This window comes from Bartonella sp. OC16QHHD, from assembly GCF_042194035.1.
Taxonomy (GTDB): Bacteria; Pseudomonadota; Alphaproteobacteria; order Rhizobiales; family Rhizobiaceae; genus Bartonella.
In genome coordinates this window covers 1-90,988 of record NZ_JBHIMJ010000033.1, presented here as the reverse complement: position 1 = coordinate 90,988, position 90,988 = coordinate 1, and the positions used below count along the sequence as shown (strand labels likewise).

The following is a 90,988-nucleotide window of genomic DNA, read 5'->3' as shown; positions in this document are numbered from 1 at the left end:
GGTGGTTTTGTCACCGATAAAGAAGGCGGCAGCGATATATTTCGCAAAAAAAATATCATTGCCGGCAATGAACATATTCGCATTAAACTATAAAAAAAACTTCAAAAAAGGTATTTAACTCTTACAGTTTTTTACAAAACCTTTAGAACCTTAAACAAACACATAAAGAAAGAGTTTTTAATTTTCTTTACAGAAAACGATAGGAAATAACTGATTAGATAGTGACAAAAAACATCACCACGAACAAAAAATGTACTTGCTATAAGCCCCCACAAAAGCAATCCCCAATAGCTTACCTTATTGACGTTTCTGTTATTCAAATTCCCCTGCAAACAAACTGCAAAAGGCAATAAACACAAATCCCATCATAACCAAACGCCCCAAAAAGCAATTATCGCACCCAAAGCAAGAACACAATCCATTCCCTCTCTCAATATATGCTCTTTACAGTGCGCTATCCATTGATCGAAAAAACTCTCCTCTCTCATAAAAGCTGCCGCATATGTTTAAGAGTTTTCACGTCTTTTCCACCACTGCATAATAGCAGAGATTTCAGAAAAACCACTGATTCATAGGGCTGTTCTCTACCCCTTTATTCAACCGTTTTACAAATAGTTTATCAAATGCCGACGACATTTATAATAATGAAAGTCTTTGTTTTCCAAAATTGCTTTCTGCATTTCACTTGCAAGCTGTTCTTTATCTTTTTCAACAGCCTCTTTCAGTGCCTTTACCTTCTTATCCCCAAAAATAACTTTTAATTTTTCTTTTAACTTTTTTTCCTCAACAAGCTTCTCCCAAAAGATCAACCGGTTATCGCATTTCTCATTTGCCGCTTTTATCCATTCTCTGGCTCCTAATTTATAAATTTTTTCAAATGTTGGATTCCCTTCAACAATGGAAAGATTTTTTGCTCTATTTGTGTCATTCTCTTTACAAGTATTGATTACATCTCTAACTGTGACAGAATGGCAACCATTATCAAAGGCAACATAGCCTTTTTTCACTGTTTTAATAAGCTTCTTATAGTAAATGAAAGTTTCTCTCGCCACTTCATAATGACTGGAAAAATCACACAACAACAACAACACTTTCTTTTTACAATATAATAATAAAATACACTCACCAGACCAAGATTCCGAAAGCTTTAGCATTTCCTCTATCTCTTCATGTTCTGTACTTATAGATATGTTGTCCCACAAAGTATCTGTAAATTTTTTCTTTTTATCCTCCCCTGTAGAGTTTTCCTTTTGGTGCTGTTTACATTCAGCTATAATCATATCATCAAGAACATATAACCACCAATGAAGTAATAACATCGTAGGTTGAATCCGTTTTTTGTTCGTAAGAGGATCTACAAACTTTTGCAGAGTTATTCCATTCTTTCTCATTAATCGCACTGCTTTTACAAAAAATTTCCTAAAATACGAGGTATCCAAGAGACTACATATTTTTTTGTAATGTTCATAAGTAAGTTTTTTTCCAAGTGCTTGCTTGTACAATAAACGCACTTTGTGATCCCCTCGAACACAAATATCCTTTACCAATGGAAGCCGATCTCCACTGAATTTCATATCTTCCCTAGGATTTTTTATCCCCAGTACGTCTCTTTCCCACTGTTTCACTCCCTCATCCCATTGTTTCAACCATTCTTGCGATACTTTTTGAGTTTTTGCAAAAAGCCTCTGTTCCCCTTGTGCAATAATATCTTTATGTTCAGCGCACTCTTACTCTTTTTGCTCAAGTTGTTTAGTTAAATGCTTGTTCTGATAAATTGCCAATGCAAGCATTAAGCTTCCCCCACAACACACTATCATTGCAAACCCAAACAAAAATCTACTGAGTATCCCAAATACCACGACTTCCCCATCAATATGATGCAGAAAATCATAACGCCGAATCTCACACTCCCACATTCTTTCCCTCATTTCCAAATGACCTTAATTGTAGCTATTATGAAAGCTATTGCCCATTTTATGTCTTCTTCCATTCTTGCTCTCTTTTATTCTCACCAACATTTAACGCAGCTCTTTTATCGATTTCTCGATGTTGTATCATTATGTGTATATCTGATTTGAAAATCACTACATATTATATTTTAATAAAAACAATGCACAAAATATAGATATTTTTGTTGGCAAAAATAAAACAATTTGTATTTAATAGTGCTGTTTTAGTGATTTATGTACTTTAAAGAAAAACCTTATAAGCCCTCAAAATGCATGATCCATGAAATATTGATTTCCAAAGTAATAAAAACCTTAACTCAACCAAACAGCAAAACATGGCTGCGTGCTTACCTTGTTTTGTAAAATTGATAAAAAGCGTCTTTCTACTCATTTATCGGCTCTTTTTTAGTAAAGCGACATCATCATACACTTTCCTAACCCCTAATGTTACTACAGCCCCTAAAACTTGAGACGCTTCATGAGGTGGACTTATTCTTTCTAAAGTGTTTTATTCACGTGGGCTCTCTCTGCTTGCCACATACAAGAGACATAGTTTTGATTGATTTAATATAACTACATTTGGCATGAGAAAATCCTATGGTATTCATGTTCTCTCATATAAAACAATGAATTATCCTTATAAATCAACGTGACAGTGCTGTTATGAAGAGAACTCCTTGCTCATCTTAATAGTCCATAGCGATTTAACTGGGTATTATTTTATATTCTGTACACAGAAGTGTCTTTATAAAAATACTTCATCTCAGGCAAAAAAAGAACAGCCCGTTAAAAAAGAAAAACATCTCAATGCTTGCCTTTCTTTTTTCCATGAGAGTTTCAAATTGCTAAGCCTGTTTGAAAAGAGTGCTGTTTATGCCCTTAAAGATACTGCTCTTGTATCAAGATCACTTACTCAGATGAGAATTGCAGTTTAGCCAAATGCGCATAAACATTATTTTTTATAATGAGTTGTGTGTTCCTTCTTCCACAAAAGCGCCTTTATCTATCACGAGAATACGATTAGCTTTTAAAATTGTTGCCAAACGATGTGCAATGACCAGGATTTAGGATTTTGCATCAATCCTTCTAAGGTATCTTGCACCAACTTTTCACTGTTTGAATCTAAAGCAAATGTTACTTCATCAAGTAGCAACATTTTGATTTATAATAATAATTCATTGTTTTATATGTTGAATGAGTATCCCGAATACCGTAGGATTCTCTCATTTCAAACCATGTTCCATGGTGAACCAATCAAAACCATGCCTTTTGCACTTTACAAGTGGGGAGAGCTCGCGTGAATAAAAAAACTATTAAGAAAGGACTTAAAATGCCTATAATAAATTATCTCAAGTGCCAAGGGCTGTAGCAACATCCACGAGTTGGCAAATATAATGACGGTGCCGGCTTGCAACAAGAGGGCTGCATTTCTTAAAATCGCCAGTGCAATACCAATGCGTTGTTTTTGCCCCCCAGAAAGCATGGTACCACGTTCCCCTACTTGCGTATCCAAGCCATCTGGTAAAGCTTGAATAAATTCAAATGCATTGGCAGCTTTAAAAGCGGAAAATACTTCCTCTCCATGGATATGTTCAGTTCCAAAAAAAGAAGAAAAGTTTGCAATTATTTTATTTCAAGTCTTTATACTCTAGGAAAGAAAGGATTTATGCGTATATTTCAAAATGATTTTTGAATTTAAAAAACGCAACCACAATGATTTATAAGTGTTTAAGACCCATCTGTTTATGTCGGATGCGTTTTTGAATTAATATTTAAAGTGCACTCTTTGATAGGATAAAAAATCCATCCATTTGCAATCGATTTGTTTAAAACCTTTGTACCCCATAAAAAGGAGGCTTTTACATGCCAATATTACCAAAACGATTTTTGAATTTAGAAAGACGACCACCGCGATCTACGAGTGTTTGGGAGCCACCTGTCCATGCCGGATGCGTTCTTGGATCAATATCTAGATTAAGAGTATCTCCTTCTTTTCCCCAAGTAGAGCGCGTCGTATATTGGGTTCCATCCGTCATAACAACGGTAATTTTATGATAATTGGGGTGAATATTCGCTTTCATGCGTCAAACCTTTTGCGTTTATAGAATGAAATAGCACTTATTTGTTTTTTTAAGTGCACTTCCTTTGTCTTTTTGATACATTGATTAAAGTATTTATTCCTATAACTGAGCACGCATCAAAAAACAAGTGTTCAAGATACATCATTGTATCAAGTGTTACAAATCCAATACAGTGAGCAAAATTTTATGACATTACGTTCTCGTTCAGAAAAATCGACAAAGTCTTCCCCTAAGAAATCTTCATTCTCTTCGCTTGCAATTTTTGTTCCTTATCTTTTGCGCTATCGTTGGTTGTTTATCTTTGCTTTTCTAGCTTTATCTGTTGCTGCTCTAGTCACATTAGCTTTGCCTGTGGCTATCCGCCAAATGTTTGATCATGGGTTTTCTACTTCAAGCCATGGACATATCAATTTTTACTTTGGAATTTTGTTTATCTTAGCCTTGTTTCTCGCATTTGCTTCAGCAGCCCGTTATTACTGTGTTATCACCTTAGGAGAACGGATTGTTGCCGATTTACGGCGTGATGTGTTTGTCCATATTATGAAACTTTCTCCTGCTTTTTTTGATCGGTCACATTCAGGAGAGATTGTTTCAAGGCTTCTAACAGATACCACACAAATAAAATTAGCTGTGGGCTCTACCGCCTCTACCGCCTTGCGTCAGCTGATTATCGTGATCGGAGCCGTCGTAATGATGCTGATCACCAATGCTAAATTGTCTTTGTTGGTTTTAGCGGCTATTCCTGTTGTGGCCATTCCCTTGGTAGTCTTTGGACGTAAAGTTCGCTCTCGTACCCGCTCGGCGCAAGATCGTCTCGCAGATGCCAATGCTGTTGCTACAGAGCAGGTAAGTGCTATTCGCACTGTGCAAGCTTTTACCGCTGAAAAACTCGTTACAATACGTTTTTCACAATTGATAGAACGTGCTTTTCAAACAGCACGTGCTTCTGTGATCCTGCGCTCCTTTTTTACGGGGTTTGCAATTTTTTTGGTTTTTAGCAGTGTGGTTGCTGTTTTATGGATTGGATCGCGTGATGTTTTGAATGGAACAATGACAGGGGGAACCTTAGGGCAATTTGTCCTTTATGCGGTTTTTGGAGCTTCTACTTTTGCGCAATTATCGGAATTGGGAGCAGAATTAATCCAAGCAGCAGGCGCTGCTGAACGGCTTGCCGAATTGTTACAAGAACAACCTACTATTGTAGCTCCTAAAAATGCTTTATCATTAGAGCAACCTGTTCGAGGTGAACTTGTTTTTGATCACGTTGATTTTACCTATCCTTCTAGACCACAAGAGAAAGTTTTACGCTCGCTTTCATTTTCTGTAAAAGCAGGCGAAACGGTTGCTTTTGTTGGGGCTTCCGGAGCAGGAAAAAGCAGTATTTTTTCTTTGATCCTTCGTTTTTATGATCCAATAAGTGGAACAATTCGGTTGGATGGCATGGAAATTAATCGCCTTTCTTTACAAGATTTACGCAGTGCAATTTCCTATGTTCCACAAGATGTCGCCATTTTTGATGGAACATTGCGTGATAATATTATTTTTGGAACTGAAAATACCCATGAAGAGGAAATCCTTGTTGCCGCTAAAGCGGCTAATGCACTTGAATTTATTCAAGCTTTACCAGATGGCTTGAATACGCAAGTAGGAGAACGCGGTACCATGCTTTCTGGGGGACAAAAACAACGCATTGGTATTGCGCGGGCAATTTTAAGAAATGCACCCCTCTTGCTGCTTGATGAAGCAACATCGGCTTTGGATGCAAACAGTGAAAAGTTGGTGCAAGACGCTTTAGAAGGATTGATGCAAAATCGTACAACCTTGGTCATTGCACATCGTTTAGCAACAATTTTAAAAGCAGATCGTATTCTTGTGATGGATAAAGGCGCCCTTGTTGAAGAAGGAACGCATGCTGAACTTGTGGCAAAAAATGGCGTTTACGCTTACCTCGCAAAACTCCAATTTTCACCTGAGTAAGTGATCATGATACAAGAGCCGTATCTTTAAAGGCATAAACAGTACTCTTTTCAGACAGGCTTATCAATTTAAATCTCTCATGGAAAAAAGAAAGGCAAGCATTGAGATGTTTTTCTTTTTTCTGCGCAAGATAGAGCATTTTTATAAAGACACTTCTGTGTACAGAATGTAAAATGATACCAAGTTAATCTCTATGGACTATTAAGATGAGCAAGGAGTTCTCTTCATAACAGCGCCATAACGGTGATTTATAAGGATAATTCATTGTTTTTCATGAAAGATCATAAATACCATAGGATTTTCTCATATCAAACCCTCATAGTAAGTCAAACAAAATCTCTTGCTTGCTCATCACAAGCAGAGTTGGCGTGTGAAGTGAAACGGTACAAGAAAGGAATAAAATACCTCTCTTGCCCCTTTACGTTCTAAGGGCTGTCAAAACATTGGGGCGCTGACAAAAGAGTATACGCTGGCAAAAAGTATAATAGGTGCTCGCTTGCTTGAGACCCTTATGCGGCTCACACTTGATAGGGTTCTAGGGACACAAGCTCTATCCTAAAGACTGACCACACTCTTTAAAAAACTGAATATTAAAAATTTGCCCTCTCTCACCGCTCTAAACAATAGTGTTTACCGAAAATCATGACAAATTGTAATTCACAAATACACTTCTCTATTGCAAGAGTATCCTTTTATTCTCTTTCAAAAACACGAACACTTTTTGAATATTGTTTACAGATCCGTCTTATTGAAAAAGAGCAAAGACTTTTTAGCACTTTTGGGCTTCTTATAACTTTGTGAGAGCTCATGAGCAACAGCTTTTATAATAAACCGGCTTTTGGCAAAATTGTAAAATTTTATCAAATTTATTGTTTGTAAATATCACCACGATCACTGTTCTGCTCTTGCAGACACCGCAACCTCGAAACACCGTTCTCTTTGCTCATAAATTGTCTCTCCAGCTCTCTCTTTCAGGCATAGCCCATAAAAATAAGGATAGAGTACTTCGATTGAACACCATCTTCTCACCCCCTCCAAGCCCCATATATTTTACAGCCCTCAACTTTATAGCACCCCCTATCATGCTTTAAGAAGGCACATTAACGATGATAAGAACATATACAAAGAAGATATATCTTTAGGGTATTTATGTTTAAAAGCTTGCACTAAATCATAATTTTTTTGTATAGCGAGCCAAGCATATGCAGAACTGACACCCTAACCATTTCAAACCATTCAACTGTTTCAGGAACAGATAAGCCAAGTTCTACGATTATATCTTCAACCACGAATTCACCGAAGTACGGAGGATTTTCATCATTTTTTAGCGCTCCCTCTTCAGTGATCCTCTAGATAATTAACTCATTCAGCATCTATACCAGAAAAGCGAAATATTACATGCTAATTTTCCTTTACATTCATTAGCCAAGCCCCCTCAAAATGACCTTTTAATAAATAGAGCTAAAAGGATAAGTCTTCAAAACCATTTGGTGAGATAGCTATATCAAGAGCACCTAAAACACGCCTTAGTTTCTAAGAATAGGCAACTTCCCCCCTTTTATCGTATCAGTCTTGTAGAAGGCTTTAAACCCTTTATGTTTAAATCAATAAATCATAATTGGATTATATTGCATAAAGATGCTTTTTCTCATTTTTCCATTTAACACACGATAAGTTACCATTTAGGCACGATGAGAAGCTTGCCCTTTATATCATGATTTCAGAACCGCATGAGAAGAATAAAAGATGATGTGGCTTAATAAGAGAGTTTGTTCATAAGCCGTTTGGGTATCTTAAGGTCAAGGATGCCGATAGGCGCAACTTGTAAAGGGTTGCCTTGAGGCTTAAGGACCCAAAGCTTGTTAGTCCCTTCATTAAAAGCGGATCTGATGTCATTATTTTGGAGAGCAATTATTAAGAATTTGAGAGGCAGACAGCCTCTCATTTTGATTTATATGCAAACGAAGTGCACTCTATTTATTCAGGGAGAATAAGAACATACCCAGGAGGTGCTAAACGGAATAAGAGAGCGTCGTAACCCCAACTAGCAGACAGGCAGCAAATAGAAGAAACGCCTTCAAGAATTGTTAAGAATAATGCGTACGATATAGCGGCTTCATCTGCTGCTTCGCGGCGTTCTATGAGATATCCGAAAAAAAACAAAAAGCACCCTATTCCACTCACCGACCCAAAGACTTTTAATGCGGTATGAACCGGCCCACGTATGTTGAGCAAGATAATAAAAATTATGAAAGTAAATACTGTAAAGATCCCTTCGAATACCCCACGCACCATATTGCACAATTTTCGCATCATAATTGCAGAAAAGCTCTGTTCTGCGTATCGATTTTTTCTTTTGATGCTTGTATTCTTAGAAGATATACTGTTATTTTTAGAAGATATACCGTCCACAACTCCCCCCGTTTTAAGCCAAGATGCTATGAAGTTAGACATTTGTAATTATATCATCAAAAAATACAAGAAAAATTTATCCATTTTAACGAAAAAATAGGTGTTTTATTGAGGTGCAAATCTATTTTCTTTCGCAAGAGTTATTCAATTCGTTCGCCAATAGAAAAACTACCCCCATTGAAGAGGAAGCTATCCTGACGCAGAAAAGCTTCATAAGCTGTATTCTAATCCGCTCAGAAATCGCAACTCTCTAATCTACCCGCTTAATCCACCTTTAAAACTGCAATCAAATAAATTCTGCTGATGACAAGTAATGATAACATGAAAAAGAAAAAATATCACAATATCAAACTCTTCAATACAGTATGACCTTTATGATTTTCACGCAAAAAGCAAGTACCACCTCATGAACGACACCATACTAAAGTGCTGTGCATTCACAAATTTCCTAGCATTATCTCCCCTTCTCGAAATTGCACCTCTCCCGCAATCTTATCTCTCGATAGCACCCATTAAAGGCTTTTAAAAGGTCCAAGGAAAAAACTCTCTGAAAAAGCTTTTAAGCCTAAAATGCCCCCGCCATTTTTATCATGATGAGGGCACCAAAAATCACGCAGAAATATGAAAAATCTCCCCGCATTTAAGAACAGAGCTTGTGCTTCAATCGCACGCTTTTTCTTGTTCTTTTGTCCATTGTCCCAAGGCCGCAAGATGGTTCATCCGAGCCCGATGACGAAAGGCCTTCTGTGCAACAGCAATATTTTCATCTTTTCCAGCCCATGCTTTTAAGGCTGCTGCTTGCAATGCGCGTCCATAGGAAAAGGTCAATTTCCAAGGCAATACGCCCAAAGAATTCATGGCAGATAAATGCGCTGTTGCTTCCTGATCGGACTGTCCTCCAGAAAGAAAAGCAATTCCGGGAACAGCGGCAGGAACAGTCTGTTTAAGCACTTGGACGGTCTTTTCAGCAACTTCTTCAACAGAAGCCTTGCGAGCATCCTTTCCATCAATCACCATATTGGGCTTTAAAATCATCCCCTCCAAAAGAACACGAGCTTCAAACAATTCTTTAAAGACAGCCTGCAAAACAGTGCGTGTCACCTCAAAGCAGCGTGTAATTGAATGCCCACACGATGATCCATCCATCAACACTTCCGGCTCAACAATGGGCACAATATTGAACTCCTGACATAAGGCAGCATAGCGTGCAAGAGCTTGTGCATTTTGTCTTATGGCGCCTCTTGTTGGCAAAGTGTATTCATCAATAGCAATTACCGCACGCCATTTAGCAAAACGTGCTCCCAAAGCATAATAATCTTTTAGCCGCTCACGAAGACCATCCAACCCTTCGGTAATTGTTTCTTGGGGAAAAGCAGCCAAGGGCTTTGCACCGGTATCAACTTTAATCCCTGGCAAAGCGCCTGAATCCCGAATAAGATCCGTCAACATTTTCCCAGTTGATGCTTTTTGCCGAATGGTTTCATCAAATAAAATAACCCCAGAGATGGCGTTTTCCATCGCTTCTTTTGTACTAAAAAGCATTTCACGATAAGCACGGCGCTTATCTTCATTGGATTCAACACCAATGCTTTCAAAACGCTTTCCAATGGTCGCCGTACTTTCATCTGCCGCCAAAATACCTTTACCCGCATGCACCAAAGCAAGTGCAATATCTTCAAGCCGTTCATTCATAAAAAAATTCCTCTTTATTTTGTCTTAATTTCTAAAAATGCGCAACACTATCAAAACACTCTACACGATCGTATAGTTTTTCTTTAACCTTCCCCTCCAAAGAAGCCCTTTAAGCCTGCATAAGGGAAAGAATACCAGGAAGAACCTTACCTTCCATCCATTCCAAAAAAGCTCCTCCAGCAGTCGAAAGATAAGTAAAATCATTGGCAACACCGGCATGATTAAGGGCAAAAACCGTATCGCCCCCTCCCGCAATTGAAACCAACTTTCCCGTCAAACTACGTTCTGCTGCATGGCGTGCAACGGCAATGGTTCCCTTATCAAAGGGAGGCATCTCAAAAACACCAAGGGGTCCATTCCACACAAGAGTAGCAGCTTCATCTATCGCAGCATTGATATGCGCAATAGAGCGCGTCCCAATATCCAATATCATGCCATCTTGTGGAATATCTTCAATGTCATAAAGACGATGCGGTGCATCTTTTTCAAAACGAAATCCAACGACAGCATCCTGAGGGAGCAAAAGCGTACAGTGACACTCTTGCGCTTTTTTAATGATTTTTTTTATCGTTTCCATCAATGCATGTTCACACAGTGATTTCCCTACATGGATACCTTGCGCTGCTAAAAAACTGTTAGCCATCCCCCCACCAATAATTAAGGAGTCAACTTTTTCCACCAAATGATTGAGCACAAAAAGCTTACTAGAAACCTTTGCTCCTCCCACAAGGGCAACCACAGGACGTGCTGGATTGCCAAGTCCTTTTTCTAATGCCTGCAATTCACCTTGCAAAGAGCGTCCTGCATAAGAAGGCAACAAATGCGTTATTCCCTCCACCGAAGCATGGGCACGATGAGAAACTGAAAAAGCATCATTAACATAGAGATCTCCATTATGAGCCAAAGCTTCTGCAAAAGAACAATCATTCTTTTCTTCACCAGCATAAAAACGAACATTTTCAAGCAGTAAAACACCACCATTTTGTAATGACTCAACTGCAACCTGCACCGCCGAACCGATACAGTCCGGAGCAAAAGCAACCGGCTGATTAATGATCTTTTCCAACACTTGCACAACAGGACGGAGTGAAAACTCTTGCTCTACCTTTCCTTTGGGGCGACCACAATGAGAAAGCAGAATAAGTTTAGCACCACACTTTTGCAGCTCAACGAGTGTCTCTTTATGCCGCTCTAAGCGTGTCGTATCACAGACCTTACCCTGCGCCATTGGCACATTAAAATCCACCCGCACAAGAACACGTTTTCCAGTGACATCAACATCATCAAGTGTACGAAACCCCATCACTGCTTCCTCTTCACTTTCCATTGTTTCAAATAAAAACGCATCCAACAACCCTGCCCACTTTTCTTTCCACTTATCCCCTCTTTGCTTTTACAAGAGATCCACGACAGCCTATCTCTCACCCTTTGTTTGAAAAGCCAAAGCTTTTATCGTCAAATGTACAAAAGCCCACCATTGCTCTTAATCTTCATATTCCATTGTGGCAAACAAATGCATTGGCTCAATTTGATCTCTATTAAAGCTTCCTTTTACTTCTAGGCAAAAGAGTTTACATCTCCTGTTTCCTAACATTTTCTCAAAAGGTATCTCGTTCAGATCTTACTTTTTCAAAGTTTACTCTTTCATTCATCTTTTAAAACCACGTATTGACCCAGTATTAAAACAAAATACATCATCAATGTTTCAATAGCCTCTTCTCTCTAGCGCATGAGAACAACAGCCTCTATCTGTTTTTCTCAAAATTGCACAAAAATGAGACTTTTCCCTATAAAAAGAGGACCCTGAGGTCCTCTTATATTGTCTTAGCAAAAGCCACTGCCGTATCACTCATACGGTTAGAAAAGCCCCATTCATTATCATACCAAACCAGAACGCGACAGAGCTTACCATCAATCACTTTGGTTTGATCATTGTGGAAAATAGCTGAATGAGGATTATGATTAAAATCACAACTCACAAGTTTCTCTTCTGTATAATCCAAAATGCCCTTCAAAGGACCTTGTGCAGCAATAGCAATGGCTGTATTAATTTCTTCGATTGTTGTGGAACGCTTAGCGATAAATGTCAAATCAACCACAGAAACATTAGGGGTTGGAACACGAATCGATACACCATCAAGCAATCCCTTTAATTCTGGCAAGACCAATCCCACAGCTTTTGCCGCTCCTGTTGAGGTAGGAATCATAGAAAGAGCTGCCGCACGTGCACGATAAAGGTCCCGATGCATTGTATCCAACACAGGTTGATCACCCGTATAAGAATGGATTGTTGTCATAAAGCCCTTTTCAATGCCCACTGTGTTGTGTAAAACTTGTGCAACAGGCGCCAAACAATTGGTTGTACAAGAAGCATTTGAAACAACGCGATGCTCGCTGCTTAAAGATTGATGATTAACCCCATAGACGACCGTAAGATCTGCTCCTTCAGAAGGCGCAGAAATAAGAACACGCTTTGCCCCCGCATCTAAATGAGCACTTGCTTTATCACGCGCAGTAAAAATACCCGTACATTCCAAAGCAATATCGATATCCAAATCTTTCCAAGGCAATTGAGCAGGATCACGCTCTGCGCATACCTTTATTAAACCACCTCCCACATCAATAGCATCCCCTATCACCTTAACGATACCAGGAAAACGCCCATGAACTGAATCATAGCGTAATAAATGGGCATTTGTTTCCACCGATCCCAAATCATTAATTGCAACCACTTCAATATCTTGTCGTCCACTTTCCACAAGTGCACGTAAAATATTGCGACCAATACGACCAAACCCATTAATTGCAACACGAACTGTCATTTCACATGTTTCCTCATAAATTTTTTAAGCACAACATTTAAAACACAATAAATGGGTATTTCACCAATCCCAAATCATTAATTCCCACATTGTCAATATCTTGATCACTCACTCACTTATCCACAATAATGCACAAAATATGATGCCCTAAAACCACCCCATTCATGACAACACAAGCTGTCACTTTGTCTTTTCTTCTTTGATCTTTTCCAGCTCTTTTTCAACGGTGGCAACGACATTTTCCCAAGTAATACCAAAATGCGCATAAAGGGCATCAATTGTTCCACTTGCCCCAAAGCCCTCCATACCAATAAACACACCATCACAGCCAATAAAACGGTCCCATCCTTGGGCGACGGCAGCTTCAATGGCAACTTTAATCGGTGCATCTCCAATGAGAGCACGCTGATAGGAGAGAGATTGTTGAGAAAAAAGTTCAAAACAAGGCACAGAAACCACACGCGTTGGGATGCCTTTTTCTTCTAACACCGCATGTGCCTCCACTGCAATTTGCAATTCTGAACCAGAAGCAAACAGCGTCACTTGTGCATCATCGCTAGCTGTTAGGAATTCATAAGCACCAAGCATACAGAGATTTTCTTCTTCATACTCCTGACGCAAAAGCGGTAGATTTTGTCGACTCAAAGCCAAGGTAGAAGGTGTCCCGCGTGCTTTCAAAGCCAATTGCCAACACTCGACTGTCTCCATAGCATCGGCAGGACGGAACACAAAATGATTAGGCATTGCACGCAGGCAAGCCAAATGCTCCACGGGTTGATGGGTCGGACCATCCTCACCAAGACCAATAGAATCATGAGTCATGACATAAATCACCCGCAACCCCATGAGAGAAGACAAACGCATAGCAGGACGCATATAGTCAGAAAAGCATAAAAAGGTTCCCCCATAAGGAATAAAGCCGCCATAAAGGGCAAGACCATTCATCACAGCTCCCATTGCATGTTCGCGAATTCCATAATGCAGATAGCGCCCTGAAAAATCTTCAGCAGAGATACTTTTCATCTGGCTGCTTTTTGTATTATTAGATCCGGTTAAATCAGCCGAACCACCAATAGTTTCAGTAACGACTTCATTAATCACTTCAAGAGCCATTTCCGAAGCTTTACGCGTAGCAACAACAGGGCGCTCTTCAACGAGTTTTTGTTTATAAGTATCAATAGCGCCATCAAATCCGCCCACGAGATCACCCCGCATCAATCTTTCGAACTCCACACGCTCTGAGACAGGAAGATCAGCAAATTTTTCTTCCCATTTTTGGCGTTTTTTAGCAGCATTGAGACTAGCCAAGCGCCAATTATCGAGAATATCGGCTGGAATAACGAAAGGCTCAGCATCCCACCCTAACGCGATACGGGTTTCAGTGATTTCTCGTGCGCCCAAAGGGGCTCCGTGAACTTTATTGGTACCCGCTTTATTGGGTGCTCCAAAACCAATTGTTGTTTTACAAGCAATCAAAGTTGGTTTATCGGAATTTTGTGCCGCCTCAATAGCCCGCGCAATTGCTGCTTGATCATGCCCATTGACTTTATGTGTCTCCCAACCAGATGCCTTAAAACGCGCAATCTGATCTGTACTGTCAGCAAGGGAAATCTCTCCATCGATAGAAATATTATTATCGTCCCACAACACAATAAGCTTATTGAGTTTCAAATGACCAGCAAGGGAAATCGCTTCTTGAGATATCCCTTCCATAAGGCATCCATCGCCCACCAACGCATAAGTGTAATGATTGATGAGATCACCAAAACGGGCATTTTGCAAACGCTCTCCAAGAGCCATCCCCACGGCATTAGCCAACCCTTGTCCAAGAGGACCAGTCGTTGTTTCGATTCCTGCCACATGCCCATATTCTGGATGCCCAGCAAGCTTTGCTCCTAATTGGCGAAAATTTTTGAGATCTTCAAGAGAGAGATCCTCATAACCAGAAAGATACAAGAGAGCATAAAGCAACATAGACCCATGTCCTGCTGATAACACAAAACGATCACGGTTAGGCCAGCGAGGTTTTTTGGGGTCATGAGCAAGGAATCTTGTATAAAGAACCGTAGCAATATCGGCTGCTCCCATTGGCAAGCCCGGATGACCAGAATTTGCTTTTTCAATCGCATCAATAGCAAGAAAACGGATAGCATTGGCCATCTGATTCTGTTGGTGGGTGTTTGTCATGAATAATCGACCATTTCGTTAAATACGTTATTCTGTTGCTTTTTCCGTATTCTCTTAAAATTCTCAAGAAATACTATTTTCTAACCATTAGCGTGAGACTTTTTGCCACCACTTCAATAATATTAATAACATTCCCCTCACGCATCCTGTATATCCATGTCATTTATGCCAATACGCGCAAAAAATCCAGCTTTTAATTTATATCTATCCCCTGCTTTGCTTGCTAAAATATCCTACATACTTAAAAATAAAATGCACACAACACAAGAGTGAAAGTGATTCGTTTTTGCATAACACATTGATAAAGGATACAATTACCCAAAGGATAAAGGCAATGAACCAAGAGACTACAGTTCTACAAGATGCTTTAGAGCACCTAGAAAAGGCACTTAGAACTTTAGAGATCACCATAATAAACCGCAATGCCGTTATTGATAAAAATAACGAATGGGAAGAAGAAATCCAACGAATGAATGCTGACCGCAGCCATCTTGCCCAAGCGCTTGACAAAGCTGAAGCCCAAATTGAACGCTTAGAGTCCGTAAACAAAGAAGTTTCCAAACGTCTTATTAAAGCAATGGAAACAATTCGTGTTGTCATTGATAGATAAAGGTTTGAATGTATGGAAACTGTTTCCGTTACCATTGATGGTAAAGTTTATCGCATGGCTTGTGACAAAGGACAAGAACGTCGTCTTATTGCGCTTGCTGCTCAATTGGATCAATATATCACACATTTAAAGAACAATTTTGGTGAAATTGGCGACCATCGTTTATCGGTTATGGCTGGCATAATGATTATCGATGAAATGGAAGAAATAAAACGAGAAAATAAAAAATTACAAGAAGACTACAATACTCTTTTACGACTCCACAACGAAAGAGACCGCACCATGGGGAAAATTATGCGTGACACCACACAACGCATTGAAAATCTCACCAACCAATTGCTCAAAGATGATCAAAACTGCACAAACATTCAAGAACAAGAACAGGAAGATTTCTAAAAAGTACATCAGCGCGTAATAAACCAGAGGTTTGACTTGTCCGCCACATCTCACAGGATAAAAATTCTTAAACCCACACCAATGTGTAAACAGTCTGGTTTTTTATAGGAAGGATTCCAGCTACTCACGACTTATGGGATTAACTTAAACCTCAACGAGAAAGCCCTACCCTGAATATTTCACCTCCGCACAAACACTTCCTATATCAAGGAAGCTGCCTTATATCACCACATTTCAAATGAGATGTCTTTTAACCGCGCAATAAGATAACAAAACCAACATCATTGTAAAAAAATCATATAAATGACAACAGCAACAAACAAATAAAGCACCCTTCGAAAAAAAGAGCTATATTCATGTTCCCTATGAATGCATGCCAAAAAATTCTTTCCCCTAGATAATATCAAGCAGATTCAATATATATTAAAAAATAACCTTATCTATTATACTGTAAAACACCGCTATTTGATACTATAAGCACCATGGAGTCTTTGCACCTGAGATGTCCATCCGATGAAACCCACCGAAAAGAACCGTATCATTTATAAACCAGCGTGAATTAAGTATTTTCATCCTTTAGAGCAAGAAAAAAGTCAAACCCGAAGAGTATGTTAATCTCATACAACCTCAAACATTATAAACAACAATAATAGCTCTTGAAAACATCCTCTACCGCTATTTTTATCCTTATAACAAATAATCCATATTTCTCTCCCCACCCCTCAAAATCTCCAAGCTTAATAAAAGAAAGAGCAAGTCGGTATCATCATTATAGTCAGCCCTCAATATTACGATAGCCCCCTTGGCTCGTAAAACGATTCATAAGAGGCATTTTTGTACAGTTTTTACCCACATGTCCCACCCGCTTATGACGTACAAGCAAAGAGTTATGATTAACAAAACATAAATAAATTTAAGAGAATCTTACGGAATTCGGGGTTCTAATTCAAGTTTAATAACGATAAATTATCATTATAAATCAACATGTTGCAAATGCTCCGACAAAGCATATTTTAAAAACACATTCACCCATCACTTTTTCTCATAACATACCAGTACGATTTTTTAGGCACATAATTTTAACTTTATTCAATTCTGTTTGCAAAAGTTTAAAATGAGACAAATTTCAAGGCTCTCATTCAAAAAGCAAAAGAATGAACTCTCATTATCAATGAACATCTTTCTCGTATAAACATCAATAAAGCATCCCCAATATGCTTCAATGAAATAAAAGGAGGGGCTCCCATTAAATGCCTTCCGTAAAAGCAGCTTCCTCAGAACTAAAACAAAATCAACAGACAACATCACCGCATCTGCTCCCATCCCCAAACTGGACGACCTAATGCAACACCTTGCTATCTTACGATAGGAGATAAAAGAATAATGGGTCTATGGAGGCATTCACAAGAAGCGCACACCCGTTGTTTTTAAAGCCTGTTCAAAGGCGCATAAAAAAACACCATGCGTAAACGGCTCAAATCCCTTTCGTTCCATCTTGAGAGACAGAAGCAATACGCAAGAGATTTGTCGCACCCGGCGTTCCAAGGGGAACACCAGCTGTCACAAGGAAGCGATCTCCCCCTTTGCAAAAACCTTCCTGAAATGCAATGGCTGCTGCACGATCAACCATATCCTCTAAACTCCGTGCATCTTGCGTGACCACACAATGAAGCCCCCAAACTAAAGCCAAACGCCGTGCTGTTTCCACAATGGGCGATAAAGCAATAATGGGTCTATTAGGGCGTTCACGAGAGGCGCGCACCCCCGTTGTTCCTGAAGCCGTATAGGCAACGATAGCGGATAGTGCAAGTGTTTCAGCAATCTGACGCGCAGCAAGAGAAATCGCATCCGTTCCTGTTGATTCTGGTGCTGGATGTTGTGCCCCAACCTGAGCGGCATAAGTATGATCTTGTTCGATTTGCCGCGCGATTCGATCCATCATAAGCACAGCTTCTTCAGGATAGCGACCAGAAGCAGATTCAGCAGACAACATCACCGCATCTGTTCCTGCATAAACTGCTGTAGCAACATCCGACACTTCTGCGCGTGTCGGAACAGGAGATGTAATCATTGATTCAAGCATCTGTGTTGCCACCACAACAGGCTTTCCTGCTAAACGACAAGCTTTTATGAGCTCCATCTGAAGTGCAGGGACCTTTTCCAAAGGCATTTCCACTCCGAGATCACCCCGTGCAATCATAATACCATCGGATACCTCAATAATTTTCTCTATATGCTCCAAGGCTTGAGGCTTTTCGATTTTAGCCATCAAAGACACCTTGCTTTTCGTCAACTGACGCACCGCTATAATATCTTCTGGACGTTGAATAAAAGACAGAGCAACCCAGTCAACAGGCTGCTGTAAAAGAGCCTGAAGATCCTCCTTATCTTTTGACGTCATCGAATCAAAAGGCAAAATTGTATCGGGAAAACTGACACCTTTTCGATCAGAAATACGGGTTCCAGCAACCACGCAACACTGTACAGAATGACCATCACAAACTTGCGCACGCAATTCCAGTTTTCCATCATCAATCAACAACCGATCCCCTGGTTTAACAGCCGAAAATACATCCTCATGAGGAAAAAAAACACGCTGTGAATCACCAAGAACATCGCGATTATCTAACGTAAAGCTTTGCCCAACACGCAAATCTTCTTTACCCTTAGTAAAACGACCCACACGCAGTTTTGGCCCCTGAAGATCCACTAAAATACCAATGGGTCGCCGAACTGTTTTTTCAACTTCTCGTATAGACTTAACCAAATCACCCATCATATCACGATCAGTATGGCTCATATTAAGACGAAAAACGTCTGCTCCTGCCCTAAAAAGCTTCTCAATCATTTCACTAGAAAAAGAAGAAGGACCAAGAGTCGCAATAATTTTCACTTTACGTGCACGTTTCACGGTGGAGAATTTCCTGAAAGAGAAGGGACAACAGAATTGTTTAACAAGGACTCATCCGTCAACTGGATCATCCAACTGGTTTGATTTCCGGTATCGATTTCTTTAAATTCAGCCTTTTGATATCCTCGAGGGAAACAATCATGAACCCCTTGAATGGTAAATTGGCTATCTTGCACACACATGGTTACAGAGCCTGCCCAGTTCCCTTTTTTTTGTGCCCCTTCCGCATAAAAATAATAAAACCGTGAAGCAAGAGGCCCCTCAATTAAGGTTTTACACTCCGTCACGGGTACCGTCCACCAGCCTTCGCTCACCCACCCTGAAAATGTACGATATCCAAGAGCAACCCCTACAGACTGTTGGGTTGTATTACAAACCCTAAAATCAGCTTTTGCAAAAACAACAAGGGGAAACAAGAGCAAAATGCTCAAGAAAAAAACCTTAAATCCTTTCTGAAACACCCAATATCGTTTTTTTAAAATCACAAAACTTCCTCTATAATGCCAAATTCTCAAAACAAATTACACATTTCTTTTTTTAAAGCTTTTCAAATCTAAAACGTATATTTTTATATTTTTCTTTTTATAGCCCTTTTATCAATGCATATATCTTAAAAATTTTACAAAATATTTAAAGTCAATTTGTAAAAAAGCTGTGTAGCTTGATTTACTTTTTGTTTTCAAGCTTTTTTAACATAAATTCGTCGTCGAAAAACAACTTAAAATATATAACTTGGAGAAAAATACAATGAACGATACAGTAACCGATCAAACACACGCTATATCCGTAAACCAATTACGCTCTTTTATCGAACGTATTGAACGACTAGAAGAAGAGAAAAAAACCATTTCTGATGATATTAAAGACGTTTACACTGAACTTAAAGGCTCTGGTTTTGATAGTAAAGCTGTTCGAAGCATTATACGGCTGCGTAAAAAAGAAGAGCATGAAAGAATGGAAGAAGAAGCAATCATTGAACTTTATAAAAATGCGCTTGGTATGAATTAAAACCATTGATAACATTGGAAATTTTCTTAAGAAAAGAAAATACAAAAAACAAATGGCAAAAAACAAATGAATGTATAAAAATTTCACCCAAACAATAAGCCGTTTGTGTAACTTGTAACGAGACTATCGATCACAGAATACACAATATTGCAACAGCCCTCACATTTAAAAGGATTTATACAGAGAATTTTTATTCTTGTTCTTCAATCATTTTTATCCACATAAACCCTCACTTGTATGCCAACCTATGCCAACCCAGTTTGTGATGTGCAAGAGAGGTGTTTTTATGATTAAACATCAATAAATTTGAAATGAGAAAGTCTTCCGATATTGAGGACTCTCTTCAAATTGAACAAAATGAATTATGATGATAAATCAATTCATTATCTACGAAAAGAAACATATGAAAGCGGTCAGCAGTTGAAATCCGCTAAACGAGAGTCTGAACTGTTTACAAAAGAAGAGGTGGTTAAGGATCTTTATCTTTTAGGATAAGGAAAAGTGCAGCATATTTACACATTTGATAAAAAGACCCTTAACAAAACTTTATTCGAATCTATTAACGGACTCATAAAGATCATTGATTCGAGAGGTTAGAATGTGATCTCTCCATTTTCCAGAAATCATCAAATAGTCTTTGGCATAGCCTTCTTTTTCAAAATGAAGGCGTTTTAATAAACGTTCGCTTTTTATGTTCTCAGGTCTATAATTTGCCATCACTCTATGCAGATGATAAACATGAAAGATATGGCGTATTAGAGCCGATAAACTCTCAAACATAAGACCTTTACCTTGTTGTTTTTCATCAAGAGAAAAACCAAGATGACAGGCTTGAAAAACACCCCGAACCACATTTGTAAAATTCACAACACCAGTAATTGTGTTTTCATTTTTTAATCGTACAGCATATCGGTATGCTTGTCCCTTTGCACTTTCACAAGCAAATGCATTGGCTCGTGTTTCCCAAGCTGTTAGGCTGTGGTAACCATCAGATCTAACAGGTTCAAAAGGACGCAGATGATTCGCATTACGGAGGGAATAAGAAGACAGTTCAGCTGCATCTTCTAAACCGATCAATGTAGAAATTGTTCGCTTTGTTTTAATTGCTATCATTTTCTCCTCCTAGAAATGTTACAATAACACGTTGATTTATCCTAACAAATCATCATTTTTAAACTTAAATCATAACGTCGAATACAGTAAGCTTCCCTCATCACAACACTTCTCACGTTAGAATCAATGAAGATCATTTGCTTTTCCGTCATAAGCAAGGTTGGTGTATTTAGGATATAAGGTAAAGATAAGGGAATGTTTCTTATGAATGCTCTCAAGTTCCAAGGGGGCTGTAGCAACATTGGGGACTGGCAAAGTATGCAATGGAACTGGCATGCTTCCCTATACGCAATTTTGAAAAAACTCACGGCAAAAATAGTTTTGTTTCTTTGCCTTGTAAGCTCAGAGCATACTTGTTTTGCGCTATCATATCACTGCACCCGCATACAAAACCCAATGACCATCGCCTTGAAAAGCTACATGTTACAGTGCGATCTAAAAAGTTTCTGCCATAACTTATCAACAACACTGTTCCCGCTAAATCAGCCACAAACTCTTGTAACAAATCCAAGAAAAGCGATGATGCAATACAAATCTTTTAAAATGTCTTAGACATTACCGTGAACACGCTTCCATTTCTTCGCGTAAAATTTCAAGTTCTAACCATTCTTCTTCTTTTTGTGTGCAAGTATTTTTCTTTTTTTCCAACGTTGTTGATAAACGCTCAAAACGCTCTTTATCACTGCGATAAAGGGCTGGATCAGAGAGCTCTTGTTCAATTTTTTTGATTTCATTTTGCAAAACAGCAATTTCTTCAGGCAATCTTTTCAATGCATAAACCTGCTTATAAGACAATTTACCTCGTGTTTTTTTCTCCCGCACTATCAAGCTATGATCTGTTGATGAATCCTGCTTTGAAAGCTCTCCCACATGAGATTTTAAAGGTTCTTTACGCTGCGATAATTCTGTTTTTTTGCGTTGTAAACTCAGAGCATGCTGGTTTTGCGCCATCATATCACTATAGCCGCCCGCATACAAAACCCAATGACCATCACCTTGAGGTGCCAACATATGCGTTACAGTACGATCTAAAAAGTCTCTGTCATGGCTGACCAACAATACTGTTCCCGCAAAATCAGCAATAAATTCTTGCAACAAATCCAAAGTTTCCATATCCAAATCATTGGTCGGTTCATCAAGAATCAAAAAGTTTGCAGGACGTGAAAGAAGTCGTGCAAGCATGAGGCGTGCTCTTTCTCCCCCCGAAAATTCTTTAAGGGGGGTGCGTGCTTGTTCAGGCAAAAATAAAAAGTCTTTCATATAAGAAACTACATGCCGCTCTTGTCCATTGATCACAAGAGTATCACCTCTTCCTCCCGTTAAATAATGCGCTAAAGTTTCTTCTTCATTTAAAATACGTTGCTGATCAAGCAATGCCATAGAGAGGTTATAGCCATGCCTCACCGTTCCACCATCCACGGCTTCTTGCCCAATTAATACAGAAAGGAGCGTTGTCTTTCCGATACCATTGGGTCCTACCAACCCGATTCGATCACCACGCTGAATGCGCAAAGAGAAATCTTTCACGATAATGCGATCACCATAGGATTTTGAAATTTTCTTTGCTTCAAGCACCAATTGCCCAGACTCATGACTTTTCGCTGCTGTCAAAAGTGCATTTCCAGGCTGCCCTTTATAGGTTTGATGACGCTGTCTTAAGTTGTTTAATTCGCCTAAACGCCGTACGTTACGCTTACGCCGTGCACTTACGCCATAACGTAACCATTGCTCTTCACGAGCAATTTGGCGCCCCAATTTATGCTGCTCAATGGCTTCTTCTTGCAACGCCTTATCACGCCAACTTTCAAATTCTGAAAAACGCTTTTCCAGTCTTTTGGTTGTGCCACGATCAAGCCATACCGTTGACCGCGTAACATTTTCTAAAAATCGCCGATCATGGGAAATCACCACAATCGCTGAACGCAAAGAAGATAAAACAGCTTCCAGCCATTCAATGGTTGGTAAATCAAGATGATTGGTTGGTTCATCTAAGAACAAAATATCGGGTTTTGCAGCAATGGCCTGTAACAATGAAACACGCCGCTTTTCGCCTCCCGAAAGCGTTTCCAATTTTTCCGCCCCCGAAAACCCTAAATTTGTGCGAAGCGTATTGATCCACTGGACATCAGATATATCGTCCAGCCCCGCTTCCATATAAGTGTTAATATCTTCAAATCCTGAACAATCCGGATTTTGTGAAACATAACGGAGCGTCACTCGCGGGTGGCGAAAAATTTCGCCACCATGAGGCTCTAATATTCCTGCGGCAATTTTTAACAGAGTTGATTTTCCACAACCATTACGGCCGACCAGCGCAATACGCGCCCCTTGCTCAACCGATAAACAAGCTTGATTGAGCAAAGGCGTTTTTCCAAAATTTAAGAAAATGCGGTCAAGCCGCAGAAGCGGCACCGCCATTAACGAACGCGGTGCGGACAAGGTGCTTTATACATCCCCCCTCTTGCATCACGGTAAGCACACAATTGCCGTACAGGAACTCTCTGTCCACAAGGTGCTTGGTAAACATGCCCTCTACGACCGCGATACGTGCACAATTGTGATGCCTGTCTTTGTTGTTTTCTTTGATTTGCAGCTGCACCTGTTACTGTTCCAGCCAAAGCACCAAATGCTGCACCGGTAAGTGCTGCTCCAGGCGTACTTCCAGCAATAGCAGTTCCAGCCAAAGCACCGATTGCTGCTCCTCCTACGCCGTAACGTGCAACGCGTTCATCGTTTGTGGTACAAGCAACTGAACTGAAACCAATGGCTGAAACAACTGCCACTTTAAAAATTGATTTTAACATATCAAAACCTTTCCTTCTCAAGATCAATACATAATATATCGTTTATGTCGGCACTTATAATCACTAGTCCTCCCCCTGCCTTATTCAAAATATATTGGAAGAGCTTTATGGAATAGGCACAGACGCTAACAATATAGCTTTTCCAGAACCTAAATGGCAAGAAAAGGTTCCACAAATACGGTTAGAAAGTGTTAAAGAAGAGCCAAATGACACATTTTTGTCACAAACTGGCCATTTTACCCCTTTAAGAGTTAAACCTTTTAAATCAGAAAAACCGATAATACTAAACAAACATCCCTTAGGCAAATCATACGAACAAGGTTTTGACAAAACCGGCCAACCTTCTTCCAAACCGCTTGTCAACAACACTGAAATACCCCTTTCAGCCATCATCAACGCTTGCGTCATATGAGAAAGGCTATGATCACTTCGCTCCCCTCCCAAAGCACCGCACAAAATAAGCTTTTTAGCGCCATTTTGCAACGCTCTTTCACATGCCAGAGCACTATCTGTCATATCTTTATCAGAGGGAAAAACTTCACGCGGAACATGACTATATTGACGTATTAAGTTCTCATCTGATGAATCAAAGTCCCCTAACCACAACTCAGGCGTCACATTAAGCGCTGCCGCATGACGCATACCACCATCAGCAGCAATTACCCGACTGTTTTGAATTTGATTAAGCAAACGATCAGTGATATGAACATCCCCATTTAATAATATCGTAAATGTTGTCATGCCATACTTTGCCTTTCACAAAATTTTCTTTACAGTGCATCTTTTTATAAGTGAGAGTCATTTTTTATAAACAAAAAGCGTGATATAGCCAAACGAATCCTTATCCCTAATGCCTTTCTTAAAGAAACATACGATACAAAGATACAAATGCAATTTGCCAAATTACTCCGCAGAAATAATGTGCACCATGGTCCAACGCACCCCATTTTTCACCGCAATTTTCTTTTTCGCTCTTGCCTGTATAAAGCAACTTTCATAAGTTTAACGTTTCTCCTTTCAGCTTGTCATACACCCTTTTCTCAAAATGATAGGTTTTCTTCCACTTCTTCTAAAACGATCAAACGTACCAACAACCACAATATCTATGTCACATTAAGCGCTCTGCAACACCCACGTATTTTGCAAATGTATGGTGGCGCTTATCATGATGCAAAACTTGAACACCTTTTAGCAAAGATTGTCCGTAAACTGGCAGTTGCATCACATAGTTCTCATCAAAGCTATTCTGTAACAATTTTAAACTCAGAAACTATCAACGCTTTTGCGCTCCCCAACGGCTCGATCTACATCACTCGTGGTATGCTGGCATTAGCCAATGATTCTTCAGAAGTTGCAGCCATTTTAGCCCATGAGATAGCACATATCAGAGCCAATCATGGCATTTTACGCCTGCAAAAAGAAGCCCAATTAAAGATGACAAATCACATGTCTTCACGTCTTCTTTCTTCTATTGGCAAAAAACTTCATAACCCTATGCAAAACAAGCAACAACTCGCGCAATTTTCCCGCAATCAAGAGCTGGAAGCTGATTCCATTGCGCTCGAAATGCTCCAACAATCAGGATATGATCCTTTTGCTTCACCACGCTTTCTTCAAACAATGGAAGCCTATAGTGCTTTTCGTAATATCTCTGGCTCCCAAAATGCCTCTCTAGATTTTCTAGCCTCTCACCCAACTACCCCTCAACGCATTCGGCTTGCGATAAAAAAAGCGGGTAAAATCAGTAAAGGGAATAGTAAAATATCCGATCACGATTCTTTTCTCAAAAGCATTGATGGCATAATTTTTGGAGGAGGCTTTTATACAGGTTTTGTACGAGGCAACCAATTTATTCACCCACAATTGCGCATAGCTTTTTCTGTTCCAAACAATTTTACAATAGAACATTCAGCACATACTGTTTGGGCCAGTGGACCAGATAAAATTGCGATTCGTTTTGACGCTATTCCACATCCTGCTGAAATATCTGCGAGTGATTATTTGAAAAGTGGCTGGATTATCGGTCTAGACCAATCATCTATCCGCCCCATCACAATTCAAGGGCTCCCCAATCAAGAATTTATGCGTCAAGAATCCCAAAGCCAAAATTTACTTGGAGCAAGGGCCCATGCTACCAATGATCAATGGCAATTTGATGTGGTTGTCATTCCATTCAACAACCACATCTTTCGTTTTTTGACGGCCGCTCCACATAATTCTCGAAATTTTGCAGAGGTTGCCCAAAAAACGCTACAAAGCTTTCATTCTCTTTCATCTTCACAGTTAAAAAAATTGCAGCCCTTAAAAATCCGTGTTGTCCGTGTTAAACAAGGAGAAACCGTTGCAAATCTTGCAGATAAAATGCAATACACACCATATAAAGAAAAACTCTTTCGCATCCTCAACGCCCTCTCACCAACGCAAACTTTACCGGCAGGTACAAAAGTGAAAATTATTACAGAATAAGCCTTTCTTCTCATCTGTTACAGTTTTGATTCTTTTCTGTCTGTATCACGCCCTCCCCCTTAAAGCATATTCGAAAATAAAGAGGAACACTTTAAAATCCAACTTCATCATACCTTTATAGGTCTCCGTTTGATATATATTTCCTCCAACTAACAGCCCCCTATCTTCCTCTGTAGTAGCGCTCCCAAGGAGGCATATTTCTAAACAAATCCGGACATCCCCTAAAACTGACTTTATCATATTCTCATATGCCCCCACTTAATATATTCTCTTTCCCCCCCAAAAAGCCTTTCACTGCTTATATATCGTAAGCATCTTCTGAATGAATCGTAAGGAGAGCAGAACGCAATTTTTGCAAAGCCCTAGCTTCAATTTGACGCACGCGCTCTTTCGAGATTCCTAACTTTTCACCCAAAACTTCGAGAGTCGCACCCTCTTCATTTAAGCGACGAAAGCGAATAATTTCCAACTCCCGTTCGTTGAGAATTTGCAACGCATCGTAAAGCCATTGTGTACGCCGTTGACCATCAATGACTTGCTCAATTAAAGCATCAGGAAGAGGACTATCATCCACCAAAACATCCATCTTAGCAATGGGATTATCACTGTTCTCAGAAACAGAAACACTCAAGGAATTATCAGAACTGGAAAAACGAAAATCCATCGTTTCAACATCGCGCACGGAAACACCGAGTTTTTCAGCGATTGTGCGAAAAATATCCTGTTTTGACAAAGCACTATCATCTTGTATCAGTTTTGCACGCAAACGCCGAAGATTAAAGAAAAGTGCTTTTTGCGAAGAACTCGTTCCCCCTCGAACGATTGACCAATTTCGCAAAATATAATCTTGAATAGAAGCGCGTATCCACCACGTTGCATATGTTGAAAAACGCACTTCCCGATCAGGTTCAAAACGTGCAGCTGCTTCCAATAGTCCCACATACCCTTCTTGTACCAAATCCCCCAATGGCATTTTGAAACGTTTAAAGCGATTAGCAATAGCAATCACTAAACGCATATGAGCCGCTGCAATTTGATGCATGGCGTCATCATCACGTTTGTCTTTCCACCGCAGAGCCAAATCATGCTCTTTTTGTCGTTCAAGATAAGGTGCTTGCATAGCAGAACGCATCATATTACGTCCTAAGCTTTTGTCTGCATCGCTATAATTTTTGCTGCTTTTATAAACAGCATTTGAAAGATTACCCATAATAACCCCTTGCGATTAAAATTATCAAAATTGATTTGGCAACGACATCATTGTTCTTCGCTTAAAAAGAACGCAAAAGTTGTTAACTTCTGTGACCGCTACTTTAACGTGTAATTTTATAATCGCAATTGTTTTTTTTACTGTCATGGTAAAACTTCTTGTCATAAGACACAATTTCACCTGCAAAATGCCTTTACAATATGCCTTTTAGCCTATGAAATATTTGAAAAAACTTTCTCTTCACTTTTCATGACAAAACAGCAAAAAAATTAAAGTGATCATGCAAAAGAAATGCCGTTTTTTGATAATCGGTTCCGTTTCCTTTTAAATCGAAGAATTTATTTATGCTTTTAGCTTTACAATACAACTAATAAGTGTAATTTGCAAATATAAAGCATCCAAACTGAATGAAAACTGAATGAAAAAAGAATCATTCAAGTTTTAAAGGCGCAAAGAAACAGCAAAAAATGACAAGAGTGATTGAAGCAAACGCAACAAACGTGTTAAAGAAAGAGCACCATTATGAAATTGTCGCAAAAAGCTTTTGACCAGTGTCACACTGAGAAAGAAAATGATCATGGATAGCAAGATTGTTCAACAGAATGAGATTCTTCAAGATGATATTCTCATTGAAAAACACGGAAGGGGTAAATTTGAAGGTTTTCGTTTTTATGCCAACAAAAACAGTACCGATCAAATAGCTGAGAAGCAAATTTCAACAGAGAATGAGAATTTGATTCTTGCTTTTTCCAAACGCGCGACACGTTTTTGTGCTTGTGCAAATGGAGATTTTACCCTCAGTTCTGATGGAATTGTGCGCTGGATTGGTCAACCCGTAGGACAACTTGTAGCAACAGAAGATTTTTTCAAACCAAAACTGATTGTTTTAGCAGATGAACAACTCACGGAAGAATCCCGCAATAACGTTGTGAAACGATTAGAACGCTTTGTCACCTTTCATTTTGAAACGACTTTAAAACCCCTGTTTGATTTGCGCAATGCTGATAATTTAACAGATTCAACAAACAGTCTTGCTTTACAACTTTTTAACTCTTTAGGGATTTTACCACGCCGCGAAGTCTTAGACATTGTCAAAAACCTTGCGCAAGAATCACGTGCCGTTCTTCGGCGTCTAGGCGTGCGTTTTGGCGCTTTTCATATCTATGTTGCCGGAATGCTTAAACCTGCTCCGGTTCAAGCCATTACTCTCCTGTGGAATCTTCAAAATGCGGGACAAGATCAAACTGGTTTGGGTGAAATTTTTTCAGCATTATCTGCTGGTCGAACCTCTTTGATGGTTGACTCTACCTATAACCGCCAATTTTATCAATTAGCCGGCTACCGAATCTTAGGACAACGTGCTGTACGGATTGATATTTTAGAACGTCTTGCCAATCTCATCCGTCCCGCACTTCATTGGAAACAAGGAAGTGATCCCAAACCAGATGGCGCCTATGATGGAAAAAGTTTTTTTGTTACACCAGCCATGATGTCCATTCTTGGGGCCAATGGAAATGATATGGAAGAAATCCTCAAAGGACTTGGTTATCAATCGTACAGCATAAGCAATACTGTTTTTGAACAAAATCTCCTTGCACACCAAGCCTCTTCCCCTGTCAATGAGACAATGCAAGATGTTCCCGCAGCAGAATGCGTTGGAAGTCAATGGCAAACAATAAGCGATTTAGAAACAACACGAGAAGAAAAAAATATCTCATACCCAAACATTTCATCCTCTGGTATTGAAAAACATCTCCATAAAACCAATCGTTTACCAGAAGCTGAACCTATTGGGAATTTTGCCAAATCCCCTCGCTCTACAGAAGAAGATAAAGTTATTTTATTATGGCATTATAAGCATCAATTTCCCCACCATGCACAAAAAAAACGTGATAAATTAGGAAATAAATGGCAAAATAAATCGAAGAACGCTGTAAAAAAAGCGGAATACAAAAATGAAAATTCCCCTCAAAAAGCACCATCACAAGCAAAACGCTCTCATAAGTTCCACAAATCCCAAGGAAAACATGCAAATCATAAGCCCTTTCAAAAAGAAAAGCGCCTTAATCCTGATTCACCTTTTGCGAAACTAGCTGTACTACGCGATCAACTCACCAATCATAAAAACACGCACACACTTTCCTCTAAAGAGAATTAAAGTAACAAATGGAGTTCGATCTTGACCCACGTAGTAACCGACAACTGCATTCACTGCAAATATACGGATTGCGTTGAAGTCTGCCCAGTTGATTGTTTTTATGAAGGGGAAAATATGCTTGTTATTCACCCCGATGAATGCATCGATTGTGGTGTTTGCGTGCCAGAATGCCCAGCAGAAGCGATTTTACCTGATACAGAACCAGGGTTAGAAAAGTGGTTAGAACTCAATCTTCATTATGCAAACAAATGGCCTAATCTAACCACCCGAAAAGATCCTCTTCCTCAAGCAAAAGAAATGGATGGCGTTCCAAATAAATTAGAAAAGTATTTTTCAGAAAATCCAGGAAGTGGCGAAGAGTAATGATAAAGTGTACACTCTCCTCCTTCAACGATTGAAAGACTTCTCTTGTAAAAATAAAAAATCCTTAAGCGAAATGATTGATTCTTTTAAATTTTGATGTTAATGTTATTTTAACATGATCATCTTTCTAAGTATTTTTCTTTGCTTGTTATAGTAAAGCGGTGTATTTTTTTTTGATTTAAAAGTACTCGGCTTTTATGCTCACTTAATTGGTACAATATACTTGGTTAAAGAAAACTCAACCCTCAGGTTTATAACCTGTTTTCCGATACATTTGTTGATCATAAGGGAGTAAACTAAAATATGGCATCCCAACATGGAACGTCTTCCAAGACCAAAGAATTTGCAACCTCTGAATATATCGTCTACCCTACGCATGGAGTAGGACAAATTATAGCGATTGAAGATCAAGAAGTTGCAGGACATAAATTAAAACTTTTTGTCATTCATTTCGCGAAAGATAAGATGGATGTCAAAGTCCCCATTGCAAAAGCCCTTTCCGTTGGAATGCGTAAATTATCTGCTAGTGATTCTGTCGAACGTGCCTTAAAAGTTTTACGCGGAAAAGCACGCGTTAAACGGACCATGTGGTCACGTCGTGCACAAGAATATGATGCTAAAATCAACTCAGGAGATCTTATTTGTATCGCCGAAGTGGTCCGTGATCTTTTCCGCTCTAATCTACAGCCTGAACAATCTTACTCTGAGCGCCAACTTTATACAGCTGCTCTTGAAAGAATGGCCCGCGAAATTGCGGTTATTAATAGTCTTTCTGAAACAGAAGCTATCAATCTCATAGAGATGCATCTCTCCAACAAGCCGGAACGCGAGTTTAAAACTGAGAGAGAAGAAACAGATGAAAACAGTAAAGCTGTCTACGCTGCATAATACACTCTTTCATCATAATGATGATATTTCGATAAAACCAGCGAAAAGCTGGTTTTATTTTTTAACATCCTCTCTACCCTTAAGGACAAAGTTTCTTAACCAGCGCCAATCTATAAACAATCTAACTTTTCGACAAATTCCTCCTCCTTATTTTCTTTCTTCATAGATAACAAACTGATTAATCATCATAATCTAGCATTATTCATATTAAATTAGAATCTTGAATATGGTAAGATTTCTCATTTCAAATTTCTCTCATGTTGAATTAATCAAATCACTTGCTTGTCAACCACAAGCGGAGCTGATCTGTGGGTAAAAACTGTACAAAAAGAGCGAGACACTGTCTCAAGCACCAAAGGATATACCAACATTGGAATCTGGCAAGATGTGTAAGGGCGGGGCTTGCTTTTTTATTTAAGCGTAAAGATCATAGTGCCGTTTATACACTACACCGAAACTTTACCATTTATCCCCTTCTACAAAACCATTGTAACATTCAAAAACACCGTCATAAAATGGATGCCACAAATATTGAAAAATATTGCTTAAAAAAAATGCGTGACGGTACAACATAAGATATTTTGTCTTGGGCGCTCTATTTTGCATGAGAAGCATTCCCCATTAAAGAACGCGATAAAAAAAGCATGAACTAAAACCATCATCTCCATTCTGTAAAAGGCATTCCAAATACTTTTGAAAGCTGTAAAACTAACTTAAAAAATCACAATAAAAATGAACGTTGGCATTGCCCTTCCAATTTCATATTTTTCCCAAATGAGGTTTCTTATTTCAGAGGAGATATACGCAATATTCTTACTCCAATCGAACACAAAAAATCTAGAATGATTCATAGAACTCTTAAAAGTCTTAATCTCTGTTTCAAACAGACTGCTAAAGATTGGATATTCTCAGCAGGAATTGTCCAGTTATCATCTTCAATCTGATCTTCACGAATATGACGCAAAGGATTAGTACGAACGCCTATCAGGACAAGCAAACGCAAAGCCAGTTATGTTATGTTTTACAGAGTAACTGATAAAAGGCAAAAACATCTCTCCAATCCATTGCTGGTCTATGAGTGGTTTTATGACGTTGTTTGCCTAAGAGCGCGCGTACTTTTGCACTGCTTGTAAATCAACATCCACACCCAATGCAACCGCATGTTTAAGACAAAGATTAAGACGCTTCAGTGCTGTCTGAGCTGTTCCAGCTTTTGCATGCCAAATAGAGGCAAGGGTATTGCGTATCTCTGTTTGCGTAATCTCTGAAACAGGCAGACAGCCTAATTTGGGGAGAATATAAAGGTGTAAGGGTGAAAACCAATCACAAGCCTCACCATCATTTTTTAATTCAGCTTTACGGCTTTCAAAAGCATCCAACACGATATCTTTTAAATAATGGAGATTGCGCATTGCCTCACGCTTTTGTTTCTCACGTTCTTTAATAGGGTCACGCCCTTCACGTAAAACAGCCCGCCACCCAGTTGCCAATTCACGGGCTTGTTTTAAAGAGACATCTCTTAAAGCACCCAAGCCCATTTCACGGCGCCGACCATGAATGGTATAACGATAAAGCCATTGAGCACCACCATCTTTACGTTTGTGAAGAAGCAAGCCGGCACCATCATTATATTTGCTAGCCCCCAATGTTGCGACACCCCTTGGCTCTTAAGACTCTTCATAAGAACCATTTTTAGTTCTTTCTTATACAAATTTTATCCACACACTCATCCCACTTGTGACGTGCAAACGAGTGGTTTGGATTGATTCTAGATAGAGAGATTTGAAATGAGTGAATCTTACGTTATTCGGGGTTCTAATTCAATATGAAAAACAATGAATTATATATATAAATCAATATGTTGTCTAGTGATGAACAGATAACAAAAAAAAATCATAAACTTAGGTAAGCAACACTATAAAATCATTCATAAACCAGCTATGAACTGGAGAATCGTACCGGCTTTGATAAAATACTTTGCTCACCCCCACACATAACATATCTGGTTTTAAGTTTACTTATTTTTACAAGCTGTTCGCAACAAATCCCTTATATTCACAAAAATAAGAAAAATATATAGACAATTCTTAGTTCAAAAACATGAAAATACAGCGTGATATTCATAGAAAAGTCTCATGCACTTTTATCATAAAAAGCACTAAAGATTATTGAATGTGTACACCTTCTGTCTTGTAACGGTTTTCTCTTTTCTGCTCATAAGAAAGCGCGCTGGCATCAGCATACACTTAACCCCAATGTTACAACAATTCTTACATTTGAAAATATTCATTATAAACATTTTTCCTTTTTTATAGAGTTTTCACCCACATGCCAGCCCCACTTGTGACCGAAAAGCAAGTGATTATCATTGATTCAACATAGGGAAAAATTTGAAATGAGAAAATCCTACGATAGACCTTCCATTCAAGGCGCAAAACAACAAATGATCTTTATAAATCAATGTGATGTCGATCTCTATTTTTTTTAAGGAGAATCACATGTCACAATATAAGCCTATAGACAAACCATTGCCTTAAATATTCTCATAAAAAACACCGGAAAACACCGATATGCTTAAATCCTTACATAGATCAACCGCCTTAAACGATGATATTTTACGGTCTAATAGGATTCTCTCTATAGTCAATAAAGATTAAGTGCGATACAAAATGATTCTATTACTGAGCTAACTTATATCAATACCCAAGCTCTTAACGAAGACATCATAAAAGACACTGATACAAGTAGCCCTTTATAGCCTCTCAAAAAAAACAAGAAAATCATCTCCCACAATAGAATCATTTCTCTACAGCAAAACTTTATCCCACACATGTTCTCAAGAAAAAGTGAAAAATGCATCTTACCCAATGCATTCACTAATGAAACAAAAGAAGCTCACCACTGGAAAAGAAAGAAAACGCTAAAGTTTTAACCTCTAAAACGGAACGCCCACGATACATTCCCTGTTCCACATCGATAGAAGACGATGCAAGAGAACCTCAACATTCATCTTAAAGCGAAAATGCACGCCCCAAGCGTGCATTGATCGATGCAATAAAAGAAGTTCACCTCTGGAAAAGAAAGAAAACGCTCAGTCTTTAACCACTAAAACGGAACGCCCACGATACATTCCCGTTTTCAAATCAATGTGATGAGGACGACGTAATTCACCAGAATTTTTATCTTCGATATAAGTCGGCGCCTTCAGAGCATCAGCCGAACGGCGCATGCCCCTCTTCGCTGGAGAGGTTTTTCGTTTAGGTACAGCCATAAAAAGACACTCCAAATCCATTAAAACAGAAAAAGCAATGTCAAAAATGACAATGCTTCATTTAAAACACCATAAAATTTGAGGATATTATACACTGATAAAAAAGAAGAGGCAATGTCAAAATGATCCTCCTCTTACTAAAAATGACCTTCTTGTTATCAAAAATGGTGTCACAATAATCAAATGAATATCAAAAACATTGCAAAATTTGACAATTTTATACACCAATGAAAGCTTTTTTATAAGACCTTCATTCAATTTTTATTTGGTTTAAAAAGGGATTTGCGCATACAGTAGAGATACAGATAAAAAGAGAAGTTGATTTTTAATAAAAAACGACGCCAATTTATGAAAACAAGAAAAAGCGACAACCTTTCTCTTTAAACTTCATAATTTCATTTTTGTAAAAACAAAGGAAGCAAGAATGCACGAATTTACCACCCTTCTTGCAAAACATGGACATACCGTTGAAAAGCGGCTTGATACCCTGTTAAGTGATCAAATCCAAAATGGTGAAATTTCACGCCCTAAAAATTTAATCAAAGCCATGCGCTATGGTGTGCTGAACGGTGGAAAACGCTTGCGTCCTTTTCTTGTAATTCAAAGTGCTGCACTTTTTGATGTCCCTGTAGAACATTCTCTTGATGTTGCGTGTGCCTTAGAATGTATCCATTGTTATTCGCTCATTCATGATGATCTTCCCGCTATGGATAACGATATACTCCGGCGTGGAAAACCCACCGTCCATATAGCATTTGACGAAGCAACAGCAATTCTAGCAGGCAATGCCCTCTTAACATTTGCCTTTGAAATCATTGCCCATAAAGCTAGTACTTTATCTGCAGATATTAGAATCAAGCTAATCACGTCTCTTGCACAATCGGCAGGACTTGGCGGTATGTTAGGTGGACAAATGCTGGACCTTGAAGCTGAAAAAAGACCGCAAAAAAGTACTGACATTATCACTCTACAACACATGAAAACAGCAGCCCTGATAAGCTTTGCTTGCCAAGCAGGTGCCATCATTGGCAATGCATCTAAAGAATTAACTGAAAAACTTACTGATTTTGGTACCTATCTTGGTTTAGCCTTTCAATTAACCGATGACCTTCTTGATGTCACCGCCAACACGCAAACCCTAGGAAAAACGGCTGGGAAAGATGAAACGGCACAAAAAGCCACTTTTGTTCACCTTTACGGCATTAAAGAAACCCAAAAAAAGCGAGATACACTCATCAGTAAAGCAGAAGCATTCTTACATCCTTTTGGCGCTAAAGCACTCCCCCTCCAACAAGCAGCACACTTTAGTGCAATACGCCAAAATTAAACTTCATCCACCCTGTTGTACATAGTGTACACCGTCATATTTATTGAATGCATAATAGACTTTTTAAAGAAACGTTACCATTAATCTCCATTATAGTCCTTATCATGAAATGGGTGCGACAAATCTTGAGAGAAATTTCATTAAAACAAGCCGCGTGAATTTAAAATATCAGAAAAAAATGAACATAATGGCTATTTTGATTTTTATGCCACCCTCAAAGAACAAAGTCTTTTAATCCAATCTGCTTTGTAAACAGTCTAGTGTCCTACCGAGTAGGTTTCTCTCGCTTTCCACACATGCGATTCACTTAAACTAAAGACGCGATAAGCAAGACTTAAGAATATTCACCATGTACTTCTTAAAATACTTAATGTATCAAACAAGATACCTTCACCACCCCTCAAATGACAGTATGTTACGGCATAACAGGATAAATAAAACCACTAATTTCAATAGAACGAAAGACCAAAGCAGTATTATTACTGATCTCTCTTTTCTTAAGCTGGAAAGATATAACACATTGATTTATAATGATAATTCGCGGTTGTTCAACTTGAATAAGAACCCTGAATACCGTAAGATTCTTTCATTTCAAATCTGTGTATATTGAATCAATAAAAATCACTTGCTTGCACCTCAAAAACAGAGAGAGCCGCGTAGGGCAAAACATCAAAGAAAAGACTAAAAAAATGCCTCTTATGAACCGTCTTAAAAGCCAAGGGCTGTCGCAACATTAGGGGTTAGCAAAGTGAATGATTGTGTCGGCATGCTCCTTCAAAAGCAGAAACATTTTTATTTACAAAAGTGTGTAATAACTTCAATTTAATAATAATCATGATCACTGTACAACTTTAATTCATCACGCCCTTTATCTCGTTTATTCAATTATCACATAAAAAGAGAATTGATAAGATTAAACAGAGAATGATCTTTGCAACAGAAAGATAAAAAAGTCCTTATTATTATATATAATAGCGCAATCTAATTTGTGATAAGTCGTTTTTTCAATCCAAGTGCAAATTTCCTCCTTTAAGTGCAATTTTCTTATTAAGATGAAAAGCATCATTGTAAGTGAACCTATGCCTGTTGCCAACGCTGGAAAATATGGCCACCTTTTGAAGCCATAATAAAAAAAACAAGCAACATGGCCAAGAAAATGCCGCAATTATCAAGAGTATTATAGCCATTTAATACCCTTCGAGAGAATTTTTCTCATTATCCATTCAATGTCATTTGTAAATTCTTCTTGGTTTCATCATGTCATATATCGTGTTTAGCTCTATGCAAAAACGCGCTATTTGTTTAACATTTTCATCATCACCGGTCCTCATACTCGACACGAGATCAATCATTTGTGTTTTGAAACTCATGCCATTTTCACTTGAAGAATTAAGAAACTTTTTCGCGTAATCAATCATGGGGTCGGTAGAATTCATAGACATATTATAGGCCCAAATAAAATCGCTTTCTCTCCAGTTATAGTCATTACGCAAACTGCTTATGACATTGAGTAACATATCTGCTGATATCCATTCATTATAATCACCACGCAATAAATTAACAAAACGTCCACATAAAACAATCAGTATGTGACGATGCCGTATAATGTCAAACTTTGGTACGATATTCTGATAGCCATGGCTGTATACAAATTTTTTTGCTTGTTCATGCTTTTGAAAATGTTCAAAAGCGCCGTAATTTTCACTGATATATTTTTCGTAAAGTCTATCGTACTGTTCTAGACTATCCACGCGCGTACATCCCACCAATACAAATACAGAAAAAAGAGTTATAAATGTTACAACACACGTTATGGATAACGATTTCATCGCTTTACCTTTATAATAACCATAATTTGTACGGCTTAACAGATTCCTATCAAATATATCAATATGTGCTGGTTTCTTGTGGCTTATTTGTAGCAAATTGTACTCAACAATATTTCTGTACTTGGTTTTATTCCCTCTCAAAGAGGGGGGGGATGTCATTCAAAGTTTCCATAGATAAGTTTATTATCTGGATCAGAAATTTTCTAACATCAGAAAATACAGAGCTAACGCCACAATCAAAGAGAAAATACTCAAAAATGAGAATGTACAACGTAAAAAATTATCTCAACAAGATAATTGATATTTTAAAGAAAACAGCAATAAAACGCGTTAAATATATCAACAATAAAATCAGTCATGAGGAAAGCCTGTTTGAACAGGCTATAAATTGTCCGACTGCTTAAATTAGCTCTAATGAGATAAAGTGTTACCAGTAAGGAACCAATGAAAATGAGAAAACTGCTCCATCACCATTCCTTAATAAGTATATAATCCGGCACAATCATGTTCTTTATCAGCGTCCAATCTTGTCAGCAACCCTTTGTGTAATATTCATGAGCAGCATTTTTATTTCTTTTGTAATGATTGTTATGCCATTTTAATGATTATTATGCCAAGCCCACTTATAACGTACAAGCAGATGACTTTGATTGCTTCAACATACATAGATTTTAAATAAGAATAACTGACACTATTCAGCTTTCTCATTCAACATGCAAAAACAACGATGCGCCTTAATAAATCAAAGCCTTGCCCCACTATGAAACCCTATAAAACACGTATCGTAATAAGTTAATATTTTCACTGAACTTTTTTGAGAGTTCCTTCTAAAAAAAGTACTGCCAACAAGTAAATCAATAAATAAATAGCAAAAATATAAACGAGTGAGAAAAAGCCAAATATATTGACCATATACGCACTCATGTAAAAAAATACCAATAAGCTAAATCTCCCAACGGTTGACAAGAAAGATTCATATGTAGCCCTGAAATGATCACTAATACTATCATGCAAAACAACTTCTACACGAAGATATGTATACTTAATGAGATAAAAAATCATACAGACTAAAATGACAGCCATTTCTTTTCTTGGTTCAAAGAAAGCAACGGTAAAAATCAGTGAAGCCGAAAGAAACAACAGTAAAATAAAATTCACTCTTTCACTTAGTTTTGTAAAGAGAAAACTAGCCAAAAGCTGAGAAAACAATATAAGTGAAAATGTCACACCAAGATCAAAATAAGTGACATTAATATTATGATCTTTAAATATCCACTGCCAATACTGCGAGAATATATTGAAAAAGATCAATGAAAAATAAAAGCATAAAGAGATATAAGGAACTTTAATAAAAATAGACAACATCTCCTTAGCTTCACAAATGAGAGAATTCGCTTTATTTGGTTTTTTCTCCCCCTTCAAGTCATCAAGAAAAAACAAACCAAATAGTGTCGTCATAAACATTAAAAACGCCGCGATATACCATATATATTGGCTAGAATAATCAGCAAAATATGCGCCGATTAAACTGAATATAAACATGCCGATGTAATTATATTGAGAACTCGATCCCAGCACCTTTTTAGTGGATGTCAATTTTGCTTTTGCATATTGAACAAGTAAAGCATTATAGGCTCCAGCAATTAATGTCAGCGATAAGGCATTAAAAGTTTCTGCCAAAAGAAAACCATAAAAGCTTGTAGAAAATCCCATGAGAAAGAGCCATGTGGCAGCAAAAGCCGCTGCCAAAACGATCGATATTTTATAACTTTTTCGATCGGAAAAATATCCCAAAGGAATATCGGTAACCATCATAATAAAAGCCTGAAATGACTTAATGATCCCAATATCAATAAGCGTTAAGCCTTTTTCAAGCATATAAAAGACAATAAAGGCGCCGGTTAAAATCCTTATACCGTTAAATAAAAAGCCAAACGCTAATATACTTGTCATGCACTCCCCCAATAACGCCAAAAAAGGCACCCGTATACATCATTTTATATCAATATAAAAGCTTACATTTTACGACAAATAGGACTATAATCGCTATAAGGATTTCCAATCCTATCAATTTGATACCCCAAAAAATGCTGGGAAAATGCCTGAAAAATCAATAAACAATGTTCTTTCTATAATTTGATATTTGAAGAATCCGTTAAATATTTTACTGTCTCAAGAGCAGCCAAAAAACCAGCAACAACATTTACGGATCTATTAAAGTATTCATATCGTTTTGCTTAATAGTCTTAACACACTCAAACTCATTAATATCTTTCATAAGCTTCTGATTCTAAAACAGGCATATCATCTGGTTTTACCTAAAATAATAAGCAACCAACAACAGTATTGACCATAGCTAAAGCAGCAGCATACAACAGCGCCATCTTCACATTGAAGACAGCTTGTTAAAAAAAACGACACACCATTTTTACTTCAACCTTATGCGATTTTTACCTCAACCTTGCCCAAAGCGTGTATGAATATAATCACTCAAAAGTGCTTCAAATTCTTCAGCAATGTGATCACCCCGCAAAGTTTTTACCTTTTGTCCCTCAATAAAAACAGGTGCCGCAGGACTTTCCCCCACTCCAGGCAAAGATATTCCAATATCCGCATGCTTTGATTCCCCCGGTCCATTGACGATACATCCCATCACAGCAACCTTCAAACTTTCAACGCCAGGGTATTTTTTACGCCAAACAGGCATATTTTTGTATAAATCTGCTTCAATTTTTTGCGCCAATTGTTGAAAGACCGTTGAGGTTGTGCGCCCACAACCAGGACAAGCCGCAACAACAGGCAAAAATTGCCGAAACCCCATCACTTGCAAAAGTTCTTGCCCCACCTTTACTTCTCGTGTCCGATCACCACCAGGTTTTGGTGTTAAGGAAATTCGTATCGTATCGCCAATCCCTTGCTGTAATAAAATACCCAAAGCCACCGAAGAAGCAACAATGCCCTTTGTTCCCATCCCAGCTTCCGTTAATCCCAAATGAAGAGCATAATCACAACGCGCCGCCAAGGTGGTATAAACAGCAATAAGATCTTGGACATCACTCACTTTAGCAGAAAGAATAATTTTATCACGCCCCAACCCTAACTCTTCTGCTAAAGTAGCCGAAAGCAAAGCCGACTGCACAACAGTTTCCCGCATCACTTCAGCAACCGATAAAGGATTTTCTTGCTGTGCATTTTCATTCATAAGCCGTGTTAACAACGCATTATCAAGAGAGCCCCAATTCACGCCAATGCGAATAGGTTTATGATACCGACAAGCAATCTCAATAATTTCTGCAAATTGACGATCTTTTTTTGCGCCAAAACCAACATTTCCAGGATTGATGCGATATTTTGCAAGCGCTTCAGCACACGCAGGATGCTCAGATAAAAGCTTATGACCAATATAATGAAAATCCCCAACCAATGGTACAAAAAATCCTAACCTCTCCAATCGCTCCCGTATTTTTGGTACAGCCGCCGCCGCTTCATCGCGATCAACAGTAATTCGAACCAATTGTGAGCCAGCTTGCCAAAGAGCAGCTACTTGAGAAACAGTTGCATCAACATCAGCGGTATCTGTATTGGTCATCGACTGTACAACTATCGGGCTCTGCCCCCCAATGATCACATCACCAACAGCAACACCAACAGATCGACGACGCTCAAGTGGTTTAGATAAAAAATAGGTCGTACTCATCAAGTCCTCAAATTTTTAAAACCTGCGCTATCAATCATTATTTACATTGATTTCCTCCGCGCTTCAAAGGACGAAAATTACACCGCCCACCAATCTTAACAGATTGCTCTCAAAAGGTTCGACCTACTAACACTGATGCAATACAACTCATAGGTGTATTCATTCTATAGACGTACCGGATAAGTTCTACTACTTCTGTTCAAGTTTATACTTCTACACTTGGTTGCTTCAAAAAGAAACTGAAACAAAACAGAGACAATACTGTATTTTTAAGTTGCATGCCGATACCTGACATCAATGTCATCACAAAACAGTGTTTTACAACACAACAAATAACACCCATCAAAGCGCCATTTTTAAAAATGCATGAAAGACATCGCCAAATTAATCCAATATATTGATTTATAATAATCTATTTTTTACAAATTTGAATGGAAAACCCAAATATCATAAGATTTCCTCATTTTAAATCTTCTTAATTGAATCAATCAATACCACTCCCTACAGCCACAAGAGAATAGGTAGATAAAAACTCCTTATAAACTATTTCAAGTGCCAAAAGCTATCCCAACACTTTAAACAAACAAAAAAATGAAGACATCGCCCACCATTTTTATGAATGAATCTTACACCATTTTGTAAAAATTTTTACCTTACATCCTTAACAAACACCATCACGAAATGAACTCGAGTACATTAAGAAATGCCTCATTAAACCCAAACTCTTAACTCTCATCTCACCCACGCACGGCATTATCAATGCAACCTTTCAATTTTCAAGCCGTTATAGCAAAACCCCAAACACAATTCCAACTGTCACACAACAATTTAACACATGAAGGAGTCAATAAATGTGTCTATTTTCACCCCATAGAAAAAATGCTAAAATTAAAAAACGTATAGCACAATTAAAAAGAGAGCTGGTCCCCGTAAATCATTGGAGTTTTCAAAATGATAGCTTTGAAAACATTTCTGAGCTGTTTAATACATGGAAACAAAAAGGCCGTCACGCACTTTATCACCTCAACGAACATGCTACAGAATTAAAGAAAAAAGCGAAAAAAAATCCTAAAAAAACCCTCGCATTAGCAGCAGGAGTCGTTTTAGTAAGCTTCTTGCTGATCCGTAAAAATTAATAACACAACCAATAACCTTCCCTTTTAATGCCCGACTCAAAGCGGGCATTTTTTATGGTTTACAAAATATAAACTTTACGTCTTCCTCCTAACTTTATGCCCTCTCCCAACAGGATAAGTTTCCCACCCATCCGAGCAGTCTATAATCCAGTTTTTTATCTGGCATCCCCCACCCCCATCTTCCAAACATGCGGTGACACCACACCTCAAAGGACAGTGTTGTGCAAAACCACAGGCAAAGCTTCCAATACTCCATCCCCCTACTGAGTTAGTTCAAAAGAAATGGAAGTGAGTAAAGATGCATGCGCTTTAATATTCTAAGGAACATTATTTTACATCATGACATAAAAGTATAAGAAGCCTAAGAGCTTTAAAACATGTAGTATAGCAAACCAAACGAAATCTTCCAACGTAAACAACCACTTGCTATAAGTAAATGACGCAAAAATTAAACTGAAAAAACCCAAAATTTCATCCTCCAGAATCGACTCGCTGCGAAGTATCTACATAGGTAACCACGGACATGCCAGGAATGAGTTTTTCAATCCCTTCCTGCCCAGGATCTAAAGCAATCCGTACTGAAATACGTTGCGCAATTTTGATAAAATTACCAATTGTCGTATCCGTTTTTAACAATGAAAATTCTGAGCCTGTAGCAGGTGCAAAACGAACCACACGCCCTGTTAACTTTTTGTTGTTCAATGCATCAACAGAAAAAACAACCGGTTGTCCCACACGCATCTGAGAAAGTTGCGTTTCCTTATAATTAGCAATAATCCAAATATCATCAGAAATAACAGAGACCAATTGTGTCCCCGGCATAACATATTGCCCTACCCTAGCGCCAACCAATCCAACATAGCCTGTTCTAGGAGATAAAATCTTTGTATGATCGAGATTAAGTTTTGCCAACTCAACACTCACCTTCGCTCCCGAAACTTCTGACTGTAAACTTTGCCGTTCAAGATTTAATTGTTTTTGCAATTGTCGTTTTGTTTCTAGGGCTGCCAAGAGTTGTGAAAGAGGGCGAGAAACAGAAACTGCCGCATCACCAAAGCCTAACTTTTTACTATCAGAAACAACATTAGAGAATGCTCGTGAACGCGCTAATTCCGCTTCTGCAGCATTAACTTCTCCCTGTAAAATCTGAGCTTGCAATTCAATACTTGCCAGTTTTGCATTTTTTGAATCGAGAACAGCCTGTGCCCGTGCAAGCTGCTGACGAAAAAGAGAATCATCAAGCTCAAAGAGCAGCATTCCTTTTTCAACACGTTGATAATCTTGCACATAAATCCGTGCAATCACCCCAGAGATCTGTGAACTCACCAGAGTAACATTACCCTTAATGGAAGCATTATCCGTTATTTGAATGTTATTTACAAAAGGAGGAAGTCTCCAAGCCCACAAAATTAGCAAAACACCCGTAATGCCCGATAGGAATGCAACAATCGTAGCTTTTGACCGTAATGCTTTTATCATTTTTTGCACCCCTCTTCTATAACATCACTCTACTTTTCTAACGCACGCAAAGAGCATGACTTAACAACCATTGTAACAAGAAAAACAACGAATACAGCCATTGAAATATAAAAATAAAGCCGAAAAACGTCATCATAAGCAAAAATATTTGCTGTTAACTTAAATTTCTCTATCAACAGAGAAGTCGCCTGCTCACTTCCAAAGCCATGGGGAACAGAAGCACCATAAGAAGGCGAAAATAAAGTATTTATCTCACCAGAAATAAGCGGATCCGTCACAACAATATTTTGTGTTAAAGACTCAAAGTTCTTATGAGCAAAATAAAACTGTAGAGTGCCAAAAAAAGCCGATCCCATCAATCCCCCTGTCACTTGCGTTAGCAAAAAAACAGCAATAAAACTCAAAACATAACGCGGCCCTCGCTCACCAGCAATCACAAACCCTTTGAAAAGAGCAGGAGGCAAAAAAAGTGCATAACTAAAACTCACCAATCCTTGGCTCAACATCATATCTTGCGGACGCGTTAAATGATTGACACGACTATCTAAATAAGCGCCAAGTGCCAAACAACCCAAAGATAACAAATAAAAATAATCTTCACGCCCCGCCCGTAAAAAAAAGACACAAACAGCCCCCCCTAACAGAATCCCTAATGTCACCGCAAGATACATGGGCGCCATTTCACGATTGAGCAAACCAAAAAGATTAAAAAAACCGACGGGCAAATTGGATCGCTCCAACAAAAAAACATGAAAAATCAATAAAATAAAAACAGATTGTATCATTTCTTTACTGAAAATCCAACGGAGATCAATCAACGGTTTTTCTCTATTAAGCTCAATAATAATAGCAACAGCCAAAGAGAAAATAGCAAGTGCGAGCCCCCAACCAATCCATGGCGCTTCATACCACCAATACAATACACCAACAGACATGATCACAGCATTTAATCCAAGACCAAGAGCAATCAAACCATAGCTTATCCAATCTAATTTTTGAATAACCTTACTACGCACAACAGGAGTAAGAGGTAAAGTATAGATACAGACCAAGCTGATAAGAACCAACCCCATTTCCAGAGCGGAAAGGCTGGAAAAACCACCATTTTCCAGCAAATCAGGAGAAATCAAACGTGATAAAGGTGCTGCTAAAGCTGCATTCATATAATTCAAACTCAGAGCAACAGTAAACTTCTTTGCTGGAGCAAAAGCCTCCATCATATAAAGCAGCGCAAGCGAAGCCAAAGGCGCAGCAGCAATCCCAGCAAAAAAGCGAATAATTAGCGCAGAACGCAAATCCGTAACAAAGAGCTGCAACACACAAACCAAAACAAAGCCAAGGATTGACAGTTCAGCAAAAGCGCGCAGCCCAAATTGATAGCGGATTTTGATCAACATAATCGCTACACTCACATTTGGCGCCATATAAGCCGCTACCAGCCATGTCGTCTCGGCCAAAGTTGCATGAAAATCACCCGTAAGATGGACAATGTTAGACTGAACAATATTAGCCCCTAAACCATAAGCCCATTGCAAAATAAGAGAAGCAAAAATATAAACAAAGCACTTTGGCAAAGGTCCCGCAAAGACACGACCAGGATGAGGAAAAGGTTTTGCACTCCTTTTAGCAGACACAACCGTACTCTTTTTTCCGCTCATGTCATCTTTTCCTGTATACTCTGCTACGCTTCTATCAACACAACACCATCAGCTGACAACTGCTGAAAAAAAGCCTCTATTTTATGATTGTCCTCATCACTTGTCCCTCCTTCTAACGTCGCTTGAATCTGCAAAATCTGCTGTTCTAATACATCAAAAGAAAGATTCTCTACAGCCACAACGTGCTCTACCAATAAAGAGCAACCTGAAAAGGTAATATTTGCAACGCCCCCGCATACAACAAATAATTTTTCACCCAAAGAGGTGCGAACACGAACACTGCCCAACACAATACTTGCCACCAATGGCGCATGATGCGCCATAACTGTCAAATAACCTGAGGCTGAAGGAAGAACAACAGACACTACCTGCTCTGAAAACACAATTTTTTCAGGCGATACAAGCTCAAATAAAAAATGCTCTTCTCTATTGTTTTCCACAAAAGTCTCCACAATACCCGATATAAGGACTCTCCGTTTTCTCCAACGACTCGTCCTTTTTAACGAAAAATACCCATGACAGTTTTCTCTTGAATAAGAAGCTTCTTACTAAGAAGCCTCTGCCATGAGACGCTTTCCTTTTTCAAGTGCTTCATCAATCGAACCAACCATATAAAAAGCAGCTTCTGGCAAATCATCGTAATCGCCAGCACAAAGCCCCTTAAAGCCTTTGATTGTATCTTCCAAAGGAACGAGTTTCCCCGGCGAACCAGTAAAGGCTTCCGCAACATGGAAAGGTTGCGAAAGGAAACGTTCAATTTTACGCGCCCGCCCCACCAGCAATTTGTCATCTTCAGAAAGTTCATCCATTCCAAGAATAGCAATAATATCCTGAAGCGCTCTATAACGTTGTAAAATGGTTTGCACTTGACAAGCAACAGTGTAATGCTCTTCCCCCACAATCAATGGATCCAACATACGCGAGAAAGAGTCAAGCGGATCAACCGCTGGATAAATCCCCTTTTCCGCAATAGAGCGCGAAAGAACAGTTGTTGCATCCAAATGAGCAAAAGACGCTGCCGGCGCCGGATCCGTCAAGTCATCTGCCGGAACATAAATTGCCTGAACGGAAGTAATAGAGCCTGTTTTTGTACTGGTAATACGTTCTTGCAACGCCCCCATATCCGTTGCCAAGGTAGGCTGATACCCAACAGCAGAAGGAATACGCCCTAAAAGAGCAGATACCTCAGCTCCTGCTTGCGTGAAACGGAAAATATTATCCACAAAGAAGAGAACATCTTGTCCTTCATCACGGAAACTTTCCGCAATTGTCAATCCTGAAAGAGCCACACGCGCACGCGCTCCTGGTGGTTCATTCATTTGCCCGTAAACAAGGGCACACTTTGACCCTTCCGTTGAACCATTATTCTCTTTTGGATTCACATTCACGCGGCTTTCGATCATTTCATAATAAAGATCATTTCCTTCACGTGTACGTTCTCCCACACCAGCAAATACAGAATAGCCACCATGTGCCTTTGCAATATTGTTTATAAGCTCCATAATGAGAACGGTTTTTCCAACACCAGCACCACCAAACAAGCCAATTTTACCCCCTTTAGAATAAGGGGCTAACAAATCCACGACTTTAATACCGGTTACGAGAATTTCCGAAACAGTCGATTGCTCAACATATTCAGGTGCCTCTTGGTGAATAGAACGTATTTTGGTTGAAGCGATTGGTCCCACATTATCCACCGGTTCCCCAATCACATTCATAATACGTCCCAACGTTGCTTCTCCTACAGGAACGCTAATTTGTGTGCCTGTATCCACAACCTTTTGGCCCCGCATCAAACCATCAGTCGTATCCATAGCAATCGTACGCACGGTATTTTCACCCAAATGCTGCGCAACTTCTAATACCAAGCGATTGCCTAAATTCTCTGTTTCCAAAGCGTTGAGAATATTTGGCAATTCACCTTCAAATTGCACATCAACGACAGCACCAATAATCTGCTTGATTTCACCAACAGCGCCTTTTGCATGCTCTTCTTTTTTTGCGGATGTATCTTTTTTTACAGGTGTATCTTTAGCTGCATCACGCGCAGGTACAGAGGAAGCCTTTACATCCACTTGAGATTTCGAAGCGGCTTTTTTCACGCCGGAACGAGCAGCTGGTTTCTTTTTTTCACCTTTTTCTGTTCCTTTGCTTGAGGTTACTGCTTTTACCATCAATCCTTACCTTCTCCATTTAAAGCGCTTCAGCGCCCGCAATAATTTCGATCAATTCTGTCGTAATCTGTGCTTGACGTTGACGATTATAAGCCACCGTCAATTTACTAATCATTTCACCCGCATTGCGCGATGCATTATCCATAGCTGTCATCTTGGCGCCCATTTCACCAGCAACATTTTCTAGCAAAGCCCGAAAGATTTGCACCGAAAGATTACGTGGTACAAGAGCCTCTAAAAGAGACGCAGCATCAGGTTCATATTCATAAACAATCGATTGTGAACCTTTGTTATGATCGGTTTGCTCCACAATATCTATTGCCCCAACAGCTGCTTTTGGAGCAACCATTGGAATCAAATCCAAAACTGTTGGACGCTGATTAATTACGGAAACAAATTCAGAATAAAACAGCGTACAAACATCAAAAGCACCTTCATTGAATAAATCAACAATCCGTTGACTAATCATCACTGCCTCTGCAAAACCAATTCGCTTTACAGCATGCAAATCGATATGATCAATTATCAAGCCTTTGTAATCACGCGATAAAATATCCGCGCCTTTTTTACCCACAGTGATAATTTTTACTATTTTATCAGCCGCCAACAATGCCTTAATCTGTTCACGTGCACGACGAGCAATTTGCACGTTAAAAGCACCACACAAACCGCGCTCAGCAGTACACACCACCAAAAGATGCACATCATCGCGCCCCGTACCACGCATAAGAGTAGGCGCATCAACACCATCTACATCAGCAGCAACACTGGTCAAAATATCAGCCATTCTCTTCGCATAAGGGCGTGCAAACTGCGCTGCCTCTTGAGCACGATGCAACCTCGCCGCTGCAACCATTTGCATAGCTTTGGTAATCTTTTGTGTTGCTTTAACCGAAGCGATACGGTCTCTAAGATCTTTTAGTGAAGCCATTCAAGCATTCCATCAATTCATCACGAGAAATTTTTCGCATAAGTATTAAGAACAGTTATCAACTTATCTTTCAGCTCATCTGTTATTTGCTTTTGCTCAGCAATTGCCTTTAAGAGATCTTGATAATCACTACGCAAAAGCACCAAAAGTCCCTGCTCAAACCGCGCAACATCAGAAACCGCCAAAGCATCAAGATAGCCATTCACACCCGCGAAAATAACCACCACCTGTTCTTCTGTTTTGAGTGGAGAAAATTGCGGCTGCTTCAACAGCTCTGTCAAGCGCGCACCCCGATTTAACAGACGCTGGGTTGACGCATCCAAATCAGAGCCAAACTGCGCAAAAGCTGCCATTTCACGATATTGCGCCAATTCACCTTTAATCGAGCCAGCAACTTGCTTCATCGCTTTAATTTGTGCGGCAGAACCAACACGCGACACAGAAAGACCAACATTTACAGCAGGACGAATTCCTTGATAAAATAAATTAGTCTCTAGAAAAATTTGCCCATCAGTAATCGAAATCACATTTGTAGGAATATAGGCAGAAACATCATTTGCTTGCGTTTCAATAACCGGCAAAGCTGTCAATGACCCAGATCCATTTTCCGCATTCAACTTCGCAGCCCGCTCTAAAAGACGCGAATGAAGATAGAAAACATCTCCCGGATAAGCTTCACGACCTGGAGGACGACGCAATAAAAGAGACATTTGACGATACGCCACCGCCTGTTTTGACAAGTCATCATAACCAATCAAAGCATGTTGCCCATTATCACGGAAATACTCACCCATAGCACACCCAGCAAGAGGTGCAATAAATTGCAGTGGTGCTGGATCAGAAGCGGTCGCTGCAACAATAATAGAATATTCCAGCGCTCCACGTTCTTCTAAAACTTTAACGAATTGTGCCACCGTCGAACGTTTTTGACCGATAGCCACATAAATACAATAAACTTTGTCTTGCTCTCGTCCAGCCCCTTTTTCATGAAAAGGTTTTTGATTTAAAAATGTATCGAGCAAAATTGCTGTTTTTCCTGTTTGGCGATCACCAATCACCAATTCACGCTGCCCCCGTCCAATAGGAATAAGTGCGTCAATCGCTTTCAATCCGGTCGACATCGGTTCATGCACTGACTGACGCGGAATAATCCCTGGCGCCTTAACATCAACACGACGACGCTCCGTTGCTTTAATGGGACCCTTCCCATCTATAGGGTTTCCCAACGCATCAACCACACGTCCCAGCAAAGCGGGGCCCACAGGAACATCGACGATAGCGCCTAACCGCTTTACACAATCACCTTCACGAATATCACGATCTGAGCCAAAAATGACCACACCAACATTATCAACTTCCAAATTGAGTGCCATACCACGCACACCGTTTGGAAAGGCGACCATTTCCCCTGCTTGGACATTATCCAAACCATAAACGCGAGCAATACCATCCCCTACAGAGAGAACCCAACCAATTTCTGAAACCTCAGCCTTTTGGTCAAAGTTTTTGATTTGCTCTTTTAGAATTTTTGAAATTTCAGATGGTCTAATATCCATCAGCTGACCTCTTTTTTCAATGCAAGCTTAAGTGAAGACAATTTTGTGAGAAGAGACGTATCAATTTGAGACGACCCCACACGAACGATTAATCCACCAAGAATTGTTGGATCCACAATGATGTGCAGCAAGACTTTTCCTCCAACAACACCTTCCAAAGCCTCACACAACTCTTGTCTTTGTTGAGAACTTAAGAGGCGCGCAGAAACAATTTGCGCAGTAACCTGCCTACGAGCGCGTGCAACACAATGCTGGAAAGCACGTAAAATACCAAATACGGCACTAAGCCTACGGTTTGTTGCAATAACGCGTAAAAAATTACCAATGACCTGCCCTGCGTTTTTATCAGCAAATTTGATGTTTGCACAAACAGATTGCATCACCTTAATTTGCTCTTTAACTGAAAAGAATGGACTAAGCACAAAGCGTTTTAAATCCTTATGCTCCAAAACGAGCAAAAGATCATCTACTGCCTTTTCAACCTTTTCAACGTTTCCAGCTTCTTGAACGCAATCAAAAAGCGCTTGCGCATAGCGTTGATCTACCAACGGCAGCGGTATGAGAGAAAATGAATCCGACACGAAATACCGCCTCTTTCCCTTGAGCGACTCTCTGATAGTTATCAGATGAAATGAAACAGACATTCTCAATCTTAAGAATCTTTTTCTTAAAACCTAGAACAAAAATCACTTGGTTTCTAGCATAGACATAGCCGACTCGCAACACCACAAATCACTGCTTTTTAAAAATTTTAATAAAATATTCAAAATATTTTTGAAAAGCATTTTTTTTAGATATACAGGATGGCATCACAGTTTTTTTATGCCTCTTTTTGACATACTCTGAGCGATTTTTTCACTCTCTTTGATTTTTCTTCAAATGCCCTTGCCACCATAATAAAACACTTCTTCTCTAAAAAACACTCCCTTTATCACCACAAGACCTTTAATGAGATGCAGCTGCGATTGAAAAAGTCTATTATTTCAAACTGATAAGAAAGAAAAAAACAATGAATATCCTCCTAAAAATTAAAGAAAACATTGATCTTTTTTCTTCAAATACCCACTCCTTTTAAAAAATTTCACCAAGTAATATTTTCTTGTAAGCACACTCTTTAAATATACAAAACATTGATTTATAATGATAATATATCATTTTTCATACCGGATAAGCTTCAAATATCGACAAATTCTCTCTTTTCAAATTTTTTTATCAAAATCACGCCCTTCATTAAGCCCGCGTAGCTTCACTTTATATGGCACTATATTGCACTGATTTTAGAAGAAGCATAGATCAATATTAATTTGAACCCGAATAGAATTGGATACTTTTGGTGTACAGCTAAGCATTTTCAGCCCTTATAAAAAGAATCCGCCTATCAAAAGAATACTGTCCCTAACACAAAAAAGGAGTAAAAGCCGAAATGATAGCGCCCTCGAAGAAGAGAGGCGCTTCTGCTGGTTCTATCACAAAGATATTTTTTCCCGTGGCTCTACTTAATGCAATGTACATATATCATATTTTGCTGCTTGGATGCTTATTCTGAATAATACTAAGAGTTCAAGTAAAGCACCTTAAGCAAAGAGATCTTTACTTTATGCGATACTGGTTTTAGAAAAAACTTTGCGGATCAATATCAATTTGAACCCGAACGGAACTGGGCATTTTGGGTGTACCGCTAAGCATTGCATGTATAAACCCTTGTATATCAAAAGAACGCTGTCCTTGCAGCAAAAGCCGAAAACGATAACGCCCCCGAACCAAAGCCAAAGGCGCTTCTGCTGGTCCCATAACCGAGATATTTTTTTCCCGTGGCGCTGCTTGACGCAATGCGCGCGCATAATGTTCTGCTGCTTGGCGCTGTTGTGCAGAAACAATCAAAGAGGCAAGCCGCCCATAGGGGGGCAAATGATAATGCTGACGTGCTGCAATCTCACGTGTGTAAAAATCTTCTGGCTGGCATGCAAGTAAGGCTTTGATGACCGGATGATCTGGTTGATAAGTTTGCAATAATCCTAAACTTTTCAATCCCACACGCCCTGCTCTTCCGGTAACTTGAGAAAGCAGCTGATAGGTACGTTCACTTGCGCGTAAATCGCCATTGGCAAGACCAAGATCAGCATCAATAACACCAACCAGAGAGAGCTTGGGAAAATGATGTCCTTTAGCGACCAACTGTGTTCCAATAATAATGTCCACATCGCCATTGGCAATGGCTTGTAATTCGCTTCGCAACTGCCCAATCCCTCCTTTGAGATCCGTTGAAAGGATCAATGATCGCGCTTGAGGAAAAAGCATTTGTGTTTCTTCTGCAATTCTTTCCACACCCGGTCCACAAGCTACGAGATGATCTAATGTCCCGCATTCAGGACAGGCTTGAGGAAGTGGTTCATGATATCCACAATGATGACATTTCAGTTGCCCTTGCGCACGATGTTCGACCAACCAACTTGAACAATCAGTACAATGAAAACGATGTCCGCAAATTCGGCATAAAGTTAAAGGTGCATAACCACGACGATTAAGAAAAAGAAGAGCTTGTTCGCTCTTATCAAGCGTTTGTTTTAAAGCCCTTTCAAGAGCAAAGGAAATAAAGCGCCCCTTTTGCACCCCTCCTTGGCGCATATCAACCACCCGCAACTGTGGAAATGCAACTTCTTTAAAACGGGAAGGTAAATGTACCTTTTGATAACGCCCTCTTAAAACATTGGCTTGGCTTTCAATCGACGGTGTTGCTGAAGATAAAATAACAGGAAAATGCTCAAAAGAGCCCCGTGCAACAGCCATATCACGCGCATGGTAAAAAATGCGCTCTTCTTGTTTATAAGCGCTATCATGTTCTTCATCGACAACAATCAAGCCAAGCTCATGAAAGGGAAGAAAAAGCGCTGAACGAGCCCCCGCAACGACACGCACCCGCCCTTCTGCAACTTGCCGCCAAACGCGTTCTCTACGACGTGGCGTCAAATCAGAATGCCATTCTGCTGCCGCAGCTCCAAAGCGTGCATAAAAACGATCTAAAAACTGCTGTGTTAAAGCAATTTCCGGCAATAAAATTAAAACCTGCTTGCCCCCTTTGAAGGCTTGAGCGACCGCTTCAAAATAAACCTCTGTCTTTCCTGATCCCGTAACACCATCAAGCAAAAAAACTTGAAACTGAGAAGATAAAACACCTTCCCGCAACATTGTTGCTGCTTCATTTTGCGCTCCCTGCAACTGAGGGGGACAAAAATCAGGATCAGGCATGCCCACAAGATCAGGAGCAGGAATCTTAACATCTTCAAAAATTCCTAGCGCTTTTAAACCTTCAACAACAGAAACCGAAGTTCCAGCCGCATGTGCCAGACCAGAACGTGTCCATATCTTCTCACTGCGCACCAATTCCAAAACCCGTGACCGCGCTGGTGTGAGACGTTCTACATTTCCACCACAATATCGCAAACCCAGCATCTGCGCTTCCGGCTCTAAAGCAGCTGGTACAGACAAAACCAATCGTGCAACAAGACCAAAAGGCGCCATTGTATAGCGACTAACAAAACGCAAAAATGTGATCATTTCTGCCTTTAATGGGGGGCAATCAAAAACATGAAGCAGAGAGCGTAATTTTTCACGCGCCACCAAACCAGACCTTTGCCCATCTGCTGTCTTCTCTCCAACATCCACAACAAAACCGCAAAGCTCACGCCCCATCACCGGAACCCGAACAAAGGAACCAACGTTCACCTCCATAGAAGAGGGAACTTTATAACTATAAGCGTGAGCAACAGGAAGAGGGACCAATACAGATACAATCTCTTCCTCTATCACGTTTGAATGCATCTTTTAAACCAATCTACGACCTCTTGAGCACCAACAGGTCTACACCTTATCTTTAAACACTCTTATAAAATTCATTGCAGGATTCAATCTCTCCCCCCTATCACAACATTTTTCGCACAAAAATTCTTTTTAATACTCATTTCATCACCAAAGTGCCAATAAAAGAACCAATCTCATCGTCTATAATAAAAAACTCTATAGCAAAAAAACAGCGCCATTCTTCTGTGCAAATAAAGCTCATCACTATAAGCATTCAACATGATATTGTAAGTGCGCTCTTCAACAAAGCTATCCCATAGTGTAACTTCTTCCCAACACACACGTTTATTTTTTACCGCCTCATATCTCAATTTATCTTCAACAAACTGATTTATAAAAGATACAATCATCATTTTACCTATTGTAATAAAACCCTCAATACGATGAATTTTTCTCATTTCAACCCCATCGAGGAACATTTGTAAATCCTTATTAATGAGAGAGTCTCCCATGATTTTAATTACAGGGAGAATAATATCGCAAATGGAACCGTTACAATATTCACCTTGGCTTTGTGCCAAAACGTGGAAACACATGCGTACATCTTTCAGCTTGATTGAGAATCAAGCAACAATACAAGTAGCACAAAAGCGTATTGTTGAAGAATGGGTAACACAGAATAAATCAATGTATTGACCATAAAAAAAACACTTCATGTGTAAAATTTACATGCCTTCTTCAATGGTGTTTTACGATAAAATAAATCCATTCGCTTCTATCAAAAATGAGGTTAAATGTCCCCCCCTGAAAAAGGGAGGTATCTTATGATGCTCTCTCAAATATCAAGAGCAATCGCAAATAGGAAATGAGCAAAGTGTTTGATAATGCTAGCTTATTTCCATAAATATAAAAACACCGCTACGCAAAGATGCCAATACGCAAAAATGTTGATACGCAATGAATTCTATGCCTTATCACGAGTAACACTATGAAATGGGTGTGGAAACGATAAATCATATTTCTTTACCGAAAACGGGTACATGATTAACACCATAGCATTCTTGTTCTTTACACAGATATTAATTCTTTCTCTTGCTTTTACAGTCAACAATAGCGCATAACAAAAAATAAGATAAAAGCTAAAAAGAAGAGGTTAGATATGAAGTTTTTTGTGGATAGCGCCAATATCGAAGAAATTGAAGAGTTACAGAATTTAAGCCTTGTTGATGGTGTTACCACCAATCCCTCTCTTATCCTAAAATCAGGACGCAATATTCTTGATGTTACAAAAGAAATTTGTGCTCTCGTTAGCGGACCTGTTTCTGCTGAAGTTGCAGCAACAGAATTTGAAAGCATCATGAAAGAAGCAGCTGTTTTAGCAAAGGTTGCCGACAATATTTGTATCAAGCTTCCTTTAACACTCGATGGATTAAAAGCCTGTAAAGCCCTCACAAAAGAAGGACTAAAAACAAATCTCACACTTTGTTTTTCTGCCAATCAAGCCTTATTAGCCGCCAAAGCAGGTGCAACATTCGTTTCACCTTTTATTGGTAGACTTGATGATTGTGGAAATGATGGAAGTGAACTGCTTCATGAAATTCGCACAATTTATGATAACTATAACTTTAAAACACAAATCTTGGCCGCTTCAATCCGCACCGTTAATCATGTCAAAGAAGCAGCACTCAGTGGTGCTGACATTGCAACAGTTCCACCAGCAATCTTAAAAGCACTGGTCAAACACCCTCTCACCGACAAAGGGTTGCAAATATTCCTCGACGACTGGAAAAAAACAGGTCAAAATATTGCTTAATATCTAGAATTTTTATTGTAAAGATCTTTTGAAAGTAATAAAAGGATCTGTTCAGCCAACTCTTCCGCAACACGTTTTTTTGCATCTTCTTCTGCTTGCAGCGTTGCATATTCTTGACGAAGTCGCTCAAAAGATGCATTCATCATTGCTGTTCCTTTTGCAACAAGAGTATTTTTCATATCCTGCAAAGTGTAAGAAGCTCTGCTCATAACAGTTCCAACAGAAGGTCGTCCCTTTCTCTTTTTCTCGAAATCAACCTCTATCTGCATCGATTCTCTTGTAAAGACGGATATCTGCAATGCCAATCGATAAGCAGGTAGAGAAGGTTTACCACCATTTCCATACAAAAGAAACAGCAGATGATTGCGCACCATTTGACCAAAACGATCCGAAGGTTCTTCCACAACAATAGAAGCAAGCTTTTGCGCTAACCCCAAAGAAAATTGTTCAGAAGAGTGCCCAGAAGCAGAATTCATTGTCATTGCACTCTGCAACTCTTGACGGTAAAGCGGTTCAACTTTGCATCCACACAACAGTGTAAAGACACAAGCTAAAACAACAAGCAGAAAACTTTTAAAGAACGACATTCACAATCCTTTTTGGAACAACAATGATTTTTTTCATAGGCTTTTCAAGCAGCTGCGCCTTTACAAAGTCTAAAACCAAAACTGCTTCTTTAATCATCGCCTCATCGGCAGTTGCAGCAATAGTTACCTCACCACGTTTTTTACCATTAATTTGTACCGGCAAAGTATAGCATTCTTCAACAGTTAACGTGGGATCATAAACAGGCCAAGCAAGCGCAGATATTAATTTTTTCCCCCCTAAAGCAGCATGACATTCTTCTGCTAAATGGGGCATCATTGGTGCAATCATAGAAAGAAAAAAATCCATGGCTTGACGTAAAGAAGCTTTCATTTCATCGTCAACACTTTCTATCCTATTTAACAACGGCGCCATAATATTCAAGAATTCATAAAGGCGTGCAATAGCCCGATTAAAAGCGAATTTTTCCAAATCATCTTCTACAGCGCAAAGCGTGCGATGTGCAACCTTTGAGAGTTCCAAAGCTGCTCCCTGATGCCCTGCACAAGGCGCCACATCCTTTAAAATAGAAGCACTCACAGCTACATGGCGCCAAACACGCTGTACAAAGCGATGTGCACCTTCAACACCAGATTCTGTCCAAATGACATCCCGCTCGGGGGGAGAATCTGACAACACAAACCAGCGCACAGTATCAGCGCCATAGGATGCGATAATATCATCAGGATCAACGACATTCTTTTTTGATTTTGACATTTTCTCAATCGAACCAATTGTCACTTCACTTTGATCGGTTAATTTATAAGCACACCGCTTTCCATCTTTTTCAACAATGGAAATATCCGCTGGAGAAACCCACCCTTGATCATCTCGATAGGTTTCATGCACCACCATCCCTTGGGTAAAAAGCCCCTTAAAAGGCTCATCTACCGTCACATGACCGACCAATTTCATAGCACGCATAAAAAAGCGCGCATAAAGAAGATGCAAAATCGCGTGCTCAATTCCACCAATATATTGTTGCACAGGCAACCATTCAGCTGTTGCTTGTTTATCAACAGGTTCCTGCGCAAAAGGAGCCGTAAAGCGTGCATAATACCAAGAAGAGTCAACAAATGTGTCCATGGTATCGGTTTCGCGTTTGGCCGGTTGACCACAGGAAGGACAAGTAACATTTTGCCATGTTTCATGCCGTGCAAGAGGATTTCCTGGTTGATCAAAAGTAACATCATCAGGCAACACAACCGGTAAATTAGCACGTGGAACAGGGACAACCCCACAAGTTGTACAATGGATCATCGGAATGGGGCACCCCCAATAACGTTGACGTGAAATCCCCCAATCACGCAAACGAAATTGCACTGTTTTCTTCCCTTGCGGTTGCCCATTGAGCATTTGTTTTTCAAGCTTTTTAGCAGCTTCTTCAAAAGCTTGTTGGGGTGTTAAACCATCCAAAAAGCTGGAGTTGATCATCACCCCATCACCCGTATAAGGTGTTTCAGTAATAACAAAATCTTCTGCTTGCTCTCCTTTTGGTAAAACCACCGGTTTTATTGGAAGATCATATTTACGCGCAAAATCGAAATCTCTCTGATCATGAGCTGGACAACCAAAAACAACCCCTGTCCCATAGTCCATAAGCACAAAATTCGCGATATAAACAGGAATATGTACTGTTGAATCGAAAGGATGAACAGCCAAAAAGGGCGTGAGAAATCCTTGTTTTTCAGCTGTTTCAAGTGCTGCCGTTGTCGTTCCACCACACCGACAATTTTCAATAAAAGCACTCAACGCTTTGTCTTTTTTTGCCAAAGCTTGTGCAATAGGATGATCGACAGACAGAGCCAAAAAGGAAGCACCCAAAAGTGTATCAGGACGCGTTGAATAACAAACAACCTCATCAAATTTCTCACAAACATCATCAGCATCACCCGTCGACTTTAAAGCCCAACGAATCAGCAAACCTTGTGATTTTCCAATCCAATTTTTTTGCATGGTGCGAACTTTTTCTGGCCATTGGTGCAGCTCTTCAAGCCCTGCCAAGAGATCTTCACTAAAGTCGCTAATTTTGAAAAACCACTGCGTCAACTCACGTTGTTCCACCAACGCACCAGAACGCCATCCCCGCCCATCAACAACCTGTTCATTGGCCAAAACAGTATGATCAACAGGGTCCCAATTCACCTTAGCCACTTTACGTGCTACCAACCCCTTTTGATAGAAATCAAGGAACAACATTTGTTGGCGGTGGTAATATTCCACATCACAAGTTGCAAATTCACGCGCCCAATCTAATGAGAGTCCTAATTGTTTTAATTGCCCGCGCATGACCGCAATATTTTGATAGGTCCAAGTTTTAGGATGCACTTTACTTTGCAGAGCAGCATTTTCAGCCGGCATACCAAAAGCATCCCACCCCATGGGATGAAGCACATTAAATCCCTTTGCTCGTTTATAGCGTGCAACCACATCCCCCATGGCATAATTGCGCACATGCCCCATGTGAATACGGCCAGAAGGATAAGGAAACATTTCTAAAACATAATATTTTTCACGAGCATCTTCTTGAACAGTCTGAAAAATTTTCTTTTCATCCCAAATTTCTTGCCATTTTTTTTCTCTCGCACGTGGATTATAGCGTTCGCCTATATTATAATGTCCAATTGTCATTCCTATTATACTCTTTTAATAAAACAGAACCAAAAACTTGTTTTATTATGCTTGACCATGGATTAACCTCATCGTCAACATTTTCGTGAAATATTTCCCTAAGTATTTTATAAAACTTTAAAAAAAACGACCAACTCTTGAACAAAAAAGGTAAAGCACAAAAACATGAATACACAAACGCCCCTCGATGCCCCTTCCATTGAAGCATGGCAAAACCTTCGAAAAGACATTGCTGAAACATGTCAAGAGTTACAACGCCCTGTAGAAGAAATTGAACTTATCGCTGTTTCAAAAACTGTTTCTGCCGCTGATATACGCCCCATTTTACAAGCAGGCCAATCTTTGTTTGCAGAAAACCGCGTACAAGAAGCAGCACAAAAATGGCCTGCTTTACGTCAACAATTTGAAAATATTAAACTCCATCTCATCGGTCCCCTACAATCAAATAAAACGGCAGAGGCGGTAAAACTTTTTGATGTCATCCAAACGGTTGACCGTGAAAAAATAGCCAAAAGCCTAGCTGAAGAAATGGAAAAGCAAAAAAGGCATCTCCCCTGCTACGTTCAGGTTAACATTGGATTAGAACCGCAAAAAAGTGGTGTTGCACCGCAAGAATTGATCCCTTTTGTTTCTCAATGCAAAAACAACTATGGACTCGATATCATCGGACTTATGGGCATCCCCCCTGTCGACGAAAACCCCGGCCCCTATTTCGCGCTCTTAGCAAAATTAGCAAAACAAGCAGGTCTTCCAAAGCTTTCCATGGGCATGTCCAGTGACTTCAAAACCGCTCTACAGTTTGGCTCTAATGTCCTTCGCATTGGCTCCGCTTTATTTGGAAAACGCCCTGTGTAAAGCAATTTCCCCTTCATATAAATTCCCATTGAAAATTCTACGAACAAACCAAGAACAGCAGAAATGAGAAAAAATATTTCCTTCAATATCAATCAAAGAGCAATTCTAGCAAAAAAGATTCCAGTCCCTCTTTCATCCTGTTAGCAAAATAAGCAAAAAAGCTGGTCTTCTCAAATTTCTCACCGGCACATCCACAACACGTACAATAGCTTCAAAAGAGCATTACAATTTGGCTCTCATATTCTCGCACATTGGTTCTACTTCACCTCCCCTCTGACCGCCTCTCCAGCAAAAGCAACGTAAAAAATAAATCCTTATATAAAGGCAAAATGATAAGAGAGGCGTTGCGCATGAATGAAAAAACTATCGCGAAATAAATAATTGCAAAAGAATATTCAATACGATTATCGCAATGATTTCCATTAAAAATCATGAATTCTCTTAAACTTCTCCAACACGCGTAAACAATTTCCCCACATGCCAATGACGTAAAGCAGGCAAAAAGAGGCTTATGGCTGCATAATACAGTAACAAAACTCTTTCATGTAAGCCACTTGAGCAAAATAAACATCTTAAATGCTCAATAGAGCACCAAGAACCGCGCTAAACAACATGAATAGCAATCTATAAGGTCCAACGATAGCATAGAGGCTTTCTATGCTCTACAAAGCGTAACATACGATCAATATTCGCCTGAAAAATAAAAGAACAAATCCCAAGCATATGCGCATAATACATGCAGGCAAAACAATGGCAATAAGATAGATCCCGATAACGATATTTCTTTATCGTTCTCGTAAACAAAGAGAAAAACTTCAACTTTTCATATACGCAATTTTTCTAAATTTAAACTTTAATTAAGAAAAAATATGGTATAATTTCTTATATTTTAAATATTGCAAATAATATTGTTATCTTATAAAGAATTATATTTCATATATACATAATATAGTTATTATTTATACAGTATTTTTATTGTTATTTTTAAAGTTTATCTTTGACATTTCTCTAAAAATACGCGATAGCCATTTGAAATGTATCATTGTGATACTACTTTTAATGTAGATAATTAAAGAGAATTAATATGTTTGGTTCATTCAACACATTCGGTCATATGGCGACAAAGCCTTCTTTTGGTCATTCGCACAATTCAAAACCTTTTCATGGAATATCAAAACATACTCATGGAAATGTATGTAGCTTTAATGGTTTTGCTAATAACATGATTTCACACGCCTCTACACTAGGAGCTCAGGGAGGGCTAACAGGAGCAGCAGGGGAGCTCTGTTTGGAGGACTAGGAGGTGCTCTTACAGGTGGAACTGTAGGTTTGGGAGGGGGCTCATTGGAGGTGCTATTTATGGCTTTGGACAGTCAGCTTGGAATTGTTGGTTCTAATTTATAAAAAGTAGCTACAAAGATATCTCTGAAGATAAATAATTCTGTAAATATATTCGAAAGAATATACCAAAATTAAATATCTACATCTGTGGATAAAATAGTTTTCGGAGATATCTATTGTGAATCACATCTTATAATCAGGATTTTGTTATAATGAATATTCTTTATGAAATCATAAGACTGTTTTGCATTCTCATTGTATTCATCCCTATATATACTATTGGTTTAAAAAAAATTGGTGGCTACAGTTGGAAACTATCTATAAAATCAACATTATATACAGTAATTCTGTTCATTATTTCTGATAGTTTATGTAGATACTTCGGTTTATATTAATTATTTATCGGATGAGTTTCGAGTATACTGAACAAATTTTTTCATAAGTATTTATTAATCTCATTACTATAACTAGGATTTTGTTATAATGGATATTCATTATGAAGTTGTAAGAATGTTTTGCATGTTAATTATAATTACTCCTATAATTGCCATTTCTTTTAAAATATTCAATGGCGTAGGTTGGAGATTGTCTATTATAATGGCATTATCGTCATTTATTATGTTCTTTATTTCTAATTTTTTGCGTAGATATTTTAGTTTATATTAATCTTTATTTGATGAGTTCCAAGTACACTGAATAAAGTAGCGATGGTGCTATTAATGAGTGATTATGAGTTACAATGACAGATTTTACTCATAAAATTATTGAATCGCTTATAGCAACGTTTTTTTCTGGTTTAATATATATTTTTTATTATAAGTTTATTTATTATAGTTGGAAAGATTCTCTAAAAAAATCATTATTAATAAGCTCAATATTCTTTCTTGTTAGTCTTTTATTTAACGATATTGGTTTATATCAACTTTTGAGAAATATTTTATAATAGACATTTTTTAAATGTCTTAGTGTGTTTATAAAGAGCTCTATACCGCAATAGGTTTTGCTATATTTGAGTATCCTAAAAACATAGAATACCCTCTTTAATATCATCACATCAGATTTAAAAATTGACTATTCTAATCTTTGTCATTTAGTCTAACCTCACAATGAAAAGCTTTTGGGAAAACTCTGCCACAAATATAACCATACAAAAATACAGCGGCAGATTTTTCCAAACAATAAAAAGAGGGAAACATGACTGAAAAAATTTATCCAATATCAGAAGAGATCAAAAAAAATACTTTACTTGATGAAGAAACTTATCAACAATGGTATCGAGAAAGCATCAATGATCCAGAAAGCTTCTGGGCAAAACACGGTCAACGCATTGAATGGTTTAAACCTTTTACAAAAGTAAAAAACACTTCTTTTAACGGAGATGTCTCCATTCAATGGTACGAAGATGGGATAACAAATGTTACCTATAATTGCATTGATCGCCACCTGAAAATCCATGGAGACAAAATCGCGCTCATTTGGGAAGGAGATAATCCTTATCATGATAAAAAAATAACCTATAACGAGCTTTATGAACATGTTTGTCGTTTTGCTAATCTTTTGAAAAGTCGTGGCATTAAGAAAGGCGATAAAGTAACCATTTATCTTCCTATGATTCCCGAAGCAGCCTATGCCATGCTTGCTTGTGCTCGCATTGGAGCTATTCATTCGGTTATTTTTGCTGGCTTTTCTGCTGAAGCAATAGCAGGACGCCTTGTCGATTGTGAATCAACCTTTATGATTACCGCTGATCACGGCTTGCGTGGCGGCAAACGGATCAACTTAAAAGACAACGTTGACCATGCCATTGAGATAGCCGCGCGCCAAAACGTGCAGGTGGACCAAGTCATGGTTATACGGCGGACTTGTGGACCCATTCAATGGGTAGAGGGGCGTGATTTTTGGTACCACGAAGAGATAGCTCATGCCAAAACAGCTTGTCCACCAGAACAAATGAATGCTGAAGATCCGCTTTTTATTCTTTATACTTCAGGCTCAACCGGCAAACCTAAAGGTGTTTTGCATACCACAGCAGGCTATCTTGTTTTTGCCTCGATGACTCACCAATATGTTTTTGATTACCACCCCGATGAAGTTTACTGGTGTACGGCTGATATTGGTTGGATAACCGGTCATTCTTACTTGGTTTATGGACCTTTATGCAATGGTGCGACCACTTTAATGTTTGAAGGCACACCAACCTTTCCTGACAAAGGCAGATTCTGGGAAATTGTCGACAAGCATCAAGTCAATACACTCTATACCGCACCAACAGCTATCCGCGCCTTAATGGGAGCAGGAAATTCGTTTGTTGAACACTCAAACAGGACGTCGTTACGTCTTTTAGGAACGGTAGGCGAACCTATTAACCCAGAAGCATGGGAATGGTTTTATCATACAGTTGGAAATGACCGTTGTCCGATTCTCGATACATGGTGGCAAACGGAAACAGGAGGGCATATGATCACACCCTTGCCTGGTGCAACCCCCCTCAAAGCAGGATCGGCCACACGTCCTTTCTTTGGTGTTCAACCCCAAATTGTTGATGCCCAAGGCAATATTTTAGAAGGTGAAGCAGAAGGCAATCTTTGTATCAGTGATTCATGGCCAGGACAAATGCGCACGCTTTATAAAGATCATGAGCGCTTTATTCAAACTTATTTTTCCTCCTATAAAGGAAGATATTTTACAGGCGATGGTTGTAGGCGCGATAGTGACGGCTATTACTGGATTACAGGGCGGGTTGATGACATACTCAATGTCTCGGGGCACAGGTTAGGAACTGCTGAAATTGAATCAGCCCTTGTTTCTCATCCCGCTGTATCAGAAGCAGCCATTGTGGGTTACCCGCATCCCATTAAAGGACAAGGAATTTATAGTTTTGTGACCCTCATGGAAGGAACAGCGCCAAGTGAAGAATTGCAAAAAGACCTTATCAAGCATGTGAGACAAGAAATAGGTTCTATTGCCATATTGGATAAAATTCAGTTTGCTCCACAGCTTCCCAAAACACGATCAGGGAAAATTATGAGACGTATTTTACGAAAAGTCGCTGAAAACGATTTTGATACTCTCGGAGATATTTCAACCCTTGCCGAACCGCAAGTTGTTGAAGATCTGATTGCCAACCGACAAAACTAAAAAACACGACGCAATACAACATACGGTGGTTTTTGTTTTTTTGCTAAAATTATCTCAGCATTATTACGAAAACCACCGAGGAGAATAAAAAACAAAACAATTCATGAGAAGCTCAATCATTCTAACAACAAACGCTTTTTTTCATAACAGGTAAGAAATAATTTAAGCAAAAACCTCAGGATTGGGATGCGAACAAGAATAAGAAAGTAAGATAAAAAGAGCAACATAGCTTTTTAAAATCACCTAATGTCCACTCAGTGCAAAAAAAGCTTCTGAGTAAGAAGGAAAAATAGTTCTGATGTTTATGCTAGAATCCCTTTGAAATTCCTGCTAAAATCATAAATAAGGCTAAAAAAAGAAAGTATAAGTGATAATATTCTTGAGCAAAAATATTTATCTATAACGAGGGTGTATAAAAAATATTGAAAACCATGAAATCTAAAATAAACAAGCTTACAACAAAAATCTAAAGCAATGAAAGTAAGAGTTTTTAGAATAAATGATGCAATATAAAATCAGGAGTAATAATAAAAAGTGATTCATTTTGAAAATGTCGGCCTACGCTATGGAATGGGCCCTGAGGTCCTTCGTGATATTAGCTTTCATATTCCTCCTGGATCATTTCAATTTCTCACAGGTGCCTCTGGAGCAGGGAAAACGTCGCTGATGCGTCTTATGTTTTTAGCACTCAAACCCACCCGCGGTCATATTGATCTCTTTGGAACAGACACAGCATTACTCAAACGACAAGAGCTCCCTGCGCTGCGACAACGTATCGGTGTGGTTTTTCAAGATTTTCGTTTACTCGACCACATGACCACTTATGAAAATGTTTCCTTACCTTTACGCATTAAAGGACAAGAAGAAGCAACCTATCGCAGTGAAGTGGAAGATCTTCTCTGTTGGGTAGGTCTTGGAGATCATATTCATGTTTTACCACCGGTTCTTTCCGGTGGGGAAAAACAAAGGGTAGCCATTGCACGCGCACTCATTGATCAACCTGAAATTCTACTTGCCGATGAACCCACCGGAAATGTCGATCCGCCCTTGGCAAAACGCCTCCTCCGTTTGTTTATTGAATTAAACCGTTTTGGAACGGCTGTTATCATTGCCACCCATGATATTGCCTTAATGGAACAAGTTGCAGCACGGCGTATGCTTCTCCATAACGGACGGATGACGATTCATGAATAAGTCTTTCCCCATTTTTACCAGCAATAAAAAAAATACAACAGCGATTATTCCCAGTGGTAATATTTCTGGAAAAGCATTGGTTGCCGTGATTGCTATTATGACATTTCTCTCAAGCCTCACCTTAATTGGTGTTGATTTAGTCCAACGTGCCGCCCAAAATTGGAGTAATCAGATTAGCTATGAAGCAACAATACAGATACGCCCCATTGACAATGTTGATATCAACAAAGCACTCCGTGATGCCGTACAATTGGTTAAAACATTTTCTGGTGTACAAGATGCAAAAATTGTTGACCAAAAAGCTACAGAAAAGTTACTGGAGCCATGGCTTGGAACAGGCTTCAATGTCAATGAACTACCCCTTCCCCGCCTCATCATTGTGACCCTGAAGAGAGATGAAAAAATCAATTTTGCAGCCATTAATCACGCCATTAAAACCCAAATTCCAGGAGGTCAATTTGATGATCACCGTGTTTGGGTTCATCGTTTTGCGACCATGGCACACACCACTGTTTTCATTGGTTTTTCAATTTTAGCATTGGTTTTAGGCTCTCTTATCCTCACCATCATTTTTGCCACCCGCAATGCATTGGCAGAAAATACACATATTATCAATGTCTTATATTTCCTTGGTACTGAAACTCTTTTCATTGCTCGCCAATTTGACTGGCATTTTTTTAAAACTGCGCTGCGTGGTGCTTTATATGGTGGTCTCACAAGCATATTTCTATTTTCAGCCTTTTGTCTCTGGACGAATTATAACTTGGGAAGAGTAGAAGCTAGCCAAGTAACAGCTTTGTTTGGACATCTTTCCATAAGTTCCATCCCCTACGGAAAAATCATTTTTCTTATTATTTTCGTTTCTTTTCTTACCACCCTTACAAACCGCATGACTATTTTAGCGCAACTGAAAAAAATCGATCAATGTGAAAACGGTTTATTTTAATTTTATGACTCACAACACTTTCAACTCATTGACGCAAAACAATTTAGAACGTCCTCTTCCAAAACGGCCCCACTATAATAGTTGGTCTCCCTGCTTTTTATTTCGCTATTTTCCACCGACAACCCTTACTCTTTCAATCATTGTTTTAATTTTCTGGGGCGGTTTTATTATTTTTTCTGAAAAAACTGAACGACTTTCTCCCCCAACACCTCTCCCCAAAGCGGATGCCATTATCGTGCTTACAGGCGGAGAAAACCGAATAGAGACAGGACTTAATCTCTTACAAAGGGGGCTTGGTTCACGTCTCCTCATCAGTGGCGTAAACACCACAACCAATCTGAAAAGTCTCATGCACAACATGCATATTACCCCACGGCTTATCTCCTGTTGTATTGACATCGGGCATCAAGCGATTAACACCAGAGGAAATGCTAAAGAAAGCGCCGATTGGATCAAAAAACACCACTATAAAACCCTTTATATCGTCACCCATGATTACCATGTGTGGCGCTCAATGCGAGAACTTAAATATTTAATGCCTGATATCCATTTCATTGCCTATCCTGTTAAAAAGAACAATGCTGAAAGCGCAATACAACAGATCAATCAAATCCGCATTCTTATATTCCAATATATTAAAACGCTCCAAGTCTATATCAGAACCGCATTCTAATCTTTATCCTTCTGACTTTTTAAAAACCTTGCCACCCACGAACCGCTTCATACCTTTCTTTCATACCCTTCCACACGAGTTGCCTCTATAAAAACTCGACAGAGCTTACCCTCATACAACGCAGAACATCCCAATGCACGTGTCACTGTATTTGCACGTTCACCCAAAACATCTCTTACATCCCAAACATATCTCACAGCGCGGATCTGTACATGCCATCCCAATATATAAGCTCTTGTAAATAGAGCCCCCAGACAGCCATAAGATCTCCAGACTTGTCATAAAAATCTATTTACACCACTGTCTTACCCTTCATAAAAAATGCAAACCGCCCCACCCTATATTTTGCCACCCCCCAAGTATTACGATAGCTCTTACGCCACTTGGGATGATTGGTAAGAGAAATGCTTTACGCCTTTCTTAAACACGCACATACCAACCTCATATGACATGCAAAGAAGTAATTTTAATAGATTTAAAATAAGAAAATTTATAATACTTAGATTTCTCATTTAACAGAGAGAACATTAAACTATCATTATAAATCAATATATTAGTAACTACTTCTTCATTCTACAAAGCATCTTCATAAGAGCATTTTAGATCACAGATAGGAATAAGCTCAAAACGCACACCGCTACAAATACCCTACGTTTTTTATCGCAATCTTTTTTGAAATCATTTCGCTCTCTAAGATCACTTTTTGTCTGGTTTCCTCCCCAAAAAAGAACGAAAATTTTTAAACTCTATTGATCTGTAAACAATAATAACTCAGCTTCTTGTCTAACGCGTTCTCCCTGCTCACTTCAATATCAGAACACCTCAAAGGACAGATTTCATGAGAATTGTGATTTCCTCTCAACATCTCAAAGGACGATGATTCTTATTAGCAACGATTTGTAAACAATCCACTTTCTCTGGACAAGTTCCTCTCAGCTTCCCCATTTATATGGTTTACTCACATAAAGCTCGACAAGAAAACCCTGCCTGAGAATATTCATCACTGCCGCTAAAGCTCATGCGTCATAATTTTAGCGACCTCACTGCCTAAGGTGCTTTATCACATACAATATATTGATTTATAATGAAATTTATTATGCTACAACTTGAATGAGAGCTCTCAATATCATCAGATTCTCTCATTTCAAATCTGCTCTCTATTGAATCAATCAAAACCATTTTCTTGCACATCACATAGGACTTGCACATCACAAAGGAAGAGAGCCTGCGCAGCGTAAAACTGTACAAGAAAGACATGCCTCTTATGGACTTGCCTCAAGTGCCAAGGGCTATCGCAATACCCACGAGCTGGCAAGGTGTGTGATAGTGCCAGTTTGTTACGACACAGCGCTGTTTTACCGCACAATGGATAACTTAACCTTTTCAGTTTCTCTCACTTCCAATTTTGGCAGGTTGCGCACAATTTTCATTGTTTCCAAGCTTACAGTAATAACCCGCTGAAACAATTCCAATGGATAAGCTGGATTACCCACCGTTTCAACAGCATAGCAATTGGCATCATTCACAATCCCACTCGCTTTATCCGTTTTGACAACCTGCCGCTCCATAACCCATTCAAGAGCAGTCCTGCCATTGATCACATACTCATAAGCTTCAAGAGGAATATTCTGCATCGTGATATGCGCATTATAAATCACTGTGCTTTTATCAATAGCGCCACGCTTACCAGCAAATTTCATTGCCTCAACACGGTAGAAACTCTTCTCATCAGAAATCATCCAAGTTCTTGGATCTCCCTGTTTATAAGTAACGGGATAGGGTTCAACCTCTTCATAATTCATATGCAAATCACCAAGCTTTCGCCCCGCTGTTACAAAAGCCCAAAAATCCTCTACTTTTTTAACTGTTGGAATACGTGGCAATTCTTTAGACAAATTATGCGCATAACGAGCACGATAATCTTCAGAATGCAAAATCCCGTAAACATAATAAAACAAATCATCCTTTGTTATCATTTCACCAGGATAAGCTGCCTTAAAATAAGCCAACCCTTCATCCGTAAGAGCATCACGCCGCTGCAAACCAGTTTCTTTGCTTTCCTCTGCAAAATTTGCAAACAAATGAACCTGATTCCCTTTTTTAGCTCCTAAGGATGCAACATCTTCATAAACATACCGTGGAAAACATTGACCAGTATCCATTGCATGAAGATTAGATAAATTCTTAGTCATCAGAACAGAAAAGCCACTGCTTGCTCCAACTCCCGTAACTTGTATTACTCTGTTTTCAACCGCTTGTTCCAGAGGAAAAATACGTGGCATTTGTAAAACTCTATGGTTAAAAACCCGATTGTAATAGAGCCACTGTTGTGTAAAAGGACGATAAAGGCTCTGAGTAATATACGTATCTTTAAATTTAAAAGCCTTTCCCCTTATTAATTCTTCTTTAAGGCTACTACTCCAACTAATCTTTCTAGAATCTGTATTGACAAAATCGTTCACAGCATTTGCACGTGCTTTGCGGTCAGAATGTAGATACGCAGCATTAAAACGCTCTACTTCACTGTTATAAAAAGCAATCATATTGCTTATATTCTTTTCTAAAGATTCACGGCTTGAGTTATATGTCCAAGCATCACGACTAGTTTGTATACCGCCAGAAAAATTTTCAAAGAGCCTTTTATCACTGCCTTTCTTGTCACCTAAAGCTAGAAATTTTTCAAAATCATTATTGCGCTGATTCAGCCAATCGCCATGCTCATCTGGTGTAATCATCTGCCAACTGTGTTCACGTGTGATACCACCAATACTCCCCAACCTCTGAAGTTCACGGAGCTTTTCTTTTGCCGTGAGATAATCTCCAATATCACGAAAATATATTTTCCCATGCTGTTGTGCATCTGGATTTTTAACCAAAATGGAAATCGCAATAGGTGCGCGAGACCCAGAACCAAAAATCTTTCCCCCCTCCTTTCGAGAGAATTCTCCAGAAGTTCGTTGATTCCCCCGCAAATGGAAAATATAAAGGCTGCTAAATTCCTCGATTAAACATTTTCGTAAACCATCCGTAGAGTGACTACTGATAAAACCTGCATTTGTTACAAAGCCAATAACTCCACGGTCTTTTATGCGATCACTTGCCCAGCGAATAGCACGAATATAACTGTCATAAAGTCCATTAACATTGCTCGCTTTAGATTGAGCGGCATAGGTTTCACGAATGCGACGATCCAATTTAGGATAGGCAATATTCTGCGCATTGTCGTTTTCACTTTTTTGTCCAGAAGAATAAGGGGGGTTGCCAACAATAACACGAATATCCAGTTCCTTCTGGTGCGCCCGACGTGTACTGTTATCCACCAGCAAATCACTGATCAGGTCTTTTTCTTGCTCATAAAGCTGGAATGTATCGGTCAAACAAATTCCCTCAAACGGAATATAATCGCCCCCCATCAGACCATGATAGGTCGTCTCAATATTAATGGCTGCAATATAATAGGCTAAAAGCACAATTTCATTGGCATGAATTTCATGACAAAATTTGTGTTTCATCTCCTCTGGTTTTATCAAACCCGATTGTAAAAGCCGCGTGATAAAAGTTCCCGTTCCAGTAAAGGGATCCATGATGTGCACACCAGATGAGCCAAGCGTTTGCCCAAATTCTTGCTCTAAGACATCATTGACAGAGTGCAAAATAAAATCCACAACCTCAACGGGGGTATAAACAATGCCTAATTTTTCTACAGTACGTGGAAAAGCATAACGAAAAAACTTATCGTAAAGCTCTACAATCAACCTCTGTTTTGCTTTTGGATCCGTAATGCCACTAGCTCGTAATTTTACACTTGCGTAAAATTTCTCAAGATCTTTGGATTCCTTATCAAGATTTGCCTCATCAAGCACATCAAGCATACGTTGCATAGCACGCGAGACAGGGTTCTCACGTGTGAACTGATACCCTTCAAACAACACCTGAAAGACAGGACGCGTGATAATATGCTGTGCCAACATCTCAATCGCATCAGCTTCTGTAACAGCATCATTTAAATCATCACGCAGTTCTGCCACAAACCTGTCAAAGGCTTGACGCGCCTCAGTATCTGGCTCTGCCAGAATACCTGTTAAACGCGTGATATGATTCTTAGCAATTTCAGCAATGTTGCTCGCCCAATCTTCCCAATAATCACGTGTCCCACATTTCTTAACAATCTTTGCCAAAATCGCACGAGAAAGTTCATCTACGCAGAAAGAAAGCTCCTCGTTTACCTGCTCTGTAAGAAAGCAATCATGCTCCAGACTTCCAATTCCCGCTCGTGCAGGCTGTGAACGTAGTGGAAGATTGTCTACAACAGCTGTAACAGCCTGTAACTCAGTGCTCTGTGTGACGCCAATAATCTCAATCACATTGCTGATATCTTGGCTCAACGATGCCTTATTAATCGTCGCATCAAAACGATCATCATGCGCACGCAAAGCATTTAAAATTTGCCAAACAACCCGATATTTATCATTGTTGTTCAAAGCCTGTTCCACTGGAGTATCAGGAGGAATGCCAATTGGCAAAATGACATATCCCATCTTTTTGCCTTCAGAGCGACGCATCACCCGCCCAACCGCTTGCACAACATCAATCTGGCTTTTGCGTGGATTTAAAAACATGATCGCATCAAGAGCCGGAACATCCACCCCCTCAGACAAACACCGAGCATTGGTCAAAATACGACAAACATCCTCACCACTATCAGCTTTCAACCAGTCAAGTAATGCACCACGATCCTTCGCATTAAAAGTGCCATCAACATGCTCAATTTCACACTTCAGAAAATGCTCATTTTCTGTATCCTCTTTCGTATAATCAAGATATTCTCTAACAACCGTAGAAAACTCATCACGCACAAGTTCAGAACTTTTAATAGTTTTACAAAATGCTAAAGCACGATGCATAGGATATGAATCCGTACCAACATCAGCCTTCATATTTTGTTTTGTCAAAGCCTTATAACAGCCAATAATCTTTGTTGCATCATCAAGAATAAGCTCAGAATCGCTATCACTAAGGCGCTTCTGAACAGCGGAACTGACCAATTTTTCGTCCATTGCTAAGACAATAACCTTATAATCTGTTAAAAGATCATTTTGTACTGCCCATGAAAAACCCCGATAAAAAAGTGTTTTACCAAAAAGCTTTTCATCATCCATAGAAGCAAGAACAGCATTAACTTCATTCGCGCGACTTTTTGCGTTATCACCAAAAATGCGTGGTGTCGCTGTCATATAAAGGCGTTTCTTGGCACGAATAACATCATTAGAATGCACCTTAACAAAATTGGATTCACCCTCGCCCACCAGCGTTGCCCCTGTTGTACGATGCGCTTCATCACAAATGATAAGATCAAATGTTGGCAAACCATAGTTTTTCTGAGCATCAGCAATCACCTGAATAGATTGATAGGTTGCAAACACAACGGTCATCTTATCTGCAACACTCTTACCCGCCTGTTCTGCAAGTTTAGCAGCATCGGTTGTCGCCGGAAAAGCAAGATCAAACACATCAATTTCAGCAACATCATCACTATTTTTACGACGCTTTCCCACTTGTGTATCTGAACAGACAGCAAAGGATCTCAATCCGATTTCTGCATCCGTTGTCCATTCACGGACCGTCTGTGACATCAGTGCCAAGGAAGGAACAAGAAACAAAACAAACTTGCCTTCACCAGCCAAATCCTCAGCAATTTTAAGACTGGTAAATGTCTTACCAGTCCCACAAGCCATAATAAGCTTCCCCCGATCTGCTTGAGCAAGCCCAGCACGCACATCACGCAATGCTTCCAATTGATGTGGACGCAACTTCTTTTTATCCTCCAAAACAACTTTGCCCTGGGCTGCAAAAGTTTCCCAACGGATCGGACTTTGTTGTATATCGGAAAGATTAATCCGTATAACAGGAATATCCTGCCCCCGTATCATTGTTTCAGCGTTATCACTCCAAGCACTTTCAGTACTATCTATAATAACACGCCGCTTGAATGGAGCTTTCCCTGATGCCGAAATAAAACTATCAATATCTGCTTTTTTAATTCGATAGGCTGCATCATAAAATTTACATTGGATTGCCGCAAAACCCCCTCCATCACGAAGCTTTGCAACAAGATCGATACCAGTATCATGACCATCCCAATCATTTTCATGAGCCCAATCTTTAAAGGTTTGAACCTTTTCATAATACCCAGACTGAAGAGGATCATGTGTTAGATAAGCAAGAGCAAAACGCTCAAAATATGTACCTTTATCTCGTTCGGTACGCGCTTCATCACGATATGTCTGTAAAAGCGATTGCAGCGTCATGCTTCCCCCCCAATGAAAAATACCTTCAACTATCGAATCTAAACCAATTCGTCAATGCTCATTGTTCTACCCAAAAAACTTAAAAAAAGCTTAAGATTGCTTGATTTTAAGACATTTCTTCTATGCTTAATTAAATCAACAAGAGAGAATCTTTTGATCCTTTTGAGTATCCCCCAAATCATATGATGCATTTATTGATGTCTATATCCCTATGGAAATAAACGGTAAGGCGTGATGATTTTGAAAATATTTTTTGCCTTTTGTTAAGAATACAAAATAAAGTGCGCAATAATTTTAGGATTTAGCTTAGGAATGAGAGGGGGGAAATGGATACGACACCTGCGAACACACAAGACACCAAGGAAGAAACTCCACACACAAAACAGCGCATTTTACGAACGATCATGCATATAATTTCACTATAATACGCAAAATATTAGTCGTGATATTCAAAATATTGATTTTTAAAATATTTCTTTATCTTTTGTTCTTTCGTAGACTAATTATTCGCTTCTTATACTTTATAGCGGGTGGCTTTAGAATTCTTTTTTATCTGTATCGGACTTTTAGCAGGAGGGAGAATACCATACCAACTAGACATACCATTGCTCATCACTAGCGCCATTATGTTCTTTAGCAGCATAACTGCAGCTTGGTATTACGATGTTCTCTTACTTCATCTCACACCTGCTGAATATGAGCTTATTCTTTTTCAATGAATGAAAACCCTTTTCATTCATACATCATTCAAAATAAGAAGCGATCCGCCTCTCAAACTTTTTGTCGTCCTCACCAAACTCATGAAATCAAACCCGCATCTTCACGGTATTAGTTCTTAAGATCGCGCCCCCTACCGAGTATCTGACGGCATCCTTACCCTAGAAACTCAAATGGCTTGTTTATCCTTCAGCTCCAAAATCATGAGATAAGGCAGAAAAAAGCGATGCCTTAAACAAAATATTCTAAAGAAGCTACGTTACTCAAATAAAGGAACAGAAAATGACAGTGTCTTAGGTCACATTTTAAAACTTGAGCAAGATCATAATTTATTTGCATAAACCTAAACACCTATAATTTGCACCACCCTCTGCAAAACCAAAAGTGAGAAATCCACATAACCTCTTTTCCGAAAATCTTAAAAAGACTAAACGAAACCTCTTAAACTGCTCAGCTATCTCGATACCAGTTCATTTTTTTGGAAGAACGGAGGTTTAAGCTGTTTTTGGCATCAACCTTCTTTTTTGTTCTTTTGTTTGTTAGCAGATATACTATTCACTACCCCGCCTCTTTTTAAATTAAATCTTAAGAATCGTCGCGCAATATATTTCATTTGTCCTCCTCTTCATATCTCAGAAGACGAAGATTTTTAACAAAATTCAGTCTGCAAGCAATCTCATTCTAACGGGTTCCATTTAACTTCTCCTTAATAGGATTTACGTCCATAAGACTTGACAAGAAAGATTTAAAAATATTCATCATGCATTCTCAAAACATTTAATGCCTCAAGAAGGCTTATATGCCTACCACATCTCACATGATGTGGTGCGCTATAAGAAACGTTCACCTCTAGTGGTACGCTCCACTTAACGAACAAAGCGTTTTCTAAAATAGAGCAGCAAATAATGCTAAACTTTTCCCATTCATGTTTTGCTTCATAAACGCTTCATCCAAGTGGAAAGAATCACGAACAAACATGCCCAAATTGATAAAGTCTAATCGCGTGAAAGAGCGACAACAGGGTCAAGCCGTGAAGCTTGCCGCGCTGGAGAAAAGCCAAAACATATTCCTATGAGGGTTGAAAAAGTAAGAGACATAATGATCGATTCAATGGTATAGATAAGATGGATAGGTGCCTTAAACAGAAGGAACAAGCCACCGATAGAAAGCCCAAGCAAGATCCCCAAACCACCACCAATGACACAAACCAACACCGCTTCAATGAGAAACTGCTGCAAAATATCACTTTGGCGTGCACCAACTGCCATACGCACACCAATTTCATTGATCCGCTCAGAAACGGTGACCAGCATAATATTCATCACCCCAATACCACCTACAATCAGGGAAATCGCTGCAATTGAAGAAATTAAAAGTGTTAAGATATGTGTACTCTCCATGATACGTTCACGAAAGAATTCTGAATTTCTAATGAAAAAATCTTCTCCACCATGCCGCATAATGAGAAAACGTTTCACCATGTTTTCCGCTAAATGTGAATCGACATCATCAGCAATCCTAACAGTAATTGCACGAACTTCTGTTGTACCAAGAAAACGCGTTTGCACTGTTGTATAGGGCAAATAAAGCTGTAATGTATTTGATGTGTTTCCATTTGCGTGATTTTGCGAATCAACAACACCAATAATACGCGCTGGAACATTACCCACATGCACCACTTTGCCAAGAGGGCTTTCATGGCTATGGGGAAAAAGAACAGACAATGCTTCTTTTTCAATCACGAGATCAACCGCCCGATCATGCACACTTTTTTGATCAAAAAACTGTCCTTTGAAAACTTTAAGCCCCTGTGTCTGAAAGAATTGTTCTCCCACCCCCACAATGACAGCATTGACTTCAACTGCACCAAAACGCACTTTTGAGCTTGTTGAAATCTGAGGTGTTACACCAGAAACATAAGGTAACCCAGACAAGGCTTCTGCATCAGCTTCAACCAAACTGGTTATTTTTTCTGCTTGTGGATCAGAAAAACTTTTGCCAGGAAAAATGGTTAATGTATTAGCACCCAAACTTTTAAAATTTTCCAGAATTTTCTCTCGTGTACCATTCCCTAAAGCCACCATAGCAATAATCGCCCCAATACCGATAATCACCCCAAGCATTGTTAGAAAAGTCCGCATGCGATGTGCATTCATTGCCAACAGAGCCATCACAAACGCCTCACGGAATCGCTCAACAAAAGAACGAAAAAAGCCCAGTTTTTGTTGGCCTTTTAGATTTTGTTGTTCCTGAAGAGATTTTCCACCAACTTTTGTTTTTGCAACCCTTGACCGCTTATCAGCAATAATTTCCCCATCACTGATTTCGATAATACGCTCTGCTCTTTCAGCCACCTGCATATCATGGGTTACAATGATAATAGTACGTCCCTCTTGATGAAGTTCATCCAAAATATGCAATACTTCTTGCCCACTCTTTTTGTCCAATGCACCAGTTGGTTCATCTGCAAGAATGACCTCCGCATTATTCATGAGCGCCCGAGCAATAGAAACACGTTGTTGCTGACCACCGGACAGCTGATTTGGACGATGATTTATCCGATCACCCATGCCCAAACGTGTTAAAAGATCCTGTGCCCGCTTTTTCCTTGCTTCCACGGCACTTCCCGCATAAATAGCCGGAATTTCAACATTACCAAGAGCTGTCAATTCATTCAACAAATGGTAACGCTGAAAAATAAAACCAAAATGATTACGTCGCAAAGCCGACAATTCATCCGCAGAAAGGGAAGCTATTTCTTTACCAGAGATCCAATAACGGCCAGAAGTTGGACGGTCAAGACAGCCTAAAATATTCATCAAGGTAGATTTACCTGAACCGGAAGCACCTACAATTGCCACCATTTCACCACGTTTAATGGTAAGATTGATGTTTTTCAAAACGGTAACAAACGCTTCGCCCGCAGGAAATTTGCGCACAATATTTTCCAAGACGAAGACAGCATCTGCTTGATTTGTGCTCATGCTTTAACTCTCGTCTTCGCTATGCATGTTAGAAGACTCGGGCATCACTCCATCAGACGAACTGGTGACGACGACATCACCCTCGTTAAGTCCTGAAATAATCTCTGCCATAACCTTATTATTCAACCCAACGCTCACCTGTTTAGTAACCAACTTATTTTCCCCCACCAAAACAGAAACCCATGCTTTACGCTCTCTTGTCTCATCGCGTAAAGCATTACTTGGAACCAACAAGACATTCTGTGCGCGCCCTAAGATAATATGAACTTGAGCAGTCATATAGGTTCGCAAAAAATTGTCCGCATTATCAACATGTAGAATTCCGTTATAATAAATAGCCGATGAGATTAAAGCACTAGAACCACTCACCATACCAGGATTAATACTCACATCAGCACGAATTGTTTCAGGAGCCGGCTCTACTTTTTCTAAAACGCCTTCATAACGACGCTGTGAATTACCTAGAACTGTAAAATAAAGTGGTTGTCCAGCTCGGACTTTAAGAACATCTGCTTCTGAGATTTGCGCCTTGATCGTCATCTTTGATAAATCACCCAAAATAACAATTGTTGGCGCCGACTGAACCGCATTCACATTCTGCCCTTCTTCCACAACTGTTGCCAAAACCGTTCCCGCTGAAGGGGCAGTGATGCGTGTATAACCTAAATTAACCTCTGCACTCTCCACATCAATTTGTGCTTGCACAATCTGCTGACGAAGTTGTTCAATTTGCGCCTCGCGTATTTTCACCTGTGTCGTAGCCTCATCGAGGTTCGCACGTGAAACCGCACGTGTTTCAATCATTTTTTTCTGACGCTCTAAATTTTTCTGTGCAAGAGAAAGATAGGCTTCTTGTTCTACCAAACTCGCATAATAATGCGATAATGCTGCTTTTTTTCTTTTTAAATCATTTTCCTGATCTGTAGGATCAATTTCTGCTAAGAGATCGCCTTCTTTCACAACACTCCCAGGGGAAACATGCATTGACACCACACGCCCTGTTGCTCGCGCACCAACAGCCACCAACCGGTAAGGACGTACAAGACCAGAAGCTAAAACACTTTCCTCAATATCCCCACGCTTCACCACCGCTGTTATATAAGTTGGAGTAGATGTTCCAAAAAAAACAGAACGCAACCATAAAAACAAGAGAATGAGAAATATAGCAGTTAAAAAGAAGGAAAGTTTTTTGTGTTTTGTAATGAAATTTTTGAGTAAGTTTTTTTTCATTTCCCTACCTTTGCACGCGAACGAGGTGCACCATCAACGACTTCCGGACGTGATACATCAACAACGCCATCCCAGCCCCCCCCAATGCTTTCATCAACGTGATATATTGTGTAACCAAAGAAACACGGCTATCTTTAAGTGCCATTTGTGCAGAATAATAAGAGCGATCAGCATTTAACAATTCAAGAAAACTGGTATTTCCATTCTCAAAAAGACTCCGTGAAAGTTTTAAGGAATGAAGAGAAGCTTTATTCGCAATGATTAGCTTTTCTAAGCGTTGATGTTCTTTAGTTAATCTTACCAACGCATTTTCTACATCTTCTAAAGCTCCCAAAACAGCAGCCCGATAATTAATAAAAGCTTGATCACGCTGTGCACGCGCGACAGCAATAGAAGCCTCAACCTGACCTCCATTAAAAAAAGGAAAACGCAGACCAGGTCCAAAAGACCAGCCAATCGTTGAATTTTTCCATAACTGATCTATCGCCGTTGCGGCTGTCGAAATATTACCTGTTAAAGTAAGTGATGGATAGCGATCTGCTTCACGTTGACCAATCCGCGCTGTCGCTTGCGCATATTGACGCTCTGCCCGTCGTAAATCCGGACGTGTTAACAAAATATCAGCTGGAATTCCTGCTGGTATCGGCCAGCGCGGTTGTGGAATCTTTGCATACTTAGCATTTTTTTGTAAAAGAGCCTTCAATGCCGTAGGCACACGACCAATTAAGACAGAAAGGCGATGAACGCTCATTGCTAAATTCGCTTCCATCTGTGATATATCTGCTTCTGTATTTGCCATTTGTGCTTGCGCATTTGAAACATCGAGCTCAGAAACATCACCAGCTGTTAATCTAGCACGCATCAATTCATAGGTTTTACGTTGTGATACAGCAATTTGACGTACAATCAACAATTTCTGTTGCCAACCACGCATTTGTACATAATTTGTTGCCACATCTCCTAACAATGTCACCATGGTAGCACGCATATCTTCCACAGCCGCATCAAGACCATAACGCGCTGCTTCAACCGCTCGTTTATGCCCACCAAAAAAATCAAGCTCCCAGCTTGCATCAAAACCACTACGGTATTGGTTTAACAATGCATCAGACTGTGCAGAATGACTACGGGTTCCTGAAATTGAATTGGACACATTTGGCAAAAGAGTTCCCACAACCTGTCCTAAACTCGCACGCGCCTCACGTACCCGAGCTTTGGCAACAGCAACATTATTATTTCCAGAAATCGCATAATCCATTAATGCATCTAGAACAGGGTCATTCAAACGCCGCCACCATCCGGCAAGCGCAACTGGCTGTCCAGCAGTCTGTGCAGATTTTTCTCCCCAAACTGCTGGAACACGAAAAGATGTTTTCTGGTAATTGGGACCAACCATACATCCTGACAAAAGCAACCACAACAAGACAATAGAAAGTAATCCACGAGAAGCGCCCCTTTTGAGATTTCTGATATACATCTAGTCTCCCGCATTCTTTCAGAATCATTATTTAATATTAATACTTTATTTACCTCTTATTTCAAACTTGACGTGAAAAATCAAATACAGTTTGCACAGGAATATGATCTGAAGGGCGTTCCCATCCGCGCGCATCACGAAAAATCGAAAGATCTACAACAAAAGGTGCTAAATCAGGAGAAGACCAAACATGATCAAGCCGCCGCCCATAATCGGTAAATGCCCAATCGCGTGCACGATAACTCCACCATGTATAAAGCTTGGTAGGAGCAGGAATATGCAACCGCATCAGATCAACCCATCCACCTTGACAACACAAATCCTGTAAACGCTCGGTTTCAATAGGAGTATGGCTTACAACCTTCAACAATTGCTGATGAGACCAAACATCCTCTGCCAAAGGAGCAATATTTAAATCGCCCACCAAAAGAGAAGAAAGACCATCTCCTTGATCCGCACGTATGGAAGACATTTCTTCTAAAAAATCAAGCTTATGACGAAATTTTTCATTCACATCAGCATCTGGAATATCTCCCCCAGCAGGAACATAAAAATTATGAATCCGCAAGCTTCTCCCATGGGCTTCCACAATAACTGAGATATAGCGACAATCTTGGTTTTGGCAAAAGAAACGCTTTTCTACCTTTTTAAAAGGCAAACGAGAAACAATAGCCACCCCGTTATAAGATTTTTGTCCACTCAATGCGATATGCTTATAACCCGCTGCTTCAAAAGCCTCCACTGGAAATAAAGCATCTGGACATTTTGTTTCCTGTAGACACAAAACATCTACGGAAAAGAGATCCAAATACTGAAAAACCTGTGCAAGACGCAAACGAATAGAATTAATATTCCAAGTTGCAATACGAAAGAACATTTGTTTTAATCCCAATGACGTAACACTCTTTCTTCATTTCTTCGAAGGAAGTGTGAACATCCCATTAGCGAACCGGACGTCTGTCCGCACATTCATAATCTGCACAGTAGTTTCCAAATTTTGTTGGTCAACAATTGTCCACTGTCGCAAAGCAGAGCCTTTAGAATCAAAAACCATCCTTATTTGCCCTGCCCCAATCGTTTTATCACGCAGAACAATCGTTACAGCCCCTGGATCTTCGCGAAATGCGAACAAGCGCCCAGAAGATACATCAATTTTATCATCCAACAAAAATTTCATTGGCGTTTGCGAAAGTTGTGAAAAGTTCCAAGTATTCAAAGCCCGATTGTTAATACCTACAAATTGGCCATCTGAAATAATCTGTAAAGGCATTTTTTTGTAAATGAAACGAATTTTCCCTGGGCGCTCTAAATAAAATGTCCCCTGAGACATTTTTCCCTTTGGACTAAACTGAATAAAATCACCTGTCATTGTTTTGATTGCCGCAAAGTGATTCACAACATTTTGCGCCTTTATCACTTTATTAGATGCTTGCGAAAAAACAGGAACAGTTAAACACCAAAAGATAATAATTCCCACCAACCCAAAGACTCTTCTTTGCGGTAAAAAAGACGTTTTCATAAAAAATGCTCCCAAGCAATACTTAATTGACTTTATAATTCATAACTTAAGTGATCAACGACGAATAAATACCCTTCTTTATAAGATAAAGATATTGTTTGAAAAAAATATCAAAAGATTTTTAAAAGTATTCTTCTTCGACAATCTCCAACACTTTTCGCTTACCCATATCATTAGCTGGACTAATGATGCCTTCTTCTTCTATCCTTTCGATCAATGTGGCGGCACGGTTATAACCAATGCCTAAACGACATTGAATATAAGAAGTTGAAGCCTTACGATCACGAAGCATAATAGCAACAGCTTGACAATAGGAATCATCTGCTAAAGAAAAAGCTAAAGAAACATCCTTTTTTATTTTTTGCGGTATCGTTTACAAATAATCAGTCTGCGTTTAAGTTTCCGAAAGCATCCAAATTTCCTGCTTTTCTAAACGCATAATATATTCTTTTCCACCCCTAATCTATGAAGCAACATAAATTATAGTCAAGACATAATGGATTAAGGACTAAACATATTACTCGCAAACCTGAAAGCTCTTTTAAGTATCAAAAATACTTTTTTGACTTCCTTCTCACCCAAAAGAATAAAAATTTTCACCACAACCGCTCTGTAAACAGTTTGGAGTTTAGCAAATTTCACTTAGCTTCCCACCCCATATAATTCATTTATATTAAGACTCGACAGATCAGCCTTGCCCTAAATATTTAGAGCGCACTTAAAAAGACACTTAAATATCAAGTCTTACATGCTTTTACACCCCTACATTCGCAATAACATTATTTTATACCAAGATATTGATTTATAATAATTTATCTTTTTAACTTAAATCATAACGCCAAATACAATAAGATTCTTTCATCACATACTCTCTCATATTGAATCAACTCAAATCATTTGCTTGCACATTACAAGCAAGGTTGGTGTGTGGATAAAAGTTATATAAGATAAAGAATCCCCTTATAAAGAGTTCCAAGTGCCAAGGAGCTATCGCAAATCGAGAACTGGTGTATGAAAATGCAGACTTTCTACGATACAGTAAACAAACACTTGTTTTATAAGATATTATAAAAAACAACTATAAAGATTTTTCAAAAGCGCTCTTCTTCAGCAGGCACTAAAATTTCTCGTTTCCCTGCGTGATTTGCTGGACTAATGATACCTTCTTCTTCCATCCTCTCAATCAGTGTCGCAGCACGATTATAACCAATGCCTAAACGGCGTTGAATATAAGAAGTCGAAGCCTTACGATCACGAAGCACAATAGCAACAGCTTGACTATAGGGATCATCTTCTGAAGGAGAAGCCAAAGAAACATCAGCACCATCCTCTTCAACTTCTTGCGTAATTGTTTCCAAATAATCAGGTCGTGCTTGCGCTTTGAGATGCGCAACAACCTGCTCCACTTCATCATCCGCAACAAAAGGACCATGCACACGTTGAATACGTCCTCCTCCCATCATAAAGAGCATATCTCCTTGTCCCAATAATTGCTCGGCCCCCTGTTCACCTAAAATTGTTCGGCTATCAATTTTTGAACTCACAGAAAAAGAAATACGTGTAGGAAAATTGGCTTTGATCGTCCCAGTAATAACATCGACGGAAGGACGCTGTGTCGCCATAATCACGTGGATACCGGCAGCACGTGCCATTTGTGCCAAGCGTTGAACCGCGCCTTCAATGTCTTTACCAGCAACCATCATCAAATCAGCCATTTCATCAATAATGACAACAATATAGGGCATAGGACTAAAATCAAGTGTTTCCGTTTCATAAAGAGGCTCACCGGTCTCGCGATCAAATCCAACTTGAATTGTCCGCACCATTGTCTCTCCCTGACTTGCAGCTTCCCTAAGACGTGCATTAAACCCATCAATATTACGAACGCCTAGTTTTGACATTTTACTATAGCGTTCTTCCATTTCACGAACAGCCCACTTTAAAGCAATCACGGCTTTTTTAGGATCTGTCACCACGGGTGTTAATAAATGGGGAATGCCATCATAAACCGAAAGCTCAAGCATTTTCGGGTCCACCATAATGAGACGACATTGTTCAGGTGTCATACGATAAAGCAATGATAAAATCATTGTATTGATAGCAACAGACTTTCCCGATCCTGTTGTACCAGCAACCAAAAGATGGGGCATTTTTGCTAAATCTGCAACAACAGCTTCCCCCCCGATTGTCTTACCCAAAGCAAGTCCTAGCTTGGCTTTGCTGTCAATAAATTCTTGCGCCTGCAACATTTCTCGTAAATAAACCATCTCACGCTTTGCATTAGGCAATTCTATTCCAATAACATTACGTCCTGGAACCACCGCAACACGCGCCGAAATCGCACGCATCGAGCGTGCAATATCATCTGCCAAACCAATGATACGGGAAGACTTAATGCCTGCAGCCGGTTCAAATTCATACAAAGTTACCACCGGTCCAGGACAAGCATCTATAATTTTTCCTTTGACCCCAAAATCTAACAAAACCCCTTCAAGCTCCTGAGAATTTGCTCTTAAAACAGCAGGAGAAAGCTTTGCATCCCTAACAGACGGTGGTGGAACCGAAAGATAATCTACAAGTGGAAGAACAAAACCACCATTTGAAGAAGCTGTTAAAGACTTTCGATTTTTAACAGGAGAAACATAGGCTTTATTTTGATTTTCCTCACACTTTACTTTTTCACCTAAAAAAGTTGGCTCAATCCGATCAAATGGCTTTCCTTGCCCTTTACTCTGAAAACGCCTTTTGAAACAGAATAAACGAAAAAAACGTGCTTGTAAAAAATAAAAAAGATGCAAAAGAGCGCCACACGTTGTCGCAAAAAAACCATGATTTTCACGATCCTCCTCTGCGGCATATTCCGTATCTTCTTCCAACTCAAAGACTGGATTAACGATTTCGTCTTTTGGAATGCTTTTTTCTTTTCTTTTCTTTGTTCGACGCCGCCATATCACATTACCAGCAAAAGCAGCGGTGAAAAAACCTAAAAGAATAAAAACAACACTGAAAAACACCGTGTAAGGAGGAGAAAGAAAAAGAGGAAAGACTGAAGAAGCAACACTTAAAACTTTATCTCCTAAAACCCCTCCCAATCCCATTGGCAATGGCCAATAAGTAAAAGAAGCAACAGGTGACATAAGGGCAAAAGCAATTAAAAAACAAATCGTTGATAGCACCCATAAAAAAAAGCGCAAAGTCAAATTGTAGATATTCTTTTGCGCCAACAAGAGAAAAGACCAAAATAATGGCGGCAACAAAACAGCAAGACTTGCCAAGCCAAAAAACTGCATAATAAAATCTGAAAAAATTGCCCCCATCCACCCCATAAGGTTTGTAACCTCATTTGTACTTGCATGGGTTAAAGATGGGTCCGCAACATTCCACGTCGCCAAAGCAAACACACAAAAAATAATAAAGCCCAAAAGCCCGAGCCCAATAAATACTCCTATCTGACGTAAAAACATCTCAATAAGACGCGAACCTTGAGAATTTCGCACTTCTAATGAATCATAAGGAGAAGAACTTCGGTGCATCTATCAATTCCAAATACAAAACTTTCATATTTTAAAGAGTTATAACTCCCTCTCTTAAAAAAGGATGAAGCTTAAACTCTGTGCTGATTTGTAAACAAATAGCCTGTAAACAATCCGACTTCTTATCTAATGCGTTCTACCTTCTAACCACTTCATATCATTCATATACCACCACCCTAAGAGATAATCCTTCATAAGGCGCACAAAAAGCTCTCCCTGAATATTTATCACACGATCAACCAAAAAACACCTCATGTGTAAAGTGTTACATGGGTGCTATAGGCACCTTCCTAAACAAATAATATTTTTACGCTACATCATGATAACGGCAAAATATGAATACTGTTTTAACCATCACGAATGACCACAATTTTTTATCTATCATACTAACGAAATGGCCCCTTTCAGGACAAGCATACTGAAGTAACTCACACAACTTAAAAAATACACGACCATCTTTGTTTATTTTTAGTTTTCTTTTTTATCAACCAAGTGTAAAAAGAATTGAAGAAGATATTTAAAAAAGCTTATCCGATAAATCTGTAAGATGAATCACATAAATGATTAAGCAGAAAAACTCTGAAAAACCAATCCGTCATCAGATTGGCGCCAAAAAGAAACCTCGTTCTTGTAAAGCAGAGAGAAAAGTAAAAGTTAAGATATTTTAGGCAATGTAAAAAGATATTCTTTTTAAAAGAAAGCAAACTATAAACAATGGAAGAAGTATTGTGTGTTCTAATCGCAATAAAAACGTACAACCCAATAAAAAAATTAAATCTCATAAAACTAAACAATGTGATCTGCTCATTGCAGGGGGGGCAGCTGTCGGTTTAACCCTAGCGACAGCACTCAAGCAAACAGCCCCTAATCTGAAAATAAAAATCGTTGATGCTGCTCCACAAGGAGATACCCCTGCTTCTAACATACGAACCATTGCCCTTGCTGCTGCTTCTATTCGTATGTTAAAACAATTACAATGTTGGGAATCTATAAAACCCTATGCGCAACCCATTCATTCAATGATCATCACAGATACAAGCACAAATGATCCTGTCAAACCCACTCTTTTAACCTTTGAAGGCGACATTAATCCCGGCGAGCCCTTTGCTGCTATGGTAGAGCATAGAGAACTCATCAACACTTTAAAAAAACGTGTCAAAGATCTCAATATCCCTGTTATTACAAACACCCGTGTCATTGATTTTCATCAAGAAGACCAACATACAACCGTCACTTTAAATAATGAAGAGGTTTGGCAAACAAAATTGCTTATTGCAGCTGACGGAGCCCATTCGAAATTACGCCAAAAAGCAGATCTTAAAAACTTTTCTCATCCCTATAAACAAACAGCAATCATCTGCACAGTTGAACATGAAAAAACCCATAATGGTCAAGCAATTCAACATTTTTTACCTGCCGGTCCTTTTGCTCTTCTCCCTCTCAAAGGCAACCGATCCGCCATTGTGTGGAATGAAGATCATAAAACTGCGCAATATTATCTCAAAGCTGATGCACTTATTTTTGAAACAGAACTCGAAAGACGCATTGGCCATCGATTAGGCAAACTCTCTTGGGATGGCGAACGTCAAGCTTTTCCTTTGAGTCTTTCTTTAACACGTCAATGCGTTAAACCACGTTTTGCTCTCGTTGGCGATGCCGCCCATACCATCCACCCCATTGCAGGACAAGGACTCAATTTAGGATTACGCGATAGCGCTGCCCTCGCTGAAGTGATTATTGAAACAGCACGACTAGGTCTTGACATTGGCTCCCTCACGGCTTTAGAGCGCTATCAAAGCTGGAGACGTTTTGAAATTGTCCGTATGGCTTTAAGCAATGATTGGCTTAATAAACTCTTTTCTAATGATAGCCTTCTTTTACGGATGCTCCGCGATACCGGACTTGGAATCATTAATCAAGCACCAAAAATAAAAAAATACTTCATTCAAGAAGCTGCCGGACTCTCTCCAAATGCCCCACGTCTTCTACACGGCTTCCCACTTTAAGCAAAAATTCATACTATTTCACTTTTTTTACAACCTTTGCCTTCCTCCTCCCATATTTCACTTAACATAAAACTCGACAAGCAAGCTACATTCTAAGAATATTCACCATGCACTGAAAAAACGTTTAATGTCTCAAAGAGGTTACCTTATATCACCACACCTTAAAAGAAGCCATTTCACGGCATAACAAAATAAACAAGACTTTTTAGCACACAACACTTTATTTACAATAATAAGTTCATTGTTCTCATATTGAGTGAGAAATCTAAAGATCATAAAATACCCTTATTTCAAATCTCTCTCACGTTGAAGCAATCAAAATCATTCGCTTGTACATCACAAGTGAGAGTGTCGTATAAATAAAAACAATTAAACAAAGCAACAAAAAGTCTCCCCCTCTCAAGAACTAAGGACTTTAGCAACATTGTAGGCGAGTAAAGTATATAATGGCGCCGGCTTATACTTTTTATTGAAGTAAAAATGGTGGTGTACAATGGATTTTATATGCTCATAGGGACTTTTACGTTATACTATTCACGAAAAGCGCTATAAAATAAGCTTAGTTGCATTGAAAAATTTTTCTTTTAAAAAAGCGCGTAAATTGAAAACATAAATGTATTCCGTTTGGGGCATTCTGCTTCTCAGACAAACTCTTTAACTTATTGTGGAATACCACACGACTTTAGAAAAAATATTCCAATATATAACAAAGTGTTCCGTACTCTATACCATCACACACAATTGTAAAACCGCATATCATCCCTCTATTTCACACCATAAAAGAAGATAAACTGCAATAGAAATGATCCAATCCTTTTATTTTCAAATACGCTCTTTATTCATTATTCATAAACGCTCATAAATGAATTTTAATCACAAACGCTCAGAAATATGTCATAAATTCTATAAAACCCATAACAGCCATAGAAATTTTCCATTTTTCTATATACTCACTCATCTCAACTAAACGAACGATAAATAAAGTAAATGCCTCGTATATAATCTTACAGAAAAAAGACCAAACAAAACCTATAACATCAGGCTTGTTCTACAGAACAGTATTTCAAAAATATAAGTATGCTAATTTATTAACATATTAATTGATAAAATTATCATTTTACATATTGAGTTAAAATCCCTATGCAATAAATTATTCTCATTTCGACCATTTTTGTAAATAATCAATAAAACTCTTTATTTACATAGACTAAAAAGAGCAACGTTAATGAAACGATAAAAAGAAGTAAAATATCCCCCTCTCTCAAATGCCAAAAGCAATTACAATATTCCAATCTGGCATCATCATTATGCTTGCCAGATTATAACAACAAGACCTTTTGCATTTAAATAAACTTTTTCACGCTCCCTATCATTGTATTTGGTAACTCAATACTTTAATATATTCGTTCAGTATATTTATACAATTAAATTACCCAAAAGAGCATACTTCTTGCATTTACATTCCTTGGTATTCCCTTATCTTGTAAAGATCGCACACGTGTTACGTTACTTCGAGTTCATCAAGTGTATACCCATTCTCCAACCACTCTTTAATCCACTTAGGTCTACGTCCACGCCCATTCCATAATTCCCATTGGTTATTGGGATTTCTATAATGGCGCTCTTTGCTCACAAGATCAGCGATATCAATTCCATGGGCATTAGCAATTTCAAGAATTTTTCGTCGCGCATTTTGTTTTTCCTTTGCTTGCCGTTTTTTTAATTCCACATCGATTTGTGTACGCATCTCTTGTAGTTCATCAAAATTCATATTTTTGAGATCATTCACCTTAATTACTCCCCTTGCAAAAAAGAATTTCTTTTTGCCATATTTTAAACACAATTATAGACAATTTCTGTCTATTTATTATCGAAATTAAAATTACGATGCATATATCACTTTGACGGAGATGTGCTTTGGACCACAAAGAACTGTTTATTGGTACATCAATTACCATCACTGCATCTTTTTTCAGCTCAATCGCTGGAACTACTAAATGCAGTGCTCAAACGCCATCACACCTCTCTGACTCTCATGAATCAGTAGTCAAAAGTAAATATAAATCGTCACTCTATAAGTTATGGCAATACGCAACAAAGAACAAGCCCTCTCTGTATAATGATAGTGTAGTTCATTATGACAATAAAACCTCCCCTCATACACAACGGCTTTTTACTTCGTATAAATTTTTTTTGAAAAGATTTTTGCAACTAGAAAATTATATAAAACAAGCAGCTTCAATACAGTATCAAAGATTATTATTTTTTAAAAGCAGCGCCTTTTTTCGTGATTCCAATAATATTGGTTGGCGTAATATGCTCTATTTTATTCCACACTTTTATCTTGTTGGTTGGATATTCGCATGTATTAGAAATATTTTTAGAAGAGAACAAAACAATAATCACAGGGAATATTCTAAGCTAAACAATCTTGTTCTGCAAATTTATAAAATCAAAAAACAACGAGAAAATGCACCACAAAGAATTAGCATTTGTATTAATAAAATTCTTCATAATAAGGTGTATTGCTAATGATTGTTCCAGATTTCACATTTTTTGCTGCTGCGTACATATCCAATACGCCTCCCATAACATTTTCAGTTATCGCCGAACAAGAAGCGCGGGACAATGTCTATGTAACAGATGATAAAGATAACTTCTTCTATCAATCATCTCAGCTTAAGGAAACAATCCCAATAACTGAACAGTTTAGCCAGAATAAACATAATTTTAACATAATTTTAGGGCAAATTGATGTTATAAATGTGAAATTGTTTTCTCTTTTTGATGCATTTGATTTTTGCGGAAATTTTACAGCTGTGCAAAGCGCTTTGACTTACTGCTATGAACAAACAACATCAAAGTGCATCTTTGAAAAAGCGACTTTGCAATCTGTGCTAAATTTTTACAATACAGAAAACTCAAACCACACCTCTATACAGAAAGTTACTTCATATATTGGAGTAAAAGCTGCCGTACAGGAAAATGAAGATTTGCAGGAGCCTGTAAAGCTTAAAAAAGAAGAACCAGAACAGACAACTAACGTAGATTCTCTTCCTCTCTCTTCAAAGGGAGAAGAAGATGCATTTACACATAAAGAAAGTGGTACCAGCGATGCTTTTTCGGTTGAAGATTCTTCTTCATCGAGAGGCTCGCTAGAGTGACAGCTGATATTTTCACGAAACTCTAGAATTTTGATAGGATATTATAATGAAAGGTAGATAAGAAAATGTTAAAGCTCTAATTAGTAAGATTGGACAAAATCTCTTCTAATTGAGGGCAAAGATAATGAAAATGATAGAACAAAACAGCGTTGATATAGCATTTAGTCAAAAAGCAGCACGTGAGATTACAGTCGTGATGCTTTCAGAAAGAGAATGGTATTTTACGTTTATTTCCGATGATCCAATCACCGGAAAGCCAAATAAATATACGTTACTTACACAAAGAGGAAAATTAAGAACTTGGGCTGATCCAAAATATCTCTTTAAGTTTCTTCATGAACGAGGGGTCATTTGTGGGAGTTTTAATCTTAATCAGGATAAAGAACATGAAACAATTAAATATTCTTCACACAACAGCTCGTAATAAAATTGCTGCATTTTCAGCAGCTTTGACCATATTTTTTATGAATAGTTCTGCTCATGCACAAGCCCAAGTAAAAACTTTACAAAATGCAGAGACGGCTCTAAAGGATTTACAGACAGACTNGGACGCTACATCGGAAAAGACACTTTTGTACGTTGGGCAGTAGGTGTTGTCGTCGCAGGTTCTGCAACCCAACTTGTTACTCTGCTATTTAAGCCATAGTGGCGTTAATTATGACTCATAAAAACAATATGTTTATTTATATAAAAATATTATCTAGATTTTAATAAGAGTGAAATATGCAAAAATTAACTAGTATTCAATCGAAAAGTAATAACAAAATCATCGCAATTTCTGCTGCTATGACTGCGTTCTTTATGAATAGTTCTGCTCATGCACAAGCCCAAGTACAAACTTTACAAAACGCGAAGACAGCTCTAACAGAGTTACAGACAGACTTGAAAGCGATTATCCCTATCGCTGCTGCCGTTATACTTTTATGTTTAGCAATTGGTTATGCGGGACGCTACATCGGAAAAGACACTTT

At 39.0% G+C, this 90,988-nt stretch carries 60 protein-coding genes and 6 pseudogenes; 25 read left to right on the top strand and 41 right to left on the bottom strand.

What is annotated here, in order from left to right:
* Positions 1-118: pseudogene (locus ACFIK1_RS04650) on the top strand (inositol monophosphatase); the annotation flags it as partial.
* Positions 119-605: 487 nt separating this feature from the next.
* Here the strand turns inward: ACFIK1_RS04650 and ACFIK1_RS04645 are convergent.
* From ACFIK1_RS04645 to rpmE, 4 genes and pseudogenes are all read right to left on the bottom strand, one after another.
* Positions 606-1,625, bottom strand: a complete 1,020-nt coding sequence (locus tag ACFIK1_RS04645) for a hypothetical protein (RefSeq protein ID WP_375662199.1) — start codon at positions 1,623-1,625, stop codon at positions 606-608.
* A gap of 1,233 nt (positions 1,626-2,858) precedes the next feature.
* Positions 2,859-3,105 (bottom strand): annotated as a pseudogene (locus tag ACFIK1_RS04640) (ABC transporter); the annotation flags it as partial.
* A gap of 120 nt (positions 3,106-3,225) precedes the next feature.
* On the bottom strand, positions 3,226-3,462 hold the full coding sequence (locus tag ACFIK1_RS04635) for a hypothetical protein (RefSeq protein WP_375655045.1): 237 nt from the start codon (positions 3,460-3,462) through the stop codon (positions 3,226-3,228).
* A gap of 346 nt (positions 3,463-3,808) precedes the next feature.
* The gene (gene rpmE / locus ACFIK1_RS04630) at positions 3,809-4,030 is read right to left on the bottom strand and encodes a 50S ribosomal protein L31 (RefSeq protein ID WP_005774581.1); all 222 of its coding nucleotides are present in this window, start codon (positions 4,028-4,030) and stop codon (positions 3,809-3,811) included.
* Between the two features lie 186 nt (positions 4,031-4,216).
* Here rpmE and ACFIK1_RS04625 point away from each other — a divergent pair, with 186 nt between their 5' ends.
* On the top strand, positions 4,217-6,007 hold the full coding sequence (locus tag ACFIK1_RS04625) for an ABC transporter transmembrane domain-containing protein (protein WP_375662198.1): 1,791 nt from the start codon (positions 4,217-4,219) through the stop codon (positions 6,005-6,007).
* Positions 6,008-7,984: 1,977 nt separating this feature from the next.
* On the opposite strand, the gene ACFIK1_RS04620 is transcribed toward ACFIK1_RS04625, so the two are convergent.
* The 5 genes from ACFIK1_RS04620 to tkt all read right to left on the bottom strand — a co-directional run bounded on the left by ACFIK1_RS04620 (position 7,985) and on the right by tkt (position 15,120).
* Complete coding sequence (locus tag ACFIK1_RS04620) at positions 7,985-8,170, bottom strand: hypothetical protein (RefSeq protein ID WP_375662197.1); 186 nt, start codon at positions 8,168-8,170, stop codon at positions 7,985-7,987.
* 909 nt (positions 8,171-9,079) lie between these two features.
* The gene (locus ACFIK1_RS04615) at positions 9,080-10,111 is read right to left on the bottom strand and encodes a class I fructose-bisphosphate aldolase (RefSeq protein ID WP_375662196.1); all 1,032 of its coding nucleotides are present in this window, start codon (positions 10,109-10,111) and stop codon (positions 9,080-9,082) included.
* Positions 10,112-10,220: 109 nt separating this feature from the next.
* The gene (locus ACFIK1_RS04610; RefSeq protein WP_375662201.1) at positions 10,221-11,414 is read right to left on the bottom strand and encodes a phosphoglycerate kinase; all 1,194 of its coding nucleotides are present in this window, start codon (positions 11,412-11,414) and stop codon (positions 10,221-10,223) included.
* 511 nt (positions 11,415-11,925) lie between these two features.
* Entirely contained in the window at positions 11,926-12,933 is a 1,008-nt protein-coding gene (gap, locus tag ACFIK1_RS04605) for a type I glyceraldehyde-3-phosphate dehydrogenase (RefSeq protein WP_375617854.1), read from the bottom strand.
* A gap of 180 nt (positions 12,934-13,113) precedes the next feature.
* The gene (tkt, locus tag ACFIK1_RS04600; RefSeq protein WP_375662195.1) at positions 13,114-15,120 is read right to left on the bottom strand and encodes a transketolase; all 2,007 of its coding nucleotides are present in this window, start codon (positions 15,118-15,120) and stop codon (positions 13,114-13,116) included.
* Positions 15,121-15,454: 334 nt separating this feature from the next.
* Between tkt and ACFIK1_RS04595 the strand changes: the two genes are divergently transcribed.
* Both ACFIK1_RS04595 and ACFIK1_RS04590 read left to right on the top strand, forming a co-directional pair.
* Positions 15,455-15,730: a DUF4164 domain-containing protein gene (locus tag ACFIK1_RS04595; protein WP_005774573.1), complete on the top strand. Its 276-nt coding sequence runs from the start codon at positions 15,455-15,457 to the stop codon at positions 15,728-15,730.
* Between the two features lie 12 nt (positions 15,731-15,742).
* Positions 15,743-16,126 (top strand): cell division protein ZapA, encoded by a 384-nt coding sequence (locus ACFIK1_RS04590; protein ID WP_375636496.1) that lies wholly within the window; start codon positions 15,743-15,745, stop codon positions 16,124-16,126.
* A 1,474-nt stretch (positions 16,127-17,600) separates the two neighbouring features.
* Here the strand turns inward: ACFIK1_RS04590 and pyk are convergent.
* Together pyk and ACFIK1_RS04580 are read right to left on the bottom strand one after the other, a co-directional pair.
* On the bottom strand, positions 17,601-19,037 hold the full coding sequence (gene pyk, locus ACFIK1_RS04585; RefSeq protein ID WP_375662194.1) for a pyruvate kinase: 1,437 nt from the start codon (positions 19,035-19,037) through the stop codon (positions 17,601-17,603).
* Positions 19,034-19,522 (bottom strand): DUF1036 domain-containing protein, encoded by a 489-nt coding sequence (locus tag ACFIK1_RS04580; protein WP_375662193.1) that lies wholly within the window; start codon positions 19,520-19,522, stop codon positions 19,034-19,036. Before ACFIK1_RS04580 ends, pyk begins: the two co-directional genes overlap by 4 nt.
* Positions 19,523-19,784: 262 nt before the next feature.
* Between ACFIK1_RS04580 and ACFIK1_RS04575 the strand changes: the two genes are divergently transcribed.
* A complete protein-coding gene (locus ACFIK1_RS04575; RefSeq protein ID WP_005774567.1) occupies positions 19,785-20,045 on the top strand; it encodes a DUF2312 domain-containing protein in 261 nt (86 codons plus the stop codon).
* Positions 20,046-20,591: 546 nt separating this feature from the next.
* Here the strand turns inward: ACFIK1_RS04575 and rimJ are convergent.
* The 4 genes from rimJ to ACFIK1_RS04555 all read right to left on the bottom strand — a co-directional run bounded on the left by rimJ (position 20,592) and on the right by ACFIK1_RS04555 (position 24,703).
* Positions 20,592-21,158 (bottom strand): ribosomal protein S5-alanine N-acetyltransferase, encoded by a 567-nt coding sequence (rimJ, locus tag ACFIK1_RS04570; RefSeq protein WP_375662192.1) that lies wholly within the window; start codon positions 21,156-21,158, stop codon positions 20,592-20,594.
* Between the two features lie 555 nt (positions 21,159-21,713).
* On the bottom strand, positions 21,714-23,576 hold the full coding sequence (locus ACFIK1_RS04565) for an ABC-F family ATP-binding cassette domain-containing protein (protein ID WP_375662200.1): 1,863 nt from the start codon (positions 23,574-23,576) through the stop codon (positions 21,714-21,716).
* Complete coding sequence (locus tag ACFIK1_RS04560; RefSeq protein ID WP_375662191.1) at positions 23,576-23,962, bottom strand: hypothetical protein; 387 nt, start codon at positions 23,960-23,962, stop codon at positions 23,576-23,578. Before ACFIK1_RS04560 ends, ACFIK1_RS04565 begins: the two co-directional genes overlap by 1 nt.
* A 105-nt stretch (positions 23,963-24,067) precedes the next feature.
* Positions 24,068-24,703, bottom strand: coding sequence for a thiamine diphosphokinase (locus ACFIK1_RS04555; protein WP_375617849.1), 636 nt, complete (start codon positions 24,701-24,703; stop codon positions 24,068-24,070).
* Between the two features lie 147 nt (positions 24,704-24,850).
* On the opposite strand from ACFIK1_RS04555, the gene ACFIK1_RS04550 reads away from it, so the two are divergent.
* On the top strand, positions 24,851-26,428 hold the full coding sequence (locus ACFIK1_RS04550; RefSeq protein WP_375634408.1) for a M48 family metalloprotease: 1,578 nt from the start codon (positions 24,851-24,853) through the stop codon (positions 26,426-26,428).
* Positions 26,429-26,726: 298 nt separating this feature from the next.
* Here ACFIK1_RS04550 and ACFIK1_RS04545 read toward each other — a convergent pair whose 3' ends face one another.
* Positions 26,727-27,638: an RNA polymerase factor sigma-32 gene (locus tag ACFIK1_RS04545; RefSeq protein WP_375613183.1), complete on the bottom strand. Its 912-nt coding sequence runs from the start codon at positions 27,636-27,638 to the stop codon at positions 26,727-26,729.
* 577 nt (positions 27,639-28,215) lie between these two features.
* On the opposite strand from ACFIK1_RS04545, the gene ACFIK1_RS04540 reads away from it, so the two are divergent.
* The 3 genes from ACFIK1_RS04540 (at position 28,216) to ACFIK1_RS04530 (ending at position 31,047) form a co-directional block, all read left to right on the top strand.
* Positions 28,216-29,796: a hypothetical protein gene (locus ACFIK1_RS04540; RefSeq protein WP_375633450.1), complete on the top strand. Its 1,581-nt coding sequence runs from the start codon at positions 28,216-28,218 to the stop codon at positions 29,794-29,796.
* Between the two features lie 21 nt (positions 29,797-29,817).
* The gene (gene fdxA / locus ACFIK1_RS04535; RefSeq protein WP_375617846.1) at positions 29,818-30,159 is read left to right on the top strand and encodes a ferredoxin FdxA; all 342 of its coding nucleotides are present in this window, start codon (positions 29,818-29,820) and stop codon (positions 30,157-30,159) included.
* A 303-nt stretch (positions 30,160-30,462) separates the two neighbouring features.
* Positions 30,463-31,047 (top strand): CarD family transcriptional regulator, encoded by a 585-nt coding sequence (locus ACFIK1_RS04530; RefSeq protein WP_273790499.1) that lies wholly within the window; start codon positions 30,463-30,465, stop codon positions 31,045-31,047.
* Positions 31,048-31,945: 898 nt separating this feature from the next.
* On the opposite strand, the pseudogene ACFIK1_RS04525 reads toward ACFIK1_RS04530, so the two are convergent.
* Together ACFIK1_RS04525 and rpmF are read right to left on the bottom strand one after the other, a co-directional pair.
* Positions 31,946-32,737, bottom strand: a pseudogene (locus ACFIK1_RS04525) (tyrosine-type recombinase/integrase); the annotation flags it as partial.
* A 1,401-nt stretch (positions 32,738-34,138) separates the two neighbouring features.
* A complete protein-coding gene (gene rpmF / locus ACFIK1_RS04520) occupies positions 34,139-34,318 on the bottom strand; it encodes a 50S ribosomal protein L32 (protein WP_005774555.1) in 180 nt (59 codons plus the stop codon).
* Positions 34,319-34,742: 424 nt separating this feature from the next.
* On the opposite strand from rpmF, the gene ACFIK1_RS04515 reads away from it, so the two are divergent.
* On the top strand, positions 34,743-35,645 hold the full coding sequence (locus ACFIK1_RS04515) for a polyprenyl synthetase family protein (RefSeq protein WP_375662190.1): 903 nt from the start codon (positions 34,743-34,745) through the stop codon (positions 35,643-35,645).
* A 1,229-nt stretch (positions 35,646-36,874) separates the two neighbouring features.
* On the opposite strand, the gene ACFIK1_RS04510 is transcribed toward ACFIK1_RS04515, so the two are convergent.
* The 3 genes from ACFIK1_RS04510 to ispG form a co-directional block, all read right to left on the bottom strand.
* Complete coding sequence (locus ACFIK1_RS04510; RefSeq protein WP_375662189.1) at positions 36,875-37,474, bottom strand: hypothetical protein; 600 nt, start codon at positions 37,472-37,474, stop codon at positions 36,875-36,877.
* Between the two features lie 801 nt (positions 37,475-38,275).
* Complete coding sequence (locus ACFIK1_RS04505) at positions 38,276-39,427, bottom strand: MFS transporter (protein ID WP_375662188.1); 1,152 nt, start codon at positions 39,425-39,427, stop codon at positions 38,276-38,278.
* Between the two features lie 502 nt (positions 39,428-39,929).
* A complete protein-coding gene (gene ispG, locus ACFIK1_RS04500; protein WP_375633454.1) occupies positions 39,930-41,171 on the bottom strand; it encodes a flavodoxin-dependent (E)-4-hydroxy-3-methylbut-2-enyl-diphosphate synthase in 1,242 nt (413 codons plus the stop codon).
* 851 nt (positions 41,172-42,022) lie between these two features.
* On the opposite strand from ispG, the gene ACFIK1_RS04495 reads away from it, so the two are divergent.
* Positions 42,023-42,307, top strand: coding sequence for a hypothetical protein (locus ACFIK1_RS04495; RefSeq protein WP_375662187.1), 285 nt, complete (start codon positions 42,023-42,025; stop codon positions 42,305-42,307).
* Positions 42,308-42,778: 471 nt separating this feature from the next.
* Here the strand turns inward: ACFIK1_RS04495 and ACFIK1_RS04490 are convergent, their stop codons facing one another.
* The 9 genes from ACFIK1_RS04490 to ACFIK1_RS04450 all read right to left on the bottom strand — a co-directional run bounded on the left by ACFIK1_RS04490 (position 42,779) and on the right by ACFIK1_RS04450 (position 54,361).
* The gene (locus ACFIK1_RS04490; RefSeq protein WP_375617840.1) at positions 42,779-43,786 is read right to left on the bottom strand and encodes an HlyD family secretion protein; all 1,008 of its coding nucleotides are present in this window, start codon (positions 43,784-43,786) and stop codon (positions 42,779-42,781) included.
* A 29-nt stretch (positions 43,787-43,815) separates the two neighbouring features.
* Positions 43,816-45,444, bottom strand: a complete 1,629-nt coding sequence (locus tag ACFIK1_RS04485; RefSeq protein WP_375633455.1) for an MFS transporter — start codon at positions 45,442-45,444, stop codon at positions 43,816-43,818.
* A gap of 23 nt (positions 45,445-45,467) precedes the next feature.
* On the bottom strand, positions 45,468-45,884 hold the full coding sequence (atpC, locus tag ACFIK1_RS04480) for an ATP synthase F1 subunit epsilon (protein WP_375633456.1): 417 nt from the start codon (positions 45,882-45,884) through the stop codon (positions 45,468-45,470).
* 108 nt (positions 45,885-45,992) lie between these two features.
* Positions 45,993-47,618, bottom strand: a complete 1,626-nt coding sequence (gene atpD / locus ACFIK1_RS04475; protein ID WP_375662186.1) for a F0F1 ATP synthase subunit beta — start codon at positions 47,616-47,618, stop codon at positions 45,993-45,995.
* A 19-nt stretch (positions 47,619-47,637) separates the two neighbouring features.
* Positions 47,638-48,549 carry a F0F1 ATP synthase subunit gamma gene (locus ACFIK1_RS04470; RefSeq protein ID WP_375655050.1) on the bottom strand — a complete coding sequence of 304 codons (912 nt, stop codon included), beginning with the start codon at positions 48,547-48,549 and terminating at the stop codon, positions 47,638-47,640.
* A 20-nt stretch (positions 48,550-48,569) separates the two neighbouring features.
* Positions 48,570-50,105 carry a F0F1 ATP synthase subunit alpha gene (gene atpA / locus ACFIK1_RS04465; protein WP_026500438.1) on the bottom strand — a complete coding sequence of 512 codons (1,536 nt, stop codon included), beginning with the start codon at positions 50,103-50,105 and terminating at the stop codon, positions 48,570-48,572.
* A complete protein-coding gene (atpH, locus tag ACFIK1_RS04460; RefSeq protein ID WP_375662185.1) occupies positions 50,105-50,686 on the bottom strand; it encodes an ATP synthase F1 subunit delta in 582 nt (193 codons plus the stop codon). The genes atpA and atpH overlap by 1 nt, the downstream gene beginning before the upstream one ends.
* A gap of 1,030 nt (positions 50,687-51,716) precedes the next feature.
* Entirely contained in the window at positions 51,717-53,924 is a 2,208-nt protein-coding gene (locus tag ACFIK1_RS04455; protein ID WP_375662184.1) for a primosomal protein N', read from the bottom strand.
* 173 nt (positions 53,925-54,097) lie between these two features.
* The gene (locus ACFIK1_RS04450; protein ID WP_375662183.1) at positions 54,098-54,361 is read right to left on the bottom strand and encodes a hypothetical protein; all 264 of its coding nucleotides are present in this window, start codon (positions 54,359-54,361) and stop codon (positions 54,098-54,100) included.
* 52 nt (positions 54,362-54,413) lie between these two features.
* On the opposite strand from ACFIK1_RS04450, the gene ACFIK1_RS04445 reads away from it, so the two are divergent.
* Entirely contained in the window at positions 54,414-54,599 is a 186-nt protein-coding gene (locus ACFIK1_RS04445; protein WP_375633460.1) for a hypothetical protein, read from the top strand.
* A 463-nt stretch (positions 54,600-55,062) separates the two neighbouring features.
* On the top strand, positions 55,063-55,716 hold the full coding sequence (gene fsa / locus ACFIK1_RS04440) for a fructose-6-phosphate aldolase (RefSeq protein ID WP_375662182.1): 654 nt from the start codon (positions 55,063-55,065) through the stop codon (positions 55,714-55,716).
* Here the strand turns inward: fsa and ACFIK1_RS04435 are convergent.
* Together ACFIK1_RS04435 and leuS are read right to left on the bottom strand one after the other, a co-directional pair.
* A complete protein-coding gene (locus tag ACFIK1_RS04435) occupies positions 55,713-56,303 on the bottom strand; it encodes a hypothetical protein (protein ID WP_375634402.1) in 591 nt (196 codons plus the stop codon). The two genes, fsa and ACFIK1_RS04435, sit on opposite strands and share 4 nt — an antisense overlap.
* Positions 56,290-58,932, bottom strand: coding sequence for a leucine--tRNA ligase (leuS, locus tag ACFIK1_RS04430; RefSeq protein WP_375662181.1), 2,643 nt, complete (start codon positions 58,930-58,932; stop codon positions 56,290-56,292). Before leuS ends, ACFIK1_RS04435 begins: the two co-directional genes overlap by 14 nt.
* A gap of 165 nt (positions 58,933-59,097) precedes the next feature.
* On the opposite strand from leuS, the gene ACFIK1_RS04425 reads away from it, so the two are divergent.
* From ACFIK1_RS04425 to ACFIK1_RS04400, 6 genes are all read left to right on the top strand, one after another.
* Positions 59,098-59,787: a YggS family pyridoxal phosphate-dependent enzyme gene (locus tag ACFIK1_RS04425; RefSeq protein ID WP_375662180.1), complete on the top strand. Its 690-nt coding sequence runs from the start codon at positions 59,098-59,100 to the stop codon at positions 59,785-59,787.
* Between the two features lie 1,084 nt (positions 59,788-60,871).
* The gene (locus ACFIK1_RS04420) at positions 60,872-61,087 is read left to right on the top strand and encodes a hypothetical protein (protein ID WP_375662179.1); all 216 of its coding nucleotides are present in this window, start codon (positions 60,872-60,874) and stop codon (positions 61,085-61,087) included.
* 1,235 nt (positions 61,088-62,322) lie between these two features.
* On the top strand, positions 62,323-64,266 hold the full coding sequence (acs, locus tag ACFIK1_RS04415) for an acetate--CoA ligase (protein ID WP_375662178.1): 1,944 nt from the start codon (positions 62,323-62,325) through the stop codon (positions 64,264-64,266).
* 534 nt (positions 64,267-64,800) lie between these two features.
* Positions 64,801-65,460: a cell division ATP-binding protein FtsE gene (ftsE, locus tag ACFIK1_RS04410; protein WP_273723097.1), complete on the top strand. Its 660-nt coding sequence runs from the start codon at positions 64,801-64,803 to the stop codon at positions 65,458-65,460.
* Positions 65,453-66,406 (top strand): cell division protein FtsX, encoded by a 954-nt coding sequence (locus ACFIK1_RS04405; protein WP_375611715.1) that lies wholly within the window; start codon positions 65,453-65,455, stop codon positions 66,404-66,406. The genes ftsE and ACFIK1_RS04405 overlap by 8 nt, the downstream gene beginning before the upstream one ends.
* A gap of 4 nt (positions 66,407-66,410) precedes the next feature.
* Entirely contained in the window at positions 66,411-67,079 is a 669-nt protein-coding gene (locus tag ACFIK1_RS04400; RefSeq protein WP_375662177.1) for a YdcF family protein, read from the top strand.
* A 1,355-nt stretch (positions 67,080-68,434) separates the two neighbouring features.
* On the opposite strand, the gene ACFIK1_RS04395 is transcribed toward ACFIK1_RS04400, so the two are convergent.
* The 8 genes and pseudogenes from ACFIK1_RS04395 to ACFIK1_RS04360 all read right to left on the bottom strand — a co-directional run bounded on the left by ACFIK1_RS04395 (position 68,435) and on the right by ACFIK1_RS04360 (position 84,847).
* The gene (locus ACFIK1_RS04395) at positions 68,435-73,387 is read right to left on the bottom strand and encodes a DEAD/DEAH box helicase (protein ID WP_375662176.1); all 4,953 of its coding nucleotides are present in this window, start codon (positions 73,385-73,387) and stop codon (positions 68,435-68,437) included.
* A 1,712-nt stretch (positions 73,388-75,099) separates the two neighbouring features.
* On the bottom strand, positions 75,100-77,088 hold the full coding sequence (locus tag ACFIK1_RS04390; RefSeq protein WP_375633470.1) for a MacB family efflux pump subunit: 1,989 nt from the start codon (positions 77,086-77,088) through the stop codon (positions 75,100-75,102).
* A gap of 3 nt (positions 77,089-77,091) precedes the next feature.
* The gene (locus ACFIK1_RS04385; RefSeq protein ID WP_375633471.1) at positions 77,092-78,318 is read right to left on the bottom strand and encodes an efflux RND transporter periplasmic adaptor subunit; all 1,227 of its coding nucleotides are present in this window, start codon (positions 78,316-78,318) and stop codon (positions 77,092-77,094) included.
* Positions 78,315-79,795: pseudogene (locus ACFIK1_RS04380) on the bottom strand (efflux transporter outer membrane subunit). Before ACFIK1_RS04380 ends, ACFIK1_RS04385 begins: the two are co-directional and overlap by 4 nt.
* 61 nt (positions 79,796-79,856) lie before the next feature.
* Positions 79,857-80,672 carry an exodeoxyribonuclease III gene (locus ACFIK1_RS04375; RefSeq protein ID WP_375617894.1) on the bottom strand — a complete coding sequence of 272 codons (816 nt, stop codon included), beginning with the start codon at positions 80,670-80,672 and terminating at the stop codon, positions 79,857-79,859.
* A gap of 33 nt (positions 80,673-80,705) precedes the next feature.
* A complete protein-coding gene (locus ACFIK1_RS04370) occupies positions 80,706-81,314 on the bottom strand; it encodes an outer membrane lipoprotein carrier protein LolA (RefSeq protein WP_375617820.1) in 609 nt (202 codons plus the stop codon).
* A 121-nt stretch (positions 81,315-81,435) separates the two neighbouring features.
* Positions 81,436-81,687: pseudogene (locus tag ACFIK1_RS04365) on the bottom strand (DNA translocase FtsK); the annotation flags it as partial.
* Between the two features lie 718 nt (positions 81,688-82,405).
* Complete coding sequence (locus tag ACFIK1_RS04360) at positions 82,406-84,847, bottom strand: DNA translocase FtsK 4TM domain-containing protein (protein ID WP_375662175.1); 2,442 nt, start codon at positions 84,845-84,847, stop codon at positions 82,406-82,408.
* A gap of 728 nt (positions 84,848-85,575) precedes the next feature.
* Here ACFIK1_RS04360 and ACFIK1_RS04355 point away from each other — a divergent pair.
* Complete coding sequence (locus ACFIK1_RS04355) at positions 85,576-86,853, top strand: ubiquinone biosynthesis hydroxylase (protein WP_375662174.1); 1,278 nt, start codon at positions 85,576-85,578, stop codon at positions 86,851-86,853.
* A gap of 1,501 nt (positions 86,854-88,354) precedes the next feature.
* Here the strand turns inward: ACFIK1_RS04355 and ACFIK1_RS04350 are convergent.
* Positions 88,355-88,642 (bottom strand): H-NS family nucleoid-associated regulatory protein, encoded by a 288-nt coding sequence (locus ACFIK1_RS04350; protein WP_015857007.1) that lies wholly within the window; start codon positions 88,640-88,642, stop codon positions 88,355-88,357.
* 128 nt (positions 88,643-88,770) lie between these two features.
* On the opposite strand from ACFIK1_RS04350, the gene ACFIK1_RS04345 reads away from it, so the two are divergent.
* From ACFIK1_RS04345 to trwL, 5 genes and pseudogenes are all read left to right on the top strand, one after another.
* A complete protein-coding gene (locus ACFIK1_RS04345; RefSeq protein WP_375662173.1) occupies positions 88,771-89,385 on the top strand; it encodes a hypothetical protein in 615 nt (204 codons plus the stop codon).
* The gene (locus ACFIK1_RS04340) at positions 89,385-90,017 is read left to right on the top strand and encodes a TrwN protein (RefSeq protein WP_273787633.1); all 633 of its coding nucleotides are present in this window, start codon (positions 89,385-89,387) and stop codon (positions 90,015-90,017) included. Before ACFIK1_RS04345 ends, ACFIK1_RS04340 begins: the two co-directional genes overlap by 1 nt.
* A gap of 124 nt (positions 90,018-90,141) precedes the next feature.
* On the top strand, positions 90,142-90,441 hold the full coding sequence (korA, locus tag ACFIK1_RS04335) for a KorA family transcriptional regulator (protein ID WP_015857010.1): 300 nt from the start codon (positions 90,142-90,144) through the stop codon (positions 90,439-90,441).
* A pseudogene (locus ACFIK1_RS04330) lies at positions 90,404-90,663 on the top strand (conjugal transfer protein). The gene korA and the pseudogene ACFIK1_RS04330 overlap by 38 nt, the downstream one beginning before the upstream one ends.
* 77 nt (positions 90,664-90,740) lie before the next feature.
* On the top strand, positions 90,741-90,988 hold a 248-nt coding region (trwL, locus tag ACFIK1_RS04325), incomplete at its 3' end, for a VirB2 family type IV secretion system major pilin TrwL (protein WP_375662172.1).

What these genes read in the sequence shown, in the direction of transcription:
- rpmE (WP_005774581.1), bottom strand. Translation starts at nt 4,030, where the DNA reads ATGAAAGCGAATATTCACCCCAATTATCATAAAATTACCGTTGTTATG.
- ACFIK1_RS04625 (WP_375662198.1), top strand. Translation starts at nt 4,217, where the DNA reads ATGACATTACGTTCTCGTTCAGAAAAATCGACAAAGTCTTCCCCTAAG.
- ACFIK1_RS04615 (WP_375662196.1), bottom strand. Translation starts at nt 10,111, where the DNA reads ATGAATGAACGGCTTGAAGATATTGCACTTGCTTTGGTGCATGCGGGT.
- ACFIK1_RS04610 (WP_375662201.1), bottom strand. Translation starts at nt 11,414, where the DNA reads ATGGGGTTTCGTACACTTGATGATGTTGATGTCACTGGAAAACGTGTT.
- gap (WP_375617854.1), bottom strand. Translation starts at nt 12,933, where the DNA reads ATGACAGTTCGTGTTGCAATTAATGGGTTTGGTCGTATTGGTCGCAAT.
- tkt (WP_375662195.1), bottom strand. Translation starts at nt 15,120, where the DNA reads ATGACAAACACCCACCAACAGAATCAGATGGCCAATGCTATCCGTTTT.
- ACFIK1_RS04595 (WP_005774573.1), top strand. Translation starts at nt 15,455, where the DNA reads ATGAACCAAGAGACTACAGTTCTACAAGATGCTTTAGAGCACCTAGAA.
- ACFIK1_RS04590 (WP_375636496.1), top strand. Translation starts at nt 15,743, where the DNA reads ATGGAAACTGTTTCCGTTACCATTGATGGTAAAGTTTATCGCATGGCT.
- ACFIK1_RS04575 (WP_005774567.1), top strand. Translation starts at nt 19,785, where the DNA reads ATGAACGATACAGTAACCGATCAAACACACGCTATATCCGTAAACCAA.
- rimJ (WP_375662192.1), bottom strand. Translation starts at nt 21,158, where the DNA reads ATGATAGCAATTAAAACAAAGCGAACAATTTCTACATTGATCGGTTTA.
- ACFIK1_RS04565 (WP_375662200.1), bottom strand. Translation starts at nt 23,576, where the DNA reads ATGGCGGTGCCGCTTCTGCGGCTTGACCGCATTTTCTTAAATTTTGGA.
- ACFIK1_RS04560 (WP_375662191.1), bottom strand. Translation starts at nt 23,962, where the DNA reads ATGTTAAAATCAATTTTTAAAGTGGCAGTTGTTTCAGCCATTGGTTTC.
- ACFIK1_RS04555 (WP_375617849.1), bottom strand. Translation starts at nt 24,703, where the DNA reads ATGACAACATTTACGATATTATTAAATGGGGATGTTCATATCACTGAT.
- ACFIK1_RS04550 (WP_375634408.1), top strand. Translation starts at nt 24,851, where the DNA reads ATGCAATTTGCCAAATTACTCCGCAGAAATAATGTGCACCATGGTCCA.
- ACFIK1_RS04545 (WP_375613183.1), bottom strand. Translation starts at nt 27,638, where the DNA reads ATGGGTAATCTTTCAAATGCTGTTTATAAAAGCAGCAAAAATTATAGC.
- ACFIK1_RS04540 (WP_375633450.1), top strand. Translation starts at nt 28,216, where the DNA reads ATGGATAGCAAGATTGTTCAACAGAATGAGATTCTTCAAGATGATATT.
- ACFIK1_RS04530 (WP_273790499.1), top strand. Translation starts at nt 30,463, where the DNA reads ATGGCATCCCAACATGGAACGTCTTCCAAGACCAAAGAATTTGCAACC.
- rpmF (WP_005774555.1), bottom strand. Translation starts at nt 34,318, where the DNA reads ATGGCTGTACCTAAACGAAAAACCTCTCCAGCGAAGAGGGGCATGCGC.
- ACFIK1_RS04515 (WP_375662190.1), top strand. Translation starts at nt 34,743, where the DNA reads ATGCACGAATTTACCACCCTTCTTGCAAAACATGGACATACCGTTGAA.
- ACFIK1_RS04510 (WP_375662189.1), bottom strand. Translation starts at nt 37,474, where the DNA reads ATGAAATCGTTATCCATAACGTGTGTTGTAACATTTATAACTCTTTTT.
- ACFIK1_RS04505 (WP_375662188.1), bottom strand. Translation starts at nt 39,427, where the DNA reads ATGACAAGTATATTAGCGTTTGGCTTTTTATTTAACGGTATAAGGATT.
- ispG (WP_375633454.1), bottom strand. Translation starts at nt 41,171, where the DNA reads ATGAGTACGACCTATTTTTTATCTAAACCACTTGAGCGTCGTCGATCT.
- ACFIK1_RS04495 (WP_375662187.1), top strand. Translation starts at nt 42,023, where the DNA reads ATGTGTCTATTTTCACCCCATAGAAAAAATGCTAAAATTAAAAAACGT.
- ACFIK1_RS04490 (WP_375617840.1), bottom strand. Translation starts at nt 43,786, where the DNA reads ATGATAAAAGCATTACGGTCAAAAGCTACGATTGTTGCATTCCTATCG.
- ACFIK1_RS04485 (WP_375633455.1), bottom strand. Translation starts at nt 45,444, where the DNA reads ATGAGCGGAAAAAAGAGTACGGTTGTGTCTGCTAAAAGGAGTGCAAAA.
- atpD (WP_375662186.1), bottom strand. Translation starts at nt 47,618, where the DNA reads ATGGTAAAAGCAGTAACCTCAAGCAAAGGAACAGAAAAAGGTGAAAAA.
- ACFIK1_RS04470 (WP_375655050.1), bottom strand. Translation starts at nt 48,549, where the DNA reads ATGGCTTCACTAAAAGATCTTAGAGACCGTATCGCTTCGGTTAAAGCA.
- atpA (WP_026500438.1), bottom strand. Translation starts at nt 50,105, where the DNA reads ATGGATATTAGACCATCTGAAATTTCAAAAATTCTAAAAGAGCAAATC.
- ACFIK1_RS04455 (WP_375662184.1), bottom strand. Translation starts at nt 53,924, where the DNA reads ATGCATTCAAACGTGATAGAGGAAGAGATTGTATCTGTATTGGTCCCT.
- ACFIK1_RS04450 (WP_375662183.1), bottom strand. Translation starts at nt 54,361, where the DNA reads ATGAGAAAAATTCATCGTATTGAGGGTTTTATTACAATAGGTAAAATG.
- ACFIK1_RS04445 (WP_375633460.1), top strand. Translation starts at nt 54,414, where the DNA reads ATGATTTTAATTACAGGGAGAATAATATCGCAAATGGAACCGTTACAA.
- fsa (WP_375662182.1), top strand. Translation starts at nt 55,063, where the DNA reads ATGAAGTTTTTTGTGGATAGCGCCAATATCGAAGAAATTGAAGAGTTA.
- ACFIK1_RS04435 (WP_375634402.1), bottom strand. Translation starts at nt 56,303, where the DNA reads ATGTCGTTCTTTAAAAGTTTTCTGCTTGTTGTTTTAGCTTGTGTCTTT.
- leuS (WP_375662181.1), bottom strand. Translation starts at nt 58,932, where the DNA reads ATGACAATTGGACATTATAATATAGGCGAACGCTATAATCCACGTGCG.
- ACFIK1_RS04425 (WP_375662180.1), top strand. Translation starts at nt 59,098, where the DNA reads ATGAATACACAAACGCCCCTCGATGCCCCTTCCATTGAAGCATGGCAA.
- ACFIK1_RS04420 (WP_375662179.1), top strand. Translation starts at nt 60,872, where the DNA reads ATGTTTGGTTCATTCAACACATTCGGTCATATGGCGACAAAGCCTTCT.
- acs (WP_375662178.1), top strand. Translation starts at nt 62,323, where the DNA reads ATGACTGAAAAAATTTATCCAATATCAGAAGAGATCAAAAAAAATACT.
- ACFIK1_RS04405 (WP_375611715.1), top strand. Translation starts at nt 65,453, where the DNA reads ATGAATAAGTCTTTCCCCATTTTTACCAGCAATAAAAAAAATACAACA.
- ACFIK1_RS04400 (WP_375662177.1), top strand. Translation starts at nt 66,411, where the DNA reads ATGACTCACAACACTTTCAACTCATTGACGCAAAACAATTTAGAACGT.
- ACFIK1_RS04395 (WP_375662176.1), bottom strand. Translation starts at nt 73,387, where the DNA reads ATGACGCTGCAATCGCTTTTACAGACATATCGTGATGAAGCGCGTACC.
- ACFIK1_RS04390 (WP_375633470.1), bottom strand. Translation starts at nt 77,088, where the DNA reads ATGAGCACAAATCAAGCAGATGCTGTCTTCGTCTTGGAAAATATTGTG.
- ACFIK1_RS04385 (WP_375633471.1), bottom strand. Translation starts at nt 78,318, where the DNA reads ATGAAAAAAAACTTACTCAAAAATTTCATTACAAAACACAAAAAACTT.
- ACFIK1_RS04375 (WP_375617894.1), bottom strand. Translation starts at nt 80,672, where the DNA reads ATGTTCTTTCGTATTGCAACTTGGAATATTAATTCTATTCGTTTGCGT.
- ACFIK1_RS04370 (WP_375617820.1), bottom strand. Translation starts at nt 81,314, where the DNA reads ATGAAAACGTCTTTTTTACCGCAAAGAAGAGTCTTTGGGTTGGTGGGA.
- ACFIK1_RS04360 (WP_375662175.1), bottom strand. Translation starts at nt 84,847, where the DNA reads ATGCACCGAAGTTCTTCTCCTTATGATTCATTAGAAGTGCGAAATTCT.
- ACFIK1_RS04340 (WP_273787633.1), top strand. Translation starts at nt 89,385, where the DNA reads ATGATTGTTCCAGATTTCACATTTTTTGCTGCTGCGTACATATCCAAT.
- korA (WP_015857010.1), top strand. Translation starts at nt 90,142, where the DNA reads ATGAAAATGATAGAACAAAACAGCGTTGATATAGCATTTAGTCAAAAA.